Raw genomic sequence first — 115,343 nt, forward strand, 5'->3', positions numbered from 1 at the left:
TTCATTACTGCGTATATATAAATCAAATATTGCCCAACACAAGATAGACCCCAACAAAATGAAATTAAGCTTTATTTTTTTTAAGCTTCCTTTCTTATATGCTTGATTTATCATGGAACATGCACAAATACAAAGTAAACATAAGTTCCTAGATAATCTATAAAATGTTATGGACCTCATGTATAGTGGAAAAAATATGAAGCTGACTATATATATATAATAAACAGTATTCACAATGTTTGTTTTCTTATCATTCTCTAATTTGTCACTTAATCTTTTACAATAATATATTGCAGAGAAACTTACTAAATGGAGAGCCCACGGAATTAAGAACCCTAGATTTACTTTGTTACTCAAATAAATACTTGCTTTTTCATCATTCAACCTATTTATAACACTATCTATAAAAGGTATATTATTCTTATTTAAAAATATAAAAATGCACATAATAATTATAACATGAGGAATATATTTCAAAATCTTTTCTTTGTCTGGTAAAACCACTACTAGTAATATTATATAGATAATAAACGAAGCATGAAATGCTGTTGCTAAAAATACACAAGCTGTATACTTTAATATGTAGTCCTTTCCCTTATCAACTAAAAAATGTACTCCAAATATAAAAATACACAATGCAATGGTATTCCTTATTTGTTCAACATCCATAAAAAACGAGTGTATTAAATAAAAAAATAATACATAATTAACATTTACTCTAAACTTAATAATTGAAATAATAAAAATAGGGTAAATAATAATTGCTAACAAAATTTTAAAACTAAAAAAATCCATTCCTCTATCTTGCATAAAAATCATTAAGTAATAAAATAATTTATCTATTTTTGAGTTATCTAGTATCACCTGTATGTTTGAAAACATACTAAGATAATTATTAATATCACCTGACTCATAATTACCAGCAAAAAATAATCCAATAATAGCAAAACTTATAATAGCTATAAGTTTTGAAGGCTTCTTTTTAAATAATAATATTCCATTTGCAATTAGTGTACTAAAGTACAATATATATCCCATAACATTCTAGTGAATATTTCTTCACTATCCTCCTCTTTAAATCAAGCTTTACTTTTATAGTATGTTTTATTATTTAAGTTTAATTATGCGTATATTCTATCTTTTACATCATCAAGTGAGCTCATTATTTTCAGTTAATGCATCCTTTATAGCCTCTAGATATTTATACTGATATTTCTTATCTGGCTCAAGATATCCGCCTTCAGCCCATTCATTCCATGCAAAAATAAACATCATATCTTTTTTATAGTTAACTTTAGCATTTAAAATTTGTTTCGTTAAATAATACTTAAATTTTTCAGGAGTGCTATTAGTGCATACTGTTGCATTTTTTCCTCTCCTAGGTGTATTATCCCAACCAACAAACATTCCTGGTATAGATTTTTCACTTTTAGGTTTCCTATTAATAATTGCATCACATAACTGATCATAATCTTCAATTTTTAGTTGATTTTTGGTAAGTCTTGCTGTAATATTTACATTTAACTTTCTATCTACTAATGTCACTAAATTTCTTATTTTAGTTCTCATCTTAAATGTTAACAGTTTTAATCTATTAGATTGATTATTTTGTAAGTCAAATCGTGCATACCCTGGCTGATATTCAATGTCATACTTAAACCTTGAATCATCCATTTCTTTTTGTAACGAAAATGATATCTGTTGATATGCAAAATCAATTCCATTAAATCCATTTTCTATAGCTAACTCATTCCAATAATCTAACATATCATTTAAATTTTCAATTAATTCAGGTCTATATATAACTAACAATGGTTTTCCACTATTACTTATATAATTTTTATCTTTAAAAAAAGTTAAAAAATAATCAAAGTGATTTTTCCATTCATCTTTCTCACCATATGTTTGCTTAATAAGTGTTTTAACGTCTCCAGTAGCTATCCAAGCATTGGTCCAACTTTCATTAGCCCAACAAATACAATATGGCATATTCAATTCAGGATTATCTCTGAATTTTTCTAAAGGTTTTTCCAATAACTTATGACCTTCAAACCAATAATGATAAATACAAAACCCGTATATACCATATTCTTTTGCAATCTCTGTTTGCCATTTCAATACATTATCATCCATCAAGCAATAATAATTATTATTTAATGGTATTCTAGGTTGATAGTGTCCTTCGAAGAGTGATTTTGCTTGTTTTACATTTACCCATTCTGTGAAACCTTTTCCCCACCATTCATCATTCTCAGGTATTGAATGAAACTGTGGCAGATAAAATGCAATTATTTTCATTATTTCCTCCTTTTGTATTAAGCATATATTATAATAATATTTTCTATTTCAAATCTTTACTTTATTAATTATTGTTAGAGCTAAAACAATTAATAAGTTATTTAGTTACAATTTACCTCTAAACAAATCCACCCATGCTTGTACAATAGAATCGTTATCCCAATTTTTAGCCTTTTCATAGGCCTTTTCACCCATAGTTTTTCTTAGTCCATAATTCTTAATAAGCACTTGAAGTTTTTCTACAAACTCATCAACATTATTATTTTCAATTAAAAATCCATTTTCATTATTTGTAATCAAGTCCCTTGGTCCACTTGGACAGTCAAATGATATACAAGGAACCCCAAAAGACATAGCTTCTAAAAGGACCATCCCAAATCCTTCATTTCTAGATGTAAATGCAAAAATTGATGCATTTTTAAAATATTCCGCTATATTTTCTGTGGGTTTTATAAATTGAACATTGTTATTCATACTATTTTTATTAACATAATTCCTTAAGTTTGATTCCTCTTCACCTTTACCAACAATCTGTAATATCCAATCAAATTCATCATTTTTCTTCAAAATTTCCTTCCATATTTGTATCAATTTCAGTTGTTGCTTATCTGATGTCAATCGTCCAACATTCAATACAATCTTATTCTTAAGTATACTTCGTTCACTTACATCTGTGAAAGTTGATAAATGTGGAATATATACAGCTGAATATCCGTATTTTAAATATATTTCAGTGTCCATTGTAGTTGGAACTGTAATCTTATATGCTCTTGGATAAACATACTTCTTTAATTTCATATAAATAGAATTGTATCCATAAAAAGATCCATGTTCACTTATAACAAGGTTTTTACTGTATTGGCTACCTTGTATTAAAACTTCTAAAGAATTTATTATATTTGAAGTATAAATAAAATCAGGATTTTCTTTCTTTAAAAACTTTTTAAGCTTATGATGGGATTGAATAACGCTTTTTAAAAAGCCCCAACCCCTTAAAAATCTATTTGAATAATTTATTTTCAAAGGACAATAAAGACTACAATACTTAACCCTTTTATCCAAAGAATAAAAACTATTTTTATTATCTTTTACAAGTAATACAATATTAAAATGATTAATCCATTGGTTCGATAAATTTGCTATTACTCTTTCAATTCCTCCACTAGGATTCATTGAATCAACGTAAATTAATATTTTCTTCATGAAAACTTTCCTCTCAAATTTTCTACTCAAAACAATGTTTATTTCTTATACATAAACCTAGTAATCAAAATTCTTCTAATATATTTCATCCAATAAAACACTCTAAGAAATATATAAAATGTTCTACTAATTATTGAATCACTTTTTAACTCATTAATATTTTTTATATTACCTTCATACATTTTTTTTAAATTGGCAGATAACCCACTAAATCCGAATCCTGGCTTACCACCGCCATAATAAACCATCTGTATAGGTAAGTGATAATAATTATAGTTGGCACATATTTTTAAAAAGTAGTTAACGTCTTCGGCATAACTTTGTTTTTCATCATATCCACCAATTTCTTCAAATATACTTCTCTTAAAAATTGCTGTAGATGTTTGTGGAAATACTTTTAAGCACAGGTCTTCTATATTAGCTTTATATAAGCCGTGAATTCGCTTCCATAATATCTTAAGTCCTCTATCATCAATATCCCCACCTAAAAAGTCTATTTCATGATGATCTTTTATAGTTTTCATCTGTATCTCAATTTTACTTGGTAACCACTCATCATCAGAATCAAGAAGAGCTATCCAATCACCTTTAGCTGACTTCATACCTATGTTACGTGCACTTGAAACCCCACCATTAGGTGTACTAATAATACTAATTAGCATATTGGGGTTATCTCTAATATATTTTTTAACTAAATTTGCAGAGTTGTCTGTTGAACCATCGTTAATAACTATTATTTCAGTTATATAATCAAAAGTAGTTTGATTTTTTATAGAATTTAAAGTTCTAATAATTGTATTTTCACTGTTATACATAGGAATTATAACGGATATTTTATTTAATTCTAATTCTTTGGACATATAGCTTTCTCCAATCACATTCAAATCTTTTCCCAAGTGCCAGTAGCAGTATTATATCTTTTTACTACTTTTGCAGGAGCACCTACTATAACACAATAGTCAGGAAATTCACCACGTACCACTGAATTTGCACCAACAATACACTGTTTTCCAAGAATAGTACCTGCTTGTATTGCTGCACCATATCCAATAAAACAATTTTCACCAATTTTAGTCTCCTTAGTCAAAAAATCTTGCTCCAAAATATGAACACCTATTTGCTTATAATCATGGTCAATATTAGTTATAAAAGCATTTCCCAAAATCGTTGTGTCCTTACCAATAACCAGTTCTGAGTTACTTGAAGTAATATGAAAATTCTGTCCTATGGATACATTATCTTTAATAACAATACTACCTGACACTCCATGTGTTTCTATTCTAACTCCAGGATAAATTCTTACTTTATTTCCTATTTTAACTCTTTTTGTACCTTGTAAATATACAGGTTTCCCTATATATGAAAAGTTTCCAATTCTTTTAAAACGAACCTTATAAATAATCGCTCTAATAGCCCAAAAATATTTTACTATATTCATTTAAAGATCCCTTTCCAACAACTTCTCTTAGTTATTATAAAATCCAATTAAATTCCCAACGATAAAAAATAGTTCTTAAATCACCCTTATACATTTATAAAATAATTTCATACAAAATCAAATCATATGTCACTAAAGTAAATTCAGATGCTGCATATTGATTTTGCATATATTATCTTCTCACTCAATTGCATATAAGATATCCTCTATCCATGCTGTTATTGAATATTTATCATATATACTAGTATCTATTGGTACATATTTTGTTGAAAGAAAACCCTCTGGAATATTGATATTCTTTCTATCTATAACCAGAATATTATTAGGATTATAAAAATTATATTCTTTGATTTCTGCATTTGTAGTAATCAGCTTTTTATTCATTCCTATCATTTCTATTGTTCTCATAGTGAGTCCAGTTTGTTTAGGGTGCTGGATATCAAGTATCACTCTTGATTCGTCAACCACATCCGATATTTCTCGACTACTAGCCTTAACAAATGAAAAATTTGTTTTCTTTGCATATTGGAATTCATGCTTTACAACCTTATAAAAATAATATATAAACTTACTTTGCAAGTAGCAAAAACTATAAAAACTAAGCTTTCTTTTCTTACAAATTTTAGTAACTTCTCTTATAATTCCAAACCTATCTGAATGAATTGTTCCACAGAAACTAATATCATATTTATACTTATTATCTGTTCTAAGTTCCTTTTTAAAATCATCTATATAAAATAATGATCTAAATTTCATTTCAGGATACTTTAATGTATCCTGTCTGTCAAATGATAAAATACGATCAAAATATTTAAATTTTTTATTAACACCTTTAATGTTTTTTACTGAATCATATAAATACAAACAAAAAATTGCATTTGGAAATACAACATGAAACTTTTCAAGTATTTCTTCTGTCAGCATGTCACACTTAATTACAAAAATATAATCATATTTATTATTCTTACACTCTTTTAAAATTTCATTATAATATCCAAATGTCTTCTTATTGAATACACTTGGCACAATTTTTAAAAGAGCCCTATCGAATGCCTTAGTAACTGACCTCTCATCATAAAAATCTACTATAGCACCCAACTGTTCCATTTTATCTTTTATTTTATTTTCATATCCAAAAAATGATGGTGCTAAAAAAAGTATTCTTTTGCCCTTAATTGAATGTACGTCTTCCATTACTTATATAATCCCTTTTTCTTCATTTCTTCAATAGATGCCTCATAGTTATCTACTTCTACTTCTTGCTGTTCTACCCAATCAACAAAATTTGAAATTCCTTGTTTAAAAGATACCTTTGGCTCATATCCTAACAACTCATGAATCAACTTCAAATCCCCAAGATTATGCCTGATATCTCCTAGCCTATAGTTACCAGATACATTAATTTCAATATTGGCTCCATACTTTTCCTTTAATGTATTTGCTACAGTTAAAACATCAATCTTTTCACCAGAACCAACATTAAATGTATGATAATTAGCAGCTTCCTTTTCTATACCTAATATGACTGCATCTGTAATATCATCAATATAAACAAAATCTCTAGTCTCTAATCCATCCTCAAAAATATTTATGTCATTACCATTTTTTATTCTTGTTGAAAAAATTGACAATATCCCTGTATATGGATTTTTCAATGATTGTCCAGGACCATATACATTTTGGAAACGATATGCTACAACTGGAATACCAATAGACTTTCCAACAACCATACACAATTGTTCTTGAGCCTGCTTGGTAAAACCATACACAGAAGTAGGATGTAATTCCGATAATTCATCTGTTGGTAACATCTTAACTGTTTTGCCACAGATAGGACATTTTACCTCAAAATCTCCTTTTACCATATCTTCATCTATTCTTGATGTCGGATATACTATTCCATGTTCTTCACATTTAAATTTTCCTTCACCATACACAGCACGCGATGCAGCAACAATAATCTTTTTAACATGGTGTTCTTCGTTTGTAAGAATTTCTAGAAGTTTAGCAGTTCCCCCAATATTAGTTGCAACATATTTATCTATTTCATACATGGATTGTCCAGTGCCAGTTTCAGCTGCCAAATGAATGACAGCATCAATATTAATCAAGGCTTTTCTCCAATCATTAATCTTACCAACATCACCTTTTATGAAATTCACTTTTCCCTTAATTGTATTATATGTATATGAATTATCAGGATTTTCACTATGAATCTGTGGGCTTAAATTATCTAGTATTGTTACTTCATATCCTTTATCGATAAGTTTCAATGCTAAATTACTACCTATAAATCCAGCACCACCAGTTATTAATACGTTTGACATAATTATTCTCCTCTACTATCTGATTTGAAACATTTTGTTTTCTATATTAAAAATAATTTTTTAAAAGCCACAAAACTCAGCAGCTTTAATCTTTATCTTTCTCATACATCAAGTCCCCAAATACCTTATTAACCGTACTAACCTTCAGTACTCTTAATAACGGATTGAACAACTTGGTCATGTATATCTTCTTACCATGTGCCTCAGCTATCTCTTTAACCATATCTGAAGTACAAACATACTCTTCATTCTGTGGTAAAAATAATCCGTTGCTCTCATCATCAATAATCTGCTTTACAAATTCACATAAATTATCTATATAAATCATACTTCGCTTATTTTTTATATCTGGAAAAATAGGCGATTTTAATGCAAATTTTTCCAATCTAACATAGTTACCTTTGCATCCTTTACCGTAAATCATAGGTGGTCTTAAAACTGCAATATTAAAAGTAGAATCTTGAAGTGGTGTTATTAACTCTTCCGCTTGAAGTTTAGACTTTCCGTAATTACTCTTTGGTGCAGGAACCGTATTTTTACTTATAACACCAGTTTCCATTCCATATACACTCATGGAACTTAAAAATATGAATTGCTTAACTCCTTCTGATTTTGCTTTCTTAGTAACTTCATATACTAAATCTCTATTAACTTTATAATAAAGTTCTGCATTTTCTTTGGTTTCTTTTATGTGAGCAATCCCCGCAACGTGAAACACCACATCAAACCTAGAAAAATCCTTTGTCTTCCAAGTGCCATCTATCATATCCACAGTATCAACTGTATATTCGTCAGACCACTGCTTAACATAATTTTCAAAGCTTGTCCCTATATAACTATTAGCGCCAGTAATAAGTATCTTCTTCATCTAGTTCTCATCTACTTTCATCTAATTCTTACCGCATACTCACCTTCAAACTTCTATGAATCCGAAACACCCCAAGTCTGCTTAAAATTTTGTAAACTAATTCAATACTAAGTTCCACTATTCTTCATTCATAAAACTAGGATTTAACCTGGCTCTATCTTTTCAACAATTTACTTTTATTAACCTGATATTGTTTGTTTTTTCTGTTCCTCTGCAGCAGTATTTTTTTTGCTAGAAGCACCTTCTATAATTCCATCAGCCCTAAGAACCTTAAACACAGTTCTTATCAATATCTTTATATCAAAAGCCAAAGATCTGTGGTCTAGATAATATTTATCATATGAAGTTTTTCCAGCATCATTAAGCATATCTCTTCCATTAACTTGAGCCCAGCCTGTAAGTCCTGGTAGTATTTTATGTACTCCAGCCTTAGTTCTTAATTCTTTCAGTTCATACTGATTATACAAAGCTGGTCTTGGACCAATAAAAGCCATATCACCTTTAAAAATATTAATTAACTGTGGTAGCTCGTCCAAACTTGTTTTTCTCAAAATCTTTCCAAAAGATGTTATATAATTTTGAGAATGTTTAAGCTCCTCCGTTGCTACATTAGGTGTTCCAACTGCCATGGTTCTAAATTTATAAAACTTAAATAACTTATTGTTTTTTTCAATTCTCATTTGAGTAAAAAATACAGGTCCTTTTGAATCTATCTTTATAATAATTGCTATAAGGAATAATATTGGTGATAATAATATTAATAGAATCAAACTAATTAACATATCAAAATACCTTCTCATAAAATATCCCTCCTATCCTTAAACACATTTAGATATAGCTGCTTCTGACTCAAACCTCTTATAAGTAGGTACTAATTCTTCAAGTTTGCTAATAATTTTTTCTCTATCATCTTCATCAAGAATAGTATTAAATTCATTAATTTTAATCATTAAAGTATCAAAATCATGAAAAGTAGGCTTCCCAACAAATATTTTATTATGTAGAGTTTGGTTCAAACCTTCTTCTTCTGTTAAAACTTCCTCATAAAGTTTTTCTCCAGGTCTAAGCCCAATAATTTCTATCTTAATATCTTTATTAGGTTCATATCCCATTAATCTTATTAAATAACAAGCTAAATCATATATTTTAACTGGACTTTCCATATCCAGTACAAATATTTCTCCACCTTTAGCATATGCTCCTGCTTGTAGCACTAACTGAGCTGCTTCTGGTATAGTCATGAAAAATCTATTAATTTCCTTATGGGTTACAGTAACTGGGCCCCCATTTTTAATTTGGTCTATAAATACTGGTATCACAGACCCATTACTTCCCAAAACATTACCAAATCTTACTGCAACAAATTGGGTTGAACTTCTCTTGTTCATAGATTGAATAATCATCTCACATACTCTTTTTGTTGCCCCCATAATGTTAGTAGGATTTACAGCTTTATCTGTTGAAATCATAACAAATCTTTTAACTTTGTATTTATCAGAACAAAGGACTACATTTAATGTACCAAATACATTATTTTTTATAGCCTCACTTGGATTTTCTTCCATGAGTGGTACATGTTTGTGAGCTGCTGCATGAAATACAATATCTGGCTTATACTTATTGAAAATTAAATTCAATCTTTTCTTATCTCTAACTGAAGCAATAACATATTTTATATCTATACATACACCTTGTCTATTAAATTCCTGTTGTAAAACATAGGCATTATTTTCATATTCATCAAGTACTATTAGTTCTTTAGGATTAAACTTTATAATCTGTCTGCATAGTTCAGATCCTATAGAACCACCTCCACCTGTTACCATAACAGTTCTTGCATTAATGTAATGACTAATTCCTTCCATATCAAGCTTAACAGGGTCTCTTCCTAATAAATCTTCAAAATCAACTTCTCTTAACTTATTTTTATCATTACTAGCATATTCTTTAATCTTTACATTCAAATACTTTTTAATTATTATAAATGACATTCTAAATGCGCTAACTAATAAAATACTAAGTATACTTCCTAAAATGTTAACACTTAAAATAAGCTCCTGACCTAAAGTAAATCCATAAATAATTCCTAACAAATTTGCTACAATGCAAGCACTTATACCTAACCCAGCCTCATCAATAGTAATATGTTTCCATAACTTTTTATAAAGCCTAAATGAACAAAATACTACTAAATAAATACCTGTGATTATTATTACATCATTCTTAAACCTTAATAATTCATAGGAATGTATATCAAAATTAGATTTAAGGAAATATATTAACGCATAAGAAAAATTTATCAGTATAATATCTATAATCATTAATATATATTTCCTTGCATTTTTCAAACTGTCCATATCATCCCTCTTCCTATATGTATCTTTATACAAACTTTAACAATAATCTAAATAAACTATGTACTTTTCTAATAATCAACTACTCATATTCAATTACATTGAGTAATTTAGTAAATTTATTAATGCTTGTACAATTATAATTTTTGTAATTTAAAGCTTTTTCCCCACTTAAAACCACTTTACCGATTATTTTCATTCCCTCGTAAACATTATAATTCCAAAGCTACAAACATTCAACCTGATTATACATAAAAATGCATAATTTACACTCAAAATTTAAGAATCATAAAAATTCCTACTCAAAAAGGTCTTTTATGATTCTAACTTAAAGAACACATAAGATTATTATGTGTTCTTTATTCTAATTTTCCTTCTTTTTCTTCTTTTTCTTTATTCTTTCACCATCAGCACCATAGTAATAATGGTAATAATATCCATAATACCCTTTTTCATGAATTTCCAACTTGTTTAATACTACTCCTAATATTTTAGCATCTACTTTTTCTAAAAGCTGTTTTGCCTTTATTGCTGCTGCTCTTTCTGCTTGAGATGCTGCTATTACAAGTAGACATCCATCTGCATGTCTAGATAAAAGCTGAGCATCTGTTACCGCTATTATAGGTGGAGTATCTAATACTATGTAATCATATTTTTCTCTTAAAAGATCTAAAAAACTCTTCATCTTAGAAGATGCTAAAAGTTCTGCTGGATTTGGTGGCCTTGTACCTGACGTAAGTAAACTTAAGTTTGGTACTTCTGTATTCTGTACTGCTTCTTCAAATTTAGCTTTTCCTGCAAGTAAATCAGAGAGTCCCAAATTATTGGATGTTTTAAACAATTTATGTAATTTAGGTTTTCTTTGATCACAATCAATTAATATAGTTTTACTGCCTGACTCTGACATTACCACTGCTAAGTTAGAAGAAGTAGTTGATTTTCCTTCACTTGGTCCTGAACTAGTTATAACTATAGTTTGAACTTTAGTATCGAAGGAAGAAAATTGAATATTTGTTCTAAGAGTTCTATAAGCTTCCGAAATGGGGCTTTTAGAATCTTCTACTGTTATCAAATTTGGATTTTCCATTGTTGTTTTCACTCCAATTTTTCTTTATTTTCTTTTCAAAAAGGAAAATATGCTCTTTTTCTCTTTTACCTTTTCTGCACAGCTGTTAATACTGTCATTGCTTAAAATTTTTTCAGCATTTTTAGTAACTTTATCTTTAAGCCCAGCTCTTAGCTTGTCTCCTTGAATTATTGCTTCCTCTATCTTAGGACTTCTTCTCCCTGTAGAATGTGCATCAGAAGCTATAAAATCGCATATATTGTGTTCTATTAAAGTATGAGACAATTTTTGAGCTTCTTTTCCAAATAAGCCCTTTACACTACCGCTATTTAATTGAAAAAGATGTTTTTCTTCTATAAACTCATTTATTAAAGAAGGTTTTTTCATAAAATACAGATACCTTTCTGGATGAGCAATTATAGGCACTGCACCTGATATTTTAAGTTCATATAACATATCTAATGCTTGTTTTGGCATAGTTTCCATTGGGAATTCTACCAATACATATTTTGAATTATTTAGTCCCTTTATGGCACCATCCTTATACAATTCTAAGGTATGATTATCCAAAAAAACTTCTTGCCCGGGAAATATCTCTACGTTTATACTAATTTCTACTATTTTCTTCTTTAAATCTTCTATGTGTTTACAAACATCTTCATATTTATTCTCATAGTACCCTCTGTAAAAATGAGGAGTTGCTATTATCTTTTTTATACCATTATCCTCTGCAATTTTAAGCATTTTTATAGAATAATCCATATCTTTAGAACCATCATCAATACCAGGCAATATATGAGTATGTATATCTATCATTTATACTCTCACCTCTATTATCTATCTTCTAAAGAAGTATATTTTGGTATTATTCCTATAACAGGAATATCAAGATACTTCTCTATGTCATCTTCAGATTTTATAGTACTATCCATATACTCAAGTACAAAACTTAAACCAACTGATACCACAAGACCTAAAAAGAAAGCTATAGCTAGATTTAGTGCTTTTTTAGGCTTTACAGGAGCTTCTGGAAATTTTGGTTCATCCATAATTTGAATATCGCCACCAGTTGGAAAAACCTTTTTAGATTCATCTATAAAAGTTGATGACACAGCTTTTACTATACTTACCGCTTCCTTAGCATCTTTATTTTGAGCTTTAATTTCAAGTATTTGAGTTCCTTGTTGTGTTGTTATTTTTATCATTTTTTTTAGTTTTTCTGGTTTTATTGAACCATTTAACTTATCTGCAGATTTTTCTGCTACTCTATTAGACTGTGCTATTTGGGCATATGTCTTAACAAGATTTTGATACATCATAACATCATTATACTGAGTATTGTTCTTTTCACTTGCTTGAGGTTTTCCTACTATTATAGTTGCTCCAGCTTCATATGTAGGTTTTATTACAAAAAAACTTAATATTCCAGAAACTAAAGTACATCCCAAAGTTATAAGCAATATTAATTTAATTCTTTTTCTTACTATGTAAAAAAAGTCCCTCAAATCTAACGTCATTTCTTCTTCCATAAAATATAACTCCTCCTTGTGTATACTTATATTATAAAATTATTTTCCTAATATATTGTTTACTATATTTATGTCACTGCCATCTATATTTGAAAAAACTGCTGCTTTTACCTCAGCTTTCTCCTGTGGGGATAAATTATTATACTGAGCTCTTATACTACCAGAATAATTTGATGGATTTGCATTTGGATTACCCTTCATATCATTTGCAGCAGATATTATTCCAGATATTACTGATTTTTGTGATGATGTACTTACAGATCCTTCTGCATTACTTAATGATGAACTTATTCTATTTAATGCTGCATCCATTTCTCCTGTATTTTTAGCACTTCCACTAGTTTTAGGATCTGAACTAGCTTGGCTATTTTTATTGCTTGAATTAGATTCATTTTGTGCAGCTTTATTTTTAAGTTGTTCCTTTAATGCAGAATTACTTTCCATTGATTTAAGTTTTGTCTCTAAATCATCTGCAACCTTTTCTGCCCCAATACAAAGTTCTTTATTATTAATTTCTAAAGATTTAATTTTTATTGGCAAAGTAGTACTATCCACTATAATTTCATTATCCTTAACCATTATAGTTTTCTTAGCATAATTTGCAAGCTTATTCATAACCATGCTTTCAGGTAAAGTAATTTTTCCAACCTTAAAATATGATGGCTTGTATATAACTTTATTTTCCTTATAACTAAGACTACCTTCTGAAGATAGCAAAATATTTATTCCTTTATAGCTAGAAGGAATATAGAACTTTACACTGTTATCTAAAACTTCTCCATGAATTTCCTTTATAACTATCCCTTTTACGTTTTTCTTTTCCTTAAAGTACATACTTATTATTTGATTTAATTCATCATTATTAATTTTAAGTATGCTGCCTTCTTTTCTAGATTTTTGTATTTTATCAACTAATGGTGCCGACATTTTAACCGCAGAAACATTATAGGACGAATTAAATAAAAGTAATTTTAAAAATATGCCTAGGCCTATTATTAATATTACTAATATACCTATAACTACCTTTAGATATTTATTCTTTTTCATATTAATCGTGGTTATCTCCTTAATAAATTCAATTTAATGTTCAATATGACAATATTGCCATACTATTCTATTCTAACATTTTTTATTGTTAAGGTAAATATATAATAATTTACAATACAGTTGAATAATATATCTAATTAAGTAAAAAATATTATAAAAACATTATAAGTAACATGAAAAATGTTATTTGGATAATTGACAAAATTATTCCTCAAAGTTATTATATTTTTATGCGCTAATATTTGACATATTTTTTAACTTCATTGTAAAGGAGGTACGTTATGCTGCTAAATGATGCAATAAATAAATTTACTTATCATCTTACTATAACAAATAAGAGCAAAGAAACCATAAAATCTTATACTTCAGATTTAACAGCCTTTGAACACTTTCTAGAATGGAAATATAATTGTGCTGTTTATTTAAGTGATGTAACAATGGTGGATATAGATGATTATTTGTACGAACTAAAGAAAAAAAAGCTATCTTCTGCAAGTAGAAGCAGACAAATTTATACTTTTCGTTCTTTTTGGAGTTATTTGTACAAAAATAAGTTTTGTGAGTGGAATATAGCTATGTCAATAGAACCTATAAAAATTCAACGAACTGAAAGAACTTTCCTTTCATCAGAAGAAGCACATGCTCTTATAAATGCAATTGAACATCCATTAATTAAAACTGTTGTACAAACACTTTTTTACACTGGTCTAAGAATTAGTGAATGTTTAAATTTAAAAGTAAAAGATGTGGATATTGAAAATAAAGTTATCCACATAATAAACGGTAAGGGTTCAAAAAACAGAGATATACCTATTAATGTAAACTTATTATCAATACTTAAAAACTATGTAGAAACATATAAGTGTTCTATAAAAAGCAATTATTTTTTTGCTACAGAAAAGTCTGGAAGTTTAAGTGCACCTTACGTAAATAGAGTTTTAAATGATACTGCACACACACTTGGATGGAAAAAACATGTAAGTGCTCATATACTTAGACACAGCTTTGCATCTAATCTAATAAAAAATGGAGTTAATCTTGTTTACGTGCAAAAACTTTTAGGACACTCAAATTTAAAGGTTACATCTATATATACCCATGCTAATATGGATGACTTAAACAAATGTATAAATGTTTTATAACAGGGAGTGAAATTAATGGAAAACTATTATAATGGAATAACAGAATCTGCTGCCGCTTTAAGTAATGCTGAAAAAACTGAATATGACGATGAGTATATATTAAAATGTCTTATGGAAGGTATAACAAGAGAAGATTTAGCTGTTAAACTTAATCATAAAAATTATAGGACTTTAGATATGTATATGAGAAGAAGAGGTTATTTTTGGGACTCTGAAAGACAAATTTATGCAAAAAAAATTAATTCTAACACAAATATAAACTACGAACCTGAAAACTTCGGAAAAGCAGAAAAAATAATTTCTCTTTTTAACGCTGGATTTGAGCCTTTAGACATAGCCAAAAAAGTAGGCATGGCTGATCATAGGGCTATGGCTGCATATATGAAATCAAAAGGATATACCTGGTCCCATGAAAAACATAACTATATATTTTTCAAAGGTGAACTTACTCCTAGAGAAGGTATACAATTTAAAGAAACTTTAGAAGATTGCCATTCGTTAGGAAATTCACATTCATTAGAAAATTCTACTGAAGCTAAAACTTCAACACAAAATGAACTAGAAAAGTTAGAAACTCTGCTTCCTATGCTTGAAATGATAAGCAAAAATAAAGAAAAGTTAGCAGAACTTTTATGCACAAATTCAAAATCCACTCTTCCAAGATATTCAGTGGGAGGTATTACAATAACTAAATCATTATGTATGTCCCATTCTCTTTCACAACTTGTTAAAGAATTTAGTAAAGAAAAAAACATAAGTCAAAGAGAAATATTTGAAATATCCATAATAGAATTTTTAAAAAAATATGGTTATGAAAATGAAATTAACGCCTTATTTTCATCATAAAATAATTTACATACTTTTTTTGTATAAAATGCTATATACTTTATAGCATTTTCATTTTTGGTGAGTTACTTGCTTTTTATAATATTTTTTCTTTTAATATTTATTTTTTATTTATTTTTATAATGAAACAATATTTTTATCTTATTAAATATTTAATAAATATTTATCAATGCAAGAATTTCAATTTATTAATATAATATATAACTAACAAATGTTCGCAATATTCAAATGGCATAGTACAAGCTATACTGCCATTTTCTTGTTGTAAAAATATGGTTTAAAAATTGGAAATATAAGTGCTATTAACGCAACAACAATTCAAGTAACATTATCAGATACTCCAGCAACAGCACCAGTAATCGGTGACTTTGCAGTAACATCAGCAATTAACGGTGGTAGCCAAGCTACTGTTGCTCCAACAGCTATAAGTACTACTGGAAAAGTAGTAACTTTAACATTACCAACTGTAAACCCTACTAATGTAGATCAAAGTATCGTTTATAGTATATCATATAAAGGTGGACAAGGCAATACTTGCCAACCAGTAGTTGTTAACGCAGCTTCACTATCTGTTGAGTCTGTAAGTGCTGTTAATGCTAAAGCTTTAAAGGTAACATTTAGCAAAGCACCAGCTGATACAAGTAAAGTTACATTTGATGTTAAAAGAGGAACAACTTCAGTAGTATTACCTGCAACATGGAACGATGCTAAAACTGAAGCTACTTTAACATCTTCAACTAACTTAGTTGCTGGTGATTATTCAGTAACAGTTGCTGGTGATACTTTTGCAGCTGGAAAGAATGCTGGAACTGCAACTGTAGAAGCACAAAAAGTAGGTAAAATTGAATTCACAGGAACAACTTTAGCTAAAACAGCTAACGATAAGGGAACAATAGGATTTAAAGTATATGATCAATATAATACAGACATAACATCAACTGCAACTACTTTAGTTAATGCTATTCAATGGACAGCTTCTATTGCTACTGATAGTTTAAATGATGCTAATGGAGTATTAACAGTTGATGCAACAGCTGCATCTTTTACAGATAAACAACAGTTTGTTATAACAGCTATTGATCCAGCTACTGGAACTAATAAATCAGTAACAGTAACAGTTGGAGATGCTGCTGCTGTTAATACCATCACTTTAGGTGAAAATGTTCTTCCAACAGGAAAAACAAGAATATATACTGGATCAGCTACAGCTGTTACTTTACCAATTACAGGAGCAGACCAGTATGGAAACACTTTAGATACAGCTGCTAAACTTGGTGGATTAACTATACTATCATCAGATGCTGGAGTAGTTCCAACATTAACTGATGTAAGTAGTAAAGCAGTAATTAATGTAAATACAGCAGGACTTGCAACTGCTAAAAATGTTGTTATTACAGTAGTTATAAATTCTACTGGACAAACTATAACAAAAACTCTTGCTATAGTTGAACCAGCAAAAGCAGATGCAGTAACTTTAGGAACAATAGAAAAAGCAGTTATAGCAGATGCAGATGCTGCAGGAACTTTAGTACTTCCTATAACAGCAACAAATCAGTTTGGTGAAACATTAACTGCTAAAGAAATTGCAGATCAATTTACTGCAGGAAATATATCAGTAACTGAAACTGGTTCATTAGCAAATGCAAACCTTCAAGTTGAAACAAATTCTTCAAGTGCTAATTATGGAAAGATAGTTAACAAAGCAGCTATTGGATCAGGTGCAGACGCAGTAGGTGTTGGTACTATAGTAGTAACTACATCAGCTGGAAAAACAGCTTCATTAAATGTAACTACAAAAGCAGCAAGAACTGTTACAGAAGTACTAGCACCTACAACTGCTACAACTAACTTAATTGCAGGAGCAACATCTTCATTTACTTATAATTATAAAGATCAATATGGAGATACTGTAACTCCATCAGCATCAAACAGAAATGCAGCTTTAACTTATAAATTTGTTGTAACTGATCTTACTGGAGATGCAGGTGTTATAACAGTTAATAAAACAACTGGAGCAGATGAAGATGCTATAGGAACAGTTACAGTTAGTGCAACTGCAGGAAAAGTTGGTACTGCTAAAGTTGCAGCACAACTTCTAAATGCTTCAAGCGAAGTAGTTAGCCAAGTTGAAACTACATTCTCAGTTACTTCTAACAATGCAACTGGATTAACATATAGTGTTGCTAATATACCAACATTATTTGCTGATAGTACAGCAGCTCAAGCTGTAGATGGAACAGATGCTGATGCAAGACCTATTACAGTTACAGCTACTGATGGAACAAACACTTATGCAGTACCAGATTCTCAAATAGTAAGCATAACTTCAGTAACTCCAGGCGTTATAGTATCAAATGGTAAGCTTGCTGATGTTACATTTGATGCTCAAGATAACAAATGGGTAATTGGTGCTGATGATACAGATAATATTACATTTGCAACAGGTTCTAATACTGCAAATGCTACTATAAGAGTAACTATAAACACAGCTGATGGATTGAAAACTTTAGATAAGCAGGTTACAATTTCAAAAGAAGCTAAGAAAACAGTAGAATTGAAGATAACTGATACTGACTTAGCTGCAGGTAATCCATATGAAATCCCAACAACAGCTACTGAATTAAATTCATTTACATTTGCAAACAGAGCAGCTGCTGAAACAGGTACTGGAGCATTCTTGCTTGCAAAAGACCAATATGGAAATTGGACTAAGTTAACTAAGGAAGGAACTACTGTTATCCTTAATACAAACACATTAGCTACTTCAAATATAGGTGCAGATAATGGATTTGAATTTGCAACAGATAAATTTATACTAGATGAAGCTGCAAATCTTCAGGCAACTGCAAATATTAGATTCAAAGCTGATACTAACTTAACTTATTCAGTAATGGACGGAGACGCTATTAAGCAATTTACAGTTAAAATTACTTCAGAAGAAGCTCCAGCTGCAGTTGTATCATCAGGTACTGCAGGTACTGCAAATGCTGGCAAAATAGCAACTACAGAAACTTCAGTGTTTACATTTGATGAAGAATTATCAGAAGCTTCTAAAACTGCTTTACTTGCAACATTTAAAGAAAAATTTGATGCAGTTAAAGGCGCAGACGGATGGGCAGATGCAGCAACAGCTACTAGTGGTAGTGCAGTATGGTCAACTGCTTCAGGCAAGAGCGTATTAACAATAACTCCATTCTCAGGAATAACTGCTAATACAGTTGCTATACCATCAGCATTTACTATTAATAAAACTGATGTTGTAGATGTTATTGGTAATGCAGCAGGAACAAGCGGAACTATAACAGTTACACCTGCAAGCGTTAACTAATATAAAATTTACTTTGTTCATTAAACAAACTTGAGAGCGGTAAATAAGCTTTAACGAATATAAAATTAAAAAGGAGAAGGAAGGTAAAAAACCTTCCTTCTCAAATTTAATCACAACTAATTTCATTTCAAACATAAATCATATCAAAGCTTCATAAAGTATAGTTAGGCCACATTCTAAACTGAAAATCTAATAATATATAAGGACTAATCATCAAAATGATTAGTCCTTATACTATTTCCATGACTTAAATAAATAAAATTTTACATACTAATATTAAGAAAGAGGTGAGCAAATTGAGGAAAATGGTAATAGCAATAATAATAATGTTTTCTTTAACACTAATATCTTGTGGTAAAATTACCTATACTAAAGAATTTGAATACTTGCCAAGTTATAAGCAAATGACATTAAAAACCTTTCAAAAACCTACAAAAGATGGGATGGGCATTGCTACATATACAATAAAAAACAAGAAATCAAAAGATGTGTTGGAAAGTTATGAAAAGCAGTTGAAAAAAGATGGGTGGAAAATAACAGAAGATAAAAAGCCAACATCAATAACAGCTGAAAAAGAGGGGCATAAGGCAGTAATAGTTCCAACTCAAAACAAAGAAGATGTTCTATTAACCATAGTCTCGCAATAACCCCAGTGGTGTAAATTTTAAAAATTAAAATGAGTATGTACCAAAAGTGATTATTTATCACTTCAATACATACTCCTATCTATTTTTATTTAAGTTATCTATGTATAGCTTAGATGAATGTTGAGCTTATTTATTTAATAATAGTTAAATGCTTTTTTATAGTAAAAACGTCTTCTTTTGTCTTAAGGTCTTCATATTTTAAAAACTCTACGCTATTTGTCAAGTCTCTAATTTTATCAATACTTTCTATGTGATTATTTGCATTTTTAACTTCAAATTCTGTAAGTTGGTCTTTAATGCTGTTAGCTTTATCATCTAATTGATCAACTTTAACATCTAGTTTATCGACTTTAACATCTAATTCATTAACTTTAACGTCTAGTTTATCAACTTTACCATCTAATTCACTAACTTTAACATCTAATTTATAAACTTTAGCATCTAATTCATTAACTTTAACATCTAATTTATCAAATTTAACATCTAGGTTATCAACTTTAGAATTAAGTTCTGATAAGATTTTTAATATTTTTTCTTCATTGTTCATAATAAACTCCTTTCAACTAAGATAAGAAAATTATAACATAAAGAATTAGTGAAATCTATGGTCTTGCAAGGACCCCAGGGGTGTAAAATTTTCCAGCTTTCCTTCTCTTTAATTCAATGACCTCAGGTGGTGTGAACAAAATGCGAACGTATAAAAAGCTTTTTTAAACATCTATAATCTCGTTATAGACCTTTTATACTTAATATTAGCAAGTATAGTCTTAAAGTGTCTCTATTCTTCATTTTGGTATATATAGTACTATACATACTACTTTTAGAAAAGTGTTTTACTCGCTATGTCGTTTTTTAGTGAATAGAACTTTCCATGAAAAGCTTTGATTTTTCCATCCAACTCCATTAAGGACATCTTTTCTAAAATATCTACTTCATCATCATGTAGAGTAACTTTTAATTCATCTATTGCTTTAGGCCCCTTATTTATGGCATTCAAAATCACTTTTTCTGCATAATCTATCTTTGAATCATTTCTAACTTGTACAGTATTTATAAAATTATCTTTTTCACTTGTAACGTTAGTATAGGAATTCATTAACTGTTGCTGACACATATATAATCTTGCTCCATTTAGTATAAGTTTATTACATCCTTTGCTTTCCTTAAAAAAGATGTTATTAGGTACTGCAAAAACTTCTCTATTATATTTTTTAGCAAATTGTGCTGTTATAAGAGATCCACTATTTTCATCAGCTTCTACTACCAAAAGTTGATTACTGAAAGCTGCGATTAATCTATTCCTTTTAGGAAAGTTTTTTGGATATGGCTTTGTTCCTGGTGGGTATTCCGAAATTACTGCACCATTTTCAATGATTTTCTCCATAAGTTTTATATGTTCTTTAGGGTAAATCAAATCAACACCATTACCTAGAAAAGCAATAGTATATCCTCCTGAATTTATACAAGCTGTATGCGAATAACCATCTATACCTTTTGCCATACCACTTATAACAGGAATACTGTTTTTAGCCAAGATTTCTGCTACTTCCTTCGCTACTTTTTTTCCATAACTAGTACATCTTCTAGAACCTACTATCCCTACTCCCATAGAATCCTTATTAATTGTACCTAAATAATATAAAAGAATAGGAGAATCTTTAATACTTTTTACTTTTGAAGGATATAGAAAATCATTTATAGTAAGTAGTCTTATATTGTTTTTTTCACACTTTTTCATTATAAGCTCTGCCCTACTCATGATATCATACTTAGAATTTAGTATTATACCAGTAAAGATAACTCGCCTATAAAACCAAATGTAGATAAATGAAGTTTATTACAAAGCAGTTTTGATACTTATAGCACTTTCAACAAACTTTTTGTATAATTCTCTTTCTTTTCCTTCTTGGAAGTATGAAAGTACTTCTTTTGTGGTTATTAATTTTTCTTTTTTATCTCCTATGTACATGCTATAGCTGCTCCACTGATAATCCTGTGGCTTTTCTACCATATTTGCTCTCAATGGATTTAGGTGTATATATCTGCTTGCTTCAAGCATTTGTTCATCTGATTTTATAAACTCTGGATGATATCTATCTTGAAATAAGTGTCCTATATAATTATATTTTTTATTAAAATACTTTGCATACACGGCATTTACTCTACCTATAAATTGTCCTGGTGCTTTATCTTTAGTTTTGATCAGTATATGCACATGGTTATCCATTAAACAATAGCAAATTATTTTATATTCATCATACTCAAAATACTTTAATGCTTCTTCAATTAATGTTATGTAATATTGAAAATCTTCTTCGTCCTTAAATATATCATTCCTATGATTTCCCCTTGCAGTTATATGACAACTAGCTCCGCGGAACCAAGGAACTTTTGGTGTTGACAAAATAAAACCTCCTCCCTACTATTTATTTAAAACTATTGCCAATTACAAGAATTTTACACACATCAAGTCAATTTTATTAAAAGTAATAGTAAATTTAACATAATGAACTTTCATATAAAATTAAAAAGAGTACGTACTAAAAAGTGATTATTTCTCACTTCAATACATACTCTTCTCTATTCTTATTTCAGTTATTTATTTTAAAGCTTGTCATTGGAAAATTTTACACCCCTGGGGTCATTATTGAAATAAACTCCTTAATTGCAATAATGTTCCTATTGTAAAGTTACCCATCAAAGCATTTTTAAAATCAGCCTGTTCATCAGGTGAAAGACTATAATATTTAGCTTTAATAGAAGCTGTATCTGTTACTGTAGATGGATTGCTTATTTTTGCATCTATTGCTGATCTTATAGTACTTACCAAATTTTTTTCTGCTTGAGTTTTAACTAGTTCTTGAACTTTGGGTAAAACATTTTTAGCTTCTATTAATGCAGGATTCACATTTGTATTGGTACCTCCTGAGCTACTAGAATTTCCTGATGAGGATTTAACTATAGTAAATTTCATTCTAGCTTCTTTTGATAACTGAATGTTATCTTTGCTTAATAATGATTTTTTCACAACTATAGAATATGTTTGCCCATTTGTATAATTTGAACTTGGTGGCAGAACATCTACCAACATATTGTCAGAATTCAATTGCACTGTAACTGAAACTGCTTGTCCATTACTATCTAATACCTGTATATTATCTTTTTTAAATGCCTGAGAATTTAATTGTTTGTTAAACTTTAGTGTCCACTTTTTATCTATGGCCACATCAGTTCTCTCTGGAAAAACTTTTATGTCACCATCATTAGTAGTACTTGCTGTGATTAATAGATTTGTCCTGTCCATTGAAGTATTAATGTTATCTGCAGCCATAGCTTTTCCACTACACAATGAAACAAATATTGCAGATGCAATTAAAATATTCCTTATCTTCATAACTATTCTCCTTTTATATTATATTGTTAATTGTACATTATTATATCATAAACTTGTTATAAATAGTAGCAAGCTAAATACCCCAGTGGTGCAAGATTTTACAGTCATGAGCTGTAAATTTTTCACTACTGGGTTCTTTCTATACCTAAAAGATTGAATTTGCTATTGCCTTATACGTTCTATTTTCTCAACTTGTCACTGGAAAATTTTACACCCCTGGGGTCTTTGCGAGACCTGAAAGGTTGCACTTGCTAATCAATGTTTTATCCGTTCATACTTTATTCACAACCCCTGGGGGTGTTGCGAAACGAAGCGAGCTTGCTACTATCAAAAAAAGAACCGCCACATCTGCGATTCTTTACTATTTTACAGCTTTTAATGTTGCTATGTCATTCCAATTCTTAGATGTCACTATCTCTACAGCATTTAAATCTTTTCTTATTCCTTTAACTTCACTATCAATACTTTCTAGTTTATCTTTGGTTTCAGTTCTAAATTCTGTTAAATCCGCTGTTTGTTCGATTACAGAATCTATCTTTTTTTCTATTCTATCTAATTTATCGTTTGTTTTATCTTGACCATCTACTAGTTGATTAAGTAATTCTAATATTTTATTTTCCAAGAATAACAACTCCCTATCATCTATTTATTTTATCATATCTACGTTTTACATTTATATTTTAACATTTCCCTATTCTAGTTTCAACTTTAAATACAACATCACTAAATAACTATTTAATTAACAAAAAGAACAGAAGAGTACCCCTAAAGATACTCTCATTTTTGATTTGATTATTTAGTTTTTCAGCCAGCATATGACCTGACTATTTTATGATATTAGATATTTTTAGATATGTTAGTACAATTTTATCCGTTCATTTATTTAAATGGGAGAAGGAAGGTTGTCCTTCCCTTCCTCCCCTGTTATGGTTTTATTTATCCGTTTCCTTTTCTCAGCTTGTCACTGGAAAATTTTACACCCCTGGGGTCTTTGCGAGACCTGAAAGGTTGAGCTTGCTATTAGTTTATTGCGCCTGATTGAACTGTTACACTATGAACTACGCCACTAACTGTAACTTTTAAATTGCCAGCATTTGCATAAGTTTTTAACTGGTCTATAGTTAAAGTATCAAAGTCTGCTGCAGTAGCTGAAGCATTTCCTGTAACTGCTTTAGCAATAGCCATTTTAAGATCATTTGGAGCTGTAGCCTTAAGATCAAGTGTAGTTGCTCCTAAAGTTACTTTTTCAGCACCATTATTTATTGCATTTGTTAAATTAGTAGCATTTACTGCTCCTATACTAGCTAAAGTAGATGTAGCTGCAACTTTTGATGTAATAACTACATTACCAGCTTTATCCATAGTTGTTGATGCTACATCAGTACCACCAATTAAACTATTAATTACGTTGTTTGCACTTGCTATGCTTGGTAATACAAATTGTACTGCATGGTTTGTATTATAAGCAGTTCCGTTAGCACTCTTTAATGACTTAGCAACAACTAAAGTATGTTTATCTGCATTACTTAAAGTTCCATCTGGTAATGATATAACAATTGTGTTATCTTTTACGCCATCATCACCATCAATATCATTAGTTAATGTAATGTAACTTCCCTTTGGTAATAAATTACCATCTATTGTGTAGTTAGAAACATTAGTTGCATTTTCAGTATTTCCAGTAATAGTAACTGGTTCAGTAAATGTTACATATAATTTATCTTCTCCTGCACCATTAGGATCAATTTTGAAAGCAGCTAAATTCATGTTATCTATATTTGTTTTTGCTTTATCATTAACATAGAAATCTTCACTTGTTGGAGCTTTAGATAATACAAATGCCTTAGTTAATGTTGCTGCTGTATTTCCAACATCATCACTAATTGATTTAACTACTACTGTCCAAGTTCCTTGGTAAGTTCCATTATCTACTAATTGCTGTATTGTCTTTCCGCCAACAGTATTTGGTGATACTTTAAATATTGTATCTCCAGCACTTGCTGCCTCAGCTGTAGCATCAGCAGTATCTCCATAAGGTGTTACTATACCATCAACTGTAACAGTATTTCCATCAGCATCTTTTCCTAAGAATTGAACTGTAGTTGTTTGTAATTTACCTTGTGTTTGAGCTATAGTATCAGTTCCATCTGCTGAAGTTGCAACACCGTCTTTAAGTATTCCAACTTTTACAGGTTCAGACATTATAACATCATACGCATTTGGTGTTTTATCATGAGCTTGAACTATATCTTTTATAACTGGACTTGTTGTATCTGGATTTGCTATAGCAGTTCCAGTAATAGGTGCATCAAATGCATCTCCACTATCTTTACCATTTGCAGGATTTACTAATGCTTTAGCTTCAAAATGCAAAGCATATTTTCCATTATAATAGTTTTTATTTGTTTGCTGAGTCTTGTAAATTTTTGTCCAGTCTTCTTTAAGTTGAACAATATATTCAGAATCTGTAACTTTCTTCACATCAAGTATGCTACCGTTTGTAGGATCAATAAGCTTACCATTTGTAGTGTCTATATCAACATTAGTAAATAAATCATACTTACCTGAACTGTTATAAGCATATAAAGCCATAGCAGGAGTTCCAGCAACATCACAATTAAATTTAACTCTGAATTGTTCTGGTGATTCAGCTACTACTGAAGCAACTGCTGGTACAACATCATTTCCTTGCACTGCAAAGTTAAGTACTTGAGTTGTAGAAATATTCTTAGTATCAGTATATCCAGCAAAATCTTTTATTGCTGCTAATTGAATTGAATGGTTTCCTGCTGGTAAGAATACTTGCTCTCCAGCTTTGTGTGCTTTACCATCTATTGAATTAGTTGCTGTTACCGCATTGATGTATTTTCCAAAAGTTACAGTTAATACATTACGTGTATCAGTAAATTTATTTTGGTCAAAATCACCTGTAGATATTAATTTTGCAGGTGCAGTGTAATTCATATTTAATAAATCAAGTTTACCACCATCTATGCTAACTTGTTGTGTAGTTAAATCTACTACTGGATCTACTATTGGTTCTGAGAACACAACATTAACTCCAGTTAATCCAGTTGGTGTAACATTAGTTGGTTCAGCTGGTCTTGGGTCAGTTAATACGAATGATTGAGCTGACTTAACTCCAGTTGCATCAGTTATATCTACATTAACAGTAGTATTATCAGTTAAAGTAGTATCTTTACCTTTAGTTAGAATAACAACCATTGATTTTGCATCAGTACCTGGTTTGAAACCTCTAGCCTTAAATGTTTTTCCTGTTCCTGGTTGAGATATAGCAACAACATATCCACCTTCATTTGCTCCATATGTTACTGCATTTCCGTCTTTATCAACCATGTAAGTTCCATCAGGATTTTGTTTTACAAAGTTCTTAACACTTACTTCTTTGTTGAAGTGAAGAGTTACTCTATCAGCAATATCTGATTCAGCTCCTACTACTATAGCATTATTTGAACCATTATTTGGTGATGGATCAAGTAAAACATTTGTTGTTCCAAATACTTTACCTATTAAAGCTTTATAATCATTTGAAGCTTCATTTATTTGTGCATCTATTTTAGCAGCTACTTTTGAATTTTCTGTTTCTGATATAAATGTTACAGCAGCTTCACCATTTTGAACTGTAACTCTGCTATTAGCTAAGTTACCAGCACTTGCTTTAAACTCAATAACCATACCATCAACATTTGCTGCTGGTGCTCCAGTTGATTTATCAATAAGTTTTGCTCTTACTGTAGTTGTATGTCCTGCATCTGCAATAACTGTTGAATCATCAGCAGTTACTGTTAATGCATAAGCATCATTAACTGATAATGATGTAAAGTCTCCTGTAAGATCAGCTTGAGTTGTTCCTGCAACTTTTAATCCTGTAGCTTTTACAGTATATTTAGTTGCCCAATCTGTTCCAGTTACATCTAAAACTACTTTTGTTCTATCTTCACTTAATGTAGCACCATTAATTGTTACACCATCAATACTGAAGTTATCTTTAGTTGCAGCATCTACTGCTTTATTGAAAGTAACTTGTACTTTAGTTTTAGTAATAGCACAACCCTAACCATAATTTTCCTATTTCTTCGTACTAATCAACTCCAGTGAAATCAATGCTTCTCAATATTCTGTTGCTCTATCATTTGTTGCTCAATACATAATGGAATAAGCGTAACAGAAAGGATAGGTGTTCAAAATGGAATAGAAAAAAGGAAAAGGAATATACCATTTCCATTTGGAATTGAATAGAAGTGAACAAATTCAATTTATGCACAATATCGCTAGTTGTTCTTTTGTTGCTCATACTGCAGAAGGACAATAGTATCAGTAGTGTCAATAATTACAGCTATTTAGTATGAAATTAAATAACAAAAAAAAATGAAATGACATAATGTACCCTAATATATTGGCACTACTAACATTGTAAAATTTAGTATTACAATAATGTCGGTAGTGCCGATAACTAAGGCTATATACAAAGAACTGCTCTAACTTGCTTGTGGTAATTCTAATTCAATTCCTGTCTTTAGAATCTCTTCTACTAATCCTACGGGCTCACGGTATTCATCCATAGTAAACGGTTGTGGTTCTATATCCATGTCATAATCCATTGCAGATAATAGTAAAAAGTGAATTCCATCTACTCTACTCATATCCTTGAAGTAGTCTGAAAATATTGCAATATCAACATCACTATATCTATGAATAGTACCTTTTGCATAAGAACCAAACAATATAGCCTTCTGAATAGGAATTTGTTTGCCTAACTCACGAATGTATTCTGCAATTATTTTTTGTACTGATTCAGAGATTTTATCCATTGAAATACCTCCTCTGTATTATTTAATACTCTTTTTGCCCTATTAGAATCAATAGTACTTGATATTTTCTCTTTGAAGGAAGGATATCTACCAGATATATAGTATGATAATAATTCTGCAAAGAAGCTTTTATACTTCTGCAAATCTTCTTCAAATTGATTAATAGGTATATATTCACTAAGGTTAACTTCTCTTTTAAGTTGTCTTAATACATTCCAAATATTATGAATCATTGGTGGCTCATTGCCTGTATATAATGTATATATACCTTTTGCAAGTTTTTCTACTGCCTGTTGACTCATAAAGGCTACATACATATACCTTCCGCCATACATCATTACTCTTGCTGAATCCAAATCATATTGTGCTGCTTCCAACCAATAGTCATATTTTTCTCTACTATTCATAAATTTTCACATCCTCATATATATATATTATAACCAATTTCACAATTAATTTCACTAATCATTTGCTGTTCAGTAATTGTTCTACCTCTCTTTCATAACCATACTTTCTAAAGAATTCAAGCAATGCAGCAGCGAATATATCCCTTTGAGATACATTCTTTTCTCTTGAGAACTCCCTTACCATTACATCTAGTGGACTAACCATGTGAACTGATTTAGTAACAAATACTCCTGGAAGTGCATACCTTGGAATAGTACCAGCATCGGATTGTGGTGTCAACATATCAACTAATTTTTCTTTGTTCTTCTGTAGCATCATTAGAAGAGGTACAAACTGCTGCAAATCCACTTGTTCTGAACTGATATTCTTAGCATTTGGTATAATTTCTATGATGTTATCATTACTCTTTTCTAATCTAGTATCCGCTTGTGAATATGTTTCAAGCTCAGCCACTGATTCTTCAACCAGTCCTAATGACTTTGTATAATTCTTCTTCTCACTTGACCACTGATAGCCTTTTCCTGACATATAGGAAGCCATTTCCCTGTGATCTGCATAGCCTAATCTTTTAGCTATTACTTTTGGATCTGCACCTTCTTTACTAAATAATGCTATCACCTGTGCTACTTTAGAAGTTGATGCAATAGTATCTTCTAAGGTAGTTCCTTCAAATCTATTGTAATTTGGTACATAATTTTGATTGTCTGAATCCCAATGGAAATTTCTACGTCTAACATACATATCTAACGACTTGTAATTAGAATACCCCATTTGTTTTGCTATTTCTTCTCTGTCAATACCTTCTGTAAGAAGTCTAATAACATTTTTCACCTTATCATCATATATAGGTTCATTTTCATTCTTTCTCAATTCCATCTCAAAATACCTCCCATTATATAGCCATGAATATTGGCACTACCAGCATTGTCGTCATACTAAATTTTACAACGCCAATAGTGTCGATATTTATAGATCATTATATTGCGTTCACAGCAGTCTTTAGCTTGTCTATGCTTGAATGAGTATAAATACTTGTAACCTTTAAACTGCTATGACCTAATAGTTTCTGTACCTGAACTAGATTCACATCTTGCTGTACAAGACGTGACGCAAAACTGTGGCGTAGTATATGACAGGTTACTTTCTTACTCCAACCAAGCTTTATAATAGCTTCTCCAAGAGTTCTATTTATATATTGTGCTGATAGCTTGCCTGTTTTATGATTAGCAAAAAATAATGGCGAATCTATATCTAATCTATCATTTTCTATATAGTTCTTTAGATAAGTATATAGTTTGTCTGATATAGGGATAACTCTATCTTTATTTCCTTTTCCTGCTACTACATGAATAATTCTGTTATTAAGATCTACGGTGTCCAATGTAAGGCTTAAACATTCCGATATCCTAAGACCTGTCATATATAAAGTTCTAACTACTAAATTAATCAATGGTTGTTCTATTGCTGCAAGAAGTTCTTCCACTTCTTCATCTATAAGATATACACGTTCCTTCTGCTGGAGCTTGATATTTTCAACAGATAATGCTACATCTCTTTCTACTATCTGTTTTTTATATGCCCAGGAGAAGAAAGATCGGATAGTATAAAGATTTCTGCTCCTAGATGCTGGTGCATAGTTTCTTTCTCCCTTCAAGTACAGCAAGAAATCCTCTATATCTGTAGATGTTACATCTTCTACATAACATTCACAATTGTACTTTTTTGATAGATATTTTCCAAAATTGCTTAGATCTTTCCCATAACTATCTATTGTTTGAGAACTCCTATCAATAGTATCCATGTATTGAAGAAAGCTTTGTTTTCCTTCATCTAATAACATTTAAATTACCTCCTCTATTATTAATCAAGGTTATAATATATATTTTAAATACTAATTATTACTAATTAGTTGTGACTAATATTATCATAGTTAGTTTCCATACTACCTTTTATAGCCCTAAATATCAGCACTATCATCATTATTGTCATCCTATTTTTTATATTGTCTATAGTGCCGATATTTTAGACTATCTCTAGCGTCTAATCGCCAAATAGTTCATCAAATCCATTATCTACTACTTCATCAACATCATCTATAGGTCTAACTATTTCGGTATTTGCAGTTCCTTTTGTAATAGTTATTTTCTTACCCTTACTACGAGGTCTGATAGTATAGTAAATTCCTAACAGTTCTAGATTTGACTTTACTTCTTTCAATCTCCTACTAAGAACATTAGGCTCCTTAGCCCATAGCTTAGAATGAACGTTAATACTCTCCTTTTCTGCTATTCTGTTTAGCTCTCCAAGCAATCTTCCTACAGTACCATCCCATCTGTTAGTATCATTCATTAGCTTGATTACTGCTGCGGCTACAGGATTAGATTCAACTGCTTCTTCATTTGCTCTGCTTTGATTGTTAAGGTATGCATCAAGAAATGCTTCTCCACCAATGCTAGCTGCTTCCGCTACAGCATAGCCCCATCTAGTGAAATCAGCCATTCTACCCATTCTATCTAATTCTACGCTATCATATATGGTCATAGCTTTTGATAGTGTTGTAAATATTCCTCCAAGTATCTTAGGTTTATCCTTTTCAAATTCTTCCCAAATGACTTTCTCTTCCTTACGTTCTTCTGGTGGTATCCTTTCAAGTTCAAGGAGTATTGAACGATCAAGAAGGTCAGCTCTAGTTGCTACTACATTTATACCATTTAGACTTACAGGTTCTTTGAAATATAGTATAGTTTCGTCATCATCTGTGAACAAAGTTCTCTTACTAAATCCTCCACCTGTAGCAGCCATGCAAAGCATATCACTTTTTTCAGCAGTTATATTATCAAGGTTATCAAAGCAAGGCATATAGTTGTTGCTAAGAATTAATGCTAAGTCCTCCTTACTTGTAGGCATGGACACTACATCTCTTACCGCAGGGTCTACTATGCTTCTATCTTTCTTCATTGAAGTAGTCTTTGAAGCACCTTTTTCACCATGTATCACATCTATAGGATGTGCAATATCTGGTATGAATTTTGTAACCATATTTACTTTATGCAAAATTGCATCTTCCTTATTTTTGTACCTGTAATGTTTGTCCAATATTGATAAATCATCATATTGCACTGGTAGTACTTGTGACTTCATATTCTTATTTCTTACAAAGAGTATTGGAGCATCATCAACTATCCTCCATCCATCTTTGCTTATCTCAACGTTCCTCCAATTACTGTCCGCAAGGTCATAGTAGTATTTACCTTCGTGCTTTGTACATCTTCTCGCAAGGGTTCTCTCATCACCTTCATACATTGCCTTCATTTCAAATACTCCCAATGCCTGGTTCATTGCATCACTACTTGGAGCTTTCCCTGTTTCATCATAGTATTTCTTTGTTAGCCACATTTTAAATTTCTTACTACCTATCTTGTATACTTCTATATGTCCATTGACATTTACTGCTGCATACTTTTCTTCAATATCATCACAAAATAGTTTTGCATCTCTTCCAGCATTGATTAGTAGATCTGATTGAGTTTCCTTAGCTTCTCCATCTTCCTTAGAAGCTTTGGTCTTCTTTTTCCAATCAGGTTCAAGCTTATCCCTGAGAGTATGCCAGTTTTCATCGCTGCAACTATTGTGATGACAGCCTGCTGCTATTGCTCCAGTATTATAATGAATGATGTAAGCACTATGATTAGTGTGTTCTTCTCTCCAAGGGCACTTTTCAAGTACATATATCTTTGCATTGCCAGAAATTTTTTCACTAGCGACCTTGATGCCATGTACTTCCATCCAATTATTTAGGTCAAACTTTGTTTTCTTTTTCCCAACAGTTTCTTTTTCTTCTACTGGAAGCATAGCTGCAACACTTTGCAACTGCTCTTTCTTCACTATTTCTATTTCTTCAGGATAACTTATTATCTTTGCCATTCTGTGAGGTCTTTCCTCAATATCATCACCTTTGCAAGCTGCCGTACCATATACCTTACATATTCTAGCCGCATTATAGGTTGACTTGTCCACTTCAACAGCATCATCTGTGAACATTACGTCTAATGCCTTTAGTACATTTTTTACAAGTTCTGTAATTTTCTTATCATTAGGAATGTCAATATAGTATAGTAGATGTGCACCATTACCGCTATCTGCTACTACTGGTTCTGCCCATCCTTGCTCCGTTAGAAATTCTTTAACCTTTTCAGCTTTTTCAATAGCTTTTTGATGTTCTTCATCTGATGATGATATTCCAGCAGCTCTTTTAGCATCTAAGTCTATCATTAGAATATCTCTTTTCTCAATATCTGCATCTGTTGTTGTAGTCTTAGCGTATTCTGTAAGATGATTCTTTGACCTTGCAAGAAGCTCTTGTTTTACTGGATTTATAGTGAAGTAGATATTGTATTTACCAATGTATTGGGTGATGTCTGTTGCAAGTTTATCATAGTCATCATAGTATCCACTTAAGGTTCCTTTATTAGCATTTAGGATTCTAACCTCCGTTACAATACTTTCTTCCTTTAGCACCTGCATTGCAAATGAAATTTCCTCTAAACATTCAGTTATATCATATTTATTTATCATTTATACGTACCTCATTTCATCTTTATTTTCTAGCCTGCAACTGCTCTAACAGCTGCAGGCAGTGTACTTTTTATTCCTCTATTTCAAAGTCTTCTCCCATATCATCTAATTCATTAAGTTCTTCTAGTTCTTCTTGAGATGAAGTTTTCCTTTGTGGTATCTTCCTGTTTTTATTACTAGGTACTTTACTTTCTTTAGCTCTTTTCATGCTAATTATATTTGAATATTCAATGCCATCTTTTTCAGTGTTTTCAACTACTACTTTTACCTTCATCCCTACCATTGCATCAATATCAAGTCTTTCACCTGCTTCAGGTAAACATTCAAGGTCTTGAAGAACCTTTATCATTTTACCTTTAGTACTCCATGTAAAGTTCGGTGATAGATATAATGCTACTTCTTTTCCATCTTCGTCTTCCACTATAACCTTAATGTTTAATACTATTCTTTTACCAGTTCCTGAAAATTTGCTTTCTACTTCTTTCAGCACTACTGAATCTATAGCACCTTTATGCATACCTTCCTCTACACAACTTCTCATGGAAGGTCTTTTCGTTATATCCATCATTTCCTCAAGAGATAGTATTCTTGAACTATTATTATTCATTTCCATTTTTTATTTACTCCCTCTCATGCTGGTACTGCAGTTACCAACACTTTATTATTTAGCTCAAGCACCTTCGCTATGATTATATAATAATGCATTTAGAGGGAGTATTTTAGCAGGGAAAATTGAATATGTTTTTTCCCTACCATAAAAAAAATCCAAACAAGTTTTTTTATTTCTTGTTTGGATTGAGTGATTTAATTATATATTCTAGTTTCTTTTTTTCTTCCTCAGATAGTTCCTTTATTTGTGGTTGTTCTGTCAATTCTTCATTTAGTATCTTCAATGATTCCTTTAATATATTTGCAGATTGTCTATATCCTTTACTAAGCCAACTTGTGTCTTCTATATCTAATTCTAATAATGCAAAAGCAGAATCTTGTATTTCTTCATCTCTTAATTCACTAAATATATCAGCTAATCTATTCCACCTTTCATTTGCAGCGATTAGCATTTGTTCATAGAATCGTATAAGAATATCAGCATCATTATCATTCAAAGTCCGCATTTTAGGAGTATCTATTGATTTATCATATTTAGTACTACTTACTATCTCTTCAATGCTTTTAAATTTAGCAAGTTCCTTATTATTATCTATAATCTGCTTATTATTTACTTTTTCTATTTTCACATTATTTATGCTCTTACGTATCATTTCAATAACGCTGTTATATACTTCTTTACTAGCTTTTCTACTATGATATTCAGTAGCTCCATATAGAGAAGCTAACTGTTTTTCTGCATCATCACCTTTGAAGTTACTGTTTATAAGTTCTTCTGCTTTTTTAACTATATCCTCTATGTCCTCAAATTCTAGTTCTTTGCCATTTCTTAATTTTTTATAGTACTTGCTTGTATATTCTCTTATTAGTAATTTTATGCTCTCTTTTTCCTGTACAGGAATTTGATATTCTCCATTTACTTTATATTTAATATTAGGATTAATTCCTTGGTTTTTTAAGATATTTTCAAAGTATTCTTGTTTTGTTTCTCTATAGTTTTTGAATTTGGCTTCCCATTCACCTTTTCTTATATCTTCTTTGTCTAAATCCACATAGTTAGGATATGGTAATCCGTCCTCCAATGCCATCTCTTTTGCTATCTGGTAAAATGAAACATATTCTTTACCCATTTTAGCACCTCCAATGTTCAGATTATACCATATTCATCACCCCATTTATAGCCGTAGATATCGTCACTACCGACATTATTGTCATCCTGATTTTTACATTGTCAGCATTGCCGATATTTTAGGCTTTTCATAGGCAAAAAAATAACAGCCTACACAATCAGCTGCTATGTGTGTATCACTTCCACTTATTAGGTAGGGAGTTCCACAGTGTTTCAAAGTCAATATCAGACGCATTTGCTACTTTTATTGTAGCATCAATTGCATTCATTCCTCCTGCTATGATTAATATTATTCTTGCTATCAACATCAATATCTCTGCCATTACTTATCATCCTCCTTTAGTATTCTTCAGCCAGCATCATAGTGGAGTATGTTCCATCATCTATCACAAATATCTTTGCCTCTATCAATTCATTAAAGATTAATCTATAGCTCTTACTGTATTCTGGTACCTCCTGCCTATGTTCTATCTTTTGAAAGAATACATCATCTACTCTTTCCTTAGTGAGTTCAAACACCTGCAAGTAGTCTAATTTCTGTCCTTCTTCCTTTAGTGTATCAATGCAATTCCACAGGAATAATTGTAGTTCTAATGGTATCTCCTGTTGTATTCCTTTAGTCATGTATCTTTCATTATTAAACATCTTATTCATTCCTTTCTCCTACAATATTCTTTTTTCTTTCAGACTACAGTATTTACTATCCGAACCTATGATGATATGGTCTATTAGCTCTATTCCTATTAGCTTTCCTGCCTCTTTTAACCGATTGGTTACATTTATATCTTCTGTAGAAGGAGCTGGATCTCCTGATGGATGATTGTGAAATACTACTATTGAAGCTGAATTGGATAGTACTGCTACCTTGAATACTTCTCTAGGATGCACTATAGAACTATTTAGTGAACCAACACTTACTACATTTACTGATAGCGGTTGATTCTTAGTGTCTAGGCAACATACTATGAGCTTTTCCCTGTCACATTCCTCAAGAAATCTTCTTCCAAGTTCTGCTGCATCTGCTGGATTGCTTATTTTCCTTACATCGTAGAGAATACTTCCTTCCCTTACCATTTTGATAGATACTATATTTACTCTCTTAGCTGATTCATTTTTTCTATTTGATATCATACTCTTATCATTCCTTCCTTATTTTTAGGCACAAAATAACACCTAACCTCATTTGCTTTTGAGATTAGGTGCCTTACATATTTTCACTTATCCATTTTTCTACTTTCTTACCAAACTTACCTCTTTCTAAGAATATACTTAGTGCATATTCATTGTTGCAAAGGATACAAGCAGTGATTAGTGTACAATCAGCTAGTTTTTGTTCGTTTATCCATTCAGGTATCACTCCAAGCAGACCTCCATCCTCTGAATTAAGTCCTATTTCTTCAAGGTCTGCTACATTGTCTCCTGCTTCAAGCAGCACTATTATACCACTATCTACTAACGAGAATTCTTCAATAGGAATTCCTTCCCCAAGGTTATTGTAAATATGTTTGAAGTGTTTGTCTATTTCTCCTAGTATTCCTGCATCTACTACTGTCGCTTCCTTAAGCAGCTCAATATCTTTAATAGTCTTGATTATTCTCATTTCCATTCCTCCATTCTTTTTTGTGTTCCTATATATTCCGTTGAAGTAGCAATCATGTATTGTTCTTCTATAGATATGATATATGTTTAAAATTTCTATTGTTTCATTTGCCCTAATATAGCCTTAAACATCGGCACTACTGACATTATCTACATCCTGATTTTTACATTGCTGATAGTGCCAATATTTTAGATTGTAACTACGGTTACAATTTCTACAACAACTCCACCGCATCCCTCTTATCCTTTTGTGATGTATTTATATAGAAATTAGCTGTTGTTTGAATTGATGCATGACCTGCTAGCTTTGCAACTGTGGTTAGTTCTACTCCTCTTTTGAGTAGTCTTGTACAAAAGCTATGTCTGAATTTATGTGGGTTTAGCTTAAATCCTAGTTCTTTTCCTATTCTGTTTAATAGCTTATTTACAGCATCTCTATCCATCTTACTTGCTCTATTTGTAAGTATTAAGTATTCACTATCTGCAAATTTACTTTCTTTTCTTTCTCCTTCTAAGTATTCCTTTATAGAATCTACTACTTCACTTTTTAAAGGTACTTCTCTTCTTTTACCTCCTTTTCCCCATGTTATAGTTAGATTAAGACTTAATATATCAATATCTTTTAGCTTAATATTTACAAGCTCACTAACTCTTACACCAGTATATAGCAACATTAGAATTATCATTCTATCCCTTGAAGTTACTGCATCTGATTGAATGTAGAATATTAGCTTTTCTATTTCGTCATCATTATAAACTTCTACTTCTCCTTCACTACCTGCTGCTATTTTTACCTTATCTTTCTTTAAATCTACTGCTATTTCATTAACGTAACCTTTATCTATTAGGTATTGATTAAAGGATTGTAGGCTGTTTATCTTCTTATTTATGGTATTTACCTCATATCCTTCTTGTACTAAGTAGTTTCTATAGGATGTTATGTGAAATCTTTTTAGTTTACCATTGAATTCTGCTCCTTTAGTTTCTAACCATTGAAGAAATGCTCTAATGTCTCCTACATAGCTTTCTAATGTTTTCTCTGCTTTACCATCTGCTGTTAGATGCTCTTGAAATTGTACTGCTATATTTTCAGCTGATTTACTTAATAAACTCATTGTTACTACTCCATGTAATCAAGTAATTCTTTAGATGTTAGACTTAGATGTATTATTAAACTTATTCCAAAGTCATTATTACATAGTATTAGTGAATTAGTATATTCTTCTCCATTACTACATTTAATTAAGTCAACATATTCTGGTATAGCAGTAGTTACATCTATTCCTGTTTCATCATTAAGCTTCTTAATATCCTCTTCATTTTCCACTACTAGAATATATCCACCATCATCATCTGCATTTCTTTCTTCTCCATAGTTATCATCTAATATAGCTGCTATTTCTGATACTACATTTACAACCTCTAGTGGTAGATAATTAATAGATTCTATTTCTTTTCTATATTCTATCTTAATCATTTACTACACCTCCTCACCAGTTAAGCTGTAGTAGATCATATCACCATAATAGTCAGTGTATCCTTCCTCTCCTTGCTCACAGCCTAGTATTTCCCACCACTCATTGTCCCTCATGTATTGTTTTGCTGCTTCCTGTTTTGAAGTTCCGAATACCCATAGATTAGCTAGATCTTCTACATCAAACATATCTGCTACTTGCTCAGTGTCATCTAGCTTACAATCTAGTTCATCTCTAGCTAATTCCTTCATTGTTTCCTCATCTTTATATAAGTAGTACCCTGGAATTTTACAATAACCTTTCTCAATTAAATCCATATATGCTTCTTTAGTATCTTCTGCTTTTATGTCTAGTCCTAAATCATCCAGTATGAATAAATATAGTCTTATAATGTCTATATCCTCTAATTCAGCACATATTTCAGCAGTTGTTTTTGTAGCAGCATAGCTTCTATAGGGATCAAAATTTAGATGATTTTTTTCTAGTGTCTGTATGAATTGCTTTACTTTGTTTAGCTCATCTTCTGGAATACTGTTATATCTTTGATAAATATATTCTACCTCCTTAGTTATGAATTTACTGATGATTGAAATGTTATTTGATGTACTCATATTTATTCCTCCTTGAATTATGATTTTATTATTCAAAGAAATAATATAAGTTTGATTTTAGAGTTGTTACAGGTTAGTTCACGGCATTATTTAGATTATGCATTGAATTTTTAGGTATAAAATCTAGCAAGAACTGTTGCTATTATTAAGTTTTTAGTCTATACCTTCTTTAGAGAATTTTTATGTAGTGTATTTTATCATTCTTTTGCAGTGAAATCAAAAAAGAACAGAAGAGTACCCCTAAAGATACTCTCATTTTTGATTAGATTATTTAGTTTTTCAGCCAGTGTGTGACCTGACTATTTTATGGCTTAAAGATATTTTAGATATGTTAGTACAATTTTATCCGTTCATTTATTTAAATGGGAGAAGGAAGGTTGTACTTCCCTTCCTCCTCTCTTCTGGTTTTACTTATCCGTTCTCTTTTCTCAGCTTGTCACTGGAAAATTTTACACCTTTAGGGTCTTTGCGAGACCTGAAAGGTTGAGCTTTAATTAATGAGTTACTGGTCCTACTGTGTAATTAGTTCCATTAACTTCTATAGTCTTTCCAACTAAATCAGCAAGAGTAAGTTGATTAGCATCATAACCAGCAGGTTTTCCTAGTGCAGTAACAAGTGCTGCTTTAACAGCAGCAGGTGACATTGCTGAATCAGCTAGTGTAGTTGTCCCTATTTTAACTGTTGGTATAGTACTTATATTACTTACTGTTAATAAATCAACTAATTTAGCATCTGTATTTGTTACAGTTACTACATTATGTCCAGCAGCATCTTTTCCTACTGTAGCATTACTTCCAAGTAATGTCTGAGCCATGTCAGAAACTAAACCATCGGCATCAGCAATATTCCAAGCAAGTGTCTTAGCTCCACCATTTGTTAATGCATCACCAGCAGTTGTGCTTTCTAAGTAACTTGAAATAGTCAAAACATGTGGTGCATTTTTATGATTTAAAGTTCCTTGTTTTAATTTTATTGTAATAGAATCATTTACTCCATCTTTGTCATCATATCCTGCTATATTAGCAGTAATCTGAGTTCCAGTAGGAAGTGGTTCTCCATCTAATGAGTAGTTAGAAGTCTTAAGTACATTAGTGGCATCTCCAGTAATTGATTCTGCTTTATTGAATTTAACGTATATATAATCTGCAGTATTATCACCATCTCCATGTTCAGCTGGGTTTAAAACTGTATCTTGATCAGCAAATGCCCATTTAACAGCAAATTTATTATCTGCTTGTACAGCATCAGTTTTTACTGTAAAATCTCTTGTAGCTGAAGCTGCAGTATTTCCGATATCATCTGATATAGATCTTACAACAAGTGTCCAGTCTCCATTGTCAAGAGCTGTTTTGGGAACTACTGATATTGTTTTATCATATTGATCCTTAACATATGCACTTACAGTTCCATCAATTGTCTTACTGCCATCTTTCTTAATAAATTGAGCTGTTACTTGTGGCAATGCTTTTTGTCCCTCAGCTAATGTGTCCAAGCTATCAGCTGAAGGAGATATTGTTCCATCCGCATTTACAACAGCTATCTTTACTGGTTCTGACATAATTGCATTATAAACTATTGTTCCATCAGCATTCTTAATTTCCTTTATATCGCTTATAACTGGTGAAGTAAGATCTGGAGTTGTCATAGCTCCACCTAATGTAAGATCTTGTTCTACATTTTTAATTCCATTAGCAGCATTAGCAACTTTTTCTGTAGGTATAACTAATCTGTAGCTATCATTATAGTAATTTAAATGAGAAGTTGTTGTATCATAAACATCTTTATCAGTCCAGTCCTTAGTAACTTCAACTTTATATTTTGAAGCATCTGCAATTTTAGTAACCTTTAAAGTCTGTTTTGTATAATCTTCCCAAGTTGCTTTATCTTTATTGTATTTTTGTAGCTTAATGTCAGCATTTGTTAAGTTGCTAACTAGATCCTTATCAAATGAAACAACATACTGCTCTGGTGATTGAACTTCTACTGTTGCATTTGGTGCATCTTTATCTTCAGGTATAGCAAAATCAAGTGTTTCAGTGTTCATAACATTATTGTTTAAATCTGTTAAGTTAGCCCAGTCACCTATACCTGATCCCTGAATTGAGTGAGTACCTGGTTTAAAGTATATTTGATTTCCATCTTTATCTTTTCCAAGTGTAATTGTAACTACATTTCTTGTATCTGTACCATCTGCAACCTTGAAATCTCCAACAACTGCAGTTGCTTTTGTTGTGTTTAATCCGTATACATCATCGCTTAATTTAACACCATCAATTACCCAGTTAAGTGTACTGTTTGCTGTACTAGCCTCTACTGGTTCTGAGAAAGTAACTTTTAATTCTTTTAATCCGTTTCTTTCAACACCTAACATTGCAGGTCTTCTAGAATCTGTCAACTTACATGATTCTGTACTTGATACATTTAATGATCCTGTTTTATCAACAAAATTTACAGCAACGTTAGAGTTATCTGTTAATGGCTTATCCAATATTAATTGAAGAGCTCTTGAATTTCCCTGTACAGGTGCTATTCCTATAACTTGTGAACTCTTATTAGCGTTATCATCACTAGCTGGATCAGTAAGTTTATCATTAGCTACTTTACTATATACAGAAATATCTGCCTTAGTATTATCCTTAGTCTTATTATATTCAGATGTTCCTTTAATTGCATATTTTGCAACATCAACATCCTTGTTAAAGAATACTGTTACTCTATCTGCCTGAGATGCTTGAACCTGAGTCATAGTAGCTCCAACTGTTTGATCCTTTCCTGAATTTGGATTTGGATCCATTGGTATACTAGACTGTTTTTGTAAACCATATAAATTTTTATTATTTGCTTCTACAACTTGTGCAGTTACAATTGCATTTTGAGCTTTATCAAGTGTTTCTGATTTTAATAATACAGTTGCAACACCATTTTGTGCTGTAACTCTCTTTTCAGCTAAATTACCAAATGTACTTGAGAATGCAACTTCTACGCCGCTAGCATCTTTCATTACATTGCCATTTAAATCCTTTAACGTAAATGTAACCAAAACACTATCTTCTGCATTTGCTGTTACTTGTGTTTTAGAAAAGCTTAATTCTGGACTAAATAAAGACTCTGCATTTGGCATTTTGAAATCTTTAGTAAGATCTTCTTGAGCTACTGCAGCAATTTTTAATCCTGTTACTTTTAAAGTATAATCTTTTGAAACTTGTAATCCAGTTACATCTAATTTAACTTCTGTTTTGTCCGCACTTAATGTAGCTGTATTAACTGTGCATCCTGCTATTGAGAAGTTTTCAGCTTTAGCATCATCAACAGCTTTTGATAACTTAACGCTTAATTTAGTATCAGTAATAGCACTAACTTAACCTAAATTATTCCTATCTTCACCTCCTCAAACCCTAGTCAAATCAATGCTGTTAACAGTTAGGAATTCTATATTTTGTTGAACTATAGATAAACTATTATTAGATACACTAATAATTACAAATCAAATTATTTTTTCTCTACAGTTTTACTGTACTGTAGACAAAAGCTTGACTTTTGGGTAAAAAAATAACAGCGACTTTAATCACTGTTATTTATCAAGTATTACTAAGCATCTTATGAATTTAATATTATTTTAATGCATCATTTTCTTTTTTAGCTCCATTACTGTATCCACTGGAAGTTCAGTTATGTCAACAATATCTTCTATACTATTTCCTCGTTTTAACATTTTTTCAGCTACTCTCAATGCTTTTTCAGTTGCTCCTTCTTCTCTAGCAGAACTTATCATATTAGCTCTCTCATGTAGTGATCTTTCTCTTGCTTTGTAAAGTTCTAAAGTTTTTGGATCACTGCTTAGATATTCCATTTTTTCTTCTGCTTTTTTAATATCAACATCCATATCCATCAACTCCTTTAACTCTTCTTTACTTATATCTTCTCTAAAGAATGACAACCATCTTTGAAGCTTATCTTCTTTTAGATTCTTATTTGTTAGCTTTCTAAACTTCTCCATTTCAATGAAATGTATCTCTACTACATCTGTCAGCATATAGTCTTTAACTTCATCTTCCCATAGGTGAAAAGTTGTATGAAATTTATTAGGTATATTAATATATTCAAAGTCTACTATGTTGATTGTAATTACCTTGGTTAAATTTCTGTAATCTTCTCCTTTTTTAATACCTTCTGAATATATTTCTCCCCAGTACCACAAGGTTCTTTTATCCATATTATGCTGGTTTGTTAGCTGTACTTCTATCTCCAATTGTGTACCATCTGCTGTTTTTGCTCTGACATCTATTATACCTGTCTTATCTTCTATAAGTTCTGGTGTTAACTCTTTATTTTCAACTATTTCTAGTGTTACTAGCTTATCTGTATCCTTTTTACTTAATATTGCATTAAGTAGTGCTCTTAGATTATACTTTGTTTCTTCTTCTCCAAAGACTTTTTTGAAGACGAAATCATTTAGGGGTTTTAATCTATTCATGTAATCATTCCCTTCTTCTATCTTTATTTTATCAGAAAATTACAATATTATCTATACTATTTACAGTAGTTCTATTATGGTGTTTACCTTGTAGCCTTCTTGTATTAAATAGTTTCTGTAGGTTATTATATAGAATCTTTTCAAGTATAATTAAGCATTAAGCATTAAGCATTTCCTTTACCCTATAGCTATATCCATATTTATTAAAGAATTCTATTAATGCTACCTCTAATATTTGCCTCTGTGTTATATTTTTTTCATTGGAAAACTCTCTTAATAAAAATTTTAAACTACTCATCATTTGTGCTGATAGTATAGTTGCAATACCTGGAACTAGGTATGTTGGTATTTTATTTGTTTGTAATTCTGGTGTTAAATTTTCAACTATCTTATCCTTATTATTTTGGAGTACCTTTAAAATTGGTATGAATTGTTTAATATCTATTTCTTCTGTTATATTTAAAGTTTGCTCTGTTACAAGTTTATCGTGTTTATCCTCTAACTTCCCTGTTTTCATTACATAATTACCTAATTCATCATTCCAAACATAATTTTTATTTATCATGTGATTTGCCATTTCAATATGATTTTTAAAGCCTGTTTTCTTAGCAACTTCCATTGGATCTTCTACTCCACTATCAAATAAATCTATTACTCTACCTACCTTAGTACCAATTGTTTTTGCTTGGTTTAGGTTATCTTCAAAGGTAGCTTTTGGCACTTCTTCTTCGTAATTTTCAGTCCTTTGATTCCATCTCCAATTCTTTCTTCTCATGTACATATCTAAACTTTTATAGTTTTTATATCTAAGTTCCTCTGATAACTCTTCTCTTGACTTACCTTCTGTTAGCCCTTTTAGGATTAGTTCTACCTTATCATCATACATTGCTTTCTTTACTGCTTCTCCCATAATAATTTTCCCCCTTCTACTAAATTACATTTACAGCTTGTCTTAACTCATCTTGACTTGTATGTGTGTAAATTGATGTTACTCTAAGATCTGAATGTCCCAATAGCTTTTGGATTCTAACTATATTAACTTCCTTTTGGACTAATTTTGATGCAAAGCTATGTCTTAAAATATGTGCTGATACTTGCTTGTCCCATTTAAGCTTTTTAACAGCTGCACTTATTTGTCTATTAATATGCTGTGGTGAAATCCTCCCTGATTTCATTGTTGCAAAAAAGTACTCACTATAATTAAACTTTGATCTTTTATTTTGAATGTAGTCCGTTAGAATTTCGTTTAGTTTATCACTGATTGGAATATCTCTGTCCTTATTTCCTTTTCCGCCTATTATATGAATCACTTTATTTTCAAAATCTACATCTTTAAGCCTTAAGTTAGTGCATTCTGATATTCTCATGCCTGTATGATATATTGCAGTTACTACTATCCTTACTAACTCATTTTCTATTTCTTCTACTAATACTACTACTTCATTCTCTGTTAGATAAGTTCTTTCTTTTCTCTTTACCTTTATTGGTTCAAGGCTTAGAGCTATATTTCTTTCAACTAACCCCTTCTTGTAACAATAACTATAGAATGATCTTATTATGTGGTAGCTTCTGCTCCTACTTGCTTGTGCTAATCCAGCAGCTAATTGACTGCCTAGGTATTCTTCAAGATTAGTTAGTGTTATATCATCTAAGTATGGAGGATAGTTGAATTTTTTAAGAAAATATGATTCCATCTTTTTAAGTTGGTTACTATATCCATCTATTGTTTCTGTACTCTTTTCAGTGTTTATTAGATGCTCCTTATATCCATTAATCGCTGATTTTAGAGGTATCATAGTATCTCTTCCTTTCTTTTTCTATATCAATAGAATAATATATGTCTGAAAAGTACTTAGTTACTGCTTTATGCCTTATATTATTTATTCCATGCTATCACCCTATGCTAGATAGGGAATGAACACTTCAAGGGGAATTATTTAACCATTGATATTACTGCTTTCTAACTATATACTCCCTATTTCTCTATTGTTTTAAGTAATATCTACATATTATTGGTTATAAGTACTAAGCTAATGATTGTATCGTGTATTGTAACTGTTGATTCAGTAACATTTGTAATGGGTATGGGGATTACTGAATCAACAGTTGCTATGTACCAAACTTTTATTTTTAAATAACCACCTATGTTTTAAATCTTACTTACTACTTTTTCTATCTATTGTTTTTATTGTTGTATCCCGTTTTGTTTTAGGGAACTGGGGCATTAACTGGGGCTGTTAGAGCTATTGATTTTTATGGGTTTTATATTTATTTTCCCCTTTTCCCTTTTTATTTTTATTAGATTATTATTTATTTACTGCTTAATCCTTTTTATTGATTTTTTGTCTCTGAAATTTTTTACTGGGAAACTGGGGAACATTCTAAAGGTTTGTGGTTCCCCAGTCTATGGTTTTACTAACACTATTTTTCAATATTTTTTGGGTTACTACATTGCATCTAGGCTTTCTACTGTTTCAAATGCTTTCTCCCTTTGTGGAACATCATCTTCAGTTACCTTTATTACATAACATTTTGTTCTTATGTCATTTATTATTCTTCTTCTGTAGGTTTTGCCTTCCTCGAAATCAAGCCATCCTTTGCTTTTCCACTTTCTTGTTACTACTCTTGGATCTTCAAATCCATTATCCTTCAGAATCCTTTTTAGTATTGTTTCTATTATTACTATCTGCATTGTATGATTCTTCCTAGTTCCTTTGTATTCAATTTTTCCCCATGTTTCCTTGTCACTAGCTGCCTTATTACCATCCTTCCAATATTCATACTCTACTCCAAACTTAGATTTATTTCTTGAAACCTCTTGCATTATTACTTCATAGGCTTTTTTTCCTATGTCCTTATCTTCAACATTGGTATTTTCGTTTTCTATTAGTATTTTTTCTATTTCCTCAAGAGTGAGATTTATCTTAAGATATTTTTTTATTATTGTTGCTGTTACCATTAGTATTGATAGTTTCCCTGCTAATCTTTCTCTAAATTCTGATTCTACCATCTTTGCAATTAGATTTTGTTTGCAGTCTTTATAGATTTGTATTACCTTTTCTTTTCCAAGGATTATTAGTGCTCTTACAAATCGTATTCCATAGTGTCCATAGTTTGATATTACTATTTCTTTTATCCTGTCTGTGTGTTCTGCATCTTCTGTCCAGTCTACGTTTTCAAACTCAAATAACCTCATTCTTGTTCCTGTGTTTTCCTTTGACTTTACAAATATAGAGTGCTCTCCAGTTGATCCTATTGTTGTGTTCCAACTCTTTCTACTCCTTATATTGCCTTCCTTATCCATTCTTTCTTTATCTAGTCCTGCTGTCAGAGAATAAATTACATTGGTAAAATCATTCTTACCAGACATACTAGATTCATCAAACACCACTGGTATTCCTGTATTTCCACCCAAACTTCCATGCATTGCATTTGTTGTTGTATTCCAGGTCGTTATCAATCCAGTTTCATTTATACTTGGCGAACCAAAAGCTGATACTGCAAGCATTAAAGCTGTAGTTTTTCCTTTAGAACTATCTCCGTATAAATGTATCAGTGGGCTTTCTATACCCAGTTCATTTGCTATGAAGCCTACTATTGGAGCAGAAAATCCTATTGCTAGTGCAAGTTCTAGTGAAGGTCTCCCCACTACTTCTTTATTAATCATGTTTAGCCATGCCTTACTACTACCTTTGGGTTTTATATTCAGCCTACCAATATAGGCTGAATCAATATCATTTTCCTTGTTACCTGATATTATCTTATTATGCTTAAAGAAATTTTTTCCGTCCTTTTCAAAAAATCCAATATTTGAATGTACTAACTTCCTTGGAGCATTCTCTCTCTCGTTTCTAATTTGCTTTATTACATTAGTTGCATTATTATCATTTACATCTATTCCTACATCCGCTAGATTAAGTATCTTATTCTTCGTCACTGTTTCTCCTAATGGTACCATTATTTCCTTCACATCTTTACCTTCATTGTAGGTTAAGATTATTTCCTTCTTACCTGTATCAAGATTTTCAACTACTTCCTTTACTCCTACATAGTCTGCTATTTTCTTGTAATCTATGCGTCCGTCATCATACTTTTTCCATGTGCAAACATCGCCATTATGAACTATAATTTCAGGATAAAGCTTATCTGCTTTGGAGACTATTATTTGTTCCTGTGGGCTTTGTTCTATACTCCCTATCATTGGAAGATTTCTTTTCTTTGCTACTTTATTTTCCACTATTACACCCTCCTAGTAGTACTGCTGAAGAACGCAAAAAACGCTCATTGCAGCAACACTCCAAATTATTTATTGAAGTATTCTTGCAATCAGCGTTATTATCCGAATCCTTTATAGGTTCTTTACAAATAACTTAGACCTGCCTTTTGGTTATCCTTAGCTAATTAAAGGTTGTCCACTGGCTTTGGTGCTAATTACTTACAAAATATATGATTTTAACACATTTTATCATGTTATTAACTACTAGTCAATAGATTTTTATTATTTTTTACCACTTATTTTAAGCTAACTCCATAATCTGGAGTTAGCTCTTTTATTGATTATTTGAAATTTGTACTAATTATCCCTAATTGATTTATTCCCCCTATGTCAAATACTCCTGCAAGGCTTCCTTTATTAGCTGACTATAACTGCTTATTCTCTTATCTTTTTTAAGCATCTTTAGTATGGTTATTAGGTTCTTATCTAGGTATATTGTTATCTTTTCCATCTCTTGCTGATTGCTTTTAACCTTTAACTTATCTAGGTTTATAGGCTTTTTACCTATCATCATTGGTTCTATATGTTCTTCTTCTGTTGCTTCTTCATATCCTTCTATAAGCTCCTCATTGTTATATTCTTCTAGTTCTTCTTCATAATATACTGATTCATCTGATGATCTTGTCCAGTCTATTCCTGTTGCCACCTCTCCTTCATCTACTGCATTATTTAATAAACTTATATTTCTTTTTCTTCTGTATCCAAAGCACCCTGGTTTTAAATCTTCTCTCATTTTTGCACCTTCCTTATCTACATTTTTGTCGACTTTTTAGTCCATGTCGATATCTACGTCGACTTTATTATATTGTTTATGTGTTTTTACATTTTAATGGCAAAAAAAAATAGCAACTAACACCATTGTATTAGCTGCTATTTCTATGTTAGTTCTTTGATTTAATCAGTTAGTATTCATTAGATAACATCATTGTTGAATGATCTCCATCATCTATTACAAATACTTTTGCATCTATCAACTCTTTAGGGAATAATCTATAGGTCATACTATACTCAGGCACTTCCTGTCTATGTTCTATATTTTGGTATAATACATCATCAGCTCTTTCCTTTGATAATTCAAATACCTGTATATAATCTAATTCCTTCCCTTGCTCCTTTAGTGTATCTATGCAGTACCACATGAATAGTTGTAGCTCTACTGGTATTTCATACTGCACTCCTATAGTCATGTATCTATCATTACCAAACATCTTGTCCTCTTCCTTTCATTAGAGTATTCCTTTTTCTTTTAGACTGCAGAATCTTCCTTCTGCTCCTATGATTATGTGATCTATTATCTCTATTCCAATTATCTTACCTGCTTCCTTTAGCCTTTCTGTTATATTCACATCTTCACTAGAAGGAGAAACATCACCAGATGGATGATTGTGAAATATTATTATTGAAGCTGCATTAGATAGAATTGCTATTTTGAATACTTCTCTTGGATGAACTATTGAGCTATTTAGTGAACCAATACTTGCTACATTTACTGATAGTGGCTGATTCTTTGTATCTAAGCAACATACTATTAGCTGTTCCCTATCTGCTTCTTCTAAGAATCTTCTGCCTAAATCTACTGCATCTGATGGTGAACCTATTTTTCTAACATCATAGAGAATACTTCCTTCTCTAACCATTTTTATTGATACTATATTTACTCTTTTAGATGGCACTTTATTATTTGTATTTTCACATACTGTCATTATACTTCCTCCTACATCCATAGCTTTCTTGCTATCCATTTTCTAAGAATTACTCCTACTATCCCTCCAAACACTATTCCTGAACCAATACTTGTTCCTGTCATTATAGCTGCTATAGCTCCTAATACAGCACCACCTATTGCCCACTTTACTAATAACATTAATATCTCCTCCTTTTTATGTTCCTCTGTGTGTTCCTAGCGTACTTTTCATCATGTATGAATGTACTTTCAAATTTATGATATATGCTTATTTTCCTTTTTGTTTCATTTATGGCATTTGATTTTTGTTTTGTTCCATAAACGCAAAGAAGGAATAGCTTTTACACTATTCCTTCTCATATTTATTTTATTTAATTATTGATCTTTTTTATACCATACTATTTACAGTAACTCCACTGCATCCCTCTTATCCTTTTGTGATGTATTTATATAGAAATTAGCTGTTGTTTGAATTGATGCATGACCTGCTAGCTTTGCAACTGTGGTTAATTCTACTCCTTTTTTGAGTAGTCTTGTGCAAAAGCTATGTCTGAATTTATGTGGGTTTAGCTTAAATCCTAGTTCTTTTCCTATTCTGTTTAATAGCTTATTTACAGCATCTCTATCCATTTTACTTGCTCTATTTGTAAGTATTAAGTATTCACTATCTGCAAATTTACTTTCTTTTCTTTCTCCTTCTAAGTATTCCTTTATAGAATCTACTACTTCACTTTTTAAAGGTACTTCTCTTCTTTTACCTCCTTTTCCCCATGTTATAGTTAGATTAAGACTTAATATATCAATATCTTTTAGCTTAATATTTACAAGCTCACTAACTCTTACACCAGTATATAGCAACATTAGAATTATCATTCTATCCCTTGAAGTTACTGCATCTGATTGAATGTAGAATATTAGCTTTTCTATTTCGTCATCATTATAAACTTCTACTTCTCCTTCACTACCTGCTGCTATTTTTACCTTATCTTTCTTTAAATCTACTGCTATTTCATTAACGTAACCTTTATCTATTAGGTATTGATTAAAGGATTGTAGGCTGTTTATCTTCTTATTTATGGTATTTACCTCATATGCTTCTTGTACTAAGTAGTTTCTATAAGATGTTATGTGAAATCTTTTTAGTTTACCATTGAATTCTGCTCCTTTAGTTTCTAACCATTGAAGAAATGCTCTAATGTCTCCTACATAGCTTTCTAATGTTTTCTCTGCTTTACCATCTGCTGTTAGATGCTCTTGAAATTGTACTGCTATATTTTCAGCTGATTTACTTAATAAACTCATTGTTACTACTCCATGTAATCAAGTAATTCTTTAGATGTTAGCCTTAGAGGTATTATTAAACTTATTCCAAAGTCATTATTACATAGTATTAGTGAATTAGTATATTCTTCTCCATTACTACATTTAATTAAGTCAACATATTCTGGTATAGCAGTAGTTACATCTATTCCTATTTCATCATTAAGCTTCTTAATATCCTCTTCATTTTCCACTACTAGAATATATCCCCCATCATCATCTGCATTTCTTTCTTCTCCGTAGTTATCATCTAATATAGCTGCTATTTGTGATACTACATTTACAACCTCTAGTGGTAGATAATTAATAGATTCTATTTCCTTTCTATATGCTATATTAATCATTTACTACACCTCCTCACCAGTTAAGCTGTAGTAGATCATATCACCATAATAGTCAGTGTATCCTTCCTCTCCTTGCTCACAGCCTAGTATTTCCCACCATTCATTGTCCCTCATGTATTGTTTTGCTGCTTCCTGTTTTGAAGTTCCGAATACCCATAGATTAGCTAGATCTTCTGCATCAAACATATCTGCTACTAGCTCAGTGTCATCTAGCTTACAATCTAGTTCATCTCTAGCTAATTCCTTCATTGTTTCCTCATCTTTATATAAGTAGTACCCTGGAATTTTACAATAACCTTTCTCAATTAAATACATATATGCTTCTTTAGTATCTTCTGCTTTTATGTCTAGTCCTAAATCATCCAGTATGAATAAATATAGTCTTATAATGTCTATATCCTCTAATTCAGCACATATTTCAGCAGTTGTTTTTGTTGCAGCATAGCTTCTATAGGGATCAAAGTTTAGATGATTTTTTTCTAGTGTCTCTATGAATTGCTTTACTTTGTTTAGCTCATCTTCTGGAATACTGTTGTATCTTTGATAAATATATTCTACCTCCTTAGTTATGAATTTACTGATGATTGAAATGTTATTTGATGTGCTCATATTTATTCCTCCTTGAATTCTTTATTTATTATTCAAGGAAATAATATATGTTTCAATTTAGGGTTGTTACAGGCTATTTCAATGCATTATTTAGATTATGCATTGAATTTTTAGGTATAGAATTTAGCAAGAACTGTTGCTATTATTAAGTTTTTAGTCTATACCTTCTTTAGAGAATTTTTATGTAGTGTATTTTATCATTCTTTTGCAGTGAAATCAAAAAAGAACAGAAGAGTACCCCTAAAGATACTCTCATTTTGATTAGATTATTTAGTTTTTCAGCCAGCATATGACCTGACTATTTTATGACATTAAGATATTTTTAAGATATGTTAGTTCAATTTTATCCGTTCATTTATTTAAATTGGAGAAGGAAGGTTTCCCTTCCTCCTCAATTATCATTGTTTTATCCGTTCTATTTTCACAGCTTGTCACTGGAAAATTTTACACCCATGGGGTCTTTGCGAGACCTGAAAGGTTGAGCTTACTACTATTTAAGAACTATTTTGTAAGTAACTCCACTAACTGTTAAGTTTAAAGGAGTAGTTGCTGTTGCTGTTTTTAACTCATCTAAAGTTACATTGGCAAAATCTGCTTCGCCAGCAGCTGTTTTTATTGCAAGTTTATTAGCATCAATATCTGCTTGTGTTAATTTATAATCCTTTAAAACATCTGTAACTGTAGTATCTTTTAATATATCAGATACCTTTGTAGTTCCTTTTCCAGCAGCTACAGTAGCTGTATAAGTACTAGTTTTTGCATCGAAAGTAGTAGTTACATAGTTAGTTGCAAGTTTTGTTGGTAAAGTTACCATAGCAGTATCTGCACCTGTAACTAAAGCTTTTGCAGTATTGTATCTTGCAGTTAATTCAGTTCCTTCAGTTGATAAATCTACATATTTAAGAGTTTTTCCATCTTTATCTGCAGGAGTAGACTTATTAATAGTTTCAGTTGCAGTATCTAAAGCTAATTTTGCTGCAGAAAGATTATCAGCATTCTTTAAATCCTTATTAGCTGCTACTTCAAGCTTATAAAGTTTATCTTCTGTTGGAGTTTCCCAATTAGTATAAACATTATAGGTAGAATCATTATCTTGTTGCCAAGCAAGTTTTTTAGCTCCACCATTTGTTAATGTATCATCAGCTGTTGTGCTTTCTAAGTAATTTGATATTGTTAACACATGTGGTTCATTGTTACCATTTAGGTATCCATCTGGTAATACTATTGTAATAGAATCAGCTAACTTATCTGCATCGTCAATTCCAACTATATTAGCTCTAATTTGAGTTCCTGTTGGAAGAGGCATTGCATCAAGCTGATAGTTTGATGTTTTAAGAGCATTCTTAGCATCTCCAGTCATTGATACTGGTTTATTAAATTTAACATATACATAGTCTGCAGTTGTATCTGTAACTTTACCAGCTGCATTTTGATCTTTATCAGCAAATGTCCAAACTACTGAGAATTTATTTTCTTTAACTTTTTCTCCTGCTGCTACTGTAAAATCTTTAGTTGCTGATGCTGCTGTATTTCCGATATCATCTGATATAGATCTTACAACAACTGTCCAGTCCCCTGCTTCTAAAGTTGTAGGCATTCCATCTGTACCAAGAGGAGTAACTTTTAATTCTTTATCATATACATCTGAGCCTTTTTCTACCTTAGCAGCTATTGTTTTGCTTCCATCTTTAGCTATAAATTGAGCTGTTGGTGTTGGTATTGAATCTTGACCTTGAGCTCTAGTTTCAATAGTAGCATCCTCACTTGGGAATTTAACTGGTTCTGACATTGTTACTTTATAAGTACCATCTAACTTCTTAGTATCTGAATTTACATTGGCTTCTATTTTACTTATAATTGGTGATGTTACATCTGGAGTTTTCATAGCACCTTCAAGTAAAAGAGCTATATCAGCATTTTTAATACCATTAGCTGCTGAAGTTATAGTATCTTTAGCTATAAATAATCTATAACTATCATTATAGTAATTTGAATTAGTGCCTTTTGTATCATAAGCTACTGTCCAGTCTTTTTTACATTCTACCTTATATTGTTTTACTTTTTGGTCATTAGTAATTTCTTTTACTGATATATCTTGCTTATCAGCAGCTTCCCATTTAGCTGTATCTTTATTGTATTTTTGTAGCTTAATAGCAGCTTGTATAGAAGCCTCTGTTTCATTAAGTTCTTTGTCAAATGTAACTATATATTGCTCAGGTGATTGAACTTCAACAGTTGCATTTGGTGCAGTATTATCAACTGGAATATCAAAATCAAGAGTTTCAGTATTCATTACATTATTACCCTTGTCTGTCAAATCTGCCCAGTCACCAATACTTGAACCTTGAATTGAGTGAGCTCCTGATTTAAAGTAAATTTGATTTCCTTTAGCATCTGTTCCAAGTGTAATTGTAACTACATTTCTTGTATCTGTACCATCTGCATTATTGAAATCTCCAACAACTGCAGTTGCTGCTTTAGTTCCATCACCATATACAGCATCGCTTAATTTAACACCATCAATTACCCAGTTAGGTGTACTATTTGCTGTATTAGCATTTACTGGTTCTGAGAAAGTAACTTTTAATGTCTTTAATCCTTCTCTTGCAACACTTAACATAGCTGGTTTTCTAGCATCTGTTAACTTGCAGTCTGCCACACCTGGTACTAGTACTGATCCTGTATTATCGTTGAAATTAACTCTAATATTTGCATTGTCGATTAAATTAGTACCTAAAACTAATTGTAATGCTTTTGAATTTCCTTGAACTGGAAGTACTCCAATTACAGGACAATTTTTAGTAGTAGCACCGTCTACATTAATAACAGGAAGTATATCATTACCATCATTTGCAACATTACTATGAACAACTGCTTTTGCTTTATTTTCATCTAAATCGTATGTTCCTGCTTTTACATATTTAGTATAATCAACATCTTTGTTGAAGTAAGCTATAACTCTGTCAGCTTGTGCAGCTTGAACTTCTGTTAATCTTGCTCCTACATTATCCTTATCGTCTCCAGCCATTGGGTTTGGATCCAATAGTAGATTTCTCTTAGCTTCTAAACCATATAAATTCTTATTTGCAGCTTCTACTACAGTTGCAGTTATAGTTGCTGGTTTTGCTGCAGTTAAAGTTTCAGAAGTGAAAAGTACTGTAGCTACACCATTTTGTACTGTTACTCTATTTTCAGCAAATCTACCTAATGTAGTTGTGAATGTAACTTCTACTTTATCAGCATCTTTCATTATGTTTCCATTAGCATCTTTTAATGTAAATGTAACTAATGTACTTGCTTGTCCGTCAGCTTTTAGTACAGTATCTTTAAAACTTACTTCTGGAGTAAATAATTTTGAAGCATCTGGCATTGTAAATGTTTTGTAACATCTGGTTGAACTTTTCCGCTAACTTTTAAGCCTGTTGCTTTTACAGTATAATCTTTTGTAACTTGTAATCCAGTTACATCTAATTTAACTTCTGTTTTATCATCAGTTAATGTAGCTGAGTTAACTGTGCATCCTGCTATTGAGAAGTTTGTAGCTGCTGCATCATCTACAGCAGCAGATAATTTAACGCTTAATTTAGTATCAGTAATAGCACTTACAGAACTAACAGTTAAATCTGCTGTATCTGATTCTGGTTTTCCATTAACATTTACAACACCATTAACAATTGTTACTGGATTAGCTGCTACTGTTGTAGTTGGAGTACTTGTAGCTTCCATGTATGTTTTGAAATCAAATGGCTTGTCTGTTGTTGCCTGAAATATTGCTTCAGTTATTGAAGCAAAATCTACATAACCTTTCTTTACATCATCAAAATAAGCTTTTGTTGTGTCTTTTCTTGATAAGAAATCTTTGTATAATTTAGCATCTGCAGAAGTGTCATCTGCTGCTGCTGCTACTGCTGAATTTTTTAAATCATCATAATTATATTCGTAAACTTTTTTATCCTTGCCATTCACATCAATTAATGTTGCCTTTGCTGAAGCTGGTGTACTTACAGCTGAAAGTATTAAGCCCGCTATAGCTGCTGTGGATAACACTGAAATTGTTTTCTTATTTTTTCCCATTAATAGTGACCTCCCAATATTTGAAATTTTAAGTTTATATACTCAATTTGTTATAGTTGATGACACTCTCATGCCATCAACTATATTAATATTATTTTTATTACTTTTGTGTAACTACAAAATCTGCTGCTGTAAAGTCTGTCTTAGCTACCTTTGAATTAATTGTTGCACCAAATAATCCAGTTGTAGCATAGTAAGTTGCAGGCTGTCCTTTTACTGTTACAGTATAGTTTTCAGGATTTGTAGTATTTAATTTAAATTTTACTTGTGTTGAAAAATTATCTACTAAATTTGAACATTCTACTGTTGATAAATCAGCTGTTGGTAATGTTGATGTCTTCTTTACAGCTACGAAATCTGTTGCTGTAAAGTCTGCCTTAGTTACTTTTGAACTAATTGTTGCACCAAATAATCCAGTTGTAGCATAGTAAGTTGCAGGCTGTCCTTTTACTGTTACAGTATAGTTTTGAGGATCTGTAACATTTAATTTAAACTTTACTTGTGTTGAAAAGTTGTCTACTAAATTTGAGCATTCTATTGTTGACATATCAACTTTTCCATCTTCTACTGGAGTAGGAGTAGGAGTTACACTTGATGCTGAAAGAAGCTTAGCAAGATCTATATTAGCAGCTACATAAGCATCTTGAGTGTTCTTATCATCTTTTGATGGAGTGTATGCTGCATAATTTCCGTTTCCATCTCTTTGTGCTGATATATTAACGCTAGTATTAGATAATCCTACGTCAACACGTGTACCCTTAGTAAATACATTCATATCACTTGTGCTAACATCTTCATTAGCTTTGAATAAGAATACTAAGTTGTTATCTTTAGGTACTACACTATATGGTTTAAGTGTCTTTCCACCAACAGCAAATGAGAAGTCGCTTGGTTTAACTCCACTCTGATATAAGCTAGTATCAAATGAAAGAACTACTGCTGCTTGTTTAACTCCATCTACTGTTTGAGCTTCAGTAGCATACCAGTAATCTGATGTAGTCTTTGGTGCTAATCCATTATCATATACAGTTGCAATGCTTTCTTTAGCAATCTTGTTTCCTGCAATATCTCTTGTAACTGGATTATCAGTTGTAACTTCAAATTTTGCAGAACCTGGTGCATAGTATTTTAACACATCAACTTTCTTAACTTCTTTGTTAGCTACAGTTGGGTTAACTGCATATCCTGGTAACTGTGCAAAAGAAGTTACACTTGTTGCATTTGCACTGCTTGAGAATGTTAATACTAAGTCAGATTTATCCATTGATATACTAGTAGGATTTTCTCCAGCAACCTTAAAGTCACTAGTAGATGTATTGTTTGTATCTATTGTTCCGTCATATTGAACCTTAACTTTTATATCGTCTCCGTCATATACCATTCTATAGCAGCTATCTTTTAATTTTATAGTTTGAGATGCTGTCTCAACATCACCTCTGCCACCAAATGTATCTATTTTATTACCTGCTTCGTCTTTAACATTTTCTGCAGTTATTGCCATTACACAATTATCATCATCCTTAGTTGTTTCACCAACTACATAGTTTGATGGGAATTTGATTGTTACAGACTTATGATCATCACTCTTTTCTATATCTACAGATGATGGTAAATCTTTTGAATCTCCAGTCTTGTTTTTATATTTAAAGTTATCTTTTACTAATGTAGAAGTATCCATTGCTTCACTGAAGTATACAACTACTTTTCTTGAGTAATCTGAATCTTTGTCAGTTGCTGATTTCTTGTATACATGTGTTATCTTTGGTGATACATCATCAATACCCTTTAACTCAGTGCTGAAATCATTTATTTGATTTTTGTTAGTTGTTGTATCAGCTAAGCTCTTGATTGTTATATTGTATTTACCACTAGTTAATCTCCAGTCAGTTGTTTTGTCTGTATTGCTAGAATCCTTATCATTTGGATTCTTGTACATCACTATATCCCATGAATTACTGTTATCCCAATGTCCGTTATCTTTTACACCAGTTGAAGGTTTAACTTCTTTAATATGTGAAGAAATATCTATTCCATCTGCATCCTTTAATGTATAGTTCTTTATTTGTGTTGCATAAGTATAATCAATATCTTTGCTGAATCTTACACGAATATTTTCGCTGTCTTTAATCTTAGCACTTAGAACTGTAGGCTTAGTTTCGTCCTTTTCTTTTGTGAAGCTTAATGTTACATCATCATCTACTGAGTTGCCATACGCATCTCTTACATTTTTATCTACATATATAGTATTGGCACCTGTATTAATTTGTCCACTTACTCCAGTAATTTTTACAGCAGTATCATTTTGTTTTAATTTTACTGTAGCTCCTAAGTCCTTTAAAGTCTTACCAGATTTATTTAATTCATAGTTTACTGGATTTAAAGCAGTCTTTTTGTCCATTGTTCTTCCGAATTTAACCCAAACTGCTCCATCTGGATCAGAAGTTGCAGTGATATCTTTAGCTGTTAATTTTCCATCTTTTGCATCAACATTAAAGTCCTTTGTAGCTTCTAAAACTCCAAATCCACCTGCAGCGCAAAGAACTCCATTTGTTTCTCCCTCTAATACTTTTAATGTGTTGCTTCCTGTTGGAAGGTTAGTATTAAAGTAGAATTCTGCTTTACGTGACCAATTGTGAGTAACTCCAGAACCATCAGTCCAAGTTATTCCATCTTTGATTTCACTTAAAGGTTTATCTGTATTTGGTACATTTGCAGTCTCTAATCCATAGCTTGTTATATTTTGATCTTTTATTCTAAACTTACTTGCTAAAGTTGAAATATCTTTCATATCAACTGGAGCTGTAAACTCAACAGTTAATTTGTTTCTACCTTGAGCTGTTACAGATTTTAATACTGGTGCCTCAGTTGCCTTGAAAGTTACTGTCTTATCTACAGCTTTTACATTATCTGTTCCATCAGCTGTTATTACACCATCTTTAACTGAAACTTCATATTGTTTGCTTTGTTGTTTAGGTTCAGCTAATGTAATTAAAAGTGTTCTATTATCATCTTGAAGACTAGCTACTGCTGTCTTTTCATCTAATTTAGTTCCATCAACTTTATAGTTTGTAACATCTTCTGCTGAATCTGAATCGACATCACAACCGAATACAACTTTGATTTCATTTAATCCTACTGCTTCTACTGATTGAACTTCATTATTTACTGGTGAAGGTGTGTTATCGCCAAGAGCTTTGTTTATTTGATCTTCAACATTGCCTGAAACAACACCTGTTCCACCTATAACAGTCATATCAGTACTTTTGCTACCATTATCTTTAATGTATTTTAGAGCATTAGTTGTTGCAGTTGATCCTTCAGTGTCAACTAATATTAATGGTGCGCCTGTCTTTCCAGCTACTGCTGAAGCAACTAGAGCATCTGCATATCCATCTCCTGTTGCGTTAGCAGCAAACATTTTTTCCTTTTTAACTGTATCTTTGAATGCAGCTAAAACTCTCATATTAGTATCAAATCTATCTGATCCACCATTTACTCTGTTAGTAGCATTAACTTTGTTGTAAATTGAACTATTTATAACATTTTCAGTTCCAACTACTGTAACTTTTGATTTGTTCTTGTTAACAAAATCTATAACTGGTTTCATGTAGTCAGCATTGTTCATTCCTAATAAAAGAATTTGTCCTTTTGCTGCTGCAATTGGAGCTACTGATAAAGCATCTGAGAAGCCTTCTCCACCAACCATTATAACTTCGTCAGCTTTTACGCCTAAATCAACTAGTTTTTCAGCAACTTTTGCATTAGTTTCATATCTGTTTGCTCCACCTAGTTCTGTAACAGTATAGTCTTTCTTTAATTCATCTCTTACTGATTGTGAAACTGCTGCAGTTCCACCTACTACATATACATTTTTAGCTTTTAATGTAGTTAATGCATTTTTAGTATCTGTGCTTAATGATTTTGTTGTTGTTAAAAGTATTGGTGCATCTAACTTTTTAGCTAATGCTGAAGCACTTACTGCATCTGCATAAGCATCACTGCCTTCAGCGCATACTAATACTACGTTATCACTAGTTGTCCAGTTTGATGTAGCAACCTTAGCTGCTGTTGCATATCTGTCAACTTCACCATATCTTGTTACCTTTCCTGCTGCTGCTTGAACTGGACCAGCACTTAAAGCTGTAGTCAAGACTAAAGACATAAGTGTAGCACTTGCAAGTGCCTTTGTACTTTTTTTACTCATATTGTAATACCCTCCTCGATTTTAAGTGAATTTTAATTAAAATTCTTTTAATATATATATATATTTTTAAATATATACTTATTTAAGGCTTCACAATTTCTAACTTAATATTAGAAATTACGATAGCATTTTAAAACAGAAACTATTATACCATATTAATCCTTCATGTTCCAGTATTTTTAACTAATTTAATCATTTATTCACTTTACAGGTTACATCAGTTATGCTTTCCAAAACTCACTCTTTATTATATCATAGATTTTGTTAATTTTCTATATTTTATATGTACTCTAACTTTTATCCAATTACCTCAATGAATCTATGTTATAGTAAAATTAACTATGGCCTAATTATACAATAATTTTTTAAATTTTTCTACAGTTTTAACCTTGGCAAATAAATGTATTTTTATTGTAATTATTTAGTTTTTTTACACCTTGCTGTTACAATTTTAAATATCACAAAATAATAAACACATAGAACATAATATTAGACGTAATTACATTAAAAAATGTTTCAAAATTTTTTAATTATATAAATTTAATTATTTAATGATCCATTTTCTACTAATGTATTAATTAATATGCTTTAATTATTCTACATCAAATTCTAAATTCCTGCTTTATATGTAAAAAACTGCAAAGCAATTTTTTACATAAATTAAGCAAGTTCCTACTTATTCAATTCCTATAACTTTAAGAGAATCTCCAGTTGATAAACTTGTTTGAATATACTCAGAAACTGAAGCTGTTCCTCCAATTATTATAAGTTTTGAGTTTTCACCTGCATTTAAGTTTATATAATCTTCAGCTGCTTGTGCCTGAGCTATACTTGCGCCAACACCAGTAAGTACCAATGGTGATCCGGTTTTTGCTGCTGCTGCTGAAGCAACTAAGGCATCTGCAAATTGATCTTTAGTTTCACCACCTGCTGCTATATAAACTGTACCAAAGTCTAACCCACCATTATTTTTGAAATAATTTAAAACTTCTAAGTTTGTAGCAAATCTATCTGCTGCGTTTTGAGTTATCTTCTTACCTGATACTGTATCTACTACTGATTGAGGTAATACTCCTTGTCCACCTACAGCTAGTATATTTAGTCCATTGGAAGTTATTACTTCTTTGACTGTAGGATCTATCATTTTTGAAGTTCCAAATAATACGGGATACCCTTTTTGTGCTGCTATGGAAGCTACCGATAATGCATCTGCATAACCATCCTGCCCATTAACAAGAATTGCTGACTTTTGTCCACTTAAACTTAAAACTTTTTTAGCAACTTCTGCATTGGTTCCCATTCTTGTTGTATCTTTAACTCCAGCTATACGTTCTACTGAATATTTGCTTTTTAATGCATTTTCTATTGAAGGTGATACTACACCTTTTCCTCCTACTATATACACTGTTTTTGCTCCAAGATTTTGTATGGTAGAAGCTACTTCTGATTCTAAAGTATCCCCTGCTGTTAAAAGAATTGGAGCCCCTAAAAGTTTTGCAAGAGGTGTAGCGCTTACCGCATCTGGATAACCATATCCATTTACTAGTATTACATTAGAAGACTTACCAAATAAATCTCCAGCAACTTTATTTGCTGTACTGATTCTTCCGCCTGCACCGCCATCAGTTCTGCTTACTGTAGCAGCTCGTACACTACTTGCTGAACTTAAAGCTACTGATAGAACTAATGCTGTAAGCATAGAACTTAAAAACTTTTTTCCTTTAATCATTAATTCATTCCTCCTATTGTTAATGATAATCGTAAAATTTATACCTAACTTTAATTATATAATAATATACATAAATTTTACAGGTATTTTGTCAATTTTTATAAATAAAGTTCAAATAAGGTTCAGATTAAATTTCCACTATAGTACTCTTATAGATATATATGCAATACTAGTTATATTTTAGTTAAGTATCTCTGCTTAAAATAAAAAAACTTACAGTAAAATAAATATTACTACTATTTTACTGTAAGTTTTTTCAGTTTACTTTTTTACTTTGTTAATAATAAAATTTAATATAAATATTTTTCTATTTTGCAATTAACGTCCTAGGTTTTAAATCATCACTACATGGACTAAATACTGCATAATCTCCATCATCAGTTTTTTCACCTCTTATAGTAATACTTGAAGTTATAGGATTTGCTCTAACTGTAACCTTATCTCCAGATCTTATTGTATCTCTATTAAAATCATAGATAACATTATGTCCATCAACTGATAATGAAAGAGGTGTAAGTGTTTGTCCTGTTGTCTCATTTGTAAATATAAAGTCATCATAATAAGAACTTCTAATATCATCATCAATATTTTGATTAAATGCTATTGTTATAGAAGGATTCTTTATTGTGTTACGATTAGTTTCTGCGAACCATGAATCAGGACGAGTTATTGGTGGAATTAATACTTTATCTGAACCTGATTGCAATTTACGTCCAGCTGCGTCAACAGAATAATCCCCATAAACATAAAGTGTAGTATCCGCTCCAGCATTTTTTATAGAGTTAATTTTATCATTATTCTTGATTCCAGATCTAAATGTAAGCGTTACATCTTTTCCTGACATAGAGCACCTATCTGGAGTTTGACCATCTACTCTAAAATCTTTAGCGTTAATTATATCTAAAGTATCTGTTAATGAAAATCTAACTACTATATCATCATTTTCAAAAGTTAATTTTGCTGTATTATCTATAAGTTTTGGACCATTGGTATAATCTTTCTGTATTTCTCCACTATAAGTAGATGTTAATGAATTACCATTCTTATCTTTAACATTTGAAACAGATATTTTCTTTACATAATTTGTATATTGCGAATCACCTATTACATAACTTGATGGAAATTCAATAGTTACACTCTTGTTATCTGCGCTTGCAGTGATAACAGTACTGGATGGTAAATCTCTCCCCTCACCTGTGCCATCCATGAAACGGTAGTTTGAAGAATTAGTAATTGAATTTTCATCCATAACTTTATTAAAAAATACAACTACTTGATTTTGGCTACTTACATTTTTTATTACCGAATCAACAGCTACACCGTCAGTATCTACACCATCAACTTTTGTAGTATATGGTTCCATTACATTTGGTACTGATGCAGTATCCATAATATTTTTTACTGTTAATGTATATTCAGAATCCTTTAATCGCTCAGAATCTTCAAATTTAATGTTGTAAGTTCTATTGCTATTTCCATCTGCATCCTCTACTGATGTTATATAATCAATTTTATAAGTTACATCCATACCACTTGAATCAACTATTTTATAGTTAGATTTATTGGTTGCATTACCATTACTAACATCTTTATTGAATTTAACTCTAAGGGTTTTATTATCCAATAAAGCCGCATTTATAACCTTTGGCTTCGAAGTATCATTATTAATATTAAAGTTCTTCACCTGTTCATTCATTAAATTTCCATAAGTATCTTGAACATCGTCATTTACAGTAAGAGTATTTTGTCCATTTTTAAACAAATAACTTAATCCTTTTATTTTAACAACCTTATCCTCTGTATTAGGCTCAAAGCATATATTTGATGAACTAACTCCAACAGTACTTCCATTTATCTTATAGTTACTATATTCAAGCGCTGTTTTCTGATCCATAGTTCTGTCATAAGTTATATAAATAACACCTGAATCATCAGCAGATACATCTGTAACTTTAGGAGTACCTGCTGATGTATCAACATCAAAAGTTAAACTTGATCCTTCTAAAGGAAAATTACCAGCGCCATATAATTTTTTATCAGAATCACCGTTTGGAACAACAAATGTATTACTCCCAATTGGAAGAGGAGAATCAAAATAAAGTTCTACATTATCACACCAATGATCAGCTTCACCAATAAATTTAGTCTCAGATGTATTTAATCCAAAATTCAACAAGCTCTGTCTATTAATTTTCATAGAAGATAAGTCACTTGAAGTTATTTTTATAGGTTGTGAAAACTTAACTATTAATTTGTTTCCTCCACGTGCCTTTACTGATTGTAATATAGGTAGACCTTTGACTGAAAAAGTAATATCCTTTTCATATTTGTCTATAGTTTTATTTGTCGTTCTGTCTAATATGGCATTCTTTACTGTAAAAGCTACAGTTTTAGATGGATTAAATGGGTGTTCAAATGTAATTGCTACTGTTCTTTTATCATCTTCAAGATAAATTTCACAATCAGTTTCTGATACTCTTCCTAAATCTTCACCATCAATCTGATAATTTCTTATAGCCTTTGCTGTATTCTCATCAACTTCCGTATTAAATACAACTCTTACTTGATTTAATCCATTAGTAGTTACTGATTTTACAGTGGGACTACTACTTAAAGGAATTGATGAATTTATTTTTGAAATAACATTATCAGAAATAACTCCTGTTTCAGCTATAGCATTTACATCCGTTGAGCTGGTTGCTTTATTTTTAATGTAATCAGCTGCTTTGTTTGTAGCTGTAGAATTATCTTGATCTACTAATACTAATGGAGAAGACCATTTTCCTGCCAAAGATGAAGCTATCAAGGCATCTGCATATCTGTCTCCACTTGCGTTAGCAATATATAGCTTACTAGTTTTCAAATCATCTTTAAATTCATTCAATACTTTTAGATTAGTTTCAAATCTGTCAGTGCCACCATCTACTCTTTTAGTAGCTCCTACAGTTTTATATGTGCTATCTGATATAGAATTCTTTGTTCCAACAACAGTAACATTTGAGTTATTTGTTTTTACAAAATCAAGTACAGGTTTTAATGTTTTATTATCATTAATTCCTAGTAAAAGTATTTGACCCTTAGCTGCTGCTACGGGAGTAACGGATAACACGTCAGAAAATCCTTCTCCACCAACCAGCATAACATTACCTGGATTTACTCCAAGTTTAACTAACTGATTTGCCACAGCTACGTTAGTTTCATATCTATCTTTTCCGCCTAACTCTATTAAATTATAATTAGAATTTTTTAATCCATCCCTTACGCTTTGTGCTACTGAGGCCGTTCCACCTATAACATATACATTTTGTGGTTTTAATGTATCCATTGCAGTTTTTGCATAGGAATTAAGCGTTTCTGTTGTAGTTAAAAGTATAGGTGCATCTAATTGTTTTGCAAGTGCTGATCCACTTACTGCATCTGCATACCCTTCACCACATACTAATACAACATTCTTAGAACTAGTCCAATTTGTAGTAGCCACTTTAGCTGCAGTTTCGTATATAGTTGTTCCTCCGACTGCTGTGACTTGTCCCTCTGCAGCTCTAACTGGTGATGTCGATAAAGCTGCCGCTAAAACCAAGGACATAACCGCTGCACTTTTTAAGGCTTTTGTAGAATTTACCTCCATTTTGTTATCCCTCCTGATATTCCTTAATAATCTATCATAACAACATTATACTATAAATATTGAATTATAGACACTCATAAAGTTAATGTTTTATATAACCTTGCCTTTCTAATAATAAAAAGCCCCCATTACAGAGCCTTTTTCCTCATGTATCATTAAATTGGAAATTGAATAATGTTTCAGGACGTAATTCCATTTAATATATTTAATTATATAATATTCCACATATATTTTAAAATCATAAGCTAATAATAAATTCGTAAATGATTTAAACTTTTAATATTTTAGGAGGTAGCACTTTATGAATACTGGTGTAAATAAACAAATTGAAGCTAATAACTTAAAAGTTATTAAAGATCAGCTTGCATATGAATCTTTAATGAATAAAAAATTTAACGAATACTCTGGACAGTGTACTGATCAGTCATTAAAAAATTTATGTAATGAATCCAGTCAGGTTCACAAAAGAAATTTTGATAATCTAAAGTCTTATTTAGACTCACATCAATAATAAGTTTTAAATTAATTATAAAAACAGGAGGAATTATTTTATGAATGATAAAGAATTAGCTCAAGATCTTCTTGCTACTGAAAAGCAGGTTATATCAGCTTATAGCACTGGAATAACTGAAACTTCTTGCATGAATTTAAGAAATACTTTAGTTGATAATTTTAAGAACGTTCAGGAAGTTCAATTTAAAGTTTTTGATACTATGAGACAAAAAGGATGGTATGCTACAAAGGACGCTCCTGACGCTGAAGTTCAACAGGTTAAAAATGAATCTAATCAGATGTCTAGCACGCTAAGATAAGTGTTGGTTAAGGGATAATACCTATTGACAACTTAATATTTACAATACAAGCATAATAGGAATCATTTATAGAGGACAGAGGACAATTGACAGATGACAGTGATTGTTGCTTTTCTTCCGTTACACTACAGAAAACCTTTAATTATTTTCATAACTAAGCGACTTTATCACAATCCGTTATGATATGTCAGTTGTCAATCCTCTATGATTTTTAAATTTTTCTGATGCGTTAGCATTAATGTATTTAGTAGAATTTACTCTTCTTCATTATAAAATTCTAAGTAGGAGTGGTCTTCTCCATTTTTTTGCCAGCCTAAAATAGAATCCATATTTACATTTTGTGCTGATTTAAAAATTGATTTATCTACTTGAGGAAAGTTTTTCTTTAGTTCCTTAATCAAATCTTTAATTTCATATCTCTTATTTCCTATTTTTCCTGCCGAAACCATACAAGCACAGTTTAAAGGCCAAATACCACTATTTTGTATAAAACGCTGAATATTATCTTCTTCTATATAGTAAAGAGGCCTTATTAATTCTATTCCTTCAAAATTTGTTGATTTAAGTTTTGGAAGCATAGTTTTAAAATTTCCTGAATACAGTACATTAAGTAATGTAGTTTCTATAACATCATTAAAATGATGTCCTAGCGCAAGTTTGTTGCAGCCTAATTCTTTAGCCTTTGTGTATAATGCACCTCTGCGCATTCTTGCACACATATAACAAGGATATTTTTGCGCTATTTTATCTGCTACTTCAAAAATTCCTGATTCAAAAATGTGAATTGGTATATTTAAATATTTACAGTTGTCCACCAAAAGCTTTTTTATATCCTGGTGATAACCAGGATCCATAGCAATAAATTCCAGTTCAAAGTTCATTTGTCTGTGCCGGTGCAGCTCTTGAAACAACTTTGCCATTAACATACTGTCCTTACCACCAGAAATAGCTACTGCAATTTTATCTCCTTCTTCTACTAGCTTATAGTCCTTTACTGCCTTTACAAATTTTGACCATATCTTCTTTTTATATGTTTTAGTTATACTTCTCTCTATTTCTTCTAATGGTTTCCTTTCATTAAAAGGAACCAATATATCACAACCGCTTCCTGCTATATCGCTCATTGTTTACACCTCTCTTTTTTTCCAAAACATTATAACATTTTTTTCAGCCTTTTGTCTTTTTAAATCTATAATAAATACTATCATAAACATACGCTAAACTAAATAAACATATTAAACTACAATAAACATATTCATTTAATATATAAATGACCATATTTATTTATCTTCATCATCTAATTCAACTATCATAAACCTATCAAAATCTATTTCTTCTATAAAGTTATCTTGATTAAAACTAGTTTTGCTTCTTTTATTGTATTCTTCCAAATTTGAAGGCAGCCAATAAGGCTTTGAAATATCAAATTTATTACATAATTCTGTAATGCACCTTTTTAAATTTTCCTGATAACTCTCCTCACTATCAGATGTTACTACGTCATCTATTACAATCTTATTATTTTTTATTATCTTTCCCCATATTTTAAGCATTGCACTTCCTCCATTTTTAATTGCTATATCTTATTTTACACATTTAAAGTAAATTGTAAACTACAAAAGTAAATTGCAAATCAATTTACTAGTAAACAAAATTTTTTATCATATTATAATCAAAATTCGCAAATCAAATTTAAATAAGAAATTGCCCTGGCTCTACCTTAATTAAACATACAAAAATGAAAATTTATCCAGTAAAATTTCGAAAATCAAGGTAAATGTAGCCTTAAAATGCCTTAATTAGGGTTACACATAAATTTGTAATTGATGTATAATCATTTCATTATTATATGAAATATTTTGGGAGGCGTGGCAAACCATGGTATCTAAATTAGTAAACTTTTTACTTGGTCACAATTTAGAAAATGATGCTTTAAAAGATGAAAAGTATAATGTTTTTTGGGGACTTCCCATATTATCCAGCGATGCAATATCTTCTGTGGCTTATGCAGGAGAAGAAATTCTTTGGATATTAGTTGGGGTTATAGGAGTAGCCTCCTATAAATATATGTTTTATGCCGCCTTATGCATAGTGTTCTTAATGTTTTTACTGGTTTTCTCTTATAGACAAACCATAGACACATATCCTAACGGGGGAGGTTCTTATATTGTAGCAAAGGATAATCTTGGAACCATTCCAGGCCTTATTGCTGGTTCAGCTCTTTCCATAGATTATACTTTGACTGTAGCAGTAAGTACCTGTGCTGGAACTGCAGCCATAACCTCAGCATTACCTTTCCTTTTAAAATACAAAGTTTCAATAACTGTAATTCTAATTATCCTGATGACAATTGGTAATTTAAGAGGGGTGCGTGAATCTTCAAGATTATTTGGAATTCCCACATATTTATTTATCCTTTCTATAGGATTTATGATAGTTACAGGAATAGTAAAGGTTCACTTTTTAGGCTTTACACCTCATCCTTTATATTCAGTTCCTGAAGCAACTGGAAGTATATCAATAATTTTATTTTTGAAGGCTTTTTCATCCGGCTGTACCGCACTGACAGGTATTGAAGCTGTTAGTAATGGAATACCTAGTTTTAAAGAACCTTCTCAAAAAAACGCTAAAATAGTGTTAATACTTTTAGGAACTGTTGTATTATTTATATTTGGGGGACTTTCTTATTTAACCACGCTTTATCATGCTGTGCCTAATTCTGCAAATACACTTATATCACAAATTGCTATTCAGATTTTTGGTCACAACATTGTATATTATATTATTCAATGTACTACAGCAATAATATTAATTATGGCTGCAAATACTGCTTTTGCAGGCTTTCCACTTTTACTAGCATTAATAGCAAAGGATGGTTTTGCACCAAGACAATTTGCAAAACGAGGGCACAGATTAAGTTTTTCTAATGGAATAATATTTTTATGCATAATGTCCTGTACTCTTGTTATAGTTTTCCATGGTGAAACCCATTTACTGATTCCTCTATATGCTGTGGGAGTTTTTATTTCCTTTACGCTCTCACAAACAGGAATGTTTTGCAGATGGATAAAACAAAAATCTCCTTACTGGAGACACAAAGCTTTTGTTAATGGTTTGGGTGCCTTAGTAACTTTTATAACTGTGTTAATAATAGGAATTACTAAATTTTATCATGGAGCCTGGATCATATTTGTTTTAATTCCTTCCATTGTATTTATCAAAACAAGAGTAAAGAAACATTACAATACTGTAGCTGCTCAACTTAAATTGAATGTTGATCAAAGACCAAAGGTGATTAATTTTGAGGAGCAGAAAAGATATGCTATAGTTCCTATTGATACATTAAATAAATCTTTTCTTAAAGCCTTAAATTACGCAAGAACTATTTCTAATAATATTATAGTTTTTCATATATCTGTAGATAAGGATGCAACAGAAAAGCTTAAAAAGAAATGGGATGAATATAATATAGGTATACCTCTTGTTATTAAGGAATCTCCTTATAGAGCCCTTATACACCCGCTTGTTAAGTTCATTAAATCAGAAGAATATGCCGCTGGACCTAATGATACTGTTACTGTGGTTATACCTCAGTTTGTAGTTTCAAAATGGTGGGGAAATATACTTCATAATCAAACTTCACTTTTTATAAAGGGAATGCTTATAAAAGAAAGAAACATAGCTATAGTCACTGTACCTTATATAATTGAAGAAGAATAGGGAAGATAGAGGACAATTGACATAGGACAGAGGACAATGAAGGTGAGTTTTCTTCCTTACGTCGGAAAACTAATTTATTTTAAAGCTTGTTTTACTAAAGCAAAACAAGCTTTAAATTTATATAAATCAGTAATGTTTTGCTTTAGCAAAACGAGCGTTCAAAAATTTAATTAAAGATTTTTCATAGGGCACCGGAAAAAAATCATCCTTCACTGTCCTCTGTCCTCTACTTATAGTATTTGTTTTATCCCTATCAAGATTAATATAACTCCTGATATTATGTTGGCTTTTTTAGTCAAATTCCATCTATTAAAAAATTCAGTAATATAATTTCCTGCCCATAGGGCTAAAAAACTTATTACAGCAGAAAAGAAACCTATAAAAAATGAATTTAATCCAATCATACCTGCACTTAAACTTCCACCTACATTATTAATAGATAACGCAATACCAAGAAATGTAGCTTCTTTATAGTCTATATCTTTAGAATTATCCACATCCGCATTTTCAGGCTCTTTTAAAATATTATATATATTACTGTTTTGAATATAACTTTCTTCGTCATCAATCTTATTATCTTTTTTTAAATAGGGTTCTAATATAATCCATAACCCGATAATTACAAGCATCGTCATGCTCAATATAGAAGATACTTTATTACTAAAAGCTTGTGATACAGCAGTTCCTGAAAAAGCAGCAAGAGAAGATATAAAAAAAGTAATCACAGAAATCCATAAATTTTTTGAAGTTGTTATTTTTATTCCACGAATACTATATGCAATTCTTACACTTATATTGTCTAAATTGTTTACTAGTGCAATAAAAACTGTATATAATAAATGCACAGCAATGCACCTCCTATAAGTTAGTACATTGCTATAATATGAAAACTTTATAGAATATGTGAAAAAATATACATTTTATTTTTATCCACTGATTTTTAGCAGAATATTTCATAAAGGTTATAAATATAGTAAAATTAGAATTAGGAGGTGTCAAAATGTTTAACAAAAAATTATTACCAGTATTAATTTGTATGGGTGTATTATTAACTATTAATTCAGCAACCGTTCATGCTAAATCCATTGAATTTAAAACTTTGACGGGACAAAATAGATTCTATACTTCAGCCGCAATAGCTAATGAATATAATTATACGAAAAATATGAATGCAGTAATACTAGCTTTTGGTAATGACTTTCCCGATGCTTTATCAGGAAGCATGCTTTCCAATAAGTACAAAGCACCTATTCTCTTATGTGGAGCAACTACAAGTGAATGCAGCACTGCAATAAATTTTATTAAATCTAATCTTTCAAGTTCAAAAATCATATACATTTTGGGAGGTATAGGTGGAATAAAATCAGATGTTGAAACATTACTAAAATCCTATGGCTATACTGTTAAAAGAATAAGTGGCGAGGATAGATTCCATACAAATATAAAAGTAATTAATGAACTTAATCCAGACAAAGGAACACCTGTTGTTATAGCAAATGGTGATAATTTTCCAGACGCTCTATCTATAAGTAGTGCTGCAGCATCTAAAGGATATCCGTTAATGTTAACATCTAAAGATGGTTTAACAGTAGCTTCTAAAGAAAGCTTGCAGAAGATTAATCCCTCAAAAATTTATGTAATTGGAGGTACAGCATCTGTATCAGAAAAAAACCTTAATGAAATAAAAAACTTGCTGCAAATATCAAATTCTAATATTATACGTCTTGCAGGTGAAAATAGATACGAAACATCTTTAAAAATAGCAGAATTTTTTAAATCTAATTCAGATACTGCCATTATAGCAAATGGTGAAAATTTTCCTGATGCATTAAGTGGTTCTGCCCTTGCATCACTTAAATCTTCTCCTATAATTCTTGTTAACAACGAAGATGTTTCTAAACAAAAATCCTTCATCGATAATTCACCTTATTCTAATTTAATATTTCTGGGTGGAGAAGCTTCTATAAACAATAAAATTAAAAATTTATTAGTTGAAAATAATTCTGATACTTCAAATTATAATGTAGACCTTAAACCTGTTGCATCATCATTTCCACATTACAATTTTAAACCTGATTCAGGAGTATCACAAAACCTTATAAATACTATTTGGGATGAATACAATATTGAAGATAAGCTAGTTAAAAATCCTTACTTTAACAAAACTAACTCAGATAAGATAAATAAAACTTCAGTTGTCTTTGAAGGCTATGGGCTAGCAGTTAACGGATGTACTCCTATTCAGTTTTTTACAGAAAATGGAGATTTAAAAATACTTCAAAACGCATCAGATAACAAATTGTATGCTAAATCTTTTAGTAAACTTATATCAAATTCTGAAAGAGGAAATTTAGCATCTAAACAAGTTTATGAAACAATAAACAGTTTTATTAGGGATGGATATGGTGATAATACTAAAATTTCTTTAGAAAATGATGGATATGTGCCAGATTCAGATGGTACTAATTGTTTAGGCCCATCTATTAATATTTCTACAAATAACAATTTAGATTATTCTTTAGTATTTGTACGCGATGATTTAAAAAGTAGAGAAAAATTTAAATTTCAAAGTGCTTTTCCAGATTGTGATACCTTTTTATGGATCTATAATTTAACAAATTCAAAACCAAGTATGCTTTATATTTTAAATTCAGATAAATGGCTAGGATACGATGAACTTGATAAATCAAAACTACAAAACCTCAGAAGCACATTAGCCTGCACTTTTGGTTCTCAATATGCTAATAAAATATTAGATTTTATTGTAAGTAAAATAACAGATGGAAGTTTTGTTAATAGTGCTAGAGCTAGGGGACCTTTTAATCCATATGAATTTAAAATAGATAATTTAACTATATTCTTTGATGAAACTAACTTTGTGCTAGGTTTTAAATATAATAAATAACAAAAATAGTAGCACCAATTTGAAATTGGCCGCTACTATTTTTACTACTTATATTAACTCTCCAATATTTTACCCATACGCACTCCCATAAGTGATGCCATCATTAATCCTCTAGTCCATCCGCTGGAGTCCCCTAAGCAGTGAAGTCCTTTGATATTAGTATCAAATTTTTCATTTAAGTTTATTTTATTACTATAGAACTTTATTTCTGGTCCATACAACAGAGTTTCCATACCTGCGAAACCTGGTACAACTACATTCATAGCTTTGATAAAGTTTAATATGTTTACCATAGGTCTGTATGGAATAGCGGAAGTTAAATCTCCAGCCACTGCATCTGGAAGAGTATGCTTTATATTTATTTGATCCAGTTCTTTCTGCCAGGTTCTCTTTCCATCTAATATGTCACCATATCTTTGAACTAATATTCTACCATTGCCTAACATATTAACTAATTCTGCTACTTTTTTTCCGTACTCTATAGGTTGGTTAAAAGGTTCTGAAAAGTTATGAGAACTTAATATAGCTAAATTAGTATTATCAGATTTTCTTTCTTTATATGAGTGTCCATTAACTATGGCCAGGTTATTATCGTAATTCTCCTGACTAACAAAACCTCCAGGATTCTGACAAAAAGTTCTAACCTTATTTTTGAAAGGAGCTGGATACCCTATAAGTTTTGATTCGTATAAAACATTATTTACCTTTTCCATAATTTCATTTCTAATCTCAACACGAACCCCTATATCTACAGTACCAGCACAATGGCTGATATCATGTTTTATGCACATATCTTTAAGCCAGTCTGCTCCTTTTCTACCTGTTGATACTACTATTGTATCTGCATATAAATCTTCTTTATTCTTTTTAGTTTCTGAATCCGATATTCTTACACCCTTTGCCGTTTTTTCTTCAATAATTATATCTTCAACTACAGTATCAAATTTAATTTCTATTCCAGAATCTAAAAGATACTTCTGTATTTTTAAATATATTTCTTGTGCTTTTTCTGTTCCTAAATGTCTTATTGGACAATCTACTAATTTAAGCCCTGCTTCTATAGCTTTTTTTCTAATTTCCTTTACTGCTTCAGTATTTTCTAGTCCTTCTACCTTCTTGTCTGCACCAAATTCTAAATAAATTTTATCTGTATATTCTATGAGTTCTTGAGCTTTATCAGCTCCAATTAAGTTCGGTAAATCCCCTCCAACTTCATAACTTAGGGATAACTTACCATCCGAAAAAGCACCTGCTCCTGAAAAACCTGTTGTTATATGACAGTATGGTTTACATGAAACACACTTTTTTGTTTTCTCCTTAGGACAATACCTTCTATCTATACTTCTTCCTTGTTCAATCATTAAAACTTTCTTATTAGAGTTTTGCCTAACTAACTCTAATGCAGTAAAAATTCCTGATGGACCAGCTCCTACTATTATTACATCATACTTCATAATAATCATCTCCATTACAAAATCATTAATTATTTTCCCTTAAGAAAGAAAATATTATTACTTTTTCACCAAATTATTTAGTTCGTACCATTACGAACAATGCGCATTTTTTAAATGTGCTGCATTATTTTTAACATTACATCTTTCACACATTGGTTTAAAGGGAAATTTAATATAAGAAAGCATGAAAGTTGTAGCACTAATAAGTATATGCACTTATAGCCTACAACTATTTAAGGTAGCTCGGTAGAAACATCCAGCCCATATTGCTAGATTTATACAAGTGAACATTAAACAATATTCTCTTAGAAAAGTTCTTATTACAAAAGAATTTTACATCATATTTTTATAAAATGCAATAGTTTTTTAACTCAACAATCATATTTTAAAAATAATATAAGTTAATACAATTTAAATAGAGAGTTTATCTGAAAATAGTGTTATAATTAACTCAATAGAAATTTTAGGTACTTATTACTTAATAAGTTTAAAAGGGAAATAGGTTACAAGCCTATGCGGTCCCGCCACTGTAATGATGAGTATATTAACTTTAGGCATCTGAAAGAAAATAATAAGTCCAGATGCGAAGGCTATTTTGCGTCAGGCAAGGATGCAGGTTCCTCAGATAGTGAACTATCTAAGGGTTCTGCCGACGCCGCATGACGCAAAATAGACTAGTAGATGGACTTATTTTTTTTGAAGCTGCCCTATGCCACTTGGTAACAGGGAAGGCGTTAATATATGATGAATCTTAGCCAGGATACCTGCCTAAAATCAAATCATTTATTAACCTTACGAGGATAAGGGGATATTAGCGCCTTTTGCTTTTAACCATTACCTTGTAGGTAATGTTTTTTTATTTTGTTCATTTTTAAAGTTTAACAACACCATATTAACTTAGGAGGAATGAAAATGTTTAAATTAAAAAAGATCTCTTTTTTACTCATTGCCTTAGTATTTGCTTTTTCATTAATTGGATGTGCAAAAAATAATACTACCGCCCCTTCAAATGAGGATAAAAGTCAAATTGAAGCAACAAAAAATACTACATATCCACTAAAAATAAAGGATTCACTTAATAGGAAAATAACCATTGAAAAAGAACCTTCAAAAGTTATTTCTGTAGCTCCTAACATTACAGAAACTATTTATGCTCTTAATAAAGAAAATACTTTAATAGGCAGAACTGACTTTTGTACATATCCCAAAGAAGCTAGTAAAATCCAATCTATTGGAACCTTAACTGGCCCTAATATTGAAAAAATAACCAGTTTAAAACCCGATATAGTTATAGCTTCTAATCATTTCAGAGAACAAGACTTAAAAAAATTAGAAGAGCTTAACATAAAGGTGGTAGTTCTTTCCGGACCTGAAAGCTTTGAAAATACTTATGATATTATAAAAAATGTAGGAAAAATCCTTAATGCTAATAGTAAAGCTGCTTCTATAGTATCTAATATGATGAAAAAAGTAGATTATGTAAAAGAAAAGGTTAAGGGCAAAGATACTCCAAGTACATATTATGTAGTAGGCTTTGGTAAAAATGGTGATTTTACTTCTGGTAAAGATACCTTCATAGGAAGAATGATCACTATAGCTGGTGGTAAAAATGCTGCTTCTGATATAACTGAATGGAAATACAGTATTGAAAAGCTTGTTGAAAAAAATCCAGATATACTTATATGTTCAAATAAATTTAATTCTAAAAACGGAATTAAAAATGAACAGGGATATAAAGATCTTGATGCTGTAAAGAAGAATAAACTTTTTGAAATTGATGAAGATATTATTAACAGACAGGGCCCCAGATTAGCTGACGGCTTAGAAGCTATGGCAAAGATAATTCATCCTGAAGCTTTTAAATAATATGGTTTAGAAAGGACTTAGTTATGAATTTAAATCACAATAAAAAAGTAATAAGATTAATATTTTGCATGAGTATAATTTTATTATTTTGTATAATGCTACTATCAAGTACTTTCGGAACAGCAGACATAGGTTTTATAGAAACTTTAAAAGTAATCTTAAGCAAAATACCTATTTTAAATAAAGTTATTTCAGTATCAGAAATACCTAACAACCACATACTTATTATATCAAAAATTAGATTACCTAGAATATTTCTTTCAGCTCTTATTGGTATGGGACTTTCCATAGTAGGTGCTTCTTTTCAAGCAATATTTAAAAATCCTATGGCAGACCCTTATATTCTTGGTATATCATCCGGTGCAGCTCTTGGAGCTGCTCTTGGATTTGTATTTAAACTAGAAAATTCGACTTTAGGATCAGCTTCAATTACAATAACTGCATTTATTGGATCGATTTTAACTACCATACTTGTATATAGCATTGCTAGGGTAAAAAACAAAATACCTACTAATACTCTTCTTTTAGCAGGTATCTCCGTAAGTTTTCTTTTATCTTCTTTAATTTCTGTTACTATGGTATTTAACAGAAATGAAGTTGAAAAAATAGTGTTTTGGACAATGGGAAGTGTTTCTAGTGCAACTTATGGTGAAATTATCTTATTACTGCCCTTCCTATGTATTAGTATTTTAATTATAATTTCTCTTTCAAAAGATCTAAATATAATACTTACAGGTGATGATACTGCAAAAAGCCTTGGTATAGAAGTTGATAAAGTTAAAAAAATAGTGCTAATTGTTTCTTCTATGATAGTTGCTGCCTGTGTATCTGTAAGTGGGATAATAGGTTTTGTTGGTCTTATAATACCTCATATAGTTAGAATACTCTTAGGACCTGATAATAAAATCTTACTTCCCTTTTCATTAGTTTTCGGAGGTGCATTTATGGTAATTTCAGATACTATTGCAAGAACTATAGCATCTCCAGCCGAAATACCTGTAGGTGCTATAACAGCTCTATTTGGAGCTCCTTATTTTATATTTCTTCTAATAAGATCAAAAAAGAAGGTGATGTAATGGAAACTATAGATTTTCCTGCAGTTAAAGTCAATAATTTAAGCTGTGGCTTTGAAAATAGTGAAGTGCTTCATAATATTAATATAAATTTTGAGAAAAACAAATTTTATAGTATTCTAGGTCCTAATGGTTCTGGCAAAACTACATTATTAAAAAACCTTGCCAAAACTTTAGATCCTGCAAAGAAAACTATTCTTATAGAAAACAAGGACATTACGGAATTTAATAATAAAGTTTTAGCTAAAAAACTCGCTGTAGTTCCTCAAAATACTATTCTAGATTTTGACTTTTCCGCTTTAGACATTGTTCTCATGGGGAGATCCCCTTACATTTCTAGATTTGGTCAGGAATCAAAAGAGGATTATAATATTGCCGAAAATGCTATGAAAATTACTAACACCTGGTATCTTCGTGACAAATGTATAAATCAATTAAGTGGTGGAGAACAGCAAAGAATTGTTATTGCAAGAGCACTTGCTCAAGATACTGATATTATATTATTAGACGAGCCCATATCACATTTAGACATACATCATCAAATTGAACTTTTGGATACTATTAAGACTTTAAGCAAAAATGTAACTGTTATAACTGTGCTTCATGATCTAAATCTAGCAGCACAATATAGTGATTATTTAATCTTAGTTAATAAAGGATCAATTGCCTCTCAAGGAACTCCAGAAGAAGTTCTTACAAAGGATAATGTTAAGAAAGTTTATAATATAAATATGTGTATGATACAAAACCCTATAACCGGAAAACCTTACATAATTCCTATTGGGAATGCATAACATGAAACTTCTTTTAGACAAAAGTAAACCCTATAGGAATTACTTCCTATAGGGATATAAAACAAGTTTATATTACTTTCTGAATCCTCTTTGTTGTTTTCTAGCTCTTCTACAATCAGGACATCTTTGTGGTTCATTTTCGAATCCTTTTTCTTTGTAGAATTCTTGTTCTCCTTCAGTGAATACAAATTCTTTTCCACAGTCTTTACAAACTATTGTCTTATCTGCCATTTCAACATCTCTCCTTTTAATTTAAAACTTAAGATTTAAAAACTGATCTAAACTATGTTCCTTAAAAGAGGAAATGTTGTTAACCGTATTAAATCTTGTTTTTATAGTGTATGATTTACACTACTCATTTAATATACCACATTCATAACTAATAAGCAATGGTAAAAAAATAAATTATTGAGATTCCTCATCCTTTAGTAGTAAACCAAATTCTTCAAGTCCATATATAATTTTTTGTACTTTTTCTGGATCCATATTTTTTACTTTATCTGATATCATATGTGCCATAAAACTCTTTTTCATATTAATTATGTCATTATTCTTTTTAAAATTTTCATCAATTGATAGTTTTACTGTTCTTCGATTATTTTCAGGTATTTCTCTAACTACAACACCCTGTTTTGCCAAACGGTCTACTATGCCTGAAACTGTACTTTTAGTTAACATCATGTGCTCACTTAACTCATGAAGAGTTATTCCTGGCATTTTATAAAGATGTACTATAACCGCAAGCTGTGGTGCTGTATATCCATATTTTTTTGCACATTCGTTAAATTTAGTTCTAAATGTTTTTTGAATATCTTTTAATATTTCAATTATTTTATCAAATTGTTCTGATGCTAATTCATTACTCTGACATAACAATTCCTCTTTCAGCATCGTTTTTCCCACCTTCCTTCTTTTGTTTTTTATTTGAGTTCTTACTCTTCAAAAGTAAAGCCAAAAGTACTGCTAGCCCTACCGCAATTGCAGTTACAGCAACAGAATATGCCATAGCATCTAAGGTAGCTTCACCTTGCAGCATTGCAGTTAGCTTAGATATCGCAGAAATTCTTGCTGTTCCTTGAGATTGTCCTGCATGGATATATGATTTTGTTAATGTACTAATAGTATCTATAGCAGTCTTATTATAATTATTTATCTGTTCCGATAATTTTAAATAATTATAATTTGTTTTTCCCTGCATTAAAGTTGACATTATAGTTATGCTAAGCGCACCTGCTACTTGCCTTATAGTATTATTAATTGCTGATGCTCTTCCAACTAATTTTGTGGGAATAACATTCATTCCAGCTGTACTAATTGGCATCATAGCAAGACCCATTCCCACTGATCTTAAACAAGTAATAAATATTATATGTTCCCTACTTGAATTCATGTTTATTGAAGTTGAAAGTTCAATAGAACTTATTGCTAATATTATAAGTCCTGGGATAACAATGGGTTTTGCCCCAAACCTATCAAATAAATTACCGCTTATAGGCATTAAAATACCAACTACAATAGCTGAAGGAAACATAATTATTCCCGTTTGCATTGCTGTATATCCTCTAATATTTTGTAAAAACAAAGGTAATACATAGGTTCCTCCCATCATAGCCAGGGTTAAAATAGAGGTTATAATTAAGCTTAGACTAAAATCAAATAATTTAAACACTCTTAGGTCTAACAAAGGATCTGGATGAGTAAGCTCATTTGCTACAAATAACACTAAACTTAAGCATCCTAAAGTCATAAGAATAGGATTGTGAACTTTTGACCAATCAATTGAAGACCCTTCACCTAAAACATATAGTACACTTACTAGACCAATGGTAGAAGATAAAAATCCTACTATATCAAAGGATTTAAACTTTTGCATTTTTGATCCTTTTAATAAGATACCTGCTAGTACTACTCCTATTATTCCTATGGGAACATTAACATTAAAAATAAGTCTCCAGTCTAACTTTTCAATAATATATCCACCTAAAGTTGGTCCTATAGCAGGTGCTGCCATTGCTGCTATTCCCCAGACCCCTAAGGCTAATCCTATTTTCTTTCTAGGAAATATTTCATATATTATACTCATTCCTATCGGCATTATCATACCACCACCAATAGCTTGAACTACACGGAATGCTATCATAGAACTGCTACTCCAAGCAAATCCACATAACATGGAGCCAAGGGTGAACATTCCAAGAGCAAACATATATATCCTTTTAGATCCAAAAATATCCTGAAGATAGCCTGTAAGTGGTATAATTGCACCAAGCGCCAGTGAATAAGCTGTTAGTATCCATTTTGCATCATCCATTGGCATTCCAAAAACAGTCATCATCTTAGGAAGAGCAATATTTACTATAGTACTATCAAGTATAGACATAAATGTACCAATTACAACTACGAGTAATGCTAACCAACTATTTAATGATTCTTTATTGTTCTCTTCCATTATACATCACCTCATTACTTAACGTGAATCTTAATAACAGCGTTAGTTCCTGGAAGTATTTTAGCATTAAACTTATTGAGTTCAATTTTCACAGGTATTCTTTGAACTACTTTTGTAAATGTACTACTTGTTGATGATGGTAGCATAGAAAAAGCAGAATTTGCTGCTTCACCTACAGATTTAACTTTTCCGGTAAATTTTTGTGATGAAAACTGATCTATGGTAATGTCAACACTTTGACCTACTCTTACTTTTCCAAGTTTCGTTTCCTCTACGTCAGCGGTTATATAAAGCTTAGTTGGATCTATTAAAGTAATTAAAGTTTGACTTGGTGACCAAAGCTCTCCTATAGTTCCTTGTTTTTTAATTACTGTTCCGGAAATAGGTGCTCTAACTAAAGATTGATCTACATTTGAATCTGCAATATTATTCATCTCCTGACGAGCTAGTATTTGATTTTTGGAAACCGAATCTCCCTCTTCTACATTAAGCTCTAATAACTTTCCTTGAATTTGTGGGGTTACATTAACTAAATCTGCACTAACTCTTGCATCATCAGTGGAAACAAAATAAGTATTTTCATACCAATAATAAGCTCCTATACTTCCTATAGCAATTACAACTACTGCTAATATTACCCAAATTAATTTCTTACGCTTTTCCATATTATATCCACCTCTTTACTTATTTCTTTAATCCAACTTCTGCAAACATACCAGGTTTTAGTAATAAATTTGGATCTATAACACTTACTTTAACCAAAATATTTGTACTTTGAGAATTTAGTTTTGAATTTATAACGGTTATTTTTCCTTGAAACTCTTTATCAGGCACTTCTGACACTTTAATCATTACATCTTGCCCTTCTTTTAATCCATTTACAATTTCAAGAGGTGCATATGCATTTACACATAAAGCTCCAGAATTGGATATAGAAACAAGTGTTGCACCTGGAGATGCTATTTCTCCAATATTAATATTTTTTGCATTTACTACTCCAGATATAGGCGCTGTAATAGTAGCATTGCTTAATGAAGTTTGCGCTATTTTTAATCCTGCTTCAGCTTCATTTACCTGAGCCTTATAAACATCTATACTTGAACTTGTAGGTCCGTTTTTTAACATATCCAATTGTGCCTGTGCACTTTTATATTGTCCTTCTGCACTGGCAAGCTGCTGCTTTGCTAGATCAAGCTGCTGCTGAGCTTCTGCACCAGAGTTAACTAAGGCCTGTACTCTATCATAACTCTTCTTAGCAGTTGCATAACTTTGTGATGCACTATCCAAAACACCTTGTTGTTGTTCTATTTGTTCCGGACGTGAACCATTTGAAGCATTAGCTAAATTTGCTCTTGCAGTGTTAACTGATGCTTGAGCTTTATCAACTTGAGCTTGTAAATCCTGAGTATCCAATTTAATAATAACATCTCCCTGATTTACCTTTGAGCCTACATCCACTGATATTTCAGCAACCTTTGCTGATATCTTTGAAGTTAAGTTAGCTTCTTGATTGGCTTCAATTTTACCTGCCATTATAAATTGATTGTTAGATGATTGCTGAACACTTTTTGTATTCTGTACATTTTTACTTGTATTAGCATTACTAGAACTGCATCCACTTAAAAATACTGCTAAAACTAAACAAAATAAAGTAGTCTTTTTCATTTTAACACCCCTTGTGCGAATTATTCTTATAAGTATTGTTCGTCTACTAACTTTATCCATTATATATTAATTAATTTGCATTAGCAACGATGAATATTACCAGTACTTCAAGTATCTGTTAACTATAAAACTGATAATTTTTAATTCTACATATATTACACCTGAAAAATGTATTTTGTTTCATCTTTATTAATTTGCAAGACACTAAACACATTAAAATTCAGTTATAAGCACAGAAATTTTAAATTTAAAAAGCTGTGAAATATAGGTTTAACACCTTAATTTCACAGCTTTTACTTGTATAATACATCTTCAAAAATAACAAACCCATATGCTAATCTATTTTTTGAAGATGCTTAATTATTTGCTTTTAGGAAAATACTTATTAATTTTTTAATAGCTTATTTTAACATCACTTTTTATTATATATCTAAATACCACCTTCTTTTAAAAGATTTATAAATTCATCTGTTATAACTGGATCAAATTGAGTCCCAGAACATCGTTTTAACTCTTCAACAGCATGTCCCATATCTGAGGCATCTTTATATATCCTTCTATGAGTCATTACATCAAAAGAATCTACTATACTAATTACTCTTGATAAAATTGGTATTTCTTCTCCTTTAAGGCCTTGAGGATATCCTGTCCCATCAAACCTTTCATGATGACAAAGGATTTCATTTGCAACATGTGCTAAACCTGGTGTAGCTTTAGCTATTCTATATCCTATCTCCGTATGTCGCTTCATTATTTCCCATTCCTCATCTGTTAACTTCCCAGGCTTCATTAGTATATTATCTGGTATTCCCATCTTACCTATATCATGTAGTAGGCTTAACAGTTCCAATTCTTCTAATTCATCCTGTGATAAATTAATTTTCTTTCCTAATTTCATACTAAGTTTTTTTACTCTTTGAGTGTGTTCTTCGGTTTCACTATTTTTCTCATATAGGGTTCTTTCTAAAGACATAATAGTTGCATTTCTTGAGCTTTTGGTTTCAGTGAGCTTGCTTCTGTACATTCTTTCTTCTGCTAAATTCATTACTGCTTCAGTAGTTTTAGCTTCATATTTTTCTGCACTCCCTAGAGCTATACTTATTTTAAAACCAAACTGAGTAATTTTTTCACATTCTTTTTTTATATTTTTAATTAAATCTGATACATATTCACTTCTTTTATTTACAACAAGTATTATAAACTCATCTCCACCCCATCTAGCAATAATATCATCTTCTAAACACATGCTTTTTAATATACTACCTATTGCACAAATCAATCTATCTCCATCTTTATGTCCAAAGGTATCATTTGTAAGTTTTAAACCATTTACATCCCCCATAATTATAAAATAATTTATATCAACTTCATTATCTAACCAAAAAAACTTTTTCTCCATATATATCCTATTGTTTAATCCTGTTAATTTATCAGAATAGCTTAAAGCTAAAATTTCTTTGCTAGCATAATCCAGTTTGGATAACATTTTATTAGTAGAGTTTGCAATATTAGCTATTTCATCATTACCTGAAATAGTTATACGGGACTTTGTATCCTTTGTTTTTGATACGGTATCAATGAAATCATTAAGGATTTTAAGTCTCTTTAATATAAGTTTATTAAAAACATAGATAAATATAAAAACTACTAAAATTAATATTACTAAAAAAATATTAAAGAAAATTTTAAAATAAAACTTACCTAGAGTGTACTCATTTCGAGGCATAAGTATTGAAATACTTGATGACATATTTTCATTTATGTCTTTTATTGGCCTGTATGCTATAATTGAATCCTTTTTCTTAATTATTTCATTTGTTTTATTATCATCTGTATTTTCTATAAATCCAACTTTGCACTGAATTATTGAATTTATATAATTTAATACTGAATTATCTATATATCTTCCCATTATTAAACTTCCATTACTAGGAGTCTTTCCATCACTTGTAGTAACAGGTGAATAACCAACAGCAAAAAATTTTCCCCTTACCATTAAAGTACCAGAATGATTTCCACTATCATTTTCTAAAAGTGTTTTTAAATCAACCTTATTTTTTTTATTAAACAGCTCAGCTATCAATTCGCGTTTTGTTCTATTGTCCAAATTATCAGTTTGACTGTAAACTACATTGCCTTGTTTATCTACAAAAATCATAAAAGTTAAATTTAGTTCTTTTAACGAATTCTGAGTATTAGCTTTTATGTACTTTTCTCTATCCTTTCCCAATAAGAAATTATAGGTATCATCCCATATACCCCAATCAGAACATATTCTTTGTACATCTAATTCTTCTCTATTAAGTATAGAAATTACTGCTTTAAAATTATTATCTAAATTTTGATTTTCCACTCTATTAATATATTTAAAAATTATGAAATTAAACATTGCAAAAGTAAAAATTATAATAAATAAGAAGCTTATAAAATAAATTAACAAAGCTTTAAACTTAACACTCAAAATATCATCTCCTTATTTTTGTTGTAGAAATGTAATGGAATTAATATTTTTTCACTTAAGTAAGTATTTCGTATTTTTCGACAATTTATTTGTTGTTGAATTAAATTCCGCTTTAATTTTAGTATATTCTACAGTTTAAATCATGTCAAATTTTAAAAATAATGTGACGCAATATGCCCAAATTACTAATTGTAGTTAAATTTATATATTTCATAAAAAAACCGTATCAATGAATTCGCTGCTTGATAGCTTTACAATTCTGATACGGTTTTTTATATTTAATATTTAATTATTCACTCTTAAGTATTAATGTTTAAATTATATTAGGCATATGAAAGAAAATAATAAGTCCAGATGCGAAGGATATTTTGCGTCAGGCAAGGAGGCAGGTTCTGCAGATAGTGAACTATCTAAGGGTTCTGCCGACGCCGCATGACGCAAAATAGACTAGTAGATGGACTTATTATTTTTTTGAAGATGCCTTAAGCCTCTGCTGCTGATTCTTCATCAGAATCTTCTACAGGTACATCCATTAATTTAGTTATAGTTGCATATACTTCATTTTCTTTATCATGTATTTTTACTTGCTTGTCCAAATTAAAATCCTTTGAAGTAATAGTATCTCCTGCATTTTTTCCTGATGCATCTATATGTAGGACTTCAGGTATTAAATCTATCTTTCCTAAAACATCAACTTCTGTTTTGTGAATCTGAAGTTGTAGTTGTTTTTTTCCTAAAGCTGCTTCACCTTTAAATGTAATTGGAACCTGTACTTTTACTTCATGATCTTTAGATACAAGTTGTACATCTAGATGAATAATTTTGTTTGAAACTGGATGTCTCTGAATTTCTTTTATAAAACCAAATTTCTTATCATCTCCACACTTAATCCACAACTTTACGTTTGAACCATGTTTAGCAAGAATTTTCATTAAAGATGTTTCTTCAAATTTTACTGGATCTGCTTTAGCAACACAATCACCGTAAATTACGCCTGGTATAAATCCTTCTTCTCTAAATTTTTTAGTTTTCTTTATTCTTTTAGCTGCATTTAAAATAATTTGTTTCAAAATAAATCACTCCTCCGGCTTTATTAAGCCTTTCTTGATTTTATTCAATCGCTAGCATCCGTAAGAGTTTTTGAGCTCCTTTTCTATTTACAGAAAAGTAAGTGGTTCGCACCAAATTAAAACGTGTTCTCTACTTATGCGGTAACGTTAGTGATTTAAATATTCACCTTTATTATACCACTGTTGTCCAGAAGATAACTTCTATTTAAAAATATTTATTTAACTTCAAATGATTCTACATTATATATACCACTTGCGTAAGCTCCATTATTTGAGTCCAATATAGTTATCTGAACACTTTTTAACGTATTTAGGCTTATAAAAGGAGATGCTATGGTAATTACTCCATTACTTCCCTTTGCAGTACCCACTCCACTTTGAAATGTTAAGTTATTAGCAGTAGTTGACTTTGTAATATCATTACCATCTTGGTCTAACACTTTATAATTTATTTTTCCAGTAGTTCCACCATCAATACTTAATAAAGAAGTTGACGTTATTTCGATCTTACTAATTTTTTCAATACTAAAATGTATAAGTCTATCTTGCTTCATTTGTGTTCCTTTAGATGAATGTACTTGCTTTCCTACCTTTAAAGTGTAACTTTCACCTGCTATGTATCCTCCTGCTGGTGGATAAACTATTATACTTTTGTTATCATTACCTAATTGAAGACTTATACTTGCTTTAGCCCCCTTACTATCGGTAACTATAATTGCTTGCTTAGTTAAATCGTCATAACCAACAGGGCCTGTAAATTCAAGCATCCACTTTTTGTTGGTATATACCACTTGGTTGTCATTAACTTGAAATGCAAGTACATTTGTTGAAAACAATAAGCTTGTTCCTAAAATACACAATATAATTAATAGTTTCAGTTTTTTCATAAAATAACCACCTTTGCATAAATATTTTAAAATTTTATATACATATTTAATATATACCTTATAAGAATATATTTCCACAAAATTATATAAATTGTCACTTTATAAATAATATTTTTCTAAATTATAAAATAGTAAAAGCACACCTAAACAGGTGTGCCTTTAATCATTTATTAATATGTTACACATACTATACCATAAATTATTATTGAAAATTTCTATTCTGTAATTATTTTATGGATTAATACTGGTTTCTTTGCATCTGCACTAATTGTGATGTTTTCATAAATTTTAGCCTTTACTTCTTCTACATTTTCACGATTTGAGTAAATAGTCATAAGGGATTCTCCCTTTTCTACTTTGTCTCCTACTTTTTTACGAAGCATTATACCTACAGCTAAATCTATTTTATCTTCTTTTGTAGCTCTTCCTGCGCCTAAAAGCATTGCTGCAATACCAATTTCATCAGCTACCATATTTGAAACAAAACCACTTTCTTTAGCAGGAACTTCAATCTTATATTTTGCTTGTGGTAATTTTTCTGGATTGTCAGCAATTGATGCATCTCCACCTTGGTTTTCAAGGAACATCTTAAATTTCTCTAATGCTTTACCATTCTTTATTGATTCAAGAAGTTTTTCTCTTGCTTCATCTAATGTACTTGCCTTCTTAGCTAATACAACCATTTGGCTTCCAAGAGTTAATACAAGTTCTGTTAAATCTTCTGGGCCTTCTCCTTTTAATGTATCAATAGCTTCTTTTACTTCAAGTGCATTACCAATAGCAAATCCTAGTGGTTGTGACATATCAGAAATTATTGCCATAGTATTTCTTCCTACATTATTACCTATCTTAACCATTGCATGTGCTAATTGTTCTGCATCTTTATCTGTTTTCATGAAAGCACCTGCACCTGTTTTAACATCTAATACTATTGCATCAGCTCCTGCTGCAATCTTTTTACTCATAATAGAACTGGCAATTAATGGAATTGAATTAACAGTTCCAGTTACATCACGAAGTGCATATAATTTTTTGTCTGCTGGAGTTAGGTTACCTGTTTGTCCCATAACAGCAACTTTATCACGATTAACTAAGTCAATAAATTGATCTTTTGTGATTTCTACATGAAAACCTTTAATAGATTCTAATTTATCAATAGTTCCACCTGTATGTCCAAGACCTCTTCCAGACATTTTAGCAACTGGTACCCCTAAAGAAGCAACAAGAGGTGCTAGTACAAGTGTTGTTGTATCTCCTACACCACCAGTTGAATGTTTATCTACCTTTACACCATCAATAGCTGATAAATCAATAGTTTCTCCAGAATTAACCATTGCCATTGTTAAATCTGCTCTTTCGCGATCATTCATATCTTTAAAATAAATAGCCATTGCTAAAGAACTTGCTTGATAATCAGGAATTGTTCCATTAGTATAACCTTCTATAAAGAAGTTAATTTCTTCTGTTGTTAATTCTCCTCCATCACGTTTCTTAGCAATTATATCTACCATTCTCATTTTAACTACCACCTTATCTATTTTAAATTTTGTAAAAAGCTCTCACCATACTTTGGCATTTTTACATTGAAATTATCTGCAACTGTTGCACCTAAATCAGCAAATGTTTTTCTTATTCCTAGGTTATTTCCTTCTTTGAAGCGTTTTGAATACGCAAGTAATGGAACATATTCTCTTGTATGATCTGTTCCAGTATAAGTTGGATCATTTCCATGGTCTGCTGTAATTAATAGCAAATCATCTTCTTGCATTTTTTCAAACACTTCAGATAATCTTTTATCAAATGCTTCTAATGCATCTCCATAACCAATTGGATTACGACGATGTCCATAAGCTGCATCAAAATCTACTAGGTTAAGGAAACTAATACCATGGAATTCTTCATCTAATACTTCAATAAACTTATCCATACCATCCATATTAGATACAGTTCTAACAGCCTTAGTAACGCCTTCTCCATCAAAAATATCTGATATTTTTCCAATTGCAATAGAATCTAATCCTGCTTGCTGCAAATAATTCATTACTGTTTCACCAAAAGGTTTTAATGCATAATCATGACGATTAGAAGTTCTCTTAAATGTGTCTGCAGTTTTACCAACAAACGGTCTAGCAATGATTCTTCCTAATGTATATGGTTCATCTAGTGTTATTTCCCTACAGTACTTGCAAATCTTATACAATTCATCTAATGGTATAATTTCTTCGTTTGCAGCAACCTGAAGTACAGAATCTGCTGATGTATATACTATTAATTCCCCTGTTTTAAGCTGTCTTTCCCCTAATTCCTTTAAAATTTCAGTTCCACTTGCAGGTTTATTTGCAATAACCTTTCTACCAGAAAAATCTTCAATTTTTTTAATTAATTCATCTGGAAATCCATTTGGAAATACACGAAAAGGCTTATCAATATATAACCCCATCATTTCCCAATGTCCTGTCATTGTATCTTTTCCACAAGAAGCTTCTTGCATTTTTGTAAAATAAGCTTTTGGATGTTCTGCCTTTTCTACGCCTTTAAGTTCATAAATATTTGATAATCCTAAAGCTGACATATTAGGCATGTTTAAACCATTCTTTTCCTCAGCGATATGTGCTAATGTATTTACACCAAAATCATCAAATTCTTTTGAATCTGGGGCTTCACCTATTCCCACAGAGTCCATAACAATAATATGTATTCTTTTAAATGGCTTCATATTAATCCCTTCTTTCATCTACTATTATACAATTAAACCAACCACAGTTGCTGTTAATACACTTACTAGTGTTGCACCATATAGTAATTTTAATCCAAAACGAGCAACTACATTTCCCTGCTCCTCATTAAGTCCTTTTACTGCTCCAGAAATAATTCCGATAGATGAGAAATTTGCAAAGGAAACTAAAAATACAGAAACAATAGCTGTTGATCTCACAGATAAACCTAAGTTTCCAGTTGATAAAGTAGTCATTGCAACAAATTCGTTAGATACTAACTTTGTTGCCATTACACTTGCAGCTTTTATTGATTCATTTAAAGGTACACCCATTAAGAATGCAAATGGAGAAAATACATATCCAAGCATATCTTGGAATGATATACCAAAAACGCCCTTAAATATTGCATTGATCATAGCTATTATTGCTACAAATCCAATCAACATAGCACCAACTGTAATTGCTACTTTAAATCCATCCATTATGTATTCGCCTAAAACTTCAAAAAACGTTTGTTTCTTTTCATTTTGAACTACTAAAATATCTTGATCCTCTGTTACAGTATATGGATTTATGATAGAAGATATAATAAATCCTCCAAACAGATTTAAAACAAGCGCTGTTACAACATATTTAGGCTTTATAAGAACCATGTAAGAGCCAACGATTGACATAGATACTGTTGACATAGCTGATGCACATAAAGTGTATAAACGATGTTCTGGTAATAAACCAAGTTGTTTTTTTACTGATATAAATACTTCTGATTGACCAAGTATAGCTGACGCTACTGCGTTATAAGACTCTAATTTACCCATACCATTAACTTTACTTAAAGCTAGTCCAATATATTTTATTACGAAAGGTAGTATCTTCCAATGTTGTAGAATACCAATTAAAGCTGAAATAAACACAATTGGTAAAAGAACATTTATAAAAAATGTTGATTTTCCTGGATTCATCAATCCACCAAATACAAAATCTACACCTTCAGCTGCACACTTAAGAAGTGCTTGAAATCCATTTGATATTCCACCTACTAAAAAATTACCAACTCCTGTGTTTAGTAAAATAAAACCAAGTATGAATTGTAAAACAACCATTGTAATGATAGGTCTAATTTTTACATTCTTTTTATCATTACTAGCAACCCATGCAAGGCCTATAACAACAATTAGTCCAATTAGTCCAATAATATATTTCATCTTATGCTCCCCCTTGATGATTATAATTAAATGTCATAAAGTCATATAACGATTACATTAAATGTATCATGTAACATATATTGTCTCTACCCATTTTTCAACAAATTTCTAATGAATTTTAACATCCAGCTTTGTATTTATACTTTAAAAATAATACAGAACTGGATGTAATTTAAACTAAAAATCAAAAATAAGTACTAACCTATTTTTATTATTCAGAAATAATAGCGATTCCTGCACTTGCTCCAATACGAGTTGCTCCTGCTTCAATCATTGCCATAGTTTCTTCTTTAGTGTGAATACCACCAGAAGCTTTAACGCCCATATCTTTTCCTACTGTTTTACGCATTAATGCAACATCTTCTGCTGTAGCTCCACCTTTAGAAAAACCGGTTGATGTTTTTACAAAATCTGCACCAGCTTTTTTAGATAACTCACAAGCTCTTACTTTTTCTTCTTCTGTTAAAAGACAAGTTTCAATAATTACCTTAACTAATGCTTTTCCTTTTGCTGAATCAACAACAGCTTTAATATCTTTTTCTACATAAGCATAATTTTTATCTTTTAATTCACCTATATTAATAACCATGTCTACTTCTGTAGCTCCATTTTCAATGGCATTCTTTGCTTCAAATGCTTTTGTTTCGGATGTATTAGCTCCAAGAGGAAATCCTATAACAGTACACACATCAACCTCTGTACCTTTTAATTCATCGCTTGCTAACTTAACCCATGTTGGATTAACACAAACAGATGCAAATTTGTATTGTTTTGCTTCTCCTGTTAACTTTAAGATTTGTTCTTTTGTTGCATCTGGTTTCAATAATGTATGATCAATCATCCCCGCAATATTCATTTTAAATCCCCTTTCACATTCATTGTAGTTCTATAATAAAACTTTTTTGAACATTTGTAAACAGTAATATGAAATTTTGTTCAAAATATTCTTTTTATTAAAATTTTTAATTTATTCTAATAAGTTTTATTAAAAATTTGAAAATGAAAAAGTCAGATTTAGTCATCTGGCTTTTTATGCTATCATTTCATCTTATTAACTTATTTTTCCATTATACCATTACAGCCCATATAAGTAAACGCTTACCTATCTAGGTCTTTTTTTGTAAATGCTCCTGGTAAAATTTCTTCCAATGTTTTAACTATATAATCACTTTCATTTCTTTTGCCTAAAATTATTTTAACATCCTCTGAACCAAATTCTGCTATTACCTGTCTGCAAATACCACAAGGATATGTATAATCATCTTCTATTCCTACTATAGCAATTGCTTTAATAGTTCTATGGCCTTCTGATACTGCTTTAAATATAGCTGTTCTTTCTGCACAATTTGTTGCTCCATAAGAAGCATTTTCTATGTTACATCCTGTATATATTTTTCCATCTTCAGTAAGTACCGCTGCTCCAACTTTAAAATTAGAATAAGGAGTGTAAGCGTTTTCCCTTCCCTGTAAAGCCTTTGAAATCAACATCTTATAATCCATTTTAACTTCAATCCCCTTTCAAATGTGATGTAGTTATATAATAAAACTTTTTTGAACATTTGTAAAGTTATCTGTGAAATTTTGTTCTCAAGTTAGTCCAAAAGTCTCTTTGCAGTAAATTGATCAGTAATTAAAACATTAGCATTTCTCCCCTTTAGTGCTCCTCGTATTGCTTTTTCTTTACGTTTTCCGCCTGCAACTAAAATAGCTTTTTCTTTTTGTCTAAGTGCATCTAGGGATACTGCTATGGTACGACTATCAATTTCTTCATCACAAATTTCACCATTTTCATCAAAAAATCTAGAGCAAATATCTCCTACGCTTTTTTGCTTCAATGAATTTTCCTCTTCTTCCGTTAAGTAACCTAACCGAAAAAACAATGCGCCATCTCGAACGGTACCAACTGTAAAAATGGCTATATTGGATTCCTTGCCCATTTGCATAATACTTTTTATATGGCGATCCTTTTCTACCATTTCTTTTACAACGGCATTATCAAAAATCACTGGCAGTGGCAAATATCTTGGGACTGTCTGAAAAGCCTCAGCAAAAAGACTAGCTGTTTCATATGCATATGTGTTTACTTCAGAATGACTAATTCCACCTTTTAGCTGAACTACTTCTACTCCTTTAAGGTTTTGACCTGTAAGCCTTTTTGCAACTTCATACATTGTTGTTCCCCAACTTACTCCTATGATATCCCCATTTTTTATTGTTTCTTCTAAATACTCTGCCGCCTCTTTGCTAATGTATTCTCTGATAGAAGTATAATCATCCTTCGGTGAAAAAACCACACGTACATCATTTAATCCATACTTTTCTTTTAGCTGATAAGCTAATTTATCTAAATCTGCAAATGGATCAATAATGCTAATTTTAACGTAACCTTTTTCTTTAGCGTAATTAAGAAGTCTCGATATAGTTGGTCTCGATATTCCAAGTTGTGACGCAATTTGCTGTTGACTATAGTCTGACTGATAATAAAGTCTTGCTACTTCAACACTTAATTGTTGCTTTTCATTATCCACAAGTCTCACTTCCTATTCCTATTCCTCTTACTTTAATTCTTACACAATATTATATATTGATTTATCAAACAAAGCAAAAAAGGCTTTCACAATAAAAAAACACTATACAGTTTATTTAAATTAAATAAGCTATTTAGTGCCTTTTACCACATTTTATCTTCCAATCATATAACTACCAGGAAACTGAAGTTTAATAAAAAATATTCTTTAACTCCATTGATAAATCATTAAATATATTGCAATTAGTAATATCATCTTTAAAATAAACAATTGGCTCATTATAAGATTGTGTTTCTTCATTAAATGTAAATACATGCACATTTCTATTTTGAGATGATACTATCCAATAATTTTATTATAATAAACTTTTTTTTAATTTTAAACAAATATTTTTTCTTATAATAAGGCCAAAAGTACTCTAAATTCTATCTTAGCTTCATTTTTAACATTTATAAAAATTTTAGATTTGTGATATAATATTCTATGGATTTTTTAAACGTTTTACTAACATCTAAAAGGAGGACAAGCTTTGAATAGTTATAAAGGAGTATGTTATGCACTTCTATCATCAACGGCATTTGGAGTTATGCCTATTTTTGCTAGAATTGCATATTCTAATGGTTCTAATCCAACTACTGCATTAATATTTAGATTTTCGCTTTCAGCATTAATATTATTTTTCTATCTAAAATGTAAACGCATTAATATTAACTTAAAAAAGAAACAAATACTTTTACTTATAGCTATCGGCATAACTGGATATACTCTAACAACTCAAACTTTATTTGTATCCTATAATTATTTAGGTGCAGGACTTGCAACTACTTTACACTTTATATATCCGGTTGTAGTTTGCATAGCTGGTTTTATACTTTATAAAGATAAAATGAGTGCTAAAAAAATCATATCTCTGTTACTTGCTGCAATTGGTGTTTACTCATTAGTTGGTTTTAAAAATAATACTGTAAATATTTTAGGAGTTGCTTTAGCTTTATTTTCGGGTTTATCCTATGGACTTACTATGGTCTCTTTTAATTTAAAATCTATTAGGTCCTTAGATAACAGAGTTACTACCATGTATCTTTGCGTAGGTTCATCAATAGGTACGGTTTTATGTGGGATGTCTAATAATTCTATAGTTTTAAATTTTAACTTTAAGACCATACTTTGCTACCTTGGAATTTCCGTAATTTCCACTATACTATCAATAATTTTACTTCTAAAAGCTATAGAACTAATAGGTGTCTCTACCTCATCTATATTAGGTACTTTTGAACCTATAGTTAGTGTATTTTTAGGTGTGCTATTTCTAAATGAAGAAATGACATTTCCACTATTATTTGGAAGTGTACTTATTATAATTTCTACAATTATATTAGCAAAGGATAAAAATATAGACTATGATCAAAAAAAAGCAGCTTAATCAAGCTGCTTTTAAAATTATTTCATAGATTTATAATTAATAATAACAAACAATTGGAGTACCTTCCTCGATATTTTCATATATGGTCCTTGCTAATTCATGTGGTGAGTTTACGCAACCATGTGAACCATCTCCCCTATATATACTACCACCAAATGCCGGTCTCCAGTTTGCATCATGAATTCCAATACCACCATTAAATGGCATCCAATAATCAACAGGAGAAGCATATCCCTGTCCTTTCAAAGTAGCATGTCTTTCTTTATATTTCAAACTATAAATGCCTTCTGGTGTTGCATGTCCATTACTTACATTACCTGTAACAACATCTCCCTGTACTACTAAAGATCCATTTTTATAAAACCATAAATGCTGTCTTCCCATATCTATTTCTACATAAGTATTTCCAATATCATTACTACCATGCGATGCAGCTTTTTGACTATATACTGGTTCTTTTTTTACATCTTTACCTTCTTTAATGGCAGCAATTAATTCCTGTGTTTCTTTGGCAGTATTAATATCCCATCCATAATCACCACCACCAACATTTATTGTTGATCCTGAAGATGCAGTAAACTTTCTTGTCTTTCCAATTGTACTATAAGTATCAGACAATTTTTTAAGATATTCTTTTACTTTTTCCTCATCAAATGCAACTTTAAAATCTTCATTAACTGTAAGCCACTTATTTATTGTAGAAGCATCTATAGATTCCTTGCTATCCCCAATAGTATAAGTAACCTTAGAAGCTACATATTTGTTAAGTGTATTTTTAATTTCAGTAGTCTCTTTTGACTTTGTAGTATACTTTGGATTAACATAGCATTTAAGCGATTGTAAATCTATTGTAGTTTCTCCCTTAACTATAGCCTTTACTACATTATCATATAACGCACTTTTATTTACCTTATTTCCATTAACTTCATTTACAATCTCATAACCATTATTAGAATATTTAAAGCTAGGATTTTTAGGCTCAATGGTATTCTTACTATCAGTACAGGAGAGATTGTCCAGCTTTTCTTGTAGTAGTTTCTTATCATATGAAACTTCAGCTGTCATTTTAGAATCTTTTGTACTGAAAAATGCTAAAATCCACTTATAAGACCCCTGCTTATCTTTAAGTTTCTTAAATTCATCTTCTGAATTATATTTTAACCCAATATCCTCAGCGTGAATTTGTTCGCTTTTACCATCTTTCTCTTTTAGATTTAACTTATATGATTTTATCTCAGATGCCATTTTTGTATTTACTTCTTCCACGGTTTTTCCAGAAACATTAACCATGTTAATTTCAGATCCAAAATAAAAATGATTTTTGAAATACGCTGCCATTCCAAAATACACAATAATTAAAGTACAAAGAGAAATTGCAGTTCCTACTATAATTTTTTTATGCTTATTCTTTTCCATATTCTTTTCCATAGTACCATATCCTTTATAATTACAATAAAAATTTAAAATTAGTGTTGTGTATTCTTTAATATTAATAAAATTTATGTACTAATATTAACACTTAAAGCAATTACAAATAATCGCTATATCCCAGTAAATAAGATCCAGCACTAATTATTACTACAATAAATATTACATTTATATAACATTTTAACTGACACGCATGTGCTATCACTCCTTCTTTTATAAGCAACTACTTAACCTTCTATAATGCTATTTTTATGCATTAAATTATAAAGCAATGATATTAGCTGAATTCATATATAAATATCCTTGCTTTTCTGTCAAGTAATTTTCACTATAATCAGTTACATATTAATTATACTTTATTATATAAATAATAGTAACCTAAGTAAGTAAAAAAATTTGACATATTATAAATTTTTTTCATGATACCTTATATCACCATAACTAATAATATTTTTTTCCTTATCATGAATAATACTACTTTCTAAATATATTTTTATTGTAAATAAAAAATAACTAGAATATTCTCTAGTTATTCAGCTTATTAAAGCAAGTAGTGTTTATACTTTTTCATATTATACACCTATTTTAGCCAATTGCATGCAATCTTTTATCTATGTAATAGTCTAAAATTCATAGTATCTTTAATTTTTAATATAGATATACAACATCATAATTAAATGTTATATTGCTTCGATGAATACTAAAATTCAATTTTAATTTTATAACAAAATTAAGATTTTCAAGTTGCATATCTATAAAATAATATATTTAAATACTACATAACCTCTCCATCATCAAATTTTCTAATACCTATCACATTAATTATTACCATAAAAGTTAAACAATATATAGTAAATGATAACTGTGGAATTATTCCTTGTATACCTGCCGATGCTGAAATATCCATAGATATTTTTTGAATCGCCCAGGGCCATATGTATTTAAGACCTTTTACAGATGATATAAAAAATCCAAGTAGTGAGAAGCATGATGCTATCATAATTGATTTTGTAAATTCTTCATACTTTAAAGATAAATACATCTGCACAGAAATTAGTGGTAAAGCTCCTATCCATCCAAAGAATAAAATATTAATGATCCTGCTAATTGGAAAAGGATCTGTTATTCCATACATTTTTCCAACCATAAAGTATGTAAGACCAAATATAACCTGTAAGAATAAAACCATTAAAATTGCTGTTATAAACTTTGATATATATAGTGACTTTCTTGAAACAGGGGTTGATAATATGATTTTCATATTTTTATTCATGTATTCCACTCTAAATATCATTGCACAATATATGCTAGCTATTATAGGAAATATAATAGGTGAATAAAACATTGCAACCTGTCCCCAGCCTTTTAACCAATCATTTACGTTTTGCTCCTTAAATACACTATAATTAGCCTTAAAAGTAAATAATCCTAATATAATTGGTATGAATGTAATTATTATTGAAATTATAAACGCTCTTTGTCTTTTTAATTTTAGTAATTCACACTTAATTAATCTATACAAAATATCTCACTCCTTCTTAAAGATCTTCCTTTTTATCGTACAAACGTAGTGATATGAAAGTCATTCCCGCTGCTACAATAATACTTATAAAACTAAACATTACACTACTTTTATTCATAACTGTGCTCATATTTGATGCAGAAATCATAGGTGCAGTAAAAAACGGATACATCCATATGAGAATTTTTCCAAAGGGAAGTGCAAAACCAAGTACCCCTAAAAAACATCCTATAACTCCACAAGCTATTGAAACTCCTTGATTTTTTACCATTATAGAAATTGAAAGCTGTAAAACTATAAATGGTAAATATCCAATTAAAGGGCATAAACTCTGCTTTAATATTAAACCGTAAGCAATACCTTTTATTCCTATACTATTCCCTAATAAAATTAAGCCACTAAAGGATATACAAGAAGAAAAAAACATTATTATTAATACGCAAATAAATTTGGCTATATAAAGCGACTTCTTATCCTTTATAGAAATAAATTCAATTTTCCACATATCCGATTTATGTTCAATATCTACTATTTTAGAAATAATAATTGTAAATACTATTATCATAATCATAAAATTAAATCCGCTAAAATTATATAATAAATCCATCCAATTCTTTGATCCAGGTCTACTTTCAAAAACATAAGCAACTAAAAATGATAATAATTCACCAATTAAAGCTAGTAAAAATACCTTCTTTCTTTTCATTTTTATAAATTCTGCACAAACAATATCTTTCATTTATAAACTATTCTCCTTTCCAGTAAGGTTAAGAAAAATATCTTCTAATGAAGCTTTTTCTTCTTCTATTCTATATACCTTTATACCTTTAAAAACTATATTCTCAATTACTTGTCCTATTTTCTCATCATTTAGGCCACCTATCTCAATATATCCATCCTGTACATTATGAAAAATATTCTTTTGATTTAGTACGTTTATAGTTCCATTCATGTCATCTGTGCGTATTTTTATTTTTTCATGACCTTTACTTCTTAGTTCTTCGATAGTACCTTGATATACAAGACTTCCTTTAGTAATAATGCCTACATGAGTTGCAATTTGATCAATTTCTGATAAAAGGTGACTTGAAATTAAAACTGTGCTGCCATACAGCTTAGGAATCTCTTTTATTAGTTCTCTTATTTCATGAATTCCAGAAGGATCTAATCCATTAGTAGGTTCATCTAAAATAAGAAGCTTTGGTTTTCTAAGAATAGCCATAGCAATTCCTAATCTTTGTCTCATACCAAGTGAAAATTCTTTAACCATCTTGTTTTTAACATCATTTAATCTAACAATCTTTAATACTTCATCAATATCATTTTTAGATGAATTAGTCAAAGTACTCATTATCTTAAGATTTTCATATGCTGTAAGATGTGGATAACTGGCTGCATTTTCAATAAGTGCGCCAACATTTTTCAATATGTCAGTTCTATTTTTTTTATTTTGATCATATCCAAATACACTAACACTTCCTTTTGTAGGTTTTATTAAACCTAGCATCATTCGTATTGAAGTAGTTTTTCCTGCTCCATTTGGTCCAAGGAATCCATAAATTTGTCCTTCTTCAATTGATATATTTAAGTTATTAACTGATAGAGTTCCATTGTATTCTTTAGTTAAATTTTTAGTTTCTATTATATTCATGTTTATTTTCCTCCAAATATACATAATGTTTTTCATCACTGTTTTCTACTCTTTAAGTATAAAAAATCTACCTTACATATCCATGAAATCTACCTTACATTTACCTTAAGAAGTATTTGATGTATAATAATTTCAGTCATTATGTACTCAACTTTCACAGTTTTAAAAAAATGCGAAGCATTTTTTAGAGGACAATTGACAGAGGACAGAGGACAATGAAGGTAAGTTTTCTTCCTTACGTCAGAAAACTAAATTATTTTTTTAAGCTTGTTTTGCTAACGCAAAAGAAGCTTAAAATTTATATAGGTCAGCAATGTTTCACTTTAGTGAAACGAGTAATTGAATATTTAATTAAAGATTTTTCGTAGTGTAACGGAGAAAAATCCTCCTTCACTGTCCTCTGTCAATTGTCCTCTGTCCTCTGTCCTCTAAAAAAGTTGCGTTGCATTATGCTTATATTAAGTAAAAATTTTGTATGTCCGAGACTTGAATTATGTAATATTAGAAAGGTATGGTATTTAGTATGGAGGATATTAAAAATTGCAAAATATTAATTGTAGATGATGAACTTTCATTATCTCAAATGGTTAAAGACATTATGCTAAAGGAAGGATTTCATGAAGTATTTACAGCTTCTAATTGTCATGAAGCCGTAGAAGAGTTTAAAAAGATAAATCCTCACATTGTTATTTTAGACATAATGCTACCAGACGGAGATGGTTTTTCCCTTATGCAAAAGTTTCGTGAAACTTCTATGGTTCCTATACTTTTCTTATCAGCTAAGGATCAAGATGAAGACAGGCTTTTAGGACTAGGTCTCGGTGCTGATGACTATATTACCAAACCATTTCTTCCTAGAGAATTAATTCTTCGCATTAATATTGTACTTAGAAGAACCTACTTTCCATTAACAGGACAAGCAAATAAAAAGCCTACTTTTTATTTAGGAAGTACACTTATTGATATGAACAGTGGTTCTATAAAGGCGCAAAACGAAGAATTCACCTTAACAGCTAAAGAATATGCGCTATTAGATACGCTTTATACTAATAAAGGAAATATTGTAACTATTGATACTTTATGTAGAGCTGCCTGGGGTGATAACTTATTTAGATATGAAAATACACTAATGGTTCATATCAGAAGATTAAGAGCAAAAATAGAATCTGATCCTTCTCATCCAAAACATCTGTTAACAGTAAGAGGTCTTGGATATAAACTTGTATTGGAGGCATAAAATGAAGGGAATGAGAAAAATAATTATGCGCTATGTTCTCTCAGCAGGAACAATTGCCATAATATTATTAATAACTAATATTATTGTGTTATGCTTATGTGCATCATCATCTAGTAAATATTCCAATGATAAATACAAAATATCCGAAATTAGTCAAGGTCTAAAAAAGGAAGGTAATAATTACACATTATCAAATAGAGCTTCAAATATACTTACAGATCAATTTCAATGGGCAATGCTTTTAAATGATAATGGAAAAGTTATATGGAGCAAAAATCTACCAAAGGATATTCCTTTAAGCTATACTTCTTCTGACATCGCTTCTTTTAGTAAGTGGTATCTAAAGGACTACCCAACTCAAACTTGGAAACATGAAAATGGATTATTTGTAATTGGAAACAGTAAAAATAGCATTTGGAAAGCTCAACTTGAAGCACCAGAAAAGCTTGTACGTAATGGACTTAATTGGTTACTTGCTGCATTAATCATAAATTTCATAGTTGCTATTCTACTAGCCTTTTTATTTGGAATCCGTTTTTTTCTTTCTCTTCGCACAGTTGTAAAAGGAATAGACGATATGTCTAAAAAGAAGCCAGTATCTCTTCAAACTAAAGGGCTATTAGGAGATTTAGCTCGAAATATAAATAACACCTCTAAGGAACTTTTAAGACAGCAAGCATTAATAGAAAAGAGAGATTTAGCTCGAAATAATTGGATTAGCGGAATATCCCACGACATTCGAACTCCTCTATCTATGATTATGGGTTACTCTAGTTCCTTAGAAGATAATAAAAAATTTTCTGAAGAAGAAAGAAATCAGTTTAGCATTATAAGACTTCAAAGTGAAAAGATAAAGCAGCTGATTAGTGACTTAAATTTAACAGTAAAACTTGAATATGAAATGCAACCTTTAGATATTCATCCTTTTTATGCTGCAGAACTTTTAAGAAAAGTAGTTGTAGATTATTTAAATAACTCCTGTGATAACAAGTATAATTTTGAACTTTTCACTTCTCCTGAAGCTCAAGATTGTATGATAAACGGTGATATGAGATTATTTGAACGTGCTCTCATAAACATTATAGGAAATAGTATGAAACATAATGACAACGGCTGCAATATTTACATTGACCTAAAACAAGAAGATGAGAATTGTATAATTGAAATTAAGGATACTGGACTTGGCTTTAAAGATGATATTTTAGAAACCTTAAATTTCTCAACTGAATTTCCAAGTAACAAAACTCATGGTCTTGGACTTTATATTGTAAAACAGATAGTTACATCACATGACGGAAAATATAATTTTAAAAATTGGAAAAATGGAAGTTGTATAACATTACATATTCCTAGTTACAAAAAATAATTTAAAAATTTCTTATTGTTTTCTTTAATGTTTTTTATCACAATATTAGACATCTTGAAAAAAACTTCTAACATAAAAACTTGTTATCTGTACAAAATAATTTAGAAGGTGGTGTTTATAAAATGACTAATGAAAACAATCATTCTACTTTTAATAAACAATGTAATTGTTCAAACTCTAATCACCAAAATAGTTCTTTAAATTCTGTACATGGCAACAAACCCCCTAAAATTGTTGAACCTCTTCCAGAATCATCACGTCCAAGGCGCGATGGTCCTGGAGGCGAGGATGGAGATTAATTTACATTCCCTAAATGATTCTAAGCTTATATAGTAAACCCCATGACAAACTGTCATGGGGTTTACATTTTAGTTTTTTGAACAAAAACTCGCTCTCGTAATTATACTCATTTTATATCTTACATTCTGTTTTATTTCATAATATGCTTTTTTACCCACTGTCTAAAATATTGCAATTGCTCTTCTGTGTGAAAATAATGTTCTCCACTTTCCATTATATCTAGGTGACAATCAAATTCTTTTGCAAACATAGATACTACATCAAATTCGCATAGATTATCTTCTGAACCATACAGAATTGAAGTTGCCTTATTCCAGGTAACAATAGGATGTTCTTTTACATAACAGTAATAATCCCAGTAAAGTGTTTGTCCAATAGGTGTGGAAATTTCTTTTTCTTCTTTCAGTTTATTTTCACTTACATTAAACCATGTCATCATATTATTTATAATACGTTCCATATTTACCACAGGTGACAGGAACAAACACTGATTTAATAAATCATTACTATATGAAAGTAAACTAAAATACGCTCCCATACTACAAGCAAATAAACTTATGCTATTTGATAATGATTTTGCATAATGCATAATAATGTTAAGATCATGAACACAATTTTGAACTTTACAAACATAATTTTCATTCTTACGATCACCATGTTCAGGTAAGTCAAAACTTAGTACCTGATACCCTTTTTCTACTGCCTCTTCTACAAATGCAACAGTAACATGATCAGCCTTATTTGACATATTGCCATGCACAGCTATAAATAGCTTATCGGACTTATCACCCCACAAAATTGCAGGTATATTTTCTATTTTTAAACTTTGTTTTAACATTATAATTCTTCCTCCACGTAGTCCCTGTATCATACTTTTCAACTCCCTTACTACAGTATTCACAACTGAACCTTACAATAAAATTATAACTTCATTTCCCTTGCTTTATCCAGTTCATAAATAATTCTGTAATAAACTTGTCTGATTTTACAGAAACAATTAAAAAGGATATTTTTATATTACATAAGCTACATAATATAAAAATATCCTTTTAAGTTATATTAATTGTTTTTCTTCTCTAATTATTCTTCTAATACTGTCTTCCGTAAGAAAAAATTGCTTAGAAAGTTCTTTAGCAGATATACCTTCTTTATAGTTATTAAAAATTTCTCTGTTTCTTTTTTTTAAACTATTTTTTATACCACTATTTTCACCCCAAGCTTTTTTACTGCTTAACTTTCTAGGTATATATAAATAACCACCATCTACATACTGTTGAATTAATTCAATAACATACTGTGGCAATATATTTTGTGCTTTTTCATATTTCATAGCATTTGCTCCTATCTACTTTTAATTTGTAAATAAATGAAGCAAAGTCCACACAAAAATATTTTAGTGAAAGTTATTTAAATTCGGCTCCGAACAAAACATTATCCTATATCTTCATGTAGTCTTTGCACGGAGCCTTGAACAACAGCACGTTTTACCATACATGTCATGCTTAATCCCTCTATTCATCTTAATATATAATTACAAAATAATTTTATCATACATACATTTATTAAGTAAATATACGTTATTGGTTACTATGTATGTTAGGTTTTAATGGTGGAGGCAAATCATCTCCTTTGAAATCCACTACTCCATAATTAAATGAAACTGCCTACTTTATCTGCTATTTGCTTATTAAATTATTGGTATACACTTTATTTTTTAAATCAATTGTAATAATCTTATCTTCAATAATATATCTTATTCTTCCATCACAAACAACAGTAGTATTTGTACTTATCTTATTAAAAGTATATGGAACAATCTTTAAAGTATTTATTTCCTTAAAGGTATCTGCCTTGCCCTCCTCTCCCTCTCTGGAGAATCTACAGAAATATGCTCCCTTTCCTATCTCCTCTTTCAAGGGAACTGAATCACCATTCTCATCAACAACATCATAATAATAATTTACATTCTTGTTATTTTCCCATGAACTAAACCCTTTTGAAGAACCTGAAATAAGTACTCTATCTGGTGTAATAGTAACATTATCTAAATAAAGTTTATTTTCACCTATTGCTATATTTTTATCTACCTTAATCACTTTAGTTAAGTAAAATCTGGATCTCTAACACCACATTCCTTAGCTAAAATCGTGTTTATAACTTGTTGAATCATAAACAAAGCTAGTAGAAAACACTAACTTTACATCCTCCTTATTATTTGAGGATAAGCCCTTTCCTTCTACTTCAAGAATTATATTACTTTCTTTATTCTTTCCATCAATTTCTGCAACTCTATATCCAACATAATCAGAAGTTCTCTCAACCTTTTTACCATTAAGATAAACATCTGGTACTAACTTAAGATGATCCTTAACAGTCTCATTTACCTCCTTATTAACATTAAGGTTAATAATAATCCTTGAATTATCCATAAAAAACTCATTTAAAGTAAGCTTGGTACCCTTCCATTCCAAAGTTTTTCCTATTTGAGCTTCATACTTTCCTCCATTATTATTAATACCTAACCATGTAGTAATATTATATTTTAAGCTAGTTGCCACCGCTAAAACCTTATCTCCTTGTACACCTAGATTCACTACTAAAAGTAAAGCTGCTGCAGCCACTAAAATCTTCTTTTTACTCCAAAACACTTTTTTGCTTTTAGAATCTATAAATTTTTTCATCATTTTCTTCTTTTCAACTTCATTAACTTCTTCTATTGTATACTGTGAAAAATCTACCTCTACATTATTTAATAAGCTATACTCATCCTTCATAGATTATATCCCTCCTTATGACCTAGAAAATAATCTTCTTATCTTGCTCTTTGCTCTAGAAATTCTATTATATATTAGAGATGGTTTAATATTAAACTCTTCACTAATTTCCTTTATAGATTCTTCTTTTACAAAAAGCTTAATAAAAAACTGTTTATCCATTGGATTGAGGTTTTTAAGAATCTCCTCTGTTTCATACTCTAATTCATTTTTTAAAACTTCTTTTTCTATAGTAAAATCACTTTCTATATCTATCTCAGATATATCAATATATTCAAGAGTTTTTAAATACTTTCTCTTATAATCAATAGCTTTGTACTTTGCTATTGCAGCTATCCAATTTTTTAAAAGATTCTTTTCTTTATTAAAACTAGCTATATTATTCCAAATTCCAAGGTACACATCATTAATACATTCTTCATGATACTGCGAAAGATTATATAAATGTTTTTTTACTATAGCTTTTATTAATGCTGAATATTCATTAATAAGTAACTCCATACCTTTTTCATTTCTACTTTCTATTAACGAGTAAATTTCTTCATCCATGGTAAAATTTTCTCCTTTCTAAAGGACCCTTACACTTACTATTACGTATAAAACAAATGAAATTCTATCAAATAATAATCTTTTTTGTATCCTATAGTAACATTTTATAATAAAAAATATAGCTTTTAATAGATAAGCTAGGAGTATTTATTAATGCTAATTCAAAGATATGTGCATCAGAACAAGCTTTTATAATCCTTTAGAATATTAAATACCACGTTGAATATTATTTCAACGTGGTATTTATAAACCATTATTTTATTGACACATTTCTGTACATGCTTTTTACATTCTTATTAATGCCAAAGAATTTTAATCCTTCTTCTGCAAATAATAGCACATTAGTTTTAATCAAAAACTAATGTAATTTCATAATATTAAAAATTGCAGTTAAAATAGCACATCCTCCAGCAATTACTACCCAATCCGGCCAGCGGCTTGACCTTCTGTTTTGTTTATTAACAATAATTCCAACAAAACCTATTAATAATAAAATTATTCCTAGTACACTCCCTAGGATAATACCAATTAACATCTTGCTTCCCCCTTTTATATAGAATCCATTTGATTAATTTTTTTTATTATCTCCCTCACTACCAGGACATCTAATGCAATGAGAATGCCTAATAAAATTAAACCTATTTCCAAACTACCACTCATGATCATATTTCCTACAGTGGCAGCAAACGCAAATGATGTAATAATTGTAGTAGGCATTGATTTTTTTATAAAACCTACTGTCATAGAAAGAATACCTAGAGCACCAACAGTTAAAGCAGTTAATAAAATGCTTTGTAAAGTATTTAACAAGCAAAATGGAGTTAACGTGTCCCTAACAATTGGACTTATTAATTCGGTTATACTAAAAATAAATAAACACGCTACATTACTAAACATAAGCGCTATAACCGTAAATAAGGTAACAAAACATACTTTAGCAAGGAAAATTTTGCTGCGACTTACAGGGTAGGAGAATAGTAGTACTAGTCTCTTTCCTATATAGTCTTCTATTACAATTCTAGAGTACATAACAGCAGAAAGTACAGTGAAAATAATCATACTCATGATACCTATAAATTTAAAGATATTAGAGTAACTTTGAAATAAAGGATCTTTTTCAACTCTAGAAATTACAGAAATAAGATAGGTAAATCCTAAAAGGGCTATACACGAAACGATACTTGCTAAGACATAAGTTCTAATTTTAAACTTATGCATTTCTAAAGATATAAACTTAAACATATTCTAATTTCTCCTTAATTTTTTGAAAAAAATATTCTTCAAGACTAGCATTTAAAGTTTGGGATTTAACTTTTGCCATACTTACTTCATCAATAATCTTGCCATTTGCAATGATACCTATATTATCTGCAATGTGTTCTATATCGGTAAGAATATGACTAGATATAAGAATGGTCATACCTTCATTTCTTACAAGATTAAGAAATAACTCTCTCATTTCTCGAATACCCATTGGATCAAGTCCATTTAGAGGTTCGTCTAATATAAGAAGCTTGGGCTGATGAATAATTGTCCGTGCAATACCTAGTCGCTGTCTCATTCCTAGAGAGAAGGTTGATACAGGCTTCCTATCTCTAGAAGGAAGTCCAACCATTTCTAGAGTTTTATCTATATCTATATTTTTCTTATTCATATATCCAAGATGCACTCTTAAATTTTCAACGGCAGATAAATGTTCATAAAAAATAGGTACTTCTATAATACTACCTATATTTCTTAAAACTTCACTACTATGAGAAGTTATATCTACCCCTAACACTTTTGCTGTTCCCGATGTAGGTGAGAGTAAACTCGACAACATCTTAAATACAGTGGTTTTTCCAGCACCATTCATGCCTAAAAACCCATAAATTGTACCCTGTTTTATATGCATAGAACAGTCTTTAATTACTTCTACCCCATCAAAAACTTTTCTTAATTTATCGGTTTCTACAATCCATTTATCACCCATATTTAGGTATCCTCCAATTTAAATTTATTGTTTTTTATTTTTTAATACAAACCGTCGGTATGTATGTACCTAAAAAATAAACTACCTTACATGGGTAGATTATTTTTCAATGTTACACTTCTTTCTCAAAAATGTTCTCATAGTATTGTACACATTTATGTATAAATTCATCACTAATCAAGGAAATTCCCATAAAGTCAATTAAATTCTTTAGAAAATCTAATTTATCTAAAAACTCCTTCTTTGAAATTCTAAATATAGCCGGACTTAACCAAAAATTAAATAATAGCATAATAACTTCTGATGTAGCTTTGGGATTAACAACAGTTATTGACTTATCATTTATACCTTCTTCAATTAATTTGGCAAGCATAGGAGCTGCATATTGCATAGTATCTTCAAGATGCTTAGCAATCATTCGATGATTTTTAGTAAGAGAAAGTGATAACTTATCATTAATCTGCTTATTTGTATCTGATATATTGTAAATAAGAATTTTTTGAATCTTTTCAAGACCATTTAAATCATGGTTTCTACATATTTCATTTAAATAAGTATTTTCTTTAAAACTCCTCTTACTTATTGTATCCATAATTTCTTCTTTGGACTTAAAATGATGATAAATCGCTCCCTTAGACATTCCTAAATTATTAACAATATCTTGAATGGTCGTTTTCTCATAGCCCTTTTCCATAAAAAGTTTTAAAGAAACATCTAATATTTGTTTTACTGTTTCTTCAGGATATTTGTTACGCGCCACAGAATCCCTCCTTACATACATACGGTTGGTATGTATGTAATATATCATAAATTTAACTGAGTGTCAATAATAGGTAAATGTCGTTTTTCTACAATACATCTGGCATTATAAATAAAGGAATAGCCGTACCTCTAATTTGTCTAGAAGTACGGCTATTTATATCTTTTTTAATAGAACTTATTATAATACTATTAATCTATATTTTTTAGTCTTTTTAGCACTGCTCCTTCTAATGCGGATCCAACTTGCTCTGCATAGCGTGGTAAAATTCCTTTACCACATTCTTTTTTAATAGGAGTCCATTTTAACTTTCTAGTTTCCATTTCTTTCTCAGAAACCTCTAATTCCATTATACCCTTTTTAAGATTTATTTTTATTGTATCTCCATCTTGAACAACAGCTATCGGCCCACATTCGGCCGCTTCTGGGCACATATATCCAACACTTAATCCACCACTTGCTCCTGAGAAACGTCCATCAGTAATTACTGCTGTATTAGGTATCTTTTTAAGTATCTCAGTTACACGATGTAATTCTCTCATACCTGGTCCACCTTTAGGACCTTCATACCTTACAACAACTATGTGTCCAGGTCTAATTTTTCCTTCTTTATATGCCTTATGACATTCTTCTTCGCTATTAAATACGATACTTGTTCCTACAAAATCTCTTTGATCTTCAGGAACTGCTGAAGTTTTAACTAGTGCACCTTTTGGAGCTAAGTTTCCATAAAGAATTTGTATTCCATCAGAAGCTTGTATTGGTTTATCAAAAGTTCTTATTACATTTCTATCACCATCTTTTGTTAAGTCCAAAATTTCACCTACAGTTTTTCCATCCACTGTTACAACATCTAATTCTAAAAGAGTTCTTAACTCACGTAGAACAGAAGGTACTCCTCCAGCTCTATGAAGATCAACAACAGTTTGGTTTCCATTAGGAACTATTCCACAAAGTACTGGTGTTTTAGAACTAATTTCAGAAAACTCATTCCATGGTAGCTCTAATTCAAGTTCTGCTGCTAAAGCTGGTAAATGTAATAATGCATTTAAAGAGCCCCCAATTGCAGTTAATAAAACTATTGCATTCTTTAATGCTCCCTTGGTCATAATTTTTCTTGGTGTTATTCCCTTATCTACTAGTTTCATAACCTCAATTCCTGAATTTCTTGCTGCAAATCTTCTAAAGCTTGTACCAGCTGGTATTAAACTAGTTCCTGACAGCATCATTCCAAGTGCTTCAGCTAAGACATTCATTGTATTAGCTGTTCCTAAGAATGGGCATATTCCGGGGCCAGTATAATACTTTAACGTTCCTTCTATCAATTCACGTTCTGTTATTTCACCGCTTAAAAATTTAGAACGTAATTCTTTTGAATCCTGTGGTGTAATTTCAGGAATACATGGACCTGCTGTAACAATAGTTGTTGGAACATTTACCCGTGCTGCAGCTTGAAGCATAGCAGGTGTTATCTTATCACAAGCAGTTAACATAACCATTCCATCAAATACACCTTCTCCAACTACCATTGCCTCAACAGAATCTGCAATAATTTCTCTATGAGGCAGGCAGTATCTCATACCTGGATGCCCTTGTGCAATTCCATCACACATGGCTATAGTATTAAATTCTATAGGTTCTCCACCAGCTTCACGAACACCCTTTTTTACTTCTTCAGCCAATTGTCTTAAAGGCTCATGGCCTGGGCATACTTCATTCCAGCTGTTGCAAATAGCAATTAAAGGTTTGCTATCTAAAGCATCTATTGATATTCCTGCTGAAGCAAGATGTGCTTTTGAAATAGCCCTCTGAAAAGGTTCTAATTTATCAATTGCTCTTTGTATCATATCTTATTCCTCCATAATATAAAATCACATAATTTTATCATCCCTATTTACTAGGATTATTCTGTGTTACAATAAACTGCTGTAAAATCCTCCTACATCAGTCTTACAGCAATTCATACTAAATATCAAACTCAATTATTATACAACTGATTCTTCTGTTTTACCTTGTCTTTTCTTTTTTGATTCTATATAAAGCCAGATTGCCCCAAACGCTATAAAGAATATAGGTAAAGTTATAACTAAATTACCTGTAAATACTTTATATACTATGAAACTTAAAGTTAAACTTGTTGCTGAGAATGTAGAAATAAGAGCTCCTCCTGCCATTCCTAAGTTTATACCTGAAGATTTTGCAAGTTCTGTGAGTACTGGTGCACAGTGAGTACCTGCTAGTAATATTGCTGCCATACATACTAATCCTATAATAATACTCTTTATCAAGTTTCCGCCAGCTAGTGCTACTACTAAAGCTACTCTGAAAGGAACAACTGCTAAATCAGCAAAAGGTAGTACTCTGTTGCCTGGAAGAACTACTGCCATAGCGATAGTTAAAGGGATTATTATTAAAGCTGTTGTAATAACTTCTGGATTTCCTACTACTACTGCAGCATCTAATCCAATTAAGAACTTTCTTCCCTTGAATTTTTCTTTTGTTAACTTCTTAGCTGATTCTGATATTGGCATTAAACCTTCCATAAATAGTGCAGTCATTTTAGGTATAAGTACCATTACTGCCGCCATATTAACTGCTATAGAAAGTATCTTAGTTATATCATATCTAGCTAGAGCTCCAATAGCTCCACCTAGAATAAGTCCCATCATCATTGGTTCTCCAAAGAAACCTAAATATTTCTTAGCATCTTTAACACTAAAGTTTATTTTATTTAAACCCGGAATTGCATTTAATAGCATATTTAAAGGTACTGCTATAACAAGAGATGAAAGAGCTGATACTGTTGGAAGTGACACTCCTGGCAAACCAAAGTAATCGCTTACAAGATGTTCTGTCCAATCTGACATTTTAAATATAACTACTGCCATAGTTAAACTTGCCAAAACACCTATAACAACATTTTTTGTAACAAAATAAGTCATTATTCCAACTATAGCCATGTGGTGATAGTTCCATATATCAACATCTAGCGTATTTGTTACTTTTAAGATAAGCATTACTATATTAACTGCTAGTATTCCAAATATTAGTATTGGTATTATTGGTGATGACCATGTTATTGCTGCAATTGAACCCCAACCAACATCTAGTGCATCTAGCTTAATTCCAATAAGTTTAACCATATCCTTAGCTGCAGGACCAAGATTTGATGAAAGAAGTCCTATTACTAAATTAATACCTGCAAAGCCTATACCTACTGTTAATCCAGATCTAAAGGCTTTTATAGGTTTAACTCTAAATATAAGTCCTATGATAAATATGATTACTGGGAGCATAACTATAGCTCCTGCTTTTAATAAAGTGTTAAATATATTAAATAACATTTAATACTCCTCCTTTTTTGGGGGTAAATGCTTTATTTTAAAGCATTTACTATTTCTTCAAGTGTTTCTTCTTCACCTATTCCAGTTAATAGTGATATAGCTCCTATTGTTGGAATATTTACTTCTCCACCAGTAAATTTACCTGTAGTAACTAGTAAATCGAAATCTGAAGCCTTTGATTCTACCTCTAAAAGTTTACATTGAGATATTGATACATCTACACCATTCTCTTCACAAGCCTCTCTAATTTTGGTTGCTACCACTGTTGATGTTGCTATTCCATTTCCACATGCTACTAATACCCTTTTCATTTTAAATTCCTCCTAAGTTTATATATTTATTTCATATTTTGTTCTACTTTAAAACTTTATTAAATATACCACTAAACTTTTATGCTATTAGATAAGGTTCTAATTTGCTAATAATTTCCTCACAAGAAGAAGCTTGCGTAATTTCTTTTAAGGTATCTGGATTTTTAATAAGCTTAACTATTCTCTGTAACATCTCAATATGTCCATGAGGTTCATTTAAAGCTAACATAATTACTATGCTTACATTTAGACCTTTATCTGGATCATCCATAGCTTTAAACTCTACAGGATTTTTAAGAATACCTATAGCTAAAGTTGCTTTATTTACTAAGGTATGATTAGCATGAGGTATTGCTATTTTAATATCAATTGATGGTAGTCCTGTGGGATATTCCTTTTCTCTCTCTAAAATAGCTTCCTTATATTCTTCCTTCACATAGCCTTTTTCATATAACTTAGATGCTAAAAATTCCAAAACTTCTACATTACTTGAGAACTCTAAGTCCTTAAATACCAAATCTTTATGAAAATACACTCCTACACTCATTTTTCTATCTCCTACCTTACTTTTTCTTCAAAGTCTTTTAATGACTTTATTAATCCCTCAAGATTTTCATTAACTATATCTTCTTTACTAAATATACCTGAGCCTATTCCTAAGAAGTCTGCTCCATTATCCAAAAACTCTTTTGCATTTTCCTTATTCACACCACCTACTGCCATCAATGGAATATCTCCAAGCGGTGCTTTAACATCTTTAAAGAACCTTGTACCGCAACTTATTGCTGGAAACACTTTAAGTATATCAGCTCCATCTATTAAAGATTTGTGTATTTCTGTTGGCGTCATTACTCCTGGTACAGATATTACTGAACTTTTTTTGCAAAGATCTATTATTTCCTTTGGAAACATAACTGGGGAAAGTATAAATTTTGCTCCTGCTTTAATCGCCTCTTCCGCTTGCTCCATGGTAGTTACAGTTCCAGCCCCTATATTCATGTGGCTTCCAAACTCACTAGAAAGCTTACTAATCATCTCTATAGCTCCAGTCGAATTCATTGTAATTTCTACAGACTTTATGCTACTTTCAGATAACGCCTTCATAACAGTTCTCACTTGGCTATAATTATATCCACGTAAAATAATAGTGACCTTAGGGAAGTTTTTAATATTCATTAGTTCCACCTCCTTAGTTTCACTATTATATATTAGCAAGTATAATGCCAAACTACTTGGCTGATATTGTATTTTTAAATAAAATGTCCATAATTTCTTCTCTATCTTTTGCTTTTCTTATTTTCTGAAGCATGTCAGTACTTGATATTACTCTATATAACTGTTCAAAATAATCTTTTGAATCTTCTTTTAAAGCAATCATAAAAATTAAATCTATATTGTTTATCCCATCCCAATTTATTGGAGTGGCTAACTTTGTAACAGCTATGGTTGGTTTTGTAACAAATCTACTGTCTCCATGTGGAATAGCTATCCCTCCCTTTAAATATGTGCCTCCTAAAGTCTCTCTCTTATACACACTTAACAGGTACCCTTCTTCTACACAACCAGCCTTAATTAATTTTCCTGCCATTTCATCTAAAACTTCATCCTTATATTTATAACTTTCTTGTGGAAAAATAAATTCAGGCGGTATTACTTCTGAAAGATTATTCTTATATACTTTTTTATTATTAATAAGCTTTCTCAACTTTCCAGTAGATTTGCCTGTTATTAATTCCTCTACTGATATGAAAGGAATTTCTTTAAATTCTGGATTTATAGTTCCTACTATTGCTACTATTCGCTTATTTTTAGAAATTCTATCTATAGTGGATGTAATATCATCATCATTCATATAACCAAGTGGTATAATATCTATACCTTTAATACTGTCTGCCATAGTACCTTCAATGTATTCCTTTACTTTTGTAGCAGCTCCCTCACCAGTTATACATAAAGTGATTATAACCTTGTTTATATCTTTTGTCTCAACATTGACACCTCTATGAATATAATTTTTATTGTCTATTTCATCAGCAATTCTATCTAAAGTATCTTCTGGAAGCAGAGCCCTTCTAACACACTCCAATACCATTAAAGTATCTACTCTTCCAATTACCCTCGTTGGAATCCCTGTTTTTGCAGTTATGATATCTCCAAAAGTTGTAAGAGAACCCATATCCACTAACAAAATACATCCCTTACCTTGGTTAACCTTCTCTACAAGTTTCATTGTTTTTTCTAACATTATATTTGGAGAATCACTAAGATCCATTTCTAGCCCAACTGCATGCTTTACTCCTAGTAACCTATTAGCCACTTCAGCCATACCACATGCTACTCTTCCATGGGATAAAACTATTACTCCCACTCTTCCTTCATCCTGCTCTTCTTCACCTTGGAAATGCTTTAAGTACATAGCAATAAATCCAATTTCATCCTCCGACAGATTAATCTTAAGTCTATTATTTATTATTTGTGAAGTCTTAGTGGCAATGGCATATTCCTTCTCGTACTCATCTTTAATCATCTGTAAATTTGGATTAGCTACTTCTCTTCTATTTAATATTCTCTCGTAGGTAGAGCTAAGGTGAATTGCCAATGGATATACTACTTTTCTTTGTAGTTTATTGATATGTTTTTTTGCTATTTCAAAAACATCCTCTGTAATCTTCAATATTTCTTCCCCAATAATATTTATTACCTCCTGTGTATTTTGGGCACAGAAATTTGCAAAAGATGCAACTCTCATAAGTTCATTCTCCACCTGCTGGCCTACTAGTTTATTAATATCAATGTCACTATATCCATCTGCTTTCAATTCTTTGTATTTATTCTCAATAAACTGATAAATATTATTATCTCCTACAGAACTGTATTCATCCCTGTGCAACACCTTAACCCCATTAGATGAGACTATTATATCTTCCATAGTATAGGTTTCAAGTTCCTCATCTTTCAAGCTGGAATTTAATACTCTTTCTTTCACATTATCAGGTACATGTTCAAAGTTAACTTTAACATCTTCCTTATTATTAAGAGTAGAATATAGAAATCCTCTTGCGCAACAAACCTGAATATCACTTTTAAGCTGACCTATGTTGCCTGGACAATCATAGGTCATAAAAGCCTTTATAACATCTCTTCTAACAAATACATCCTTACCTAATCTAATACTTTCGTTTAAAAAGAAGTTCTTTATTATTTGAAACCTTTCATCATGAGATCTATCATTAACAGAAGGTATTTGAATTATCATAGGTATTCTTCTTCTAAAGGTTAAAAGTAGTGAGCTCTCGGGATTTTCAGTGGTCGCAGCGATAATCATTAATTTACTTTCTCTTGTTGTTTCCGTTTCACCTAACCTTCTAAATTTTCCTTTATCAAGTAAATAGAAGAGTATTTCCTGCCCTTCTACTGGTAACCTATGAACTTCATCTAGAAACAATATTCCACCATTGCATAACTCCACAATTCCTTTTTTATTGTCATTTGCACCAGTAAATGCTCCTTTGCTATGGCCAAATAATTGTGATAATAACAACTGAGGATTATCAGCATAATCTGCACAATTAAATACCATAAAGATTGAATTATCCGAGAAATTCTTCGTAGTTACTGCAAATTTATACATCACCTCAGCCATATGACTTTTTCCAACTCCCGATGGCCCTAACAATAATGTATGAAGACCCTTTGGAGGATATAAAATAGCTGCCTTTGCTTGATTTACTTGAAGTCTTAAACTTCCTTCACATCCTATTACAGATTTAAACGGATCAAAAGTCTCTTTTTTGTTTGCATCTTCTCTATAGTCAATATGCTTCTTTATAACTTGTGCTCTATTTTCCTTGTGTATCATGGTATTATTATTCACTATTTCTGCTTTACTTTTTAAATTTACATTTTGTTTTTCTCCATATGACGTTATAGCAGCATCCTCTGATAAATTATAGCTTTCCCCAAGAATTAAGATAGCTTCTTTTTTTATATTTGATGCTGCATACCTTGCTAAATTATATCCTTTTTCATTTA

Annotated in this window: 107 protein-coding genes and 2 riboswitches (2 of these 109 cut by a window edge); of the genes, 16 read left to right on the forward strand and 91 right to left on the reverse strand. The window is 30.7% G+C overall.

Going from position 1 to position 115,343, the window contains the following annotated elements; all coding sequences use genetic code 11:
- From HBE96_RS21120 to HBE96_RS21185, 14 genes are all read right to left on the reverse strand, one after another.
- A protein-coding gene (locus HBE96_RS21120; protein ID WP_169299683.1) for an EpsG family protein crosses the window boundary here: on the reverse strand, positions 1-1,038 show its 5' portion. It extends 42 nt beyond the left edge of the window; the window shows 1,038 of its 1,080 coding nt (coding positions 1-1,038); its start codon is at positions 1,036-1,038; its stop codon lies off the left edge, out of view.
- A 111-nt stretch (positions 1,039-1,149) separates the two neighbouring features.
- Positions 1,150-2,298 carry a glycosyltransferase WbsX family protein gene (locus HBE96_RS21125; RefSeq protein WP_169299684.1) on the reverse strand — a complete coding sequence of 383 codons (1,149 nt, stop codon included), beginning with the start codon at positions 2,296-2,298 and terminating at the stop codon, positions 1,150-1,152.
- Positions 2,299-2,403: 105 nt separating this feature from the next.
- Complete coding sequence (locus HBE96_RS21130) at positions 2,404-3,501, reverse strand: glycosyltransferase family 4 protein (RefSeq protein ID WP_169299685.1); 1,098 nt, start codon at positions 3,499-3,501, stop codon at positions 2,404-2,406.
- A gap of 38 nt (positions 3,502-3,539) precedes the next feature.
- Positions 3,540-4,361, reverse strand: a complete 822-nt coding sequence (locus tag HBE96_RS21135) for a glycosyltransferase family 2 protein (protein WP_169299686.1) — start codon at positions 4,359-4,361, stop codon at positions 3,540-3,542.
- A gap of 20 nt (positions 4,362-4,381) precedes the next feature.
- Positions 4,382-4,939: an acyltransferase gene (locus HBE96_RS21140; protein WP_169299687.1), complete on the reverse strand. Its 558-nt coding sequence runs from the start codon at positions 4,937-4,939 to the stop codon at positions 4,382-4,384.
- 180 nt (positions 4,940-5,119) lie between these two features.
- Entirely contained in the window at positions 5,120-6,133 is a 1,014-nt protein-coding gene (locus HBE96_RS21145) for a WaaS/CpsH family glycosyltransferase (RefSeq protein WP_169299688.1), read from the reverse strand.
- Positions 6,133-7,266 (reverse strand): NAD-dependent epimerase/dehydratase family protein, encoded by a 1,134-nt coding sequence (locus tag HBE96_RS21150; RefSeq protein ID WP_206155022.1) that lies wholly within the window; start codon positions 7,264-7,266, stop codon positions 6,133-6,135. Before HBE96_RS21150 ends, HBE96_RS21145 begins: the two co-directional genes overlap by 1 nt.
- An 85-nt stretch (positions 7,267-7,351) precedes the next feature.
- Positions 7,352-8,134, reverse strand: coding sequence for an NAD-dependent epimerase/dehydratase family protein (locus tag HBE96_RS21155; RefSeq protein ID WP_169299689.1), 783 nt, complete (start codon positions 8,132-8,134; stop codon positions 7,352-7,354).
- A gap of 179 nt (positions 8,135-8,313) precedes the next feature.
- Entirely contained in the window at positions 8,314-8,934 is a 621-nt protein-coding gene (locus tag HBE96_RS21160; RefSeq protein ID WP_169299690.1) for a sugar transferase, read from the reverse strand.
- An 18-nt stretch (positions 8,935-8,952) separates the two neighbouring features.
- A complete protein-coding gene (locus tag HBE96_RS21165) occupies positions 8,953-10,491 on the reverse strand; it encodes a nucleoside-diphosphate sugar epimerase/dehydratase (protein ID WP_206155023.1) in 1,539 nt (512 codons plus the stop codon).
- 361 nt (positions 10,492-10,852) lie between these two features.
- The gene (locus tag HBE96_RS21170; protein WP_169299691.1) at positions 10,853-11,575 is read right to left on the reverse strand and encodes a CpsD/CapB family tyrosine-protein kinase; all 723 of its coding nucleotides are present in this window, start codon (positions 11,573-11,575) and stop codon (positions 10,853-10,855) included.
- 24 nt (positions 11,576-11,599) lie between these two features.
- Positions 11,600-12,370 (reverse strand): tyrosine-protein phosphatase, encoded by a 771-nt coding sequence (locus HBE96_RS21175; protein WP_169299692.1) that lies wholly within the window; start codon positions 12,368-12,370, stop codon positions 11,600-11,602.
- A 17-nt stretch (positions 12,371-12,387) separates the two neighbouring features.
- A complete protein-coding gene (locus HBE96_RS21180; RefSeq protein ID WP_169299693.1) occupies positions 12,388-13,083 on the reverse strand; it encodes a YveK family protein in 696 nt (231 codons plus the stop codon).
- A 39-nt stretch (positions 13,084-13,122) separates the two neighbouring features.
- Entirely contained in the window at positions 13,123-14,130 is a 1,008-nt protein-coding gene (locus HBE96_RS21185) for a hypothetical protein (protein ID WP_169299694.1), read from the reverse strand.
- A 281-nt stretch (positions 14,131-14,411) separates the two neighbouring features.
- Here HBE96_RS21185 and xerA point away from each other — a divergent pair, with 281 nt between their 5' ends.
- A complete protein-coding gene (gene xerA / locus HBE96_RS21190; RefSeq protein ID WP_169299695.1) occupies positions 14,412-15,272 on the forward strand; it encodes a site-specific tyrosine recombinase/integron integrase in 861 nt (286 codons plus the stop codon).
- A gap of 15 nt (positions 15,273-15,287) precedes the next feature.
- A complete protein-coding gene (locus HBE96_RS21195) occupies positions 15,288-16,118 on the forward strand; it encodes a hypothetical protein (RefSeq protein WP_169299696.1) in 831 nt (276 codons plus the stop codon).
- 498 nt (positions 16,119-16,616) lie between these two features.
- On the opposite strand, the gene HBE96_RS26800 is transcribed toward HBE96_RS21195, so the two are convergent.
- The 3 genes from HBE96_RS26800 to HBE96_RS21205 form a co-directional block, all read right to left on the reverse strand.
- The gene (locus tag HBE96_RS26800; protein ID WP_281064368.1) at positions 16,617-16,742 is read right to left on the reverse strand and encodes a hypothetical protein; all 126 of its coding nucleotides are present in this window, start codon (positions 16,740-16,742) and stop codon (positions 16,617-16,619) included.
- A gap of 339 nt (positions 16,743-17,081) precedes the next feature.
- Positions 17,082-17,369, reverse strand: coding sequence for a hypothetical protein (locus HBE96_RS21200; protein ID WP_169299697.1), 288 nt, complete (start codon positions 17,367-17,369; stop codon positions 17,082-17,084).
- A gap of 696 nt (positions 17,370-18,065) precedes the next feature.
- A complete protein-coding gene (locus tag HBE96_RS21205) occupies positions 18,066-18,275 on the reverse strand; it encodes a hypothetical protein (RefSeq protein WP_169299698.1) in 210 nt (69 codons plus the stop codon).
- A gap of 340 nt (positions 18,276-18,615) precedes the next feature.
- Here HBE96_RS21205 and HBE96_RS21210 point away from each other — a divergent pair, with 340 nt between their 5' ends.
- A complete protein-coding gene (locus tag HBE96_RS21210) occupies positions 18,616-19,446 on the forward strand; it encodes a hypothetical protein (protein ID WP_169299699.1) in 831 nt (276 codons plus the stop codon).
- Positions 19,447-19,742: 296 nt separating this feature from the next.
- Complete coding sequence (locus HBE96_RS21215) at positions 19,743-20,093, forward strand: hypothetical protein (RefSeq protein ID WP_169299700.1); 351 nt, start codon at positions 19,743-19,745, stop codon at positions 20,091-20,093.
- Between the two features lie 130 nt (positions 20,094-20,223).
- Here HBE96_RS21215 and HBE96_RS21220 read toward each other — a convergent pair whose 3' ends face one another.
- The 21 genes from HBE96_RS21220 to HBE96_RS21320 form a co-directional block, all read right to left on the reverse strand.
- Positions 20,224-20,640 (reverse strand): hypothetical protein, encoded by a 417-nt coding sequence (locus tag HBE96_RS21220; RefSeq protein WP_169299701.1) that lies wholly within the window; start codon positions 20,638-20,640, stop codon positions 20,224-20,226.
- A gap of 273 nt (positions 20,641-20,913) precedes the next feature.
- The gene (gene dprA / locus HBE96_RS21225; protein ID WP_243187021.1) at positions 20,914-21,831 is read right to left on the reverse strand and encodes a DNA-processing protein DprA; all 918 of its coding nucleotides are present in this window, start codon (positions 21,829-21,831) and stop codon (positions 20,914-20,916) included.
- A 99-nt stretch (positions 21,832-21,930) separates the two neighbouring features.
- Complete coding sequence (locus HBE96_RS21230; RefSeq protein WP_169299703.1) at positions 21,931-22,497, reverse strand: transposase; 567 nt, start codon at positions 22,495-22,497, stop codon at positions 21,931-21,933.
- Positions 22,498-22,737: 240 nt separating this feature from the next.
- Positions 22,738-23,487, reverse strand: coding sequence for an Ig-like domain-containing protein (locus HBE96_RS21235; protein ID WP_169299704.1), 750 nt, complete (start codon positions 23,485-23,487; stop codon positions 22,738-22,740).
- 361 nt (positions 23,488-23,848) lie between these two features.
- Complete coding sequence (locus tag HBE96_RS21240; protein ID WP_169299705.1) at positions 23,849-24,109, reverse strand: hypothetical protein; 261 nt, start codon at positions 24,107-24,109, stop codon at positions 23,849-23,851.
- Between the two features lie 398 nt (positions 24,110-24,507).
- The gene (locus HBE96_RS21245) at positions 24,508-27,183 is read right to left on the reverse strand and encodes a hypothetical protein (protein ID WP_169299706.1); all 2,676 of its coding nucleotides are present in this window, start codon (positions 27,181-27,183) and stop codon (positions 24,508-24,510) included.
- A gap of 803 nt (positions 27,184-27,986) precedes the next feature.
- Entirely contained in the window at positions 27,987-28,319 is a 333-nt protein-coding gene (locus HBE96_RS21250; RefSeq protein WP_169299707.1) for a nucleotidyltransferase domain-containing protein, read from the reverse strand.
- A complete protein-coding gene (locus HBE96_RS21255; RefSeq protein WP_169299708.1) occupies positions 28,286-28,726 on the reverse strand; it encodes a HEPN domain-containing protein in 441 nt (146 codons plus the stop codon). Before HBE96_RS21255 ends, HBE96_RS21250 begins: the two co-directional genes overlap by 34 nt.
- Positions 28,727-28,784: 58 nt before the next feature.
- Positions 28,785-29,603 carry a hypothetical protein gene (locus HBE96_RS21260; protein WP_169299709.1) on the reverse strand — a complete coding sequence of 273 codons (819 nt, stop codon included), beginning with the start codon at positions 29,601-29,603 and terminating at the stop codon, positions 28,785-28,787.
- Positions 29,604-29,703: 100 nt separating this feature from the next.
- Complete coding sequence (locus tag HBE96_RS21265; protein ID WP_169299710.1) at positions 29,704-30,567, reverse strand: tyrosine-type recombinase/integrase; 864 nt, start codon at positions 30,565-30,567, stop codon at positions 29,704-29,706.
- A 200-nt stretch (positions 30,568-30,767) separates the two neighbouring features.
- On the reverse strand, positions 30,768-33,302 hold the full coding sequence (locus tag HBE96_RS21270) for a hypothetical protein (RefSeq protein ID WP_206155024.1): 2,535 nt from the start codon (positions 33,300-33,302) through the stop codon (positions 30,768-30,770).
- Between the two features lie 70 nt (positions 33,303-33,372).
- Positions 33,373-33,915: a hypothetical protein gene (locus HBE96_RS21275; protein WP_169299711.1), complete on the reverse strand. Its 543-nt coding sequence runs from the start codon at positions 33,913-33,915 to the stop codon at positions 33,373-33,375.
- Between the two features lie 166 nt (positions 33,916-34,081).
- Entirely contained in the window at positions 34,082-35,041 is a 960-nt protein-coding gene (locus tag HBE96_RS21280) for a hypothetical protein (RefSeq protein ID WP_169299712.1), read from the reverse strand.
- Between the two features lie 175 nt (positions 35,042-35,216).
- Complete coding sequence (locus HBE96_RS21285; protein ID WP_169299713.1) at positions 35,217-35,363, reverse strand: hypothetical protein; 147 nt, start codon at positions 35,361-35,363, stop codon at positions 35,217-35,219.
- A 16-nt stretch (positions 35,364-35,379) separates the two neighbouring features.
- Positions 35,380-35,694: a DUF960 domain-containing protein gene (locus tag HBE96_RS21290; RefSeq protein WP_342590214.1), complete on the reverse strand. Its 315-nt coding sequence runs from the start codon at positions 35,692-35,694 to the stop codon at positions 35,380-35,382.
- A gap of 9 nt (positions 35,695-35,703) precedes the next feature.
- Positions 35,704-36,171, reverse strand: coding sequence for a JAB domain-containing protein (locus HBE96_RS21295; protein WP_169299714.1), 468 nt, complete (start codon positions 36,169-36,171; stop codon positions 35,704-35,706).
- Between the two features lie 73 nt (positions 36,172-36,244).
- Complete coding sequence (locus tag HBE96_RS21300; RefSeq protein WP_169299715.1) at positions 36,245-36,640, reverse strand: hypothetical protein; 396 nt, start codon at positions 36,638-36,640, stop codon at positions 36,245-36,247.
- Positions 36,641-36,854: 214 nt separating this feature from the next.
- Complete coding sequence (locus HBE96_RS21305) at positions 36,855-37,754, reverse strand: tyrosine-type recombinase/integrase (protein WP_169299716.1); 900 nt, start codon at positions 37,752-37,754, stop codon at positions 36,855-36,857.
- Between the two features lie 5 nt (positions 37,755-37,759).
- Positions 37,760-38,116 (reverse strand): hypothetical protein, encoded by a 357-nt coding sequence (locus tag HBE96_RS21310; protein WP_169299717.1) that lies wholly within the window; start codon positions 38,114-38,116, stop codon positions 37,760-37,762.
- A 3-nt stretch (positions 38,117-38,119) separates the two neighbouring features.
- Positions 38,120-38,725: a hypothetical protein gene (locus HBE96_RS21315; RefSeq protein ID WP_169299718.1), complete on the reverse strand. Its 606-nt coding sequence runs from the start codon at positions 38,723-38,725 to the stop codon at positions 38,120-38,122.
- Positions 38,726-39,219: 494 nt separating this feature from the next.
- On the reverse strand, positions 39,220-41,847 hold the full coding sequence (locus HBE96_RS21320; RefSeq protein ID WP_243187022.1) for an Ig-like domain-containing protein: 2,628 nt from the start codon (positions 41,845-41,847) through the stop codon (positions 39,220-39,222).
- 115 nt (positions 41,848-41,962) lie between these two features.
- Here HBE96_RS21320 and HBE96_RS26805 point away from each other — a divergent pair, with 115 nt between their 5' ends.
- Positions 41,963-42,088, forward strand: a complete 126-nt coding sequence (locus HBE96_RS26805; protein WP_281064369.1) for a hypothetical protein — start codon at positions 41,963-41,965, stop codon at positions 42,086-42,088.
- A gap of 254 nt (positions 42,089-42,342) precedes the next feature.
- Here HBE96_RS26805 and HBE96_RS21325 read toward each other — a convergent pair whose 3' ends face one another.
- The 16 genes from HBE96_RS21325 to HBE96_RS21395 form a co-directional block, all read right to left on the reverse strand.
- Complete coding sequence (locus HBE96_RS21325; RefSeq protein WP_169299719.1) at positions 42,343-43,200, reverse strand: Rpn family recombination-promoting nuclease/putative transposase; 858 nt, start codon at positions 43,198-43,200, stop codon at positions 42,343-42,345.
- Between the two features lie 157 nt (positions 43,201-43,357).
- Entirely contained in the window at positions 43,358-44,110 is a 753-nt protein-coding gene (locus tag HBE96_RS21330; RefSeq protein ID WP_169299720.1) for a hypothetical protein, read from the reverse strand.
- A 19-nt stretch (positions 44,111-44,129) separates the two neighbouring features.
- Positions 44,130-44,996: a tyrosine-type recombinase/integrase gene (locus tag HBE96_RS21335; protein WP_169299721.1), complete on the reverse strand. Its 867-nt coding sequence runs from the start codon at positions 44,994-44,996 to the stop codon at positions 44,130-44,132.
- Positions 44,997-45,646: 650 nt separating this feature from the next.
- Entirely contained in the window at positions 45,647-47,437 is a 1,791-nt protein-coding gene (locus HBE96_RS21340; RefSeq protein WP_169299722.1) for a DUF927 domain-containing protein, read from the reverse strand.
- Positions 47,438-47,801: 364 nt separating this feature from the next.
- Positions 47,802-48,209: a ribbon-helix-helix protein, CopG family gene (locus tag HBE96_RS21345; protein WP_169299723.1), complete on the reverse strand. Its 408-nt coding sequence runs from the start codon at positions 48,207-48,209 to the stop codon at positions 47,802-47,804.
- A gap of 169 nt (positions 48,210-48,378) precedes the next feature.
- Positions 48,379-48,684 (reverse strand): DUF960 domain-containing protein, encoded by a 306-nt coding sequence (locus HBE96_RS21350; protein ID WP_169299724.1) that lies wholly within the window; start codon positions 48,682-48,684, stop codon positions 48,379-48,381.
- An 18-nt stretch (positions 48,685-48,702) separates the two neighbouring features.
- Positions 48,703-49,179, reverse strand: a complete 477-nt coding sequence (locus HBE96_RS21355) for a JAB domain-containing protein (protein ID WP_281064371.1) — start codon at positions 49,177-49,179, stop codon at positions 48,703-48,705.
- A gap of 11 nt (positions 49,180-49,190) precedes the next feature.
- On the reverse strand, positions 49,191-49,340 hold the full coding sequence (locus HBE96_RS21360) for a hypothetical protein (RefSeq protein WP_169299726.1): 150 nt from the start codon (positions 49,338-49,340) through the stop codon (positions 49,191-49,193).
- Between the two features lie 222 nt (positions 49,341-49,562).
- Positions 49,563-50,462 (reverse strand): tyrosine-type recombinase/integrase, encoded by a 900-nt coding sequence (locus HBE96_RS21365; protein ID WP_169299727.1) that lies wholly within the window; start codon positions 50,460-50,462, stop codon positions 49,563-49,565.
- 5 nt (positions 50,463-50,467) lie between these two features.
- Positions 50,468-50,824: a hypothetical protein gene (locus HBE96_RS21370; protein ID WP_169299728.1), complete on the reverse strand. Its 357-nt coding sequence runs from the start codon at positions 50,822-50,824 to the stop codon at positions 50,468-50,470.
- A 3-nt stretch (positions 50,825-50,827) separates the two neighbouring features.
- The gene (locus tag HBE96_RS21375; protein WP_169299729.1) at positions 50,828-51,433 is read right to left on the reverse strand and encodes a hypothetical protein; all 606 of its coding nucleotides are present in this window, start codon (positions 51,431-51,433) and stop codon (positions 50,828-50,830) included.
- Positions 51,434-51,923: 490 nt separating this feature from the next.
- Positions 51,924-54,803, reverse strand: a complete 2,880-nt coding sequence (locus tag HBE96_RS21380; protein ID WP_243187023.1) for an Ig-like domain-containing protein — start codon at positions 54,801-54,803, stop codon at positions 51,924-51,926.
- Complete coding sequence (locus tag HBE96_RS26525; protein ID WP_243187024.1) at positions 54,767-55,507, reverse strand: hypothetical protein; 741 nt, start codon at positions 55,505-55,507, stop codon at positions 54,767-54,769. The genes HBE96_RS21380 and HBE96_RS26525 overlap by 37 nt, the downstream gene beginning before the upstream one ends.
- Positions 55,508-55,607: 100 nt before the next feature.
- Positions 55,608-59,711 carry a cell wall-binding repeat-containing protein gene (locus HBE96_RS21385; RefSeq protein WP_169299730.1) on the reverse strand — a complete coding sequence of 1,368 codons (4,104 nt, stop codon included), beginning with the start codon at positions 59,709-59,711 and terminating at the stop codon, positions 55,608-55,610.
- A 676-nt stretch (positions 59,712-60,387) separates the two neighbouring features.
- On the reverse strand, positions 60,388-61,440 hold the full coding sequence (locus HBE96_RS21390) for a cell wall-binding repeat-containing protein (RefSeq protein ID WP_169299731.1): 1,053 nt from the start codon (positions 61,438-61,440) through the stop codon (positions 60,388-60,390).
- 307 nt (positions 61,441-61,747) lie between these two features.
- Positions 61,748-65,068 (reverse strand): cell wall-binding repeat-containing protein, encoded by a 3,321-nt coding sequence (locus HBE96_RS21395; RefSeq protein ID WP_169299732.1) that lies wholly within the window; start codon positions 65,066-65,068, stop codon positions 61,748-61,750.
- A gap of 301 nt (positions 65,069-65,369) precedes the next feature.
- Between HBE96_RS21395 and HBE96_RS21400 the strand changes: the two genes are divergently transcribed.
- Positions 65,370-65,579, forward strand: a complete 210-nt coding sequence (locus HBE96_RS21400) for a hypothetical protein (RefSeq protein ID WP_169299733.1) — start codon at positions 65,370-65,372, stop codon at positions 65,577-65,579.
- Positions 65,580-65,619: 40 nt separating this feature from the next.
- A complete protein-coding gene (locus HBE96_RS21405) occupies positions 65,620-65,880 on the forward strand; it encodes a spore coat protein (RefSeq protein ID WP_169299734.1) in 261 nt (86 codons plus the stop codon).
- A gap of 254 nt (positions 65,881-66,134) precedes the next feature.
- On the opposite strand, the gene HBE96_RS21410 is transcribed toward HBE96_RS21405, so the two are convergent.
- The gene (locus HBE96_RS21410) at positions 66,135-67,004 is read right to left on the reverse strand and encodes a tRNA 2-thiocytidine biosynthesis TtcA family protein (RefSeq protein WP_169299735.1); all 870 of its coding nucleotides are present in this window, start codon (positions 67,002-67,004) and stop codon (positions 66,135-66,137) included.
- Positions 67,005-67,160: 156 nt separating this feature from the next.
- Positions 67,161-67,433, reverse strand: coding sequence for a hypothetical protein (locus HBE96_RS21415; protein ID WP_169299736.1), 273 nt, complete (start codon positions 67,431-67,433; stop codon positions 67,161-67,163).
- Between the two features lie 325 nt (positions 67,434-67,758).
- Between HBE96_RS21415 and HBE96_RS21420 the strand changes: the two genes are divergently transcribed.
- Positions 67,759-69,600, forward strand: coding sequence for an APC family permease (locus HBE96_RS21420; protein WP_169299737.1), 1,842 nt, complete (start codon positions 67,759-67,761; stop codon positions 69,598-69,600).
- Between the two features lie 230 nt (positions 69,601-69,830).
- On the opposite strand, the gene ytaF is transcribed toward HBE96_RS21420, so the two are convergent.
- Complete coding sequence (gene ytaF / locus HBE96_RS21425) at positions 69,831-70,445, reverse strand: sporulation membrane protein YtaF (protein ID WP_169299738.1); 615 nt, start codon at positions 70,443-70,445, stop codon at positions 69,831-69,833.
- 155 nt (positions 70,446-70,600) lie between these two features.
- Here ytaF and HBE96_RS21430 point away from each other — a divergent pair, with 155 nt between their 5' ends.
- Complete coding sequence (locus tag HBE96_RS21430; RefSeq protein ID WP_169299739.1) at positions 70,601-72,505, forward strand: cell wall-binding repeat-containing protein; 1,905 nt, start codon at positions 70,601-70,603, stop codon at positions 72,503-72,505.
- Between the two features lie 53 nt (positions 72,506-72,558).
- On the opposite strand, the gene HBE96_RS21435 is transcribed toward HBE96_RS21430, so the two are convergent.
- A complete protein-coding gene (locus HBE96_RS21435; protein ID WP_169299740.1) occupies positions 72,559-73,959 on the reverse strand; it encodes an NAD(P)/FAD-dependent oxidoreductase in 1,401 nt (466 codons plus the stop codon).
- A gap of 199 nt (positions 73,960-74,158) precedes the next feature.
- A riboswitch (purine riboswitch) is annotated at positions 74,159-74,262 on the reverse strand.
- A 145-nt stretch (positions 74,263-74,407) separates the two neighbouring features.
- Positions 74,408-74,745: riboswitch (cobalamin riboswitch) on the forward strand.
- Positions 74,746-74,871: 126 nt separating this feature from the next.
- Between HBE96_RS21435 and HBE96_RS21440 the strand changes: the two genes are divergently transcribed.
- Genes HBE96_RS21440 through HBE96_RS21450 form a run of 3 tightly spaced genes read left to right on the forward strand, consistent with a single transcriptional unit; the run spans position 74,872 to position 77,692 of the window.
- Positions 74,872-75,825, forward strand: a complete 954-nt coding sequence (locus tag HBE96_RS21440; RefSeq protein ID WP_169299741.1) for an ABC transporter substrate-binding protein — start codon at positions 74,872-74,874, stop codon at positions 75,823-75,825.
- A gap of 23 nt (positions 75,826-75,848) precedes the next feature.
- Positions 75,849-76,901 carry a FecCD family ABC transporter permease gene (locus HBE96_RS21445; protein WP_169299742.1) on the forward strand — a complete coding sequence of 351 codons (1,053 nt, stop codon included), beginning with the start codon at positions 75,849-75,851 and terminating at the stop codon, positions 76,899-76,901.
- A complete protein-coding gene (locus HBE96_RS21450; RefSeq protein WP_169299743.1) occupies positions 76,901-77,692 on the forward strand; it encodes an ABC transporter ATP-binding protein in 792 nt (263 codons plus the stop codon). The genes HBE96_RS21445 and HBE96_RS21450 overlap by 1 nt, the downstream gene beginning before the upstream one ends.
- Before the next feature lie 72 nt (positions 77,693-77,764).
- On the opposite strand, the gene HBE96_RS21455 is transcribed toward HBE96_RS21450, so the two are convergent.
- The 14 genes from HBE96_RS21455 to HBE96_RS21520 all read right to left on the reverse strand — a co-directional run bounded on the left by HBE96_RS21455 (position 77,765) and on the right by HBE96_RS21520 (position 92,674).
- The gene (locus tag HBE96_RS21455) at positions 77,765-77,923 is read right to left on the reverse strand and encodes a zinc-ribbon domain-containing protein (RefSeq protein WP_169299744.1); all 159 of its coding nucleotides are present in this window, start codon (positions 77,921-77,923) and stop codon (positions 77,765-77,767) included.
- Between the two features lie 174 nt (positions 77,924-78,097).
- On the reverse strand, positions 78,098-78,583 hold the full coding sequence (locus tag HBE96_RS21460; protein ID WP_169299745.1) for a MarR family winged helix-turn-helix transcriptional regulator: 486 nt from the start codon (positions 78,581-78,583) through the stop codon (positions 78,098-78,100).
- Positions 78,552-80,141 carry a DHA2 family efflux MFS transporter permease subunit gene (locus HBE96_RS21465; protein ID WP_169299746.1) on the reverse strand — a complete coding sequence of 530 codons (1,590 nt, stop codon included), beginning with the start codon at positions 80,139-80,141 and terminating at the stop codon, positions 78,552-78,554. The genes HBE96_RS21460 and HBE96_RS21465 overlap by 32 nt, the downstream gene beginning before the upstream one ends.
- Before the next feature lie 14 nt (positions 80,142-80,155).
- The gene (locus HBE96_RS21470) at positions 80,156-80,806 is read right to left on the reverse strand and encodes an HlyD family secretion protein (protein ID WP_169299747.1); all 651 of its coding nucleotides are present in this window, start codon (positions 80,804-80,806) and stop codon (positions 80,156-80,158) included.
- Positions 80,807-80,825: 19 nt separating this feature from the next.
- The gene (locus tag HBE96_RS21475; RefSeq protein WP_169299748.1) at positions 80,826-81,806 is read right to left on the reverse strand and encodes an HlyD family secretion protein; all 981 of its coding nucleotides are present in this window, start codon (positions 81,804-81,806) and stop codon (positions 80,826-80,828) included.
- Between the two features lie 430 nt (positions 81,807-82,236).
- A complete protein-coding gene (locus tag HBE96_RS21480) occupies positions 82,237-84,267 on the reverse strand; it encodes an HD domain-containing phosphohydrolase (protein ID WP_169299749.1) in 2,031 nt (676 codons plus the stop codon).
- 482 nt (positions 84,268-84,749) lie between these two features.
- Entirely contained in the window at positions 84,750-85,337 is a 588-nt protein-coding gene (locus HBE96_RS21485) for a 50S ribosomal protein L25 (protein WP_169299750.1), read from the reverse strand.
- Between the two features lie 215 nt (positions 85,338-85,552).
- Positions 85,553-86,224: an Ig-like domain-containing protein gene (locus HBE96_RS21490; protein ID WP_169299751.1), complete on the reverse strand. Its 672-nt coding sequence runs from the start codon at positions 86,222-86,224 to the stop codon at positions 85,553-85,555.
- 215 nt (positions 86,225-86,439) lie between these two features.
- Complete coding sequence (locus HBE96_RS21495) at positions 86,440-87,741, reverse strand: pyrimidine-nucleoside phosphorylase (RefSeq protein ID WP_169299752.1); 1,302 nt, start codon at positions 87,739-87,741, stop codon at positions 86,440-86,442.
- A gap of 17 nt (positions 87,742-87,758) precedes the next feature.
- Entirely contained in the window at positions 87,759-88,940 is a 1,182-nt protein-coding gene (gene deoB / locus HBE96_RS21500) for a phosphopentomutase (RefSeq protein ID WP_169299753.1), read from the reverse strand.
- A 24-nt stretch (positions 88,941-88,964) separates the two neighbouring features.
- Positions 88,965-90,146, reverse strand: a complete 1,182-nt coding sequence (locus HBE96_RS21505; protein WP_169299754.1) for a NupC/NupG family nucleoside CNT transporter — start codon at positions 90,144-90,146, stop codon at positions 88,965-88,967.
- 211 nt (positions 90,147-90,357) lie between these two features.
- The gene (deoC, locus tag HBE96_RS21510; protein WP_169299755.1) at positions 90,358-91,002 is read right to left on the reverse strand and encodes a deoxyribose-phosphate aldolase; all 645 of its coding nucleotides are present in this window, start codon (positions 91,000-91,002) and stop codon (positions 90,358-90,360) included.
- Positions 91,003-91,244: 242 nt separating this feature from the next.
- Positions 91,245-91,646 carry a cytidine deaminase gene (locus HBE96_RS21515; RefSeq protein WP_169299756.1) on the reverse strand — a complete coding sequence of 134 codons (402 nt, stop codon included), beginning with the start codon at positions 91,644-91,646 and terminating at the stop codon, positions 91,245-91,247.
- Between the two features lie 92 nt (positions 91,647-91,738).
- Positions 91,739-92,674: a DNA-binding transcriptional repressor DeoR gene (locus HBE96_RS21520; protein WP_169299757.1), complete on the reverse strand. Its 936-nt coding sequence runs from the start codon at positions 92,672-92,674 to the stop codon at positions 91,739-91,741.
- 529 nt (positions 92,675-93,203) lie between these two features.
- On the opposite strand from HBE96_RS21520, the gene HBE96_RS21525 reads away from it, so the two are divergent.
- Positions 93,204-94,097 carry a DMT family transporter gene (locus tag HBE96_RS21525; protein ID WP_169299758.1) on the forward strand — a complete coding sequence of 298 codons (894 nt, stop codon included), beginning with the start codon at positions 93,204-93,206 and terminating at the stop codon, positions 94,095-94,097.
- 36 nt (positions 94,098-94,133) lie between these two features.
- Here the strand turns inward: HBE96_RS21525 and HBE96_RS21530 are convergent, their stop codons facing one another.
- From HBE96_RS21530 to HBE96_RS21545, 4 genes are all read right to left on the reverse strand, one after another.
- Positions 94,134-95,525 (reverse strand): L,D-transpeptidase family protein, encoded by a 1,392-nt coding sequence (locus HBE96_RS21530; RefSeq protein WP_169299759.1) that lies wholly within the window; start codon positions 95,523-95,525, stop codon positions 94,134-94,136.
- Positions 95,526-96,300: 775 nt separating this feature from the next.
- Positions 96,301-97,047 carry an ABC transporter permease gene (locus HBE96_RS21535; RefSeq protein ID WP_169299760.1) on the reverse strand — a complete coding sequence of 249 codons (747 nt, stop codon included), beginning with the start codon at positions 97,045-97,047 and terminating at the stop codon, positions 96,301-96,303.
- 16 nt (positions 97,048-97,063) lie between these two features.
- Positions 97,064-97,786: an ABC transporter permease gene (locus tag HBE96_RS21540; RefSeq protein ID WP_169299761.1), complete on the reverse strand. Its 723-nt coding sequence runs from the start codon at positions 97,784-97,786 to the stop codon at positions 97,064-97,066.
- The gene (locus HBE96_RS21545) at positions 97,787-98,698 is read right to left on the reverse strand and encodes an ABC transporter ATP-binding protein (RefSeq protein WP_169299762.1); all 912 of its coding nucleotides are present in this window, start codon (positions 98,696-98,698) and stop codon (positions 97,787-97,789) included.
- Positions 98,699-99,221: 523 nt separating this feature from the next.
- On the opposite strand from HBE96_RS21545, the gene HBE96_RS21550 reads away from it, so the two are divergent.
- The 3 genes from HBE96_RS21550 (at position 99,222) to HBE96_RS21560 (ending at position 101,600) form a co-directional block, all read left to right on the forward strand.
- The gene (locus HBE96_RS21550) at positions 99,222-99,935 is read left to right on the forward strand and encodes a response regulator transcription factor (protein WP_169299763.1); all 714 of its coding nucleotides are present in this window, start codon (positions 99,222-99,224) and stop codon (positions 99,933-99,935) included.
- 1 nt (position 99,936) lies between these two features.
- Entirely contained in the window at positions 99,937-101,301 is a 1,365-nt protein-coding gene (locus HBE96_RS21555; protein ID WP_169299764.1) for a sensor histidine kinase, read from the forward strand.
- 122 nt (positions 101,302-101,423) lie between these two features.
- Positions 101,424-101,600: a hypothetical protein gene (locus HBE96_RS21560; RefSeq protein WP_169299765.1), complete on the forward strand. Its 177-nt coding sequence runs from the start codon at positions 101,424-101,426 to the stop codon at positions 101,598-101,600.
- Positions 101,601-101,731: 131 nt separating this feature from the next.
- Here HBE96_RS21560 and HBE96_RS21565 read toward each other — a convergent pair whose 3' ends face one another.
- The 15 genes from HBE96_RS21565 to HBE96_RS21630 all read right to left on the reverse strand — a co-directional run.
- Complete coding sequence (locus tag HBE96_RS21565) at positions 101,732-102,439, reverse strand: alpha/beta hydrolase (RefSeq protein WP_169299882.1); 708 nt, start codon at positions 102,437-102,439, stop codon at positions 101,732-101,734.
- A gap of 216 nt (positions 102,440-102,655) precedes the next feature.
- Positions 102,656-102,931, reverse strand: coding sequence for a CD3324 family protein (locus HBE96_RS21570; protein WP_169299766.1), 276 nt, complete (start codon positions 102,929-102,931; stop codon positions 102,656-102,658).
- A 346-nt stretch (positions 102,932-103,277) separates the two neighbouring features.
- The gene (locus HBE96_RS26530) at positions 103,278-103,697 is read right to left on the reverse strand and encodes a hypothetical protein (RefSeq protein ID WP_243187025.1); all 420 of its coding nucleotides are present in this window, start codon (positions 103,695-103,697) and stop codon (positions 103,278-103,280) included.
- A 39-nt stretch (positions 103,698-103,736) separates the two neighbouring features.
- Complete coding sequence (locus tag HBE96_RS26535) at positions 103,737-104,375, reverse strand: DUF4179 domain-containing protein (RefSeq protein ID WP_243187026.1); 639 nt, start codon at positions 104,373-104,375, stop codon at positions 103,737-103,739.
- 15 nt (positions 104,376-104,390) lie between these two features.
- On the reverse strand, positions 104,391-104,924 hold the full coding sequence (locus tag HBE96_RS21580; RefSeq protein ID WP_169299767.1) for a sigma-70 family RNA polymerase sigma factor: 534 nt from the start codon (positions 104,922-104,924) through the stop codon (positions 104,391-104,393).
- 358 nt (positions 104,925-105,282) lie between these two features.
- Positions 105,283-105,459: a hypothetical protein gene (locus HBE96_RS21585; protein WP_169299768.1), complete on the reverse strand. Its 177-nt coding sequence runs from the start codon at positions 105,457-105,459 to the stop codon at positions 105,283-105,285.
- Between the two features lie 14 nt (positions 105,460-105,473).
- Positions 105,474-106,166 (reverse strand): ABC transporter permease, encoded by a 693-nt coding sequence (locus HBE96_RS21590; protein ID WP_169299769.1) that lies wholly within the window; start codon positions 106,164-106,166, stop codon positions 105,474-105,476.
- A complete protein-coding gene (locus HBE96_RS21595; RefSeq protein WP_169299770.1) occupies positions 106,159-106,896 on the reverse strand; it encodes an ABC transporter ATP-binding protein in 738 nt (245 codons plus the stop codon). The genes HBE96_RS21590 and HBE96_RS21595 overlap by 8 nt, the downstream gene beginning before the upstream one ends.
- A gap of 112 nt (positions 106,897-107,008) precedes the next feature.
- Complete coding sequence (locus tag HBE96_RS21600) at positions 107,009-107,656, reverse strand: TetR family transcriptional regulator (RefSeq protein WP_169299771.1); 648 nt, start codon at positions 107,654-107,656, stop codon at positions 107,009-107,011.
- 191 nt (positions 107,657-107,847) lie between these two features.
- A complete protein-coding gene (gene ilvD, locus HBE96_RS21605) occupies positions 107,848-109,503 on the reverse strand; it encodes a dihydroxy-acid dehydratase (RefSeq protein ID WP_206155025.1) in 1,656 nt (551 codons plus the stop codon).
- A 138-nt stretch (positions 109,504-109,641) separates the two neighbouring features.
- Entirely contained in the window at positions 109,642-111,000 is a 1,359-nt protein-coding gene (locus HBE96_RS21610) for a PTS galactitol transporter subunit IIC (protein ID WP_169299772.1), read from the reverse strand.
- Between the two features lie 32 nt (positions 111,001-111,032).
- A complete protein-coding gene (locus HBE96_RS21615) occupies positions 111,033-111,311 on the reverse strand; it encodes a PTS sugar transporter subunit IIB (protein WP_169299773.1) in 279 nt (92 codons plus the stop codon).
- 79 nt (positions 111,312-111,390) lie between these two features.
- Positions 111,391-111,858 (reverse strand): PTS sugar transporter subunit IIA, encoded by a 468-nt coding sequence (locus HBE96_RS21620; RefSeq protein ID WP_169299774.1) that lies wholly within the window; start codon positions 111,856-111,858, stop codon positions 111,391-111,393.
- A gap of 11 nt (positions 111,859-111,869) precedes the next feature.
- A complete protein-coding gene (locus HBE96_RS21625; RefSeq protein WP_169299775.1) occupies positions 111,870-112,487 on the reverse strand; it encodes a bifunctional 4-hydroxy-2-oxoglutarate aldolase/2-dehydro-3-deoxy-phosphogluconate aldolase in 618 nt (205 codons plus the stop codon).
- Positions 112,488-112,539: 52 nt separating this feature from the next.
- A protein-coding gene (locus tag HBE96_RS21630; RefSeq protein ID WP_169299776.1) for a sigma 54-interacting transcriptional regulator crosses the window boundary here: on the reverse strand, positions 112,540-115,343 show its 3' portion. 229 nt of this gene lie beyond the right edge of the window; the window shows 2,804 of its 3,033 coding nt (coding positions 230-3,033); its start codon lies beyond the right edge, outside the window; it ends in the stop codon at positions 112,540-112,542.

Origin of the sequence: Clostridium muellerianum (genome assembly GCF_012926525.1) — a bacterium.
Taxonomy (GTDB): Bacteria; Bacillota; Clostridia; order Clostridiales; family Clostridiaceae; genus Clostridium_AM; species Clostridium_AM muellerianum.

What these genes read in the sequence shown, in the direction of transcription:
- HBE96_RS21125 (WP_169299684.1), bottom strand. Translation starts at nt 2,298, where the DNA reads ATGAAAATAATTGCATTTTATCTGCCACAGTTTCATTCAATACCTGAG.
- HBE96_RS21130 (WP_169299685.1), bottom strand. Translation starts at nt 3,501, where the DNA reads ATGAAGAAAATATTAATTTACGTTGATTCAATGAATCCTAGTGGAGGA.
- HBE96_RS21135 (WP_169299686.1), bottom strand. Translation starts at nt 4,361, where the DNA reads ATGTCCAAAGAATTAGAATTAAATAAAATATCCGTTATAATTCCTATG.
- HBE96_RS21140 (WP_169299687.1), bottom strand. Translation starts at nt 4,939, where the DNA reads ATGAATATAGTAAAATATTTTTGGGCTATTAGAGCGATTATTTATAAG.
- HBE96_RS21145 (WP_169299688.1), bottom strand. Translation starts at nt 6,133, where the DNA reads ATGGAAGACGTACATTCAATTAAGGGCAAAAGAATACTTTTTTTAGCA.
- HBE96_RS21150 (WP_206155022.1), bottom strand. Translation starts at nt 7,266, where the DNA reads ATGTCAAACGTATTAATAACTGGTGGTGCTGGATTTATAGGTAGTAAT.
- HBE96_RS21155 (WP_169299689.1), bottom strand. Translation starts at nt 8,134, where the DNA reads ATGAAGAAGATACTTATTACTGGCGCTAATAGTTATATAGGGACAAGC.
- HBE96_RS21160 (WP_169299690.1), bottom strand. Translation starts at nt 8,934, where the DNA reads ATGAGAAGGTATTTTGATATGTTAATTAGTTTGATTCTATTAATATTA.
- HBE96_RS21165 (WP_206155023.1), bottom strand. Translation starts at nt 10,491, where the DNA reads ATGGACAGTTTGAAAAATGCAAGGAAATATATATTAATGATTATAGAT.
- HBE96_RS21170 (WP_169299691.1), bottom strand. Translation starts at nt 11,575, where the DNA reads ATGGAAAATCCAAATTTGATAACAGTAGAAGATTCTAAAAGCCCCATT.
- HBE96_RS21175 (WP_169299692.1), bottom strand. Translation starts at nt 12,370, where the DNA reads ATGATAGATATACATACTCATATATTGCCTGGTATTGATGATGGTTCT.
- HBE96_RS21180 (WP_169299693.1), bottom strand. Translation starts at nt 13,083, where the DNA reads ATGGAAGAAGAAATGACGTTAGATTTGAGGGACTTTTTTTACATAGTA.
- HBE96_RS21185 (WP_169299694.1), bottom strand. Translation starts at nt 14,130, where the DNA reads ATGAAAAAGAATAAATATCTAAAGGTAGTTATAGGTATATTAGTAATA.
- xerA (WP_169299695.1), top strand. Translation starts at nt 14,412, where the DNA reads ATGCTGCTAAATGATGCAATAAATAAATTTACTTATCATCTTACTATA.
- HBE96_RS21195 (WP_169299696.1), top strand. Translation starts at nt 15,288, where the DNA reads ATGGAAAACTATTATAATGGAATAACAGAATCTGCTGCCGCTTTAAGT.
- HBE96_RS21220 (WP_169299701.1), bottom strand. Translation starts at nt 20,640, where the DNA reads ATGAACAATGAAGAAAAAATATTAAAAATCTTATCAGAACTTAATTCT.
- dprA (WP_243187021.1), bottom strand. Translation starts at nt 21,831, where the DNA reads ATGAAAAAGTGTGAAAAAAACAATATAAGACTACTTACTATAAATGAT.
- HBE96_RS21235 (WP_169299704.1), bottom strand. Translation starts at nt 23,487, where the DNA reads ATGAAGATAAGGAATATTTTAATTGCATCTGCAATATTTGTTTCATTG.
- HBE96_RS21245 (WP_169299706.1), bottom strand. Translation starts at nt 27,183, where the DNA reads ATGGTTATTGAGTTTAAAGCAAGTGCTGGTAACTTAGCTAATAGCAGA.
- HBE96_RS21250 (WP_169299707.1), bottom strand. Translation starts at nt 28,319, where the DNA reads ATGGATAAAATCTCTGAATCAGTACAAAAAATAATTGCAGAATACATT.
- HBE96_RS21255 (WP_169299708.1), bottom strand. Translation starts at nt 28,726, where the DNA reads ATGAATAGTAGAGAAAAATATGACTATTGGTTGGAAGCAGCACAATAT.
- HBE96_RS21260 (WP_169299709.1), bottom strand. Translation starts at nt 29,603, where the DNA reads ATGGAATTGAGAAAGAATGAAAATGAACCTATATATGATGATAAGGTG.
- HBE96_RS21265 (WP_169299710.1), bottom strand. Translation starts at nt 30,567, where the DNA reads ATGTTATTAGATGAAGGAAAACAAAGCTTTCTTCAATACATGGATACT.
- HBE96_RS21270 (WP_206155024.1), bottom strand. Translation starts at nt 33,302, where the DNA reads ATGATAAATAAATATGATATAACTGAATGTTTAGAGGAAATTTCATTT.
- HBE96_RS21275 (WP_169299711.1), bottom strand. Translation starts at nt 33,915, where the DNA reads ATGGAAATGAATAATAATAGTTCAAGAATACTATCTCTTGAGGAAATG.
- HBE96_RS21280 (WP_169299712.1), bottom strand. Translation starts at nt 35,041, where the DNA reads ATGGGTAAAGAATATGTTTCATTTTACCAGATAGCAAAAGAGATGGCA.
- HBE96_RS21285 (WP_169299713.1), bottom strand. Translation starts at nt 35,363, where the DNA reads ATGGCAGAGATATTGATGTTGATAGCAAGAATAATATTAATCATAGCA.
- HBE96_RS21290 (WP_342590214.1), bottom strand. Translation starts at nt 35,694, where the DNA reads ATGAATAAGATGTTTAATAATGAAAGATACATGACTAAAGGAATACAA.
- HBE96_RS21295 (WP_169299714.1), bottom strand. Translation starts at nt 36,171, where the DNA reads ATGATATCAAATAGAAAAAATGAATCAGCTAAGAGAGTAAATATAGTA.
- HBE96_RS21300 (WP_169299715.1), bottom strand. Translation starts at nt 36,640, where the DNA reads ATGAGAATAATCAAGACTATTAAAGATATTGAGCTGCTTAAGGAAGCG.
- HBE96_RS21305 (WP_169299716.1), bottom strand. Translation starts at nt 37,754, where the DNA reads ATGAGTTTATTAAGTAAATCAGCTGAAAATATAGCAGTACAATTTCAA.
- HBE96_RS21310 (WP_169299717.1), bottom strand. Translation starts at nt 38,116, where the DNA reads ATGATTAAGATAGAATATAGAAAAGAAATAGAATCTATTAATTATCTA.
- HBE96_RS21315 (WP_169299718.1), bottom strand. Translation starts at nt 38,725, where the DNA reads ATGAGTACATCAAATAACATTTCAATCATCAGTAAATTCATAACTAAG.
- HBE96_RS21320 (WP_243187022.1), bottom strand. Translation starts at nt 41,847, where the DNA reads ATGCCAAATGCAGAGTCTTTATTTAGTCCAGAATTAAGCTTTTCTAAA.
- HBE96_RS21325 (WP_169299719.1), bottom strand. Translation starts at nt 43,200, where the DNA reads ATGAATAGATTAAAACCCCTAAATGATTTCGTCTTCAAAAAAGTCTTT.
- HBE96_RS21330 (WP_169299720.1), bottom strand. Translation starts at nt 44,110, where the DNA reads ATGGGAGAAGCAGTAAAGAAAGCAATGTATGATGATAAGGTAGAACTA.
- HBE96_RS21335 (WP_169299721.1), bottom strand. Translation starts at nt 44,996, where the DNA reads ATGATACCTCTAAAATCAGCGATTAATGGATATAAGGAGCATCTAATA.
- HBE96_RS21345 (WP_169299723.1), bottom strand. Translation starts at nt 48,209, where the DNA reads ATGAGAGAAGATTTAAAACCAGGGTGCTTTGGATACAGAAGAAAAAGA.
- HBE96_RS21350 (WP_169299724.1), bottom strand. Translation starts at nt 48,684, where the DNA reads ATGTTTGGTAATGATAGATACATGACTATAGGAGTGCAGTATGAAATA.
- HBE96_RS21355 (WP_281064371.1), bottom strand. Translation starts at nt 49,179, where the DNA reads ATGACAGTATGTGAAAATACAAATAATAAAGTGCCATCTAAAAGAGTA.
- HBE96_RS21360 (WP_169299726.1), bottom strand. Translation starts at nt 49,340, where the DNA reads ATGTTATTAGTAAAGTGGGCAATAGGTGGTGCTGTATTAGGAGCTATA.
- HBE96_RS21365 (WP_169299727.1), bottom strand. Translation starts at nt 50,462, where the DNA reads ATGAGTTTATTAAGTAAATCAGCTGAAAATATAGCAGTACAATTTCAA.
- HBE96_RS21370 (WP_169299728.1), bottom strand. Translation starts at nt 50,824, where the DNA reads ATGATTAATATAGCATATAGAAAGGAAATAGAATCTATTAATTATCTA.
- HBE96_RS21375 (WP_169299729.1), bottom strand. Translation starts at nt 51,433, where the DNA reads ATGAGCACATCAAATAACATTTCAATCATCAGTAAATTCATAACTAAG.
- HBE96_RS21380 (WP_243187023.1), bottom strand. Translation starts at nt 54,803, where the DNA reads ATGCCAGATGCTTCAAAATTATTTACTCCAGAAGTAAGTTTTAAAGAT.
- HBE96_RS26525 (WP_243187024.1), bottom strand. Translation starts at nt 55,507, where the DNA reads ATGGGAAAAAATAAGAAAACAATTTCAGTGTTATCCACAGCAGCTATA.
- HBE96_RS21385 (WP_169299730.1), bottom strand. Translation starts at nt 59,711, where the DNA reads ATGAGTAAAAAAAGTACAAAGGCACTTGCAAGTGCTACACTTATGTCT.
- HBE96_RS21390 (WP_169299731.1), bottom strand. Translation starts at nt 61,440, where the DNA reads ATGATTAAAGGAAAAAAGTTTTTAAGTTCTATGCTTACAGCATTAGTT.
- HBE96_RS21395 (WP_169299732.1), bottom strand. Translation starts at nt 65,068, where the DNA reads ATGGAGGTAAATTCTACAAAAGCCTTAAAAAGTGCAGCGGTTATGTCC.
- HBE96_RS21400 (WP_169299733.1), top strand. Translation starts at nt 65,370, where the DNA reads ATGAATACTGGTGTAAATAAACAAATTGAAGCTAATAACTTAAAAGTT.
- HBE96_RS21405 (WP_169299734.1), top strand. Translation starts at nt 65,620, where the DNA reads ATGAATGATAAAGAATTAGCTCAAGATCTTCTTGCTACTGAAAAGCAG.
- HBE96_RS21410 (WP_169299735.1), bottom strand. Translation starts at nt 67,004, where the DNA reads ATGAGCGATATAGCAGGAAGCGGTTGTGATATATTGGTTCCTTTTAAT.
- HBE96_RS21415 (WP_169299736.1), bottom strand. Translation starts at nt 67,433, where the DNA reads ATGCTTAAAATATGGGGAAAGATAATAAAAAATAATAAGATTGTAATA.
- HBE96_RS21420 (WP_169299737.1), top strand. Translation starts at nt 67,759, where the DNA reads ATGGTATCTAAATTAGTAAACTTTTTACTTGGTCACAATTTAGAAAAT.
- HBE96_RS21430 (WP_169299739.1), top strand. Translation starts at nt 70,601, where the DNA reads ATGTTTAACAAAAAATTATTACCAGTATTAATTTGTATGGGTGTATTA.
- HBE96_RS21435 (WP_169299740.1), bottom strand. Translation starts at nt 73,959, where the DNA reads ATGAAGTATGATGTAATAATAGTAGGAGCTGGTCCATCAGGAATTTTT.
- HBE96_RS21440 (WP_169299741.1), top strand. Translation starts at nt 74,872, where the DNA reads ATGTTTAAATTAAAAAAGATCTCTTTTTTACTCATTGCCTTAGTATTT.
- HBE96_RS21445 (WP_169299742.1), top strand. Translation starts at nt 75,849, where the DNA reads ATGAATTTAAATCACAATAAAAAAGTAATAAGATTAATATTTTGCATG.
- HBE96_RS21450 (WP_169299743.1), top strand. Translation starts at nt 76,901, where the DNA reads ATGGAAACTATAGATTTTCCTGCAGTTAAAGTCAATAATTTAAGCTGT.
- HBE96_RS21455 (WP_169299744.1), bottom strand. Translation starts at nt 77,923, where the DNA reads ATGGCAGATAAGACAATAGTTTGTAAAGACTGTGGAAAAGAATTTGTA.
- HBE96_RS21460 (WP_169299745.1), bottom strand. Translation starts at nt 78,583, where the DNA reads ATGCTGAAAGAGGAATTGTTATGTCAGAGTAATGAATTAGCATCAGAA.
- HBE96_RS21465 (WP_169299746.1), bottom strand. Translation starts at nt 80,141, where the DNA reads ATGGAAGAGAACAATAAAGAATCATTAAATAGTTGGTTAGCATTACTC.
- HBE96_RS21470 (WP_169299747.1), bottom strand. Translation starts at nt 80,806, where the DNA reads ATGGAAAAGCGTAAGAAATTAATTTGGGTAATATTAGCAGTAGTTGTA.
- HBE96_RS21475 (WP_169299748.1), bottom strand. Translation starts at nt 81,806, where the DNA reads ATGAAAAAGACTACTTTATTTTGTTTAGTTTTAGCAGTATTTTTAAGT.
- HBE96_RS21490 (WP_169299751.1), bottom strand. Translation starts at nt 86,224, where the DNA reads ATGAAAAAACTGAAACTATTAATTATATTGTGTATTTTAGGAACAAGC.
- HBE96_RS21495 (WP_169299752.1), bottom strand. Translation starts at nt 87,741, where the DNA reads ATGAGAATGGTAGATATAATTGCTAAGAAACGTGATGGAGGAGAATTA.
- deoB (WP_169299753.1), bottom strand. Translation starts at nt 88,940, where the DNA reads ATGAAGCCATTTAAAAGAATACATATTATTGTTATGGACTCTGTGGGA.
- HBE96_RS21505 (WP_169299754.1), bottom strand. Translation starts at nt 90,146, where the DNA reads ATGAAATATATTATTGGACTAATTGGACTAATTGTTGTTATAGGCCTT.
- deoC (WP_169299755.1), bottom strand. Translation starts at nt 91,002, where the DNA reads ATGAATATTGCGGGGATGATTGATCATACATTATTGAAACCAGATGCA.
- HBE96_RS21515 (WP_169299756.1), bottom strand. Translation starts at nt 91,646, where the DNA reads ATGGATTATAAGATGTTGATTTCAAAGGCTTTACAGGGAAGGGAAAAC.
- HBE96_RS21530 (WP_169299759.1), bottom strand. Translation starts at nt 95,525, where the DNA reads ATGGAAAAGAATATGGAAAAGAATAAGCATAAAAAAATTATAGTAGGA.
- HBE96_RS21540 (WP_169299761.1), bottom strand. Translation starts at nt 97,786, where the DNA reads ATGAAAGATATTGTTTGTGCAGAATTTATAAAAATGAAAAGAAAGAAG.
- HBE96_RS21545 (WP_169299762.1), bottom strand. Translation starts at nt 98,698, where the DNA reads ATGAATATAATAGAAACTAAAAATTTAACTAAAGAATACAATGGAACT.
- HBE96_RS21550 (WP_169299763.1), top strand. Translation starts at nt 99,222, where the DNA reads ATGGAGGATATTAAAAATTGCAAAATATTAATTGTAGATGATGAACTT.
- HBE96_RS21555 (WP_169299764.1), top strand. Translation starts at nt 99,937, where the DNA reads ATGAAGGGAATGAGAAAAATAATTATGCGCTATGTTCTCTCAGCAGGA.
- HBE96_RS21560 (WP_169299765.1), top strand. Translation starts at nt 101,424, where the DNA reads ATGACTAATGAAAACAATCATTCTACTTTTAATAAACAATGTAATTGT.
- HBE96_RS21565 (WP_169299882.1), bottom strand. Translation starts at nt 102,439, where the DNA reads ATGTTAAAACAAAGTTTAAAAATAGAAAATATACCTGCAATTTTGTGG.
- HBE96_RS21570 (WP_169299766.1), bottom strand. Translation starts at nt 102,931, where the DNA reads ATGAAATATGAAAAAGCACAAAATATATTGCCACAGTATGTTATTGAA.
- HBE96_RS26535 (WP_243187026.1), bottom strand. Translation starts at nt 104,375, where the DNA reads ATGAAGGATGAGTATAGCTTATTAAATAATGTAGAGGTAGATTTTTCA.
- HBE96_RS21580 (WP_169299767.1), bottom strand. Translation starts at nt 104,924, where the DNA reads ATGGATGAAGAAATTTACTCGTTAATAGAAAGTAGAAATGAAAAAGGT.
- HBE96_RS21585 (WP_169299768.1), bottom strand. Translation starts at nt 105,459, where the DNA reads ATGTTAATTGGTATTATCCTAGGGAGTGTACTAGGAATAATTTTATTA.
- HBE96_RS21590 (WP_169299769.1), bottom strand. Translation starts at nt 106,166, where the DNA reads ATGTTTAAGTTTATATCTTTAGAAATGCATAAGTTTAAAATTAGAACT.
- HBE96_RS21595 (WP_169299770.1), bottom strand. Translation starts at nt 106,896, where the DNA reads ATGGGTGATAAATGGATTGTAGAAACCGATAAATTAAGAAAAGTTTTT.
- ilvD (WP_206155025.1), bottom strand. Translation starts at nt 109,503, where the DNA reads ATGATACAAAGAGCAATTGATAAATTAGAACCTTTTCAGAGGGCTATT.
- HBE96_RS21610 (WP_169299772.1), bottom strand. Translation starts at nt 111,000, where the DNA reads ATGTTATTTAATATATTTAACACTTTATTAAAAGCAGGAGCTATAGTT.
- HBE96_RS21615 (WP_169299773.1), bottom strand. Translation starts at nt 111,311, where the DNA reads ATGAAAAGGGTATTAGTAGCATGTGGAAATGGAATAGCAACATCAACA.
- HBE96_RS21620 (WP_169299774.1), bottom strand. Translation starts at nt 111,858, where the DNA reads ATGAGTGTAGGAGTGTATTTTCATAAAGATTTGGTATTTAAGGACTTA.
- HBE96_RS21625 (WP_169299775.1), bottom strand. Translation starts at nt 112,487, where the DNA reads ATGAATATTAAAAACTTCCCTAAGGTCACTATTATTTTACGTGGATAT.